Source organism: Streptomyces sp. NPDC088553 (assembly GCF_044752965.1).
Lineage (GTDB): Bacteria > Actinomycetota > Actinomycetes > Streptomycetales > Streptomycetaceae > Streptomyces.
The window spans coordinates 55757-170319 of sequence record NZ_JBIVMG010000010.1 but is presented as its reverse complement, the minus strand read 5'-3'; the positions used below and the strand labels follow the sequence as shown (position 1 = coordinate 170319).

Genomic DNA, 114563 nt, shown 5'->3' with positions numbered 1-114563 from the left:
TGTGCTGCGCCCGCCGGGCTGGGTCAAGCTGGTGGCCGCCGCGGGCGAGGAGGCGCTGCGCGTCGACGCCGAGCGGGCCGACGAGGCGGGCCGGCGCGAGCTGGAGCGGCTGCGCGAGGAACTCGCCGCCGCCCGGGACCGTTCGCGCGGCGAGAGCGAGCAGTTGCGCCACGATCTGGAGGCGGCCCGGAAGGAAGCGGAATCGCTTCACCGCAAGCTGCGCAGCGCCCAGAGCGACGTGAAGCGCGGCGAGGCCGCGCTGCGCCGCGCCCAGGGCGAGATCGACGCCGCGAAGGCGGAGGCGGCCGCCCAGGTGTCGTCCGCCGAGAGCGAGAGCCGGCGGCTCAAGGCCCGGCTCGGCGAGGTCGAGGCCGCCCTGGAGGCGAGCCGCAGGACCGCCCGTGAGGGGCGCTCGGTGGAGGACATGCGGCTGCGGCTGCTGCTCGACACCGTGCTCGACGCCGCCCAGGGGCTGCGCCGCGAACTCGCGCTGCCTCCCGTGTCGGTGCACCCGGCGGACACCGTGGACGCGGTGGAGCCGGGGCGGATGTCCCCGAAGGACATCGCGGCGCGGGCGCTCTCCGAGACCGACCCGGCGCTGCTCGACCAGCTCCTCGCGCTGCCGCAGGCCCATCTGGTCGTCGACGGCTACAACGTCACCAAGACCGGCTATCCGACGATGCCGCTGGAGAAGCAGCGGCTGCGGCTGCTCGGCAGTCTGTCGGCCCTCGCGGCCCGTTCGGGCGCCGAGGTCACCTGTGTCTTCGACGGGGCGGAGCTGGCGGCCCCGGTGCTCCTCGCGCCGCCGCGCGGGGTGCGGGTGCTGTTCTCCAAGCCGGGTGTGACCGCCGACGAGTTGATCCGTCAGCTGGTCCGGGCCGAGCCGCCGGGCCGGCCGGTCGTGGTGGTCTCCACCGACCGCGAGGTGGCCGACGGGGTGGCGAAGGCCGGGGCGCGGCCCGTGGCGTCCGCCTTGCTGCTGAAGCGGCTTTCGCGGCTCTCCTGATGCATCGCCGCACATCACAACTCTTGTGCTTTATGCCCGAATTCTGGAGGGCGGACGGTCAAGTACCCATCACTGCCTGTGTGGTGCGTGTAAATTAAGTGGTCCCTGAGCGATATTTTTGCCAGTGGGATTTGAACTGATCACAAGTTGGTCACTAGGGTCGGGGCTCGAACCTTCGCGCGGTTGATCACCCATCCGGGGTGGCGGCGGAGGAACCGCCTGCCCCTTACCGGTTGGGCGGCTCTGAGGAAGAAGGAGCTCGCCTTCGTGGCGTCCCACCGTCGACCCAAGCAGCCGAGCCGCATGCGCGTGACCGTACTCACCGCGACCGCGGCCGCCGCCGTAGCGCTCACCGCCCAGACGGGCGCCCAGGCGGCCCCCGCCAAGCCCTCGATCGACGAGGTGAAGTCGAAGGTCGACAAGCTGCACCACGAGGCCGAGGAGGCCACGGAGCAGTACAACCTCGCCGAGGAGCGCCGCGGGAAGCTGCAGCAGGAGATCGGCAACCTCCAGGACAAGGTGGCCCGAGGCCAGCAGGAGCTCAACACCCTGCGCGACCAGATCGGTTCGGTCGCCAGCGCCCAGTACCGCTCCGGCGGCATCGACCCGGCGCTCCAGCTCTTCCTCTCCGCCGACCCGGACACCTACCTCGACAAGGCGTCCGCGATCGACCAGCTGAGCGCCCAGCAGGCCGACGTCCTCACCTCGATCCAGGCCAAGCAGCGCAGCCTCGCGCAGCAGCGCGCCGAGGCCACCACGAAGCTCGAGGACCTCCAGGACGTCCGCAAGACGCTCGGCGAGAAGAAGAAGAAGTTCCAGGGCAAGCTGGCCGAGGCCCGCAAGCTCCTCAACACGCTGACCGAGGCCGAGCGGGCCAAGATGCGGCAGCAGGAGCAGGAGCAGGCACAGCGCGCCAGCCGCGCCGCCGGCGAGCGGATCGACCTCGGCAACGAGGCCCCCGCCTCCGGCTTCGGCGCCGCCGCGCTCAGCGCCGCCGCCACCCGCGTCGGCATGCCGTACGCGTCCGGCCACGAGGGCCCCAACTCCTTCGACTGCTCGGGTCTGACCCAGTGGGCCTACGGCAAGGCCGGCGTCAACCTCACGCGCACCACGTACACCCAGCAGAACGACGGCACGAAGATCGGCCGCAGCCAGCTCAAGCCGGGCGACCTGGTCTTCTTCAACGGCCTGTCGCACGTGGGTCTGTACGCGGGCAACAACACGGTCCTGCACGCCCCGTACTCGGGCGTCAACGTCCGCTACGAGTCCATGAACACCTTGGGCTCCTTCCAGTTCGGCGTCCGCATCGCCGGCTGACCCGCCCCGACGCGACCCGCGCAGCCGAACCGCCCAATCGGGTGGTTCGCCGCGACGCGAGCTGACCTGACGCCCCGCCGGTGACCTGTGATCTCCGGCGGGGCGTCACTTTGTGTGCACGGTGCCTTCGTTGGACGCGGACTGATCAGCGGCTACTGTCTGCCGCGCCAGTCAGCGTCGAGCCGAACGGAGCGCGATTCGTGGCGTCCCACCGCCGACCCGCCAGGGTCACCGTCCTCACCGCCGCCGCGGCCACCGCCGCGGCGACCCTCGGGGCCGTCCCCGCGAGCGCCGACCCCGGGGCCGGGTCCGCGGCCACCCGTGCCACGGTGGACCGCCTCTTCGAGGAGGCCGAGAAGGCCACCGAGGGCTACAACCGGGCGGACGAGAAGGCGGACGCGCTGCGCCGGACGGTCTCCCAGGCACAGGACAGCCTCGCCCGGGGCCAGGAGCGCATCAACCACATGCGGGGCGCGCTCGGTTCGGTCGCCGGCGCCCAGTACCGCTCCGGCGGCATCGACCCCGCCCTCGCCCTGCTGCTCTCCTCCGACCCGGACACCTACCTCGACCGGGCCTCCGCGCTCGACCGGATCACGGCCCGCCAGGGGGCCGCGCTCGGTGAGCTCCGGCGGGAGCAGCGCCGGCTGAGCCAGAAGCGGTCCGAGGCCCGGACGGCCCTGGTCGAGCTGGAGCGCAGCCGGGCCGAGGTCGCCCGCCACAAGCGCGTGGTCGAGGGCAAGCTCGCCGAGGCCCGCCGGGTGCTGGCGCGCCTCACCGTCGAGGAGCGCGCCGACTTCGACCGGGCCTCGCGCTCCGGCGGGCGCGCGGAGGAGCTGCCGCCGATGCCCGAGGCCGCCCCGGGCTCCTCACGGGCCGCCGCCGCGGTGATCGCCGCCCGCAGCGCGGTCGGCAAGCCGTACGTGTGGGGGGCGACCGGCCCCTCCGCCTTCGACTGCTCGGGCCTGATGGTCTGGTCGTACGGGAAGGCCGGGATCAGTCTGCCGAGGACCTCCTCCGCGCAGCGGTACGCGGGCCGGCAGGTGCCGCTCTCGCAGGCACAGCCCGGTGACCTCGTCACGTACCGCGGCGACGCCAGCCATGTGGGGATCTACGCCGGCAACGGCCAGGTCATCCACGCCCCCTACCCGGGCGCGCGGGTCCGCTACGACCCGGTGAACATGATGTCGCACGTGACGGTGACCCGGGTCTGAGGCGGATCCCGGCTCGGGCCCGAGGAGAGTCCCGGCCGGGGGCCTGCCCGGGTCCGAGCCCGCCTCCGGCCGGGTCCTGCCCGAGTCGGGGGCCGTGCGGGACGCGGTTCCCGCCGGTCCGACCGTACGATCGGAGGCGTGGCAGGTCAGGGGTGTGGAGCGCGGAGGCCGGCGACGGCCTGCCTGACGGCCCTGCTGCTGGTGCTCGTGGGACTCGTCGGCTGCGGTGCGCGCGCCGACCAGCCCGCCGACACGGCCGCCCGGGAGATCCAGGGGCTCCTCGACCGGCACGCCAGGGCGCTCCTCGACCGCGACCAGCCCGGCTACCTCGCCGCCGTCGACCCCTCGTACGCCCCGACCGCCCTCACCGTCTTCCGACGGCTCGCGACGGTTCCCGTCGACGGCTGGACCTACCGGCTCACCGGGGTCGAGCGCACGGCCGCCGACCGCGTCACCGTCCGCGCCGACCTCGGCTACCGGCTCCGGGACCACGACAAGCGGCCCGTCACCGGCGCCCGGGTCCTCGACCTGACCGAGCGGGACGGCCGCTGGTACGTGACCGGTGACCGTCCGGCGCGGGGCGCGCCCCGGCACCTCTGGGAGCAGGGCGACGTGGCGAGCGTCCGGGGTGCCCGCTCGCTCGTCCTCGGCGTCGGCCAGCAGCCCGAGCGGCTCCGGGAGATCGCCGCGGCGGCGGACCGGGCCGTTCCCGTCGTCTCCGCCGCCTGGCCCGGCGAGTGGGCCCGTGACGTGGTGGTCCTGGTCCCCGGGTCGCTGGCGGGGATGGGCGAGCTCCTCGGGGCGCCGGGGAACTCCTACCGGGGCATCGCCGCCGTCACCACGGGGGAGACCCGGGGCGGCGCGGACGCCCCCGCGGACCGGGTGATCGTGAACCCGGAGGCGTACGGGGTCCTCGGCGAGTTCGGCCGGCAGCTCGTCCTCACCCACGAGACCGTCCATGTCGCCACCCGTGCCGCCACCACCCCGTCGACCCCGGTCTGGCTCTCCGAGGGCTTCGCCGACTGGGTCGCCTACCGGGACGCCGACCGCACCGCCGCCCAGGCCGCCCCCGAACTGGGCCGCGCGGTCCGCGCGGGTGAGCTGCCCGCCCGGCTCCCGGAGGACCCCGACTTCGCCTTCGGCGCGGACGCGGAGGCGCTGGCCAGGGCGTACGAGGGCGGCTGGCTGGCCTGCGCGCTGATCGCGGACCGCTGGGGCGGGACGAAGCTGACCGACTTCTACCGTGCGGTGGGCGCGCACCCGGGCCGGGAGGGGGCCGTGGAGAAGGCCCTCCAGGAGGTGCTCGGCACCACCCCGGAGGAGTTCACCGCCGATTGGCGGGAGTACCTGGGGAAGCGGCTGGGGTAGCGCCCGTCCGCCGGATCCAGCGGCGGGCGGCGCCGGTACGGCGGGTTCAGGGACCGGCAGGTGGCTCCCGGCCGTCGAGTTCGGCCAGGGCCTCCGTCAGCCAGGCCTTCTCGGCCGTGCCCGTCGCGCGGGCGATCCGCAGCATGCCCCGGCGGAAGAGGTCGGGCTCCCGCTCGGCGGCGACCGGAGTCCCGTCCTCGTAGAAGAAGCTGGCCGGGGTGTTCAGGAACTCCTGGCGGCGGCGCAGCACGGCCGCCTGGTCCGCCGGGTCGGGCAGGTGGCCGAGGAAGGAGAGCAGCGTGAAGAAGCGCTGGCCGTCGGTGATCTCGGCGTCCTTGGGGGCGCGCAGCCTGGCGAACAGCTCCCGGCGTCCGTCGGCGGTGAGCGAGAGGGTCCGGCGCGGGGCCGCGCTCGCGCCCGGTTCCGTATGGCTGTCCACCAGACCGTTCTTCACCAGCCGGGTGATCGCCGGGTAGAGGGCGCCGTCGCTGACGGGGCGCACATGGCCGCTGAGGCCGTGGATGCGCTCCTTCAGCTCGTAGCCGTGCAGGGGCTTCTCGTAGAGGAAGCCCAGGATCGACAGCTCCAGCATCGGGCGGCCCCCTTCGTGCGCGTCGTCCGTGCTTGTCGTCGGACCGGTCGCCATGCTACCTCTTTTCGATGTGCCTCGAATCGAGGTACATCGAAAAGAGGGGGCCGTCGTCCATGTCCGCGCACCGCCGCACGCTCGTCCGGCTCGCCCGCCCGGTCTATCTCGAACTCCTCGCCGGCGTCGCCGCCGGCGTCATCAACGTCATCTGGGTCGCCCGGCTCGGCGGGGACGCCGTCGCCGCCGTCGCGGTCGCCACCAATGTCGAGAACCTGCTCCTCGGCGTCGTCCTCGTGGCGGGCTCCGGCACCACCGTGCTCGTCGCCCGTGCCCGGGGCGCCGACGACCCGGCCGCCGTCCGCGCCGCCGTCCGCGGCGGGGCCGCCCTCTGCGCCCTGCTCGTGCCGCCCGTGGCCGTCGGCGGGTACCTGCTGCGCGAACCGCTCGCCGCCCTGCTGCTGGGCGGCCAGGACCACCCCGCCCACGCCCTGGCCACCGCCTACTTCGCCGTCTCGCTCCCCGGCACCGCCGTCTTCTTCGCCGTCAACGTCCTCGACGGGATCCTCAAGGGCGCGGGCGACACCCGCACCCCGATGCGGCTCGCCTTCCTCGCCAACGGGCTGATCCTGGTCCTCGACCCGCTGCTCATCCAGGCGTACGGGGTACGGGGCGCCGCCCTCGCCACCGTCACCGGCCGGGCCGTCGCGCTCGCCGCCGGGCTGCTCGTCCTCCGGCGCGACCCCCTGGTCAGGGCCGCCCGCGCGGTCCGCCCGGCGGAGCGGACCGCCGCCGCCCTGCGCCGTACCCTCGGAACCGGTCTCCCCATGGGCGTCGACTTCGCGGTCCGGATGGCGGGCGCGCTCGCGCTCGTCTCCGTCGTGGCCCGGCTCGGCGTCACCGAGATCGCCGCCTACGGCATCGCCACCAAGGCCATGTACGTCGCGACCATGGCGTTCTACGCCGTCCGGCAGGCCGCCGCCATCCACAGCGCGCATCTGCTGGGGAGTGCGCGCGGTGTGCCCGGGCCCGCTCAGGAGCCCGGGCGCGTGCCACGGACCGACGCCGGCCTCGACGAGCGCCGTGCCGTCGGACGCCAGGCCCTGCTGCTCGGGGGCGTCCTCGGTGGGGGCGCCGCCGTGCTGCTGTTCCTCGGCGCGGGTCCCGTCATGCGGGTCTTCGGCGCCGAACCCGAGGTGGCGGAGGCGGGCGCCCTCTTCCTGCGCTGCCTCGGCCCCCATCTGCTGCTCACGGGCGGGTTCATCGCGCTCGCGGGGGTCTTCGAGGGCACCGGCGGGAGCCCGTACCTCGCCCGGATCACGATCGCCGGTGTCCTCGTCCAGCTGCCGCTCGCGCGCGGTCTCTCGGGGCTCGGACTGCCCGGTGTCTGTCTGGCCATGGCCCTGGCGACAGCGGCCCAGTGCGCGGCCCTAGGTCTCCTGTACCGCCGCACCCTCGGCGCCGCTCAGGAGAGCAGCGGCGCCGAGGAGGATCTACCGGGAACTACCGGGAATTCCTCTCGTCGGCCAGCCTGAGCAGCGTTATGCCGTTCCGCGACTCGACGATCCGGTATCCGGGGACGTCGGGGTCGGCCGATTCGAGGGCCTTGCCGGTCGCGCACTCCGGGTCCGAGGTGTCGGCGACGTCGTATATCAGCCACTCGGGTCGTTCCTTCGGCGGGAAGGAGCGGGGGAACAGGCATACCTCGCTGACCGAGGCCCGGTCGGCGAGCTGGGCGGCCAGGCGGTTCGACGCGGCCACGGTCGCGCCGTCGGGGATCCTGCCGAGCAGCTCGTCCGACGTCCTGACGTAGGCGGAGTCGCTCCATGTCCGGGGCAGTGCGACCTCGTGCAGGGGATGGGTGAAGAGCGTGACGCTCGTGGCCACCGCGCCGACGACGCAGGCGGGCATGAGTCTCCGCGCCGTCACACCGTTCGCGGCCGCGTGCACGGCGGCGGCGAAGGCGATGGGCATGAGGACCGCGCTGTAGTGGAATTCCATCCCCCAGTAGAAGGGGTTCGATCCCGTGAACCGCCAGGCCAGCGTCGGCAGCGCGACGAGCAGGATCGGCGACCGGAGGGCCAGGAAGCCGGTCGGGGCGACGATCATGAAGAGCGTCAGCCACTTGACCGGAGGCCAGAGGGCTCCGGCGGCCTGCGCCAGCATGCCGACCTCTTCGGCGGTCTCGGGCGGCAGATAGGCGAACTGCCCGAGGGGATTGAAGTACGGGAGGATCACCAGCATCTCCAGCGCCGTCGCGCCGGCCCCGAAGGCGGCGACGGCGAGCCCCGTCAGCCGCGGCCCCTTCCATGCCACATAGGCGCCGATCGCGGCGACCGTGAGACCCAGGTCCTCCTTGACCAGCACCAGCGGCAGGGACCAGAGGGCGGCCGCGCGCCACTGCTTCTGGCCGGCGGCACAGAGCGAGAGGGACAGGAGCGGCACCGCGAAGGAGACTTCGTGGAAATCGAAGTATATGAGTGAGGCAATTCCCCAGGATGCGCCGTACGAAACTCCGACCCAATAGGCGAAGTTCCGCCCCCTCGCTTTGTGCGCCCACTTCATCAGGGGAACTATGGAAAATGCCACGAGCGCTGCCTGACAGACGAGCAGCGTATAACTGGACGGGAATACCTTGTATATGGGCGCGAGCAGCGCGAGGATCGGATGGAAATGATCCCCGAGTGTGTTGTAGACGGGCCCCTTGAGATCGGAGTACGGGGCCGTGAACTCGGAGTAGGACCTCACGATCTGGGTGAAGATGCCCAGGTCGTACCCTGTCGTGAGGTTCGCCGCATGGCGCCGCGTCGACAGGAGCAGATACACCAGGAAGAAGGTGCCGGAAACCAGGAGCAGGGACTTGCCCGATATACCTGGCGAGACTTTCGGTACATCCTCTTCGGCGGCCCTCTCGCCGCCCTTCCCGTGCCGCTGAAGCGTGTCGACCGAGAGAATCGAGTTGTTCATGTCAGCAGAAGAACCTAACGGGAAGGCAAAGGTGCCCCAGGGTAGCACCAGTGCGTATCGGTGTTCGGGCCACTACCGCTCAGGCCGATCCGGCCAGGACCTTTTCCCGCTCGGGCCGACGCGTCTGCCCCGGGATGCGCACGACGCCGGCCTCGGTCACCGTGTGCCGCCACAGGGCGCGGCAGGCGGAGAAGGTGGCGACCACCAGGAGACCGTTGCGCAGGAACAGCACGCCGATGCCCAGCGGATCGCTCTGCGTCACATGGGAGAACCAGACGGGGAACTCGAACTGCGTCACGGCCGTCGCCCACAGCACCAGATGGGCGGGGCGCCGCATGCTCGTCGAGCGGTAGGCGAGACAGACCGCGGCGAGCCCGAACAGCCAGATCATGTACTGCGGTGAGATCACCCGGCTCGTCACGGTGAAGAGCAGCACGGCGACGAAGGCCGCGTCCGCCGTCGTCGACGAGGAGAACCGGCGCGCCTTGAACCGCCACACCGCCAGCCATCCGAACGCGGCGATCGTCAACGCCATCGCACCGGACGACACCCACGAGACGTAGGGGCCGAGGAACTCCATCGAGCCGTAGTTCATCCGGGCCTCGCCCTCCCAGCCGAAGTGCCGGGCCACGTGGAACACCATCGCCCCCAGCGACTCGACCTCCGTGCCCCGCTCGCTCTGGTACGAGAGGAAGGCCAGCGATCCCGGCATCCAGGCCGCGCACAGCAGCAGCACCGCACCCGCGGCGCCGGCCGCCACCGGCCAGGAACGCCAGGTCGCGCCGCCCTTCGGGGTGCCCACGAGCAGCAGTGCCGGCCACACCTTGAGGACGGCGCCGAAACCGGCGAGGACACCGAGCACACGGGGATCGCGGCGGACGGCCAGCAGGGCGGCCACGGCGACGGCCGTCACCATGACGTCATAGCGGGCGTACGCGGTCGGGCCGAGCAGGGGCACCGCCGCCAGCCACAGCCACGCACCCCGCATCGACCGGCCGGCGCGGCGGCCGGTGTGCAGGAGGAGGCCCATGACGAAGGCGTCACAGAGGAACGCCAGGACGAAGAAGGCCGTCGCGTAGCCGAGGAAGGGCAGCAGCACGGGAGAGAGGATCGCGAGCGCGGCGGCCGGCGGGTACTGCCAGGTCACGTCCGACCGGGGATACTCGCCGGTCCGCAGGACGTCGAACCAGCCCTGGTAGATCTGCCCGACCTCGGCCGTCGCGTCCGGTCCGGGGACCACCACGACCTTGAACACACACAGCAGGAGGATGATCCGGGTCAGGCCCCAGAGGCCGAGCGGGAGACGGAGACGCGTGCGTGATCCGGTGCCCACTGCCCCCGTCATACCTGTCCTGTTCCTTGTCCTGTCGGCCCGCTGCCGCGGGGGGATGGTGGTGCTGGGCGGTGGGTGCGCTCGCGGTACTGTCGGCCCCGATGCACAAGACCCTGATCGTAACCAACGACTTCCCGCCGCGTCCGGGCGGAATCCAGGCCTTCCTGCACAACATGGCCCTCCGCCTGGATCCCGACCAGATCGTGGTGTACGCCTCCACCTGGAAGCGCAGCCGCGAAGGGATCGAGGCGACGGCCGCGTTCGACGCCGAACAGCCTTTCACGGTCGTCCGGGATCGCACCACTATGCTGTTGCCCACACCTCGGGTCACGGCACGGGCCACCGCGCTCCTGCGCGAGCACGGTTGTGAGTCCGTCTGGTTCGGCGCGGCCGCGCCGCTCGGCCTGATGGCCCCCGCGCTGCGCAGGGCCGGCGCACGGCGAATCGTCGCCACCACACACGGGCACGAGGCCGGCTGGGCCCAGCTGCCCGCCTCCCGTCAGCTGCTCCGGCGGATCGGCGAGGGCACGGACACCATCACCTACCTCGGCGAGTACACCCGCTCCCGGATCGCGGCCGCTCTCACGCCCGCCGCCGCGGGCCGCATGAGGCAGCTGCCGCCGGGCGTCGACGAGAAGACCTTCCACCCCGACTCGGGCGGCGCCGAGGTCCGTGCCCGGCTCGGGCTCAGCGACCGCCCCGTGGTCGTCTGTGTCTCCCGGCTCGTTCCGCGCAAGGGCCAGGACACCCTGATCAGGGCCATGCCGCAGATCCTTCGCCAGGTGCCGGACGCGGTCCTCCTGATCGTCGGCGGCGGCCCGTACGAGAAGGATCTGCACCGTCTCGCCGCCGAGACCGGGGTGGCCGGATCCGTACGCTTCACCGGCGCCGTCCCCTGGTCGGAGCTGCCCGCCCACTACGGCGCCGGCGACGTCTTCGCCATGCCCTGCCGCACTCGGCGCGGCGGCCTCGACGTCGAGGGCCTCGGCATCGTCTACCTGGAGGCCTCCGCGACCGGCCTGCCCGTCGTCGCGGGCGACTCGGGCGGCGCCCCCGACGCGGTCCTCGACGGCGAGACCGGCTGGGTCGTCCGCGGCGAGTCCGCCGAGGACACCGCCGACCGCGTCAGCACCCTCCTCCTCGACCCCGAGCTCCGCGCCCGCATGGGCGAGCGGGGCCGTGCCTGGGTCGAGGAGAAATGGCGCTGGGACCTCCTCGCGGAGCGTCTCAAGGAGCTTCTGTAGCGAGCGTCCGGGGGGACGGAGGAAACGGCCGGAGGCCCGGGGCGGTGTCGCCCCGGGCCTCCGGCCGTACGTACGCCGGACCCGATCAGGCCCGGTAGATCGCCTCGATCTCGTCCGCGAAGTCCTTCGCCACCACGTTCCGCTTCAGCTTCAGCGACGGCGTGATGTGACCCGCCTCCTCCGTGAACTGCGCCGGGAGGATGCGGAACTTGCGCACCGACTCCGCCTTGGAGACCGCCGCGTTGCCGTCGTCGATCGCGCGCTGGACCTCCGCCACCAGGTCCGCGTCGTCGCGGAGAGTGACCGCCGTCGAGCCCGCCGGCTTGCCGTGCTCCGCGGCCCAGCGGCCCAGGAACTCCTCGTCGATCGTGACCAGCGCGCCCACGAACGGGCGGCCGTCGCCGACCACCATGCACTCCGCGACCAGCGCGTGCGCCCGGATCCGGTCCTCGATGACCGCCGGGGCGACGTTCTTGCCGCCCGCCGTCACCAGGATCTCCTTCTTCCGGCCGGTGATCGCGAGGTAGCCGTCCTCGTCGAGGGTGCCGATGTCGCCCGTGTGGAACCAGCCGTCCGCCAGCGCCTCGGCCGTCGCCGTCTCGTTGTTCCAGTACCGCGAGAAGATGTGCTCGCCGTGCAGCAGCACCTCGCCGTCGTCGGCGATCCGCACCACCGAACCCGGCAGCGGCTGACCGACCGTGCCGATCTTCTGCCGGTCCCACGGGTTGAACGCCGTCGCCGCGCACGACTCCGTCAGGCCGTAGCCCTCCAGGACCGTGAAGCCGATGCCCCGGAAGAAGTGACCGAGCCGCTCACCCAGCGGCGCGCCGCCCGAGATCGCGTACTCGCCGCGGCCGCCGAGCACCGCCCGCAGCTTGCTGAAGACCAGCTTGTCGAAGATCCTGTGCTTCAGCCTCAGGCCGAAGGACGGGCCCTGCGGGGTGCTCAGCGCCCTGCTGTACGCGATGGCCGTGTGCGCGGCCTTGTCGAAGATCTTGCCCTTGCCGTCGGCCTGCGCCTTGGCCCGCGCCGAGTTGTAGACCTTCTCGAAGACCCGCGGCACGCCCAGGATCAGGGTGGGCCGGAACGAGGCCAGCTCGTCCGTGAGGTTCTTGATGTCGGGGACGCAGCCGAGACGGATCGGCGCCATCACGGACGCGATCTCGACGAGCCGCCCGAAGACGTGCGCGGCCGGCAGGAACAGCAGCACCGAACACTCGCCCGTACGGAAGAGCGGCTTCAGTCGCTCCACCACGTTGCCGCACTCGGCGAAGAAGGCCCGGTGGGTCAGGACGCAGCCCTTGGGGCGGCCCGTGGTGCCCGAGGTGTAGACGATCGTCGCCGGGTCGTCCGCGTTCGCCGCCGACATGCGCGCGTCGAGCAGCTCGTCGGAGACGTCGAGGCCGGTGGCGGTCAGCCGCGCGACCGCGTCGTCCTCGATCTGCCAGATGCCCTTCAGCTCCGGCAGGTCCGCCCGTACGGACTCCACCGACTCCTGGTGCGCGGCGCTCTCGACGAGCACCAGCGTCGCGCCCGAGTCGCCGAGGATCCACTGGATCTGCTCCGGCGAGCTGGTCTCGTACACGGGCACGGTCACGCCGCCCGCGCTCCAGATCGCGAAGTCGAGGAGCACCCACTCGTACCGCGTGCGGGAGAGCAGCGCGACCCGGTCGCCCGGCTCGACGCCGGCCGCGATCAGGCCCTTGGCGGCCCCACGGACCTCCGCGAGGAACTGCGTCGCGGTCACATCCGTCCACACGCCGTCGACCTTGCGGCCCATGACGGCGACATCTGGGTGCTGGGAGGCGTTGCGGCGGATGAGATCCGTCAGGTTGCCGTCCGCGGGGACCTCGTACAGGGCCGGAAGGCTGAACTCGCGCAAGACTGCTGCTCCTCATCGGGCGCCGGCGCCACGGCTCTGTGTGATGCACCGGTGAAGTCCAAGAACTGGAGGTGCTCCGTGGGGGAGAGCACGACTGGACTGCCCGGACGTTACCCATCAGTACATGGTTCCGGATAGGGGGTTCCGGCCAGATGTTCCGTGCGTCACACATGTGTGGCGGTGCTCTCCGCACAGTAATCCACAGGTTTCCCGACTCGGAAGTAACCGCAGGTGACACCCCCTAAGGTGGGGCCCATGCGAGTCCATGTGGTCAGTGACGTGCACGGCAACGCCGGAGACCTCGCCAGGGCGGGGGACGGGGCCGACGCCCTGATATGCCTGGGGGACCTGGTCCTCTTCCTCGACTACGCCGACCACAGCCGCGGGATCTTCCCCGACCTCTTCGGCGTCGAGAACGCCGACCGGCTGGTCGAGCTGCGCACCGCCCGCCGCTTCGACGAGGCCCGTGACCTGGGGCGCCGGCTCTGGGCCGAGCTCGACGTCGACCGCGAGACGGCGATCGAGGGCGCGGTCCGCCGCCAGTACGCCGAACTCTTCGCCGCCTTCCCCACCCCCACGTACGCCACCTACGGCAACGTCGACATCCCCCGCTTCTGGCCCGAGTTCGCCCGGCCCGGGACGACCGTCCTCGACGGCGAGCGGGTCGAGGTGGGCGGCCTCGTCTTCGGCTTCGTCGGCGGCGGTCTGCGCACGCCGATGCGCACCCCGTACGAGATCTCCGACGAGGAGTACGCGGCGAAGGTCGAGGCGCTCGGCGACGTCGACGTCCTCTGCTCCCACATCCCGCCCGAGGTGCCGGACCTGACGTACGACACCGTGGCCCGCCGCTTCGAGCGGGGCAGCCGCGCCCTGCTCGACGCCATCCGGCGCACCCGGCCCCGCTACGCCCTGTTCGGCCACGTCCACCAGCCGCTGGCCCGGCGGATGCGGATCGCGTCGACCGAGTGCGTGAACGTCGGCCACTTCGCCTCGACGGGCAGGCCCTTCGCCCTGGAGTGGTGACGGGCCCCGCGTCGCAGCGCGATAGCCTTCCGTCGGCACGTCTGTGCCCCTTTGACTTCCGCCGGACGCACAGTGGAGGAGCCACCACGATGGCCGAACACACCAGCTCGAGCATCACCATCGAGGCGGCACCGGCCGACGTCATGGGCGTGATCGCCGACTTCGCCCGCTACCCCGAGTGGACGGGCGAGGTGAAGGAGGCCGAGGTCCTGGAGACCGACGAGGCCGGCCGCGCCGAGAAGGTCCGGCTGCTGCTCGACGCCGGCGCGATCAAGGACGACCACACCCTCGCGTACACCTGGACCGGCGGCAACGAGGTCAGCTGGACGCTGGTCAAGTCCCAGATGCTGAGGTCGCTCGACGGCTCGTACCGGCTGGCGCCGGTGGGCGGCGGTGACCGCACGGAGGTCACCTATCAGCTGACCGTCGACGTGAAGATCCCGATGCTCGGCATGATCAAGCGCAAGGCGGAGAAGGTCATCATCGACCGGGCGCTGGCGGGCCTGAAGAAGCGCGTCGAATCCGGCGCCTGAGCCCCGCGGGCGGCCGGTCACGTCCTCCCGTACGAGCGCCGGGAGGGCGCGGGTAACGTCCTCCGCATGCGGATCATCCTTGTCACCGGGTCCGGCGGCGCCGGTCGCACCACCGTCGCCGCCGCGACCGCCCTCGCCGAGGCGCGGGCGGGCCGCCGGGTCCTGCTCGTCTCCGAGGACGTCGAACCGCTCCCGGCCCAGGACGGACTCCGCGTCCTGCGCCCCCGCCCGGCCGGGGACTTCCGCCGCGAGTTCCTCGCCCTCCAGGCCCGCTCCTCCACCGCCCTCGACCTGCTGGGCGCCGTGCCCTTCGAGGACGCCGAGCTCACCGAACTCCCCGGCAGCCGCCAGTTCGCCCTGCTGCGCGCCCTGCGCGACGCCGCCGAGGGCGACCACGAGCTCGCCGTCGTCGATCTGCCGCCGCTCTCCGAGGCCCTCGCCCTCCTCGCCCTGCCCGAGCAGCTCCGCCGCTATCTGCGCCGCCTCCTGCCGCCGGAACGGCAGGCCGCCCGCGCCCTGCGCCCGATGCTCGCCCAGCTCGCCGGGGTCCCGATGCCCGCGCAGTGGCTGTACGAGACCACCGGGCGCTGGGAGACCGAGCTGGCCGCCGTCCAGGCCGTCGTCGACGCCCCCACCACCAGCGTCCGTCTTGTCCTCGAACCCGGCCCCGCCGCCGTCCGCGCCCTGCGCACCGCCCGGCTCGGCCTCGCCCTCCAGCGCCTGCCCCTCGACTCCGTCGTCGCCAACCGGCTGCTGCCCGCCGGCTCCGAGGACCCCTGGTTCGCCGGACTCACCACCCAGCAGCACCGGCACCTCGCGGAGCTCCGTACCGCCTCCGGCACCGCCGCCGCCGGCGGTACCGTCGACGAGCTGCCGCACCTCGGCCGGGACCCCCGCGGACCCGAGGACCTCGTGCTGCTCGCGCCCGCCCGGCGCCCGGCGGCCGTCCCCGACCCCGTACCGGCGTGGTCCGTCGAGGACCGCCGGGAGGAGGACGGCGTCCTGGTGTGGCACATCGGCCTCCCCGGGGCCGTCAAGGAGGATCTGTCCCTCGTCCGCAGGGGTGACGAACTGCTCCTGACCGTCGGCGCCTTCCGTCGCAACGTGCTCCTGCCGGCCGCCCTGCGCCGCTGCACCGTCACCGGCGCGGGACTCGTCGAGGGCGACCTCCGGGTGCGCTTCACGCCCGACCCCGGGCTCTGGCCCCGTACCCCCTGAGGGGGCGTGTACCGTCGAAGTACCAGCCAGTGAGGAGTACGCCATGAGCGATTCGGACGCCTGGGCCAAGGCGTGCGCCGAGGACCTGGAGGCGGAGAAGGCCCGCCGCCGGGCGCAGCGCGGCGCGGACACCGGCTCCGCCGCCGACGAGTTCCGCAAGCTCTTCGAGGCCGTGGCCGACAAGGTCTCCGGGGGCCTCGGGAACCCGCTGCTCGCGGGTCAGGCCGCGCAGACCGTGCAGCAGCTCGTCAGCCAGGCGAAGGCGGTCGTCGAGCCCGTCATCGAGCGCAACCCGCAGGTCTTCGACCACCTCGCCGCCGCCGGGAACGAACTGCTCGCCGCCTACCGCTCCGCCGTCGAGTCCCACGAGACCCGGTGGACGCGCGACGAGAAGGTGACCCCCGACGACCCGCGCGACCCGCGCCGGGACGCGGACGATTCGGGCGGCACGGCGGACAAGGGCACCGACGGGGACGCCGCTGACCACGACCGCAAGGACGACGAGGGGCCCGGAACCGGCCAGCACATCGACCTCGACTGATCGGGACGCCCGTCCCCCTCGGGTACGGTGGGCCTTAGCGGGGCTCGACCGAAAACTGAGGGACACATGGGACTCACCATCGGCGTCGACATCGGCGGCACGAAGATCGCGGCCGGCGTGGTCGACGAGGAGGGCAACATCCTCGACACGCACAAGGTGCCCACCCCGCCGACCCCCGAAGGCATCGTCGACGCGATCTGCGCCGCCGTGTCCGAGGCCGGCAAGGGCCACACGATCGAGGCCGTCGGCATCGGTGCCGCGGGCTACGTCGACGACAAGCGCGCCACCGTCCTCTTCGCGCCGAACATCGACTGGCGGCACGAGCCGCTCAAGGACAAGGTCGAGCAGCGGGTCGGCCTGCCCGTCGTCGTCGAGAACGACGCCAACGCGGCGGCCTGGGGCGAGTACAGGTTCGGCGCCGGCCAGGGCCACGAGGACGTCATCTGCATCACCCTCGGCACCGGCCTCGGCGGCGGCATCATCATCGGCAACAAGCTGCGCCGCGGACGCTTCGGCGTGGCCGCCGAGTTCGGCCACATCCGGGTCGTCCCGGACGGTCTGCTGTGCGGCTGCGGCAGCCAGGGCTGCTGGGAGCAGTACGCCTCCGGGCGCGCGCTCGTCCGCTACGCCAAGCAGCGCGCCAACGCCACCCCCGAGCGGGCCCAGGTCCTCCTCGGCCTCGGCGACGGCACCCCCGAGGGCATCGAGGGCCGGCACGTCAGCCAGGCCGCCCGCGCCGGCGACCCGGTCGCCGTCGACTCCTTCCGCGAACTGGCCCGCTGGGCCGGTGCCGGCCTCGCGGACCTGGCCTCGCTGTTCGACCCCTCGGCGTTCATCGTCGGCGGGGGCGTCTCGGACGAGGGCGATCTCGTCCTGGACCCGATCCGCAAGTCCTTCCGGCGCTGGCTGATCGGCGGCCAGTGGCGCCCGCACGCGCAGGTCCTCGCGGCCCAGCTCGGCAACAAGGCCGGTCTGGTCGGCGCGGCGGACCTCGCCCGCCAGGGCTGAGCGGTCCCTCGTACGACAACCGCCCGTCGCGTCCCTGTGGACGCGGCGGGCGGTTGTCGTACGTTACGTGTCATGGCGATCAGTGAGCTGCCCAACTCCCGCACCGAGGAGGACGGTTCGGCCGTCCTCCGGGTCCTCAGCTACAACGTGCGCTCGATGCGCGACGACGAGGACGCCCTCGCCCGGGTCATCCGGGCCTGCGACCCGGACCTCGTCTTCGTCCAGGAGGCCCCGCGCTTCTTCCGCTGGCGCAAACACGCCGCCCGGCTCGCCGCCAAGAGCGAGCTCGTGATGTTGAGCGGCGGCGCCACCGCGGCCGGACCGATGCTGCTCTGCTCCCTGCGGGCCACCGTGGAACGCACCGAGGACGTCCTGCTGCCCCTCACCCCGGGCCTCCACCGGCGCGGTCTCGCGACCGCCGTCGTCCGCTTCGGCGGAGCCCGGGTCGGTCTCGTCAGCTGCCATCTGAGCCTGCGGAAGGACGAGCGGTACGCCCAGGCCGGGATGGTCCTCGACCGGGTCGCCGCCCTGGGGACCCCGTACACCCTCGTCGCCGGGGACCTCAACGAACGACCCGACGGGCCCGCGTTCCGGCGGCTGGCGAAGGAACTCCGGGACGGCTGGGAGGTCAGCCCCTGGGGAGGCGAGCACACCTCGACCCCCGTCGATCCGCACCAGCGGATCGACGCGATCCTCGCCACCCCGGGGGTCGAATTCCTCGGCTGCGGGGTGCCGACGGACCTCGACCCGGCGGATCTGCGGGCCGCCACCGATCACCTTCCGGTGCTGGCGGCGGTGCGGGTGCCCGCGGTGTCCTGACGGCCGCGCCGGGATCGGCCGGGGAGACGGCCACCGGCCGGCGGGCGGAGTCCGGCGCGGCCGCCCGAAGCCCGCTCGGCGCCCCGGGCGCCGAGCGGTGCGAGGGCGGTGTCAGAAGGATCAGACGACCGCGCCGCGGCCCGGGTCGTCGAAGCCGTCGTCATCGTCGTCGTGCTTCATCCGACCCACCAGGGTCGCGAAGCCGCCGAGGAAGCCGCCGATGCAGAGCGTGGTCAGCCACCAGGTCATGTCCCAGCTGAGCAGTACGGCGACCAGCATCAGGACGGGGCCGCCGACCACGGCCAGCCAGGCGAACTTGGTCGTCACGTCCGCCTCGGGCAGCGGGGGCGGCTCCGGCGGTACGAAGTGGCCCTCGTCGGATCCGCCGGGCGCGTCCTCCGGGTCGGCGGGGGAGTAGTCGCGGGGGCCGGCGGGGCGGACGCCGGGCGCGAAGACGACGGAACTGCCGAGTGCGGGCCGCTCGGGACCCGCCTCGGGCTCCTCCTCCGACCCCGGCTCCTCGTCGGCCTCGGCTTCCGGCGACGTCCCGCCGGTCGTCGGCCTCGGCTTCCAGGGCGTGCCCTTCCCGGCGGCCGGCGCCGGCTTCACCGGCCGGACCTCCCCGGCGCCCTCGTCCTCGTCGCCGTCGGCCTCCGGCTCCGGGAGCGACAGGTTCTCGACGGTCCGGTACGGCTTCGCACCCGGCGGGTCCGCCGGCTCCTCGCCGTACCCCGCGACGATCGCGGCCCAGGCCGCCTCCTCGTCGATGGGCTGCGGCTCCCGCCCGCCGCCGTCCTGCTCCTCAGCCACCGCTCCTGCTCCCCTGTTCGTCGACCAGACCCGGCGCGAGACGCTCGACGAAGGCCAGGCTCTCGTCGAAGATCCGCTCCGCGTCATGGTCCAACGTCGCCACGTGGTAGCTCTGTTCCAGCAGGATCTCCTTGACGTCCGTCGAGGAGATCCGGGAGAGGATCCGGGCCGAGTCGACGGGCGGCACGACATGGTCCTGCGGGCTGTGGAGCAGTACCACCGGCTGCGTGACCTGCGGGAGCTCCGCGTCCACGGTCCGGAAGAACCGGCGCAGGGAGTGCGCCGCGTGCAGCGGCACCCGGTCGTAGCCGACCTCGGTGACGCCCTCCTTGGCGATGTCGCTGGCGATGCCCTTGGTCGAGGGGACCAGATGACGGGCGACCGGCAGCGCGTACGCCGCCAGGCCGTGCACCTTGTTGCCCGGGTTGACCAGGACGATGCCCTTCACGGCGTCCCCGTGCCGGGCGGCGAGCCGCAGGGTCAGCGCCCCGCCCATGGAGAGGCCGAAGACGAAGACGGTCGCGCACCGCTCCAGGAGCTCGCCCAGCGCCCGGTCGACCTCGGCGTACCAGTCGTGCCAGGTGGTGAGCTGCATGTCCTGCCAGCGGGTGCCGTGGCCGGGCAGCAGCGGCAGTGACACCGTCAGGCCGCGCGCGGCCAGATACTCGGCCCACGGGCGCATCGACTGCGGGGAACCGGTGAATCCGTGACAGAGAAGGACGCCGACCTCTCCGCCTTCATGGCGGTACGGCTCGGCTCCGGGAAGGACCGGCACCGGGGTCTCCTGTTCGCTCGACTTCGCGTTCGCCTTCGGGTGCGCCTTGGGTGCGCCGAAGCGACGGAAAATGGGGAAGGACCTTCACGGTACGCGACCGGACCGACACCGACCAGGGCCGTAGCGGGGGCCGTACGCCGGTACGGGATAAAGTCGTCGCCACGGCACACGGAAGGCATGGCGAGTTGATCTACGGCGCAATGAAGTTCTCCCTCGGAGGGTCCCTGAAGCTTGCCTTCCGTCCCTGGGTGGAGGGTCTGGAGAACATTCCCGCCGAGGGGCCCGCGATCCTGGCGAGCAACCACCTGTCGTTCTCCGACTCCTTCTTCCTGCCCGCCGTGCTCGACCGCAAGGTCACCTTCATCGCCAAGGCGGAGTACTTCACCTCGCCGGGTGTGAAGGGCAAGCTGACGGCCGCCTTCTTCAAGGGCGTCGGCCAGCTTCCGGTGGACCGTTCGGGTGCCCGCGGCGCGGGCGAGGCGGCGATCAAGGCCGGTATCGAGGTCATCGAGGGCGGCGGTCTCTTCGGGATCTACCCCGAGGGCACCCGCTCGCCCGACGGCCGCCTCTACCGCGGCAAGCCCGGCGGCCTCGCGCGCGTGGCCCTGGCCACCGGCGCGCCGGTGATCCCGGTCGCCATGATCGACACCGAGAAGATCCAGCCGCCCGGCAAGGTCGTCCCCAAGCTGATGCGCCCGGGGATCCGGATCGGCAAGCCGCTGGACTTCACCCGCTACCAGGGCATGGAGGGGGACCGCTTCATCCTCCGCTCGGTGACCGACGAGGTCATGTACGAGATCATGAAGCTGTCCGGCCAGGAGTACGTCGACATCTACGCGACCGCCGCCAAGCGGCAGATCGCGGACGCGGAGAAGGCGGCCAAGGAGGCCGTGAAGGCCGAGATCGCCGCTCGGGAAGAGTCCGGCGCGTAGGCGTCCGGCGGTCAGCCGTCCCGTACGGGACGGCCGGGGGTGGGGGAGATGGCCAAGCGCGAGCGTGTCGTGCGCATGTCGGTCGAGCAGCCGTTGTGGCGGGCGCTGACCGGCTACCGCGTCCTGACCATGGTCTACGCGGTCCTGCTGTTCGCGTTCGGCCGTGACCGGTACGAGCGGCCCTGGATCGCCGTCGCCTTCCTGGCGGTGATGTGCGTCTGGACCCTCGCGACCCTCCCCAAGGTGGCGAACGCGGCCAGCTGCACCAAGCGCTTCCTCGGCGCCGACCTCACCATCGCCCTCGTCGGCATCCTCCTCACCCCGCTCGCCGACGCCCACGCCCAGACCATCGAGGGCCCCACCCTGCCGTCGATATGGACCGCCGGATCCGTCCTCGCGTACGCGATCAAGGGCGGCTGGCGCTGGGCCGGCGTCGCCTCCTCCCTCGTCGCCGTCGCCAACCTCGTCGAACGCGGCCACCCCAGCCGGGACACCCTCCACAACGTCCTGCTCGTCTGGGTGGCCTCCATCGCCATCGGATACGTCGTCGAGGTCGCCCGCGCCTCCGAGCGCACCCTCGCCCGCGCCCTGGAGATCGAGGCCGCCACCCGCGAGCGGGAGCGGCTCGCCCGCGACATCCACGACAGCGTCCTCCAGGTCCTCGCGATGGTGCAGCGGCGCGGCACCGCCCTCGGCGGCGAGGCCGCCGACCTCGGGCGGATGGCGGGGGAGCAGGAGGTGGCCCTCCGGACCCTCGTGGCCGGCGGCCTCAGCCGCCCCAGCCTGGTCTCCGAGGACGAGTCCGAGGGCGCCGTCGTCCGGGTCGTCGAGGTGGAGGAGGACCACGACGACGACTCGCCCGTGGACCTCAGGCTGCTGCTCGCCCCGCGCGCCGGGGCGAAGGTCACCCTCTCCGAACCGGGCGCGCCCGTGCTCCTCGCACCGCCCGCCGCCCGTGAGCTGGCCGCCGCCGTCGGCGCCGCCCTGGACAATGTGCGGGTGCACGCGGGGGAGGACGCGAACGCCTGGATCCTCGTCGAGGACTGGCCCGACGAGGTGATCGTCACCGTCCGGGACGACGGCCCCGGCATCCCGGAGGGCCGCCTCGCGGAGGCGTGGGGCGAGGGCCGGATGGGCGTCGCCCTCTCCATCCGGGGGAGACTGCGGGATCTGGGCGGCTCGGCCGAGCTGATCTCGGTCCCCGGACAGGGCACGGAAGTCGAGTTGAAGGTTCCACGGGGGAAGGCAGGACAAGGAAGATGAGCGAGCAGCAGCAGATCAGAGTGATGGTCGTGGACGACCACCCGATGTGGCGGGACGCGGTCGCCCGCGACCTGGCCGAGGCGGGCCTGGACGTGGTCGCCACGGCGGGCGACGGCGAGCAGGCGGTGCGCCGCGCCCTCGCGGTCATGCCCGACGTCCTCGTCCTGGACCTGAACCTGCCGGTGAAGCCGGGCGTCCAGGTGTGCAAGGAGCTCGTCGGCGGCGGACCGGGGCTGCGGGTCCTGGTCCTCTCGGCGAGCGGCGAGCACGCGGACGTCCTGGAGGCGGTCAAGTCCGGCGCCACCGGCTACCTGCTCAAGTCGGCGAGTACGGAGGAGCTGATCGACGCCGTGCGGCGGACGGCCGTCGGCGACCCCGTCTTCACCCCCGGCCTCGCCGGACTGGTCCTCGGCGAGTACCGCAGGCTCGCGACCGAGCCCGCCCCGTCGGCCGGCGCCCACGAGCCGAAGGCCCCGCAGCTGACCGAGCGCGAGACGGAGGTCCTGCGGCTCGTCGCCAAGGGCCTCAGCTACAAGCAGATCGCCGAGCGCCTGGTGATCTCGCACCGCACGGTGCAGAACCACGTCCAGAACACCCTCGGCAAGCTCCAGCTGCACAACCGGGTGGAACTCGTCCGGTACGCCATCGAGCGGGGCCTCGACGACGCCTGACGCGACGGCACGGTGCGCCTGTGTGCCGGGCACGGCGCGATGAGGGGCCGTATATTCGCACGTATCGCGGATATACGGCCCATTCGTCACCTTGAGGGGAATCTCGTGGAAATCCTGGCATTCGGCGTGCAGGCGGACGAGAAGCCCCTCATCGAGAAGGCCTTCGCCGGCCACCACGACGTCCGCTGTCTGAGCGTCTTCCTCACCGAGGACACCGCGCCCATCGCCGCCGGCTACGAGATCGTCTCCACGAGCGTCAACGCCAGCCTGGACCACCGCGTCCTGCAGACCCTCGCCGCCGGCGGAACCCAGATGATCGCCCAGCGCTCCACGGGCTTCAACAACATCGACCTGGAGGTCGCCGAGCGGCTCGGCCTCACCGTCGCCCGGGTCTCGTACTACTCGCCCTACTCCGTCGCCGAGTTCGCCTGGACCCTCGCCATGGCCGTCAACCGCCGGATCGTCCGCGCCTCCAACCGGACCCGCGACTTCGACTTCCGGCTCGACGGACTGATGGGCCGTGACCTGCGGGGCCGTACCGTCGGCGTCCTCGGCACGGGCAAGATCGGCGAGGCCTTCACCCGGATCGCGCACGGCTTCGGCATGAACCTCCTCGGCTGGGACGTCGCCGAGAACCCCGCCTGCGTCGACCTCGGCATGAAGTACGTCGAGAAGGAGCGGCTCCTCGCCGAGGCCGACCTCGTCAGCCTCCATGTGCCGCTCCTCCCGTCCACCCAGCACCTCATCGACGCCGCCGCCCTCCGGTCGATGAAGGACGACGTCATCCTGGTGAACTCCAGCCGCGGCGGACTCATCGACACCGAGGCGCTCGTCGCCGAACTCCGGGCCGGCCGCTTCGCGGGCGTGGGCCTCGACGTGTACGAGGCGGAGGCCGGGCTCTTCTTCCTCGACAAGTCCCTGGAGGTCGTCGAGGACGACACCCTGGCCCGTCTGGTGACCTTCCCGAACGTGGTGGTCACCTCGCACCAGGCGTACTACACCGAGGACGCCGTCGGCCAGATCATCGACACCACCGTCCGGAACGTCCTCGACTACACCGCGGGACGGCGCAGCGAGAACGTCCTCGTCCCGAGGATCTCCTAGACCGGTACGCCGGGACCGGCACGCCCGGACCGGTACGCCGGGACCAGCGGACCGATACGCCTAGACCAGCACGCCGGCGAGGAGCGAGGCCGTCAGGGCCGCGCCGTCCGTCGTCAGCACCGACTCGGGGTGGAACTGCACCCCGGCGAAGCCCGGCCCCCGCAGCGCGTGCACCTCGCCGGTCTCCGCGTCCCGGCTCACCTCGATCCGGTGCAGGGCCAGCTCGGTCGCCGTCCGGTCGTCGCAGCGGGCGGTGAAGCTGTTGTAGAAGCCCACCCTCCGCTCCTGCCCGAACAGGTCGATCCGCATCTGGGCCCCCTGGAACGGGATCCGCTTGCGGACGATCTCCAGGCCCAGCTCGGCGGCGATCAGCTCGTGCCCGAGGCAGACACCGAGGAGACCGTGCCGGTGCTCCCGGACCAACTCGGCCGTCAGCCCGCGCAGGAAGCGCATCTTGGGATCGGCGGCGTCGGAGGGGTTCCCGGGACCGGGGCCGAGGACCACCGGACCCTCATGGGCGAGCGCGAGCTCGCGCAGTCCCGGCTCGTCGTAGCGGAGCACGGACACGTCGAGGCCCGAGGAGCGCAGCACGTGCGCGAGCATCGCCGTGAAGGTGTCCTCGGCGTCGATCACCAGGGCGTGGCCCGACAGTTCGGCCGAGCGGACCTGCATCCTCAGCCAGAACGGCGCGAGATCGGCCCGGCGCGCGTCCAGGGCGGCCCGTACCCGGGGATCGTCGGCGAGCGGCGTGGTGGCCGGTGCCGTACCTCCGGCCGGCCTGCCCTCCCGCACCCCGAGCGCGGTGAGCACCCCGGCCGCCTTGGCGTGGGTCTCGGCTACCTCGCCCGCCGGGTCCGAGTGCCGTACGAGCGTGGCGCCGACCGGCACCTTGAGCCGCCCGTCCGCCGCGATGTCGGCCGTACGGATCAGGATGGGGGAGTCCAGGGTCTGGGCGCCGCTCTCGTCCGTACCGATCAGGGCGAGGGCACCCGCGTAGTAGCCGCGGCCGCCCACCTCGTGACGCTCGATCACCCGGCAGGCGTTCTGCACCGGCGAACCGGTCACCGTCGCCGCGAACATCGTCTCCCGCAGCACCTCCCGCACGTCCAGGCTGGAGCGGCCCCGCAACTCGTACTCGGTGTGCGCGAGATGGGCCATCTCCTTCAGCCGCGGACCGATCACCACCCCGCCCATGTCGCCGACCGTGCACATCATCTTGAGTTCCTCGTCGACCACCATCGACAGCTCCTCGGTCTCCTTGCGGTCGGCGAGGAAGGCGAGCAGGCCCTCGGTGGTCGGGGCGGCCCCGGCCGGGTAGCGGTACGTGCCGCTGATCGGGTTCATGACGACCGTGCCTCCCGACATCCGCACGTGCACCTCGGGGCTCGCTCCGACCAGGGTCCGGTCGCCGGTGTGCACGACGAAGGTCCAGTACGCGCCCCGCTCACCGGCGAGCAGCCGCCGGAACAGGGCCAGCGCGTCGGCCCGCCCGAAGCCCGGGATCTCCCCGGTGTACGTCCGACGGATGACGAAGTTCGCGCCCTCGCCGGAGCCGATCTCCTCGTCGACGACCCGTCGCACGATCCCGGCGTACTCCTCGTCGGAGACGTCGAACCCGCCGTTCTCGACGCGTACGTCGTGCGCCGGGAGCTGCCGGAGGGCCTCGGCGAGCGGCAGCTCGTAGGACTCCTCGGCGACGAGCACGGAGAGCGGGGTGCCGTCGTCGCGGACGTCGAAGCCGCGCTCCCGGATCTGCCGGAAGGGCACCAGGGCGAGCGTCGGCAGCGGTCCTACGGGCAGCTCCGCAAGGCGCTCGGCCTCGTGGACCCGGCCGATCAGGACCTCGACGGTGTCGTGGTCATGGCCGGGGGTACGGCGGCGCAGCAGGGCGAAGGGCGGGCAGGAGGGGTCGAGGAGACGGGAGAGGTCCATGAGGTGTGGCGTTCCTTCCGGGTGGAGTACGGAGAGGAACGGCCCCGGGTACGAGAAAGGCCGCCCCTCGGGCGGCCTTCGCGTGTCTGTCGATGTACGCGCAATCAGTGGGCCGCCGGATGAGCGGTCCACCACCAGTTCTGGATCTGCGAGGCGTACATGCGAGCACTGTAACCCAGCCGGACACGAGAACGGGGCCCGGTCCGCACCGTGAACGGTGCGGACCGGACCCCGGGAGCCGTCGGACGACCCCCTCTCCGGTCAGAAGACCAGGTTGTATATCTGCCAGCCCGGGCCGACCTGGGCGCGCGTGGCGAACGGCGCCGTGAGGCTGCCGGTGCCCTTGTACGACCAGAGGGTCCCGGTGCCGTCGCGGCCGACCAGGTCGACCTTGCCGTCACCGTCCAGGTCGCTCGGACCCACGATGGTGTTGTAGGCCTGCCAGCCGGCACCGACCCTGGTGCGGGTGGCGAACGGCTGCGTCACGCTGCCGGTGCCCTTGTACGACCAGAGGACACCGGAGGCGTCCCGGGCGACGAGGTCGGCCTTGCCGTCGCCGGACAGGTCACCGGTGCTGACGATGGCGTTGTAGGCCTGCCAGCCGGCGCCGACGCGGGACCGCGTGGCGAACGGGGCGGACGGGACGCCGGTGCCCTTGTACAGCCACAGCACGCCCGACTTCTCGCGGGCGATCAGGTCGGGCTTGCCGTCGTTGGTCACGTCCCGGACGCCGATGATCCGGTCGTAGGCCTGCCAGCCGCTGCCGACCCGCAGCCGGCCCTTGAACGGCGAGGACGGGTTCGCGCTGCCCTGGTAGTACCAGAGCACGCCCGAGGCCTCCCGGGCGACGGCGTCACCGGTGCCGTCGGCGCGGAGCGCGGTCATCGGGGTGATGGTGTCGTACGCGTTCCAGCCACTGCCCACCCGGTACCGAGTCAGGAACGCGCCGCCGCCCTTGCCCTGGTACTGCCAGAGGACACCGGAGGCGTCACGGGCGAGGAGGTTGTAGCGGTTGTTCGTGGCGACGGGGGTGGCGCCGGGCGCCTCCGCGATGTCGCTCTGCTTCACCCAGACGATCTTGTGGTGGTAGCGGATCGGCACGAACAGCGTGGTGCCGATGACGTTCTTCTGGGCGGTGCCGAACCAGTCGTCGCCCTTCACCGCCGGGCCGGCCTTCACATAGGCCTGGCCCACGGGGAGGGAGAACTTCGACAGGGAGGCGTTCTCGTCACCCGGTGCGGAGAGCCCGGCCGCGGCGTAGGCGGCGGTGTCCGGGAAGGAGCGGCCGTAGACGTTGACCGAGGCCAGGCCGGACTTGACCTTCACGGTCGTGGCGCCGTTCACCGGCGCGGTGTACTGGCCGCCGGGGTTGTAGAACCAGGCCTTCTGGCCCGCGAACCAGATCGCCGTCCAGTCGGTCCGGGCCTCCGCCACGACGTACGTGCCGCCGGCGCGGACCTTGTTGCCGTAGTTCGAGCCCTCGTTCGCTCCCGAGGTGAAGTACGGGTCCTTCAGCGTCGTCCCGCTCGTCGACGGCGTCGTGTACAGGTAGCCGAAGTTGGACGGACGCGCCGGGACGGCCGTGCCGCCGACGGTCAGCTTCGGCTGGTTGGCCGTGGTGAACGGCGGCACCACACGGACCACCTGGCCGGCCTTGAGCAGGCCGCCCGCGCCCTTGTCGCCCTGCGGGGCGCCCAGGAGGGACATGTAGTAGTTCCAGTCCCAGTACGGGCCGGCGTCCCAGTGGAGGTTGGCGAGGCCGGTGTCCGTCTGGAGCGCGACCTCGTCGTGACCGATGATGTGCTCACGGTCGAGCGGCACGTTGTAGGTGGTCGCGAGGTACTTCACCAGGGCCGCGGAGGAGCGGTACTGGGGCTCGGTGTACCAGCTGCCCTCCTTGATGGCGTAGCCCTCGTGCTCCACGCCGATGGCGTGCATGTTGTGGGTCCAGTTGCCCGCGTGCCACGCCAGGTTCTTGTTCTCGAGGATCTGGGTGACCTGACCGTCCGAGGCCTTGATCAGGTAGTGGGCGCTGCCCGGCACGTTCGGGTTGGTGAGGGAGTCGAGCGACCCCTGGAAACCGCCCTCGGTGTCGTGGATGACGATCTGGCGGATGTCGACGCCCTGGTTGGGGCGGTCGGCCGCGGTGTAGTTCTTCTTCCCCGCGGAGTTGGGGACGCTCAGCTTGACGCTGCAGTTCAGGGAGGCCGGGCACTCGGGGAGAGCGGCCGCCGTCGTGGCCGCGAAGCTCGCCGCCAGCGGCACGTTCGACGGCTTGACCGGCTCGACCGACGGGTCGGCCGGCAGCGCGACCTGCTCGCCGTCGAGGGTGACCGCCTGCTCGCCCTCCTTGATCGACTCGAAGACGCGCTTCGCGAAGAGGTCGGCGCCCTTCTTCTCGGTGGACTGGCTGTAGCGCGCCACGGCCGGGTACCAGTCACCCGCGTCGTCGGACAGCTCGGCGCCGGCCTGCTTCTGGTAGTCGGCGAGCAGCGCGGCACCGGCCCGGATGGAGGCGGAGGTGTCGTTCTGGACGGCCTCGGTGGAGCTGTCGATCAGCTCGGCGGCCTTGTCCAGGGTGTGGAGCCGGGGGTCGTCGGTGTCGACGAGCGCCTTCTCCAGGATCTGCCGGACCTTCGCGCGGTCGAAGGTCTTCTCGATCTCCGGCCGGCCGGAACCGTTGAAGTGGTCGATCTGCTCGTCGGTGACCTTCTGCGCCACGTCCTCCGGCTCGACCTTCGTCAGACCCATGACGTTGTACGCGCCGGTCGTGCTCGGCTCGCCGTCGTGCGACTCCCAGCGGGTCTGGTTGTACGACACCGCCATCAGCACGTTCTGCGGCACATCGAACTCGCGCGCCGCGTTTGCGAACTGCGACTGGAGGGAAATCTCCCCAGCGGCCTTGTCGTCGCCCGCCGCGCCGAGGAGGCCCGGAGAGGCGACCGCGATGGTGCCGATCGTCGCGGTGGCGACGACGGCGGCCGCCGCGCCGTACAAGAGTCTGTTCTTCTTGCGGTCTCTGCGGTGCCTCTGGGTCACGCCCACCCCTGTGATTCGACTGTTCAAAGTGAAACGGGCCAGAGGGTAACACCACTCGATGGAGTGGATATCTATCGGCGACATTTCGGGCGCGCGTCTCAGTCGCTGGGCAGGGGGACAGGACAGGACGAAGAACCCCGTACTGTGGTGCGTGTGACCGTGAACGCTGATTCCCACGCCGTCGCCAAGGCGACCTGGCGAGACCTGCCCGCGGCGCAGCAGCCCGAGTACCCCGATGCCGAGGCTCTGCGCGATGTGATCGCGGACCTCGAGTCGTATCCTCCGCTCGTCTTCGCCGGCGAGTGCGACCAGCTGCGCGCCCGGATGGGAGCCGTCGCCCGTGGCGAGGCGTTCCTGCTCCAGGGCGGCGACTGCGCCGAGGCCTTCGACGCCGTGTCCGCCGACCACATCAGGGCCAAGCTCAAGACGCTGCTCCAGATGAGCGCCGTCCTCACCTACGCGGCCTCCGTGCCCGTCGTGAAGGTCGGCCGTATCGCCGGCCAGTACTCGAAGCCCCGCTCCAAGGGCACCGAGACCCGTGACGGCGTGACCCTGCCGACGTACCGCGGCGACTCGGTCAACGGCTTCGACTTCGACGAGAAGTCCCGCGTCCCGGACCCCGAGCGCCTGAAGCGGATGTACAACGCCTCCGCCTCCACGCTCAACCTCGTGCGCGCCTTCACCACCGGTGGCTACGCCGACCTGCGCCAGGTGCACGCCTGGAACCAGGACTTCGTGAAGTCGTCCCCCTCGGGCCAGCGCTACGAGCAGCTGGCGCGGGAGATCGACAACGCGCTGAACTTCATGAAGGCCTGTGGCACCGACCCGGCCGAGTTCAAGGCCGTCGAGTTCTACGCCTCCCACGAGGCGCTGCTGCTCGACTACGAGGGCGCCCTCACCCGTACGGACTCGCGCACCGGCAAGCTGTACGACACCTCCGGCCACATGGTCTGGATCGGTGAGCGCACCCGCCAGCTCGACCACGCCCACATCGAGTTCGCCTCGCAGATCGCGAACCCGATCGGCATCAAGCTGGGCCCGACCACCTCGGTGGACGACGCGCTGACGTACATCGACCGTCTCGACCCGAACCGCGAGGCGGGCCGGCTGACCTTCATCGTCCGCATGGGCGCCGACAAGGTCCGCGACAAGCTCCCCGAGCTGGTCGAGAAGGTCACCGCCTCCGGCGCGGTCGTCGCCTGGGTCACCGACCCGATGCACGGCAACACCTTCGAGGCCGCCTCCGGCCACAAGACGCGCCGCTTCGACGACGTGCTCGACGAGGTCAAGGGCTTCTTCGAGGTCCACAAGGCGTTGGGCACCCACCCGGGCGGCATCCACGTCGAGCTCACCGGTGACGACGTCACCGAGTGCGTGGGCGGCGGCGACGAGATCTTCGTCGACGACCTGCACCAGCGCTACGAGACGGCCTGCGACCCGCGTCTCAACCGCAGCCAGTCCCTCGACCTGGCCTTCCTGGTCGCGGAGATGTACCGCGATCAGTAAGTAGATACCTACGACGATGGGGCGCGGATCCATGTGATCCGCGCCCCATCGTCGTATCCAGGGCTTTTGCGGTCCCCTGGTGCCGGGTAAGGTTAGGTTAGCCTAATCGATCACGGCGGGAGGTGAACCGCGATGTACGTCTGCTCATGCTTCGGAGTGACGGAGAAGCAGGTCAAGGCGCATGCCGACGCGGGCGCCTGCACGCCCCGCCAGATCGCATCGGCCTGCAAGGCCGGCACGGACTGCGGTTCCTGCGTCCGTCGCATCCAGGCCATCCTCGGCCGCGGCAACTGCCCGCGACGCGACCTCCTGGACCAGGGGATGCCCGCGCTCGCGGCGGAGACCGTCACCGAACTCGGGGAAGCCGCTTAGGGGGGAACCTCAGCTCGGCTGCTCGATGAGCGTCGAGATGTAGAGGGCCTCACCCAGGGACTCGATCAGCTCCAGCTGCGTGTCCAGGTAGTCGATGTGGTGCTCCTCGTCGGCCAGGATCTCCTCGAAGAGGTTGGCTGACGTGATGTCCCCCTTGGCCCGCATGACCTCGATCCCGCGCTTCAGACGGTCGATGGCCTCGACCTCGACCTGGCGGTCCGCCTGGAACATCTCGGTGATGGTCTGGCCGACCCGTACGTGGAAGAGGCGCTGGTAATTGGGCAGGCCGTCGAGCATCAGGATGCGCTCGGTCAGCTTGTCCGCGTGCTTCATCTCATCGATGGACTCTTCGCGCGTGTACTTGGCGAGCTTCGTCCACCCCTTGTTGTCCTGGATGCGGTAGTGCAGCCAGTACTGGTTGATGGCCGTCAGCTCGCCGGTCAGCTGCTCGTTGAGGAACTCGAGGACCTCGGGGTCGCCCTGCATCGCAGAGGCTCCTTCCACGTTGCGTGTCTACGCCGTCACTGGGCAGGATGGCCGCATCCTCGCACCCCGAATGGGGGGCGTCCAGTAAGTGCAGGCTTAGTGGGAGTTGCCCGAATCGGGCCGGGCTGAAGGTCTCCTGGTCATGACCACCCCTCGCCGTCTGTCACCATGGATGACATGGGTCGGACGGAGAGCGGAGTACACCGGGAAGCGGGGCAGTCGGACCTTCCGCCGGGTCAGCGGCTCCAGCGCGGCTGGCCGGTCACCCATTACGGGCCCGTCCCCAAGTTCAAGCCGGACCGCTGGGAGTTCCGCGTCTTCGGCGCGACGGCCGACGGCGACAAGCGGTGCTGGAACCACGAGGAGTTCTCGGCCCTACCGTTCTCCTCGGTCGTGGCCGATCTGCACTGCGTCACGAAATTCAGCATGCTCGGGGCCGAATGGGGTGGTGTCCCCGCCCGTACGATCCTTGAACTCGCCCCGCCCGCGCCGCAGGTCACCCATGTGATGGTCTGGGCCGAGTACGGCTACAGCGCCAACATGCGGCTCGCCGACTTCGCCGACGACCGTTCGATCTTCGCCACCCACAGGGACGGCGAGCTGCTCACCGCCGAGCACGGTTTCCCGCTCCGCCTGGTCGTCCCCCACCTGTACGCCTGGAAGGGCCCCAAGTGGGTCCGTGGCGTGGAGTACATGGCCGCCGACCGGCGGGGCTTCTGGGAGGAGCGCGGGTACCACAACCTCGGCGACCCCTGGACGGAGCAGCGGTACTCGTACCAGGAGGAACCGGGAGACGGCCCGGAGCTGTAGCGCCCCGGACCGCCCTTCGGTGTGTTTCCGCAGGTCAGTGGTGGTACTGGTGGACCACCGCGTGCCCCTTGCCGCGGCCGATCATCCACTTGTTGACCGGGACGGTGATCACGAAGGCGGCGGCGAGCGCGATGGCGAGCACGATCCAGAAGGTCGGGTCGGACAGGTGGGCGTCCATGGCGCCGGGCCAGAGGGCGATGACGCCGTTGTCGATGATCTCCATGACCGCGATGGACAGGGTGTCGGCGGCGAGCGCGACCTTGAAGGCTGTCTTGAAATCGACGCCGGCGGCCAGGATGCCGCGCAGGGTCAGCGCGTAGCCGAAGAAGAAGGCCAGGATGATCGCGAGGATCATCGTCTGCGTGTTGCCCCAGCCGAGCGCGGTGCCGATGATCATGCCGAGGACCTCGCCGATGGCGCAGCCGGTGAGGCAGTGCAGCGTCGCCCTGGCCGCCATGGACCAGGAGGCCTTGCCGGGGGTGTGGTGAGCGCCGTGGCCCTCGTGTCCCGCGTGGCCTTCGTGGCTCTCGTGATCGGCGTGGGTGCTGTGAGCGTCGTGGTCGTGATGGGCGTGCGCGTCGTGCTGCATGGGTGCCCCCAGGGTCGGGTAGCGGGTCCTGCCGTCATAGGAACCGTATACCCCCCTGGGGTATTCCTCAACGGCAGGCCGTGTCAGTCCCTCAGCTTCTTGAGCAGCTCCACGTCCGCCAGGTGCCCCGCCGTGCCGCCGGGCGTCTCGATGATCAGGGGCACGCCCTCGGTCGCCGGGTGACGGAGGAGGTTGCGGAACGCGTCCTCGCCGATGTGGCCCACGCCGATGTTCGCGTGCCGGTCCTTGCGGGCGCCGACGACGTCCTGTGAGTCATTGGCGTGGATCAGCTTCAGCCGGCCCTCGCCCACGGTCGCCACCAGCCGGTCGAGCGTCTGCGCCGCGCCGTGCGGACCGGTCAGGTCGTGCCCGGCGGCGAAGATGTGGCAGGTGTCGAGGCAGATCCCCAACTTCGGGTGCCGGTCGAGCGCGTCGAAGTACGGCCCGAAGTCCTCCGCGCGCGAGCAGAGCGAGAAACCCTGGCCGGCCGTCGACTCCAGGAGCAGATCCGGGTCGTCGTCGTGCGTCAGCTCGTCGAGCAGCGGCAGCAGCCGCTCCCGGACTTGCGCGAGCGCCACCGCGCGCGGGCGGCCCCCGGTCGCCGAGCCGGTGTGCACCACCACACCCTTCGCGCCGATCTCCCGGCCCCGCCGCAGCGAGTGCCGCATCGACTCCACCGACTTCTCCGCGGTGGCCTCGGTGTGGGAACCGAAGTTGATCAGATACGGGGCATGGACCCAGGCCGAGATCGACTCGGCCGCGCACTCGGCGCGGAACCGTTCGTCCTCGGCGGGGTTCCCGGGCGGGGTGGCCCAGCCGCGCGGGTTGGCGACGAAGACCTGCACGGTCTCGGCGCCGAGCTCACGGGCGTAGCCGAGGCCGACCTTGGCGAGGCCACCGGCCACCGGGACATGGCCACCGACGGGGTTGCGCATCAGTTTCTACAGTCCCTTGATCGTGATCGTGACGGTGGAGCCCTCGGGCGCGGTGGAGCCGCCGTTCACGGACTGGCCCGTGACCTCGCTGCCCAGGTAGGGGAAGGACTTCTTGACCTCCACCTCGAAGCCCGCGTCCTCCAGGGCCGTCCGCGCGTCGTCGACCGACTCGCCGACGACGTCCGGGACCTCGACGAGCCGGGGGCCCTTGGAGACGGTGAGGGTGATGGTGTCGCCCTCGGCGGCCCGGCTGCCCTCGGCGAGCGACTGGGCGGCGACGGACCCGGCCACCTCGGGGGAGTTGATCCGCTCCGGGGCCAGGGCCACCTTGAGCCCCTCGTCCTGGAGCTTGGCCGTGGCGTCGGCGACGGTCTCGCCGGTGACGTCGGGGACGTCGATCGGGGAGCCCTTGCTGACCACCAGGGCGACGGCCGAGTCGGGGGCCCGCCCGGTGCCGGGCTCGGGGTCGGAGCCGATCACGGCACCCTGGGCGACGGTGTCGCTGAACTGCTGGGTGATCACCCCGGCGACCAGGCCCTCCTCCGCGAGGACCCGCTTGGCCTCGGCGAGCGGCTTGTTCTTGAGGTTGGGCACCTTCACGATCTCGGGACCGCGGGAGAGGGTCAGGGTGACCGTGCCGTTGCCCCGGAGGCGCTCGCCGGGAGCGGGGTCGACGGCCATGACGGTGCCGCGCTCGTACACGTCGCTGAACGCGCGCCTCGTCGTGCCGACCTCAAGGCCGGCGTCGGTGATCCGCTGGGTCGCCTCGGTCTCCGTCTGGCCGAGGACGGCGGGGACCCGGGTGAACTGGCCGGAGTTGATGTACCAGACACCGGTACCCAGGCCGAGGGCGAGCAGGACGCCCAGGACGAGGAGCAGAGGGCCGCGCGGGGGCCGGCGACGGAGGCCGGGCGCGGGCGGCTCGGGGGCCGGCAGCCGGTTCGTGTGCAGCACCTGGTGCGCGTCGGCCCCGGCCCCGGAGCCGGACCCGGTCTCTTCCGGTACGGCCCGGGGGATCACGCTGGTCCGGTCGTCCGCGGTGTCCCGGGCCCCGGACCGGGACTGCGGGGGCACGGCGTCCAGCTGCTCCTCGCGGAGCGCGGCGCGGGCCTCCCGCAGCAGGGCCAGCAGGGCGACGGCGTCGTACGGACGCACCTCGGGGTTACGGGCGGTGGCCGTCGCGACCAGCTCGTCCAGCTCCACGGCGAGCCCGGGAACGGCCGCCGAGGGGGCGGGCACGTCCGTGCTGAGGTGCTGATAGAGCACCTGGGCGGGGGTGTCGCCCGCGTGCGGCTTGCCGCCGGTCAGCATCTCGTAGAGGACGACACCGCAGGCGTACACATCGGCGCGGGTGTCGGCGGTGCCGTGCTCGATCTGCTCCGGCGCCAGGTACGAGACGGTCCCGAGGACCGAACCGGTGGTGGCGGTCGCCGAGCCCACGGCCCGTACGAGACCGAAGTCGGCGACCTTGACCCGGCCGTCGTCCCCTATCAGGACGTTCTCCGGCTTCATGTCCCGGTGCACGAACCCGGCCCGGTGCGCGGCGCCGAGCGCGGCGAGCACCGGCTCCAGGATGTCCAGGGCGGCCCGGGGCGCGAGGGCGCCGCGCTCGCGCAGGACGTCACGGAGGGTGCAGCCGGCGACGTACTCCATCGCCAGATAGACGTACGCGCCCTCGGCGCCCTGGTCGAAGACGCCGACGACGTTGGGGTGCGAGAGGCGGGCGACGGACTTCGCCTCGCGGATGAAGCGCTCGACGAACGCGGCGTCGGTGGCGAGAGCGGGGTGCATCACCTTGAGCGCGAGGACGCGGTCGAGGCGGGTGTCCAAGGCCCGGTAGACCGTGGCCATCCCGCCGACGGCGATGCGCGCGTCGACGCGGTAGCGGCCGTCGAGCAGCCGCCCGACGAGGGGGTCCTGAAGGGTCGTGTCCACGGCGTCGAGTCTACGAGGGGGTGGGTGGGGGGTCGGCCGTGCGCCCCCGACTGCGACCCACCTGTGACGAGCCCCGCACGACCCCGCCGCCTCCTCGTTGTGGTCCTGACCACCGCTGGGCCGGCGCCCCCCCGTTGTGGGCATTCGTTCCGCTGGGGCGGTGCCCACCTCGTTGTGGTCCGTCGCACCGCCGTCCCGTGTGCCCACCCGTCCCGCCCCGGGGTCCCCCGGACGGAGTCTGGGGGAGGGACGAATGCCCACACGGAGGTGGGGGCGGCGGGGACGGGCACGGCCCACCCGGAGGTGGGCGGGGGTGGCGGGCGCAGCCCACGCGGCGGGTGGCCGGCGCGGTACGGCGTGCGCGGCCCGCCCGGGGCGCGGTGCCGGGGCGGTGAGGGTCGCGGACGCGGCACGCGCACGCGTCGTGGTGGTCAGAAGGCCGGGCGTTCCGGGTCCAGCGTCGGGCGGCCTTCGCGCGGGGACGACGCCTCCGCGAAGTGCCGGCGCGGAATCCGCCCCGCCCGGTACGCCAGCCGCCCCGCCTCCACCGCGTGCCGCATCGCCGAAGCCATCAGCACCGGCTCCTGCGCGCGCGTCACCGCCGACGCCAGCATCACCGCCGCGCACCCCAGCTCCATCGCGAGCGCCGCGTCCGACGCCGTTCCTGCCCCCGCGTCGAGGATCACCGGCACCCCCGCCCGTTCCGCGATCAGCTGGAAGTTGTGCGGGTTGCGGATGCCGAGGCCCGAGCCGATCGGGGAGCCGAGCGGCATGATCGCCGCGCAGCCCACGTCCTCCAGCTTCCGCGCGAGGACCGGGTCGTCGTTGGTGTAGGGGAGGACGGTGAAGCCGTCGTCGACCAGCGTCTCGGCCGCCACGAGGAGTTCCTCCCCGTCCGGCAGCAGCGTCCGCTCGTCGGCGACGACCTCCAGCTTGATCCACTCGGTGCCGAGCGCCTCGCGGGCCAGCCGGGCGGTCAGGACCGCCTCGCCCGCCGTGAAGCAGCCCGCCGTGTTCGGCAGGACCCGGATGCCGAGCCGCTCCAGGACGGAGAGGACCGAGCCCTGGACGGTCGGGTCCAGGCGCCGCATCGCGACCGTCGTCAGCTCCGTACCGCTGGCGACCAGCGAGCGCTCCAGGACGTCGAGGCTGGGCGCCCCGCCGGTGCCCATGATGAGCCGCGAGGAGAACTCCGTACCGCCGAGGGTGAACACGTCGTCGGACATCGCGCTCAGCCTCCCTGGACCGCGGTGAGGACTTCCACCCGGTCGCCCTCGCCGAGCAGCGTCGTCTCCCATTCGCCGCGCGGTACGACCGTCTCGTTGAGGGCGGCGGCGACCCCGGAGCGGGCCTGGGTCAGGGTCGCCACGAGGGCGTCGAGGGAGACGGGGCCGGAGAGCACGCGGGCCTCTCCGTTCACGGACACGTTCATGCGGGCTGCTCCTGACGTACGGGCGCGGGCGCGGGGGAGAAACGGCGGGGGGTGAAGGGGCGGGCCTCGTCGGGCAGGACCCCCGTGGCGAGCACCTCGGCCATGACGTCGCCGGTGACGGGGGTGAGCAGGACCCCGTTGCGGTAGTGGCCGGTGGCCAGGTGCAGCCCGGGCAGGGAGGTGGGGCCGAGCAGCGGCGCGTTGTCGGGCGACGCGGGGCGCAGGCCCGCAAGCGTCTCGGTCAGCGGCAGCTCCGTCAGCCCCGGGACGAGCTCGTGGGCGTCGCGCAGCAGCTCGTACACCCCGCCCGCCGTCACCGTGGTGTCCCAGCCGAGTTCCTCACTGGTGGCGCCGACGACGAGTTCGCCGTTCTCGCGGGGCACCAGGTAGACGTGGCTGCCGCGGACGACGGCCCGGACCGTCCGGGAGAGGAAGGGGGCGTACGGGGCCGGTACGCGCAGCCGCAGCACCTGGCCCTTCACGGGGCGCACCGGCGGAAGCACCTCGTCCGGCACGCCCGCGAGGCGGCCGCTCAGGCTGCCCGCGGCGAGGACGACCTGGTCGGCCGTCAGTTCCCCGCCCCCGGCGAGCACGACACCGCGCGCCCGGTCCCGTACCACCGTCAGGCTCTGCGCGAGGTCGCGGTGGAAGACCACCCCGGCCCGTTCGCAGGCGACGAGGAGCGCGGCGGCGAGCCGGCGGGGATCGACCTGGTGGTCGCCGTCCACCCGGAGCCCGCCGCGGACTCCCGGGGCCAGCATCGGTTCGAGGCGGCGGCACTCGCGGCCGCTGAGCCACTCCGAGGTGAGCCCGCAGCGGGTCTGCAGGGCGTGCAGTTCGCGCAGGTGGGCCCGGTCGTCGGCGTCGAGGGCGACGGCGAGGGTGCCGCAGGCGCGGTAGCCGACGTCGTGGCCGGTGGCCTCCAGAAGCTCGGCGACGAACGCGGGATAGCGGGCGGCGGAGGCGAGGTTGAGCCCGAGGAGGGTCTCCTCGCCGTAGTGGAGTTCGGTGACGGCGGCGAGCATCCCGGCCGCGACGTGGGCGGCGCCGCCGCCCGGGGCCGGGTCGATCACGGCGGTGCGCAGGCCGCGTCGCGCGGCCCGCCAGGCCGTGACCAGGCCGATGATGCCACCCCCGACGACGAGGACGTCGGCGCCACGGGCCCCGGCCCGGCGGACGCCGAGCGGACCGGCGTCGGACGGATCCGTGTCGGGCCGATCCGCGTCGGACCCACCTGTATCGGGTTGACCCGCGTGGGACGGATCCACGTCGGACCCACCCGCGTCGGGCCGACTCGCGTCGGCCGCAGGGGCACCCGGCGCGTTCGCGTCGGACCCACCCTCGTCCGGCAGATCCGCCCCGGACGCGTGGTCCTCGGACACCTGGACTTCGGAAGAACGCATGGGCGTCCAGCCCCTCCCTTCGCCGGCATGACCCGGATCAGGTTCGTACGGTCGGAGGCCGTCCCAGCCTCCCTCTCAGCCCGGTGCGTCCGGGCTCCCGCGAGTGCTTTACGCCCGACACACTAGCTTCCGCCCCCGGGGGGCCGCAGACCCCTCCCTTCCTGACGGTCCGTCAGATGCGTAAGGTGGTCGGGTGAGCGAGCAGAAGCAGGCACAGCAGCACGTCGTGATCGTCGGCGCCGGCATGGCGGGCGTCCAGACCGCCGTCGCCCTGCGCGAACAGGGTTTCACCGGCCCCGTGACCCTCATCGGGGCAGAGCCCCACCAGCCCTACGACCGGCCCCCGCTCTCCAAGGCCGTCCTCCTCGGCAAGGCCGAGGGCTCCGCCTTCGACGTCGACTTCGAGGAGCTCGGCGTCGAGCTCCGCCTCGGCCTCGACGTCACCGGACTGCGCGCCGCCGACCACGAGATCGACACCGAGGCCGGGCCCGTCGCGTACGACGTCCTGGTCGTCGCCACCGGCGCCCAGCCGATCACCCTGCCCGGCACCGAGGGCGTCCCCGGGGTCCATCTGCTGCGGACCCTCGACGACGCCGTCCGCCTCGGGCCCGTCCTGGAGCGCAGGCACAGCGTCGTGGTCGTCGGCGCCGGCTGGATCGGCGCGGAGTTCGCCACCGCCGCCCGCGAGGCCGGCTGCGCCGTCACCGTCGTCGAGGCCGCCGACCGCCCCCTCGCCGGAGCCCTGCCCACCGAGGTCACCACCCCCATGGCCGAGTGGTACGGCGAGAACGGCGCCGAACTCCTCACCCACGCGCGCGTCCGCACCGTCGAGCCCGGCACGCCGGGCAGGGTCGTCCTCGACGACGGCCGCGAGCTGCCCGCCGACGCCGTCGTCGTCGGCATCGGCGCCCGCCCCGCCACCGGATGGCTCACCGGCTCCGGGGTCGCCCTCGACCCGAGCGGCGCCGTCACCGCCGACGAGTGGCTGCGCACCAGCCTGCCCGACGTGTACGCCGTCGGGGACTGCGCCTCCTTCCCCTCCGCCCGCTACGGGCGCCGCCTCCTCGTCCACCACTGGGACAACGCGCTCCAGGGCCCCCGCACGGTCGCCGCGACGATCGCCGGGGCCGGTACGGGGACGGACCCCGGGCCGTACGACCCCGTCCCGTACTTCTGGTCCGAGCAGTTCGGCCGCTTCGTCCAGTACGCCGGGCACCACGCGGACGCCGACGAGCTGCTCCGGCGCGGCGACCCGGCGGACAAGACCTGGTCCGTGCTGTGGCTGCGCGCCGGGGTCCCGGTGGCCCTGCTCGCGGTCGGCCGCCCCCGCGACCTGGCCCAGGGCCGCAAGCTCATCGAGACGGCCACCGCCGTCGACCCCACGCGCGCGGCGGACCCCTCCGTCCCCCTGAAGGCGGCAGTCGTCTAGGGCCCGACTACCGACTGTCAGTCCGGGATGGCAGGCTTGTCCTGTGACCGAGATTGACGTAAAGATCGATGCGCTCGTCCCCGCCTGGCTCTATGTGCCCGACATCGCGGAGATGCTCGATGTCGAGGTGACGCGCGTGCGGCAGCTGATCAAGGACGGTCAGCTCATCGCCGTGCGCCGTGGAGAGAACAACGCCCTGCAGATCCCCGCCGCCTTCATCCAGGGCGACAAGATCGTCAAGGGGCTCGTCGGGCTCCTGACCGTGCTGCGGGACGACGGCTTCACCGACGAGGAGATGCTGGAGTGGCTCTTCACTCCGGACGAGAGCCTGCCGGGCACGCCCGCGCAGGCGCTCAACGAGAACCGCGGCACGGAGGTGAAGCGCCGCGCCCAGGCGCTCGCCATCTGACGCGCCACCGAACGACACCATGAGCGGGCGTCGCGGCGACCGGCCCCACGGCCGGGCCGCCGCGGCCCCGCGCCGCACCGCCGGGGTACCGCCCCGCGACACCCACGGGGAGCGCCCCCGTGCCACCGACGGGGGGAACCATCCATGCCCACGCCTCGTGAGCAGCTCGCCGACGCCCGGCTCTACCTGTGCACCGACGCCCGGAAGCGCCAGGGCGACCTGCCCGCCTTCCTCGAAGCCGTGCTCTCCTCCGGCGTGGACATCGTGCAGCTCCGCGACAAGGGCATGGAGGCGGGCGAGGAGCTGGAGCACCTCGCCGTCTTCGCGGACGCCGCCCGCCGGCACGGCAAGCTCCTCGCCGTGAACGACCGGGCCGACGTCGCCCACGCCATCGGCTCCGACGTGCTGCACCTGGGCCAGGGCGACCTGCCCGTGCCCGCCGCCCGGGCGATCCTCGGCGAAGACGTCCTGATCGGCCGGTCCTGCCACGCAGAGACCGAGGCGGCCGCCGCCGCCGTCGAGCCCGGCGTCGACTACTTCTGCACCGGACCCTGCTGGCCCACCCCCACCAAGCCCGGCCGGTACGCCCCGGGCCTCGGCCTCGTGCGGTACGCGGCGGGCCTCGCCCAGGACCGCCCCTGGTTCGCCATCGGCGGCATCGACGAGACGAATCTGGACGAAGTCCTGGACGCGGGTGCGCGCCGGATCGTCGTCGTCCGGGCGATCACCGAGGCCGACGACCCGGCCGCCGCGACGGCCGCCCTCGCCAAGCGGGTCCGGGAGCGCGCGGGGCGGTAGGGCCTCCGCCCGGCGGCTCGGGGCTCGTCGGGCGGCCCGGGATCCGTCGGAGGTTCGTCCAGCGATCCGGCCCGCCGGCTGTCCAAAACTGTGTCCACCACTCGGACGGCGTTCACGCACCTCCGCGCAGCCCGTCTAACCTGCCCGTATGGCCCTTGGTACCGCTTCCGTCCGTTCGGACCGCGCCCGCACGGTCCGCGAGATCCTCGCCTCCGGCGGCACGTCGTACTCCTTCGAGTTCTTCGCGCCCCGGACCGAGAAGGGCGAGCAGGTCCTCTGGAACGCGATGCGCCGCGTCGAGGCGGTCGGCCCCAGCTTCGTCTCCGTGACCTACGGCGCCGGCGGCTCCACCCGCGGCGGCACCGTCAAGGCCACCCAGAAGATCGCCTCCGACACCACGCTCACCCCGGTCGCCCACCTCACGGCCGTCGACCACTCGGTCGCCGAGCTGCGCAACGTCCTCGGCCAGTACGCCGACGCCGGCATCCGCAACATGCTCGCCGTCCGCGGCGACCCGCCGGGCGACCCGCTGGGGGAGTGGGTCGAGCACCCCGAGGGCGTCAGGTACGCCGCCGACCTCGTCCGGCTGATCAAGGAGTCGGGCGACTTCTGCGTCGGCGTCGCCGCCTTCCCGGAGATGCATCCCCGCTCGGTCGACTGGGACACGGACATCCGGCACTTCGTGGACAAGTGCCGTGCCGGCGCCGACTACGCGATCACCCAGATGTTCTTCGACCCCGAGAACTATCTGCGGCTGCGGGACAGCGTCGCCAAGGCGGGCTGCGAGACCCCGATCATCCCCGAAGTCATGCCCGTTGTGAACGTGAAGACCCTCGGCCGACTGCCCCAGCTGAGCAACGCCCACTTCCCCGCGGATGTGAAAGAGCGCATCCTCGCCGTCAAGGACGATCCCGCCGCTGTACGCTCCATCGGTATCGAGTTCGCGACGGAGTTCTGCGCGCGGCTGCTCTCCGAGGGTGTCCCCGGACTGCACTTCATCACGCTGAACAGCTCCACCGCGATCGAGATCTACGAGAATCTCGGACTGCACCAGCAGTCGTGACCGGTCGTACCCGCCCCGACCCGCGGCGGTGACCGTGGAGAGGGGCGGCGGGGCATGGGGTGGACGGTCCTCTACATCGCATTCGGCGTGGTCGCGCTGTGGCTGCTGGGGGAGGTGCTCCTCCAGTACAAGGCGCGACTGCGCTGGCGGGTGCTCGCCTTCTGCGGCTTCCTCGGCGTGGTCCTCGGCGTCCTGACGTCCCTGGTGGCCGTCATCATCGCCGGGGCGGTCGCCTTCGCCGTCGGCCAGACCTATGTGACGCTCTCCTTCCGCCGCGGCTTCTCCACCGGCTGGGCGCTCGGCGGCAACCCGGGCGCGAGCCGCCGCCGCAGGTCCGGCGCCCCTCCGCAGGCCGGACCCACCCTTGAGGTCACCGAGCTCTCCTACGAGGCCGAGGACACCCCGTACGCCGGACCGGAGGGGGCCGAGGCTCCGTCCGCCGCCGAGACCACCGCGGTCTACGAGCCGCTGCCGCTGCCCGAGGACACCGGCCAGTACGGCGTCTACAACATGGGCCAGGACCCGGCCCACGGTGCCTCCCAGAACCCCGGCACCGGCTACGAGACGGGCTACCAGACCGGGTACGACCCCTACGCGCCCGCGTACGAGCAGCAGCCCGCCTACGACTACGGCCAGGCCGCCGGCCAGCAGCAGTACGCCGCCTACTCCGACCCGTACATCGGCCCCGGTACGGACGGCCAGCAGTACGGCTCGTACTACGGCGACCCGTACGCCCCCTCGTACAGCTACGACACCCCGCCCGGCGGGGTCTGGGTCCCGCAGCAGCGCGACACCGATCAGCCGCCCCAGGCGCAGCAGCCGCAGGGACCGGGCCCGTACGGCTACGAGCCGCACCCGGACGACCAGCAGCAGTACCGGTACTGACCGACCGTGGGGCCCGGCGATTCCGCCGGGCCCCACGTCCGTCCGGCCCCACGTCCGTCTACTGGGAGCCGCGGAAGTCCGCGCCCTCCACGATGAATCCCGCCACCAGCGCGCCCGACATGCCCGCGTGGGCGAGCCCGCCGCCCGGATGGGACCAGCCGCCCGCGAACCACAGGCCCGGCAGCGGCGAGCGGTTGCCGGCCGGGAGCAGCCGCCCACCGGCCCCCGCGAGCGCGGGCCCCGGCACCTCGGCGACGCCCGTGTCCCGCCGTACGTCCTCCGGGGTGCGGACGTGCCGCCACGACAGCCGCTCCCGCAGCCCCGGGACCGCGTGCCCGGCCGCCTCGACCATCCGGTCGGCGAAGGCCTCCCACGCGTCCGCGTCCCGCTCCGGAGCCGTACGGACGGTCGCCGTGACCGTCACCGCCTCGTGGTCCGCGTCCGGGCGCAGCGCCGGGTCGTCCGGGCGCAGCACCGTCACCGTCGGCCGCTCGCCCGCCGCGTGGACGACGGTGCGGTGGACCGCCTCCGCCTCCCGGGGGCCCCGCAGAGCCAGACAGACCGTCACCCGGCCCGTCCCGGTGACCTGGTGGTGCGGCCGGTCGTCGCCGTGGCCCCACTCGACGACGTGATCGCGGTAGAGCGCGGGCACCGGGGCACCCGAGACGACATGGTCGGCCTCGACGGTCCCGCCATCGGCCAGGCGCACACCGACCGCCCGGCCGTCCTTCTCCAGGACGTCCTCCACGGGCGTGTCGAAGACGAACTCCACCCGCCGCTTCCGGCAGCGCTCGTACACCGCGTCGGCGAGCGCCCGCAGGCCCCCGCCCACGTACCAGCTGCCGAAGGTCTGCTCCATGTACGGCAGGACGGCGGCCGAGGCCGGGGCCGTCGCCGGGTCGAAGCCGTACGACCACGCGTACGCGTCGAGGAGGGCTGCCAGCCGGGGGTCGCGCAGCTCCCGCGCCCCGACCTGCGCGAGGGTCGTCGTCGGGCGGCGCAACAGGCCCGCCTTCAGGGCCGGGTACGGCTCGCGGGCCAGCGGCGCCGGGTCGGCGGGCTGCGGCTCCTCCAGGAGCGGGCGGCGGGTGCGGTCCCAGGCCTCGCGGGCCCGGACCAGGAAGTCGCCCCAGCGCTCGCCCGCGCCGGTGCCGAGCGCGGTGTCCAGGGCGGCGACCGTGCCGGCCCGGGAGGCGTTCGGCAGGTCCACGAGGGTGCCGTCGGCGAAGACATGACGGCTCGCCGGGTCGACCTGCGTCAGCGTGACGCACTCCTCCAGCGGTTCCTTGCCGGTCTTCACGAACAGGTCCCGGTACACGGCGGGCAGATGCAACAGCCCCGGGCCCGTGTCGAACGCGAACCCGTCGCGCGCGAAGCGGCCGACCGCCCCGCCGTACGTCGTCCCCCGCTCGTACACCGTCACCCGGTGGCCCGCCACGGCCAGCCGGGCCGCCGCCGCCATGGCGCCGAGTCCCGCGCCGATCACCACAATCCGTGCCATGTCAGCGACCCTATCCGGCGCCCCGGACGGTCCCGAACGGGCTCAGAAGTGTTCCGAACCGTCGCCGGACGGCGGCCGGGCGCGGGCGCGGGCCTCCGCGTCGGCGAGCCGCCTCTCCTCGCGCCGCTGCGACCTGCGGCGCAGGAAGCGGCGGATCCGCCGGGCGAGGAAGATCAGTATCACCAGGCCGCCGATGAGCAGCACGCCCGCGATGCTCGCCGCCGCCACCGGGTGGAAGAGCGCGAAGGTGACGATGGCCGCCACCCCGAGGTCCTCCGCCAGGCTCAGCGCGACGTTGGAGAACGGCTCGGGCGTGGTGTTGACCGCCATCCTCGTCCCGGCCTTGACGAAGTGGCTCAGCAGGGCCGCCGTACCGCCGACCGCGCCGGCCGCCAGCTCCGGCAGCGAACCGTTCTGCCCGGCGAGCAGCGCGCCCACCACGGCTCCCGCGATCGGCCGGATCACCGTGTGCACGGAATCCCATATCGAGTCGACGTACGGGATCTTGTCCGCCACCGCCTCGCACAGGAAGAGCACGCCGGCCGCGACGAGGACATCGGTGCGCTGCAGGGACTCGGGCACCTCGTCGGTGAGCCCGGTCGCGCCGAATACGCCGAACAGCAGGACCACCGCGTAAGCGTTGATCCCGCTCGCCCAGCCGCTGGTGAACACCAGGGGGAGTACGGACACGCCCGCGATCGTAACCAGTCTGAGTATCCGTACCTAGGGGGCGAGATGAGTAGGTACGCGGATGAGTCCCGGACGCGGAGACGGAAGAGTGGAGTCCACGGAAGGGGCGCGGCCCCGGGAACCGCCGGCACGGGGCGGCGGAACCGGGGCCGCGTGCCTGCCGCAACGGGGCACGGGGGTGTCACGGGGGACGTACGGCGAAGGCCGGTCCGGCGAGGCTCGGGGGGATCGAGCCTCGACGGACCGGCCTTCGCCGTAGCGCAGGACAGGGCCCAGGGCCTGTCCTGCGGATCAGAGTCGGACCGGGCCTGGGGCTTGTCCGGCGGATCATGGCCGGGGCCGCGACGCCTGGCAGGGCCTAGCGGCCGCCCACCCGGCCGTGCAGCAGCCGCGAGAGCGCCGCGTGCACGTCGTCGAGCGAACGCTCGCTCTGGAACGCCTGCCAGTCGAGCGCCGCCACGAGCACCATCCCGACCAGCGCCGCCGCCGTCAGCTGGACGTCGATCTCGTCGCTCAGCTCACCGGCCGCGACCGCCTCCCGCAGCACCCCCTCGACCACCGCGACCGCCTCCTGGCGGACCACCAGGAGCGTGGAGTTCCAGGCCCGGTTGGTGCGCCACAGCTCGGCCACGTACAGCTGGGTGAAGGCCGGGTAGCGGTCGATGAAGACGAGACCCGCCCGGATCATCGCGTCCAGCGCGTCGACCCTGCTCCCGCCGTGCCCGGCGGTCTCCTCGGCCGCCGTCCGCAGCGAGGCCGTGAGCAGCGACACCCCGTGGCGCAGCAGCTCCTCGAAGAGCTCGGTCTTGCTCTTGAAGTTGTAGTAGACCGTGCCCTTGGCCACGCCGGCCCGCTCGGCGATCTCGTCCACCGTCGTCGCGGAGAAACCCTGCTCCGCGATGAGGGTGACGGCCGCCTCGTAGAGCTTCGCGCGCGTGGCCTGGCGTCGGGTGCTGCTGCTGTCCATGGGGTCGATTCTCACAGGTGTCGCGGGTGTCACCGGCCCCGTCTCACAGGGTCAGTTCGGGGTGGAGCCGGTCGAGCGTCCAGACCTGCTTCCTGCGGGCGGACACGGCGGTCAGCGCCAGGGCGCCCAGGGTGAACGCGGCGAGCACCGCGCAGGCCTGCCAGACGGGCCCGAGCCCGCCGCCCGAGATCAGCCGGCGCAGCGCCTCGACCACGTAGCTCATCGGCAGGAAGGGGTGGACGGCGTTGAAGAAGCCCGGACTGGTCTGGACGGGGTACGTGCCGCCCGCCGAGGTCAGCTGGAGCATCAGCACCGCGAGGACCAGGATCCGGCCGGCCGCGCCGAAGCGGGCGTTGAGCCACTGGATGATCGCGGAGAAGCAGCAGGTGACCAGGGCGAGGAAGCCGACGGTGCCGGCGGCGCGGTCCATCTGGAGGCCGATGCCCCAGTGCAGGACCGACATGAGGGCCGCGACCTGGAGGACGCCGATCGCCGCCACCGGGAGCCAGCCCGCGAGGGCGATCCGCCAGGCGGAGCCGCCGGCGGCCAGCGCGCGCCGGTTCAGCGGCTGGATGATCATGTACGCGACCATCGCGCCGACCCAGAGGGAGAGCGGGATGAAGTACGGGGCGAAACCGGTGCCGTAGTTCGGCGCCTTGTGCAGCGACTGGGAGGCCAGCCGCACGGGATCGGCCATGACCTCCGTACGCCGGTCGCGGTCCTGCGCGTCGTAGTCGGGGATCCGGTCGACCCCGTCCTTCAGACCGGAGGCGAGGGTGCCCGAGCCGTCGGCCAGCTTGAACAGACCGCCGTCGAGGTCGCCCGCGCCCTTCTTGAGCTTGCCGACGCCGGTGTCGAGGTTCACGGAGCCGGTCTTGGCGCCGGAGATGCCGGTGTGCAGCTTCTCCGCGCCGGCGGCGACCTTCTTCGCGCCCGCGTTGAGCTCGTTGATCTTCCGGATGGCGTCCTCGACGTCCTCGTCGAGGTGCGGGGCGCGGCGGGCCAGCTCGTCGGCCTGCTTCGTGAGCTTCGCGAGCCGGGCGTCGAGTGTCTTGAGGTCGGTCGTGCTGTTCTTGGTCAGTTCGTGCACGTCGTCCGCGATGGTGGCGACGTCGCCGGCCGTGACCGAGGCCTCCTTGAGCTTGGCGCAGACGGTGGGGAACGCGGCGGCGGCCTCGGGCTTCGCGACGCACTCCTCCTGGTGGGCCTTGGCCAGCCCGTCGTCGGCCACGTGTGCCGCGCTGCGGACCACGGGGGCGCGCTTCACCAGGTCGTCGAGGTTGTGGCGGGCGGCGGTCGCGGAGTCCGAGACGAGCCGGGCGGTGTCGCGGATCGACCTGCCGTTGTTCGCCAGATAGGGGCGGACCTTGTCGGCGTTGCCGTTCACCTTGTCGGCGAGCGACTGCGTCCCGTTCGCGACCTTGCGGGAGCCGCTCTGCAGGTCCTTGGCGCCCTTGTCGAGCTTCTTCAGGCCGGCGGCCAGGTCGCCACTGCCGGTCTTGGCGTCCTTGAGGCCGTTCGCCAGGTCCTTCGAGCCCTTCTTCGCCTTGTCCACGCCCTGCTTGAGGTCGCCCGCGCCCTTGGCGGCCTTCGCGGTGGCGTCGTGGATGTCGGAGAAGGAGATGAAGATCTTGTCGAGGAAGGTGCGGGAGGACTTGGTGGAGGCCGCCGTGCGGACCTCGGAGAACACCGTCCGGGAGATCTGGCCGACGATGTAGTTGTTGGCGTCGTTCGTCCGCACCCGCAGGGCGCCGGTCTCGGGGGAGTCGCCCGAGCTGGAGGCGATGCGCGAGCTGAAGTCGCCGGGCATGGTCAGGGACAGGTAGTACGTGCCGTCCTCGACGCCCTTGCGCGCCTCGGCGTCGCTGACCTGGTGCCAGGCGAAGGTCTTGCTGTCCAGCAGTCCCTTGGTGATGTCGTCACCGGCGTTGATCTTCTTGCCGTCGGTGGTGGCGCCCCGGTCCTCGTTGACGAGGGCGACGGGGATCTTGTCGAGCCTGCTGTACGGATCCCAGAACGAGTACAGGTACAGGGCGCCGTACAGCAGGGGCAGCAGCAGGATCGCGACGAGCGCGGCGCGCGGCAGCTTTCCCCTGCCGAAGCGCTTCAGCTCAAGCGCGGCCAGTTTCGGCGAGCGCATCGGCCGCCCCCTCCTCGGTCGTGTCTTCGGTGAGATCGCTGTCGGCCTTGTCGGCCTTGGCAGGCACCTCGGCCTTGTCGGCCTTGGCGGGCACCTGGGCCTTGTCGGCCTTGCTCGCCTTGTTCGTGTCGGCGTCGGCGGTGTCGTCGGCGGTGGCCGTGTCGGCCTCGGTACGGGCCTCCGTGTCGGCCTCGGCCTCGCCGTCGGTGCGGGCCTCGGTGCCGGGCGCGGTGTCCGGCGCCTTGTCGGTGTCGGTGTCGGTGTCGGGGGCGGCGGCCGTGGTGGCGTCGAGCGTGGTGATCCGCAGGGCGCCCTCGGGGGCCTCGCTGCAGACCGCGAGGACGGTGGTCCCCGAGTCGGCCACCGAGCGCAGCAGCGCCCAGGCCTCGGCGCGGTCGGCGTCCGAGAGCTTCAGGTCCGTGTCGTCCACGGCGAGCAGCCGGGGCCTGCCGATCAGGGCCAGGGCGATCGAGAGCCGCAGCGCCTCGAGCCGCTCCAGATCCCGTACGGAGGTCCGCTCGCCCTTCGGCAGGGCGGCCAGGTCGAGCCCCGCGGCCGCCACGGCCTCGTCGATCCGGGCACGGGCCGACGCGCGCCGCTCGGACGGGCGGCGCAGGAACGTCCGGACGGAGCCGTCGAAACGGCGCTGGAGCAGGGCCCGCTCGCCCAGGTGCTCGGCCACCGTGAAGGCGGGGTCGAGCTCGCTGACGCCGGGGACGTGGCCGAGGGCGCTGATCCGGCGCACCGCGGCCATCTTCTTGGGCAGCCGCAGGCCGCCGATCTCGGCGGTGCCCTCCTTGGCCTTCATCCGGCCGGTGAGCGCGAGCAGCAGACAGGTGCGGCCCGAGCCCGAGGGCCCCTCGATCGCCACCAGCGCGCCCGGCCCGGCCCGGAACGAGACCTCCCGGAAGGCCCAGCCGCGCGGCCCCTTCAGCCCGAATCCGTCCGCGACGACGGCGGCGCCGTGCGGCCGCTCCTCGGCTTCCGCTCCCACGGGTCCACCCCCCGATTCCCCTTTTTGAACTGACTGGTCAGTGCAAAAGTTACCCCCGAGTCGGGTTCTCAGGCAAAACACCAGGTCAGCGTGATTGTCAGTGGGGGCGGGCACGATGGACACATACGGCCACGAAGCCGTCACGCGACGACAGGAGGACTCGTCATGGCAAGCCCTTCCGCAGCAGCCGCGCCCCGCCGACGCCCCACCCCCGCGCAGGCGGGACCCGCCTCCGACATCCACCCCGTCCCGCGCGCCGCCGCCCCGCCGGCCGCCCTCGACCTCCTCGCCAAGGCGCGTGCCGGACTCGCCGAGGCCGCCGCGCTCGACCGCCCCCACGAGCGGTACGCCGCGGCCCACCTCGCCGCCCTGCGGGCCGCCGCCGCCGTGCTGGCCGCCCGGGCCAGGCCCGAGACCGGGCCCCGCCGCAGACAGCGGATACGGAGCGCCTGGGAACTCCTGGCCGAGCTGGCGCCCGAGCTGACGGAGTGGTGCGCCCTCTTCGCCTCCGGCGCCGAGCGCAGGGCGCGCGCCGAGGCCGGGATCGCCGGCGCGGCGACCCGGCGCGAGGCGGACGACCTGCTCAGGGACGCCGCGTACTTCCTGCGCCTGGTCGAGCGGCTGCTCGTCCTCCAGCCGGTGCTGCCCCGGCAGCCGGGCGCGGAGGAGACGGGCGGCTGACCGCGGCGCGGGCCCGGGGGCGCGTCGCCGATCGGGCCGGGCTCGCGGCGTGATCGGCAAGGCACCCCCCAGGCCATAGGGTGGGGGCGTCCGTACCCGTCACCGAGGAGTCAACAGCCGTGCCGGACCCTTCCCCTGTCTTCGGTCGAGAGGCGACCTCGCGCCCGTCGCGCGCCTCCCTGCGTACCGCCGTCGTCTGGGACGTCCTCAAGGACGCCCTCGACCGCCGGGTCGAGGCCACCGGGAAGGACAGCCTCGACGTCCTCGACACCGGCGGCGGCTCCGGGAACTTCGCGGTGCCGGTCGCCCGCCTCGGCCACCGGGTCACCGTCGTCGACCCCAGCCCCGACGCGCTCTTCGCGCTGGAGCGCCGGGCCGCCGAGGCCGGGGTCGCCGACCTCGTCACCGGCGTCCAGGGCGACATCAGCGGCCTCTTCGACGTCGTCGGGCGCGAGGGCTACGACGTGGTGCTCTGCCACGGGGTCCTGGAGTACGTCGACGACCCCGCCGAAGGCGTACGGAACGCGGTCGCCGCGCTCCGGCCCGCCGGCAGCCTCAGCCTGCTCGCGGCCGGACTCGGCGGCGCGGTCCTGGCCCGCGCCCTCGCCGGACACTTCACCGAGGCCCGGCACGCGCTCTCCGACCCGGCGGGCCGCTGGGGCACGGGTGACCCCGTGCCCCGCCGCTTCACCGCCGAGCAGCTCACCGAACTCGCCGACGGGGCCGGTCTGGACGTCGGCGCGGTACACGGTGTCCGGGTCTTCGCCGACCTCGTCCCCGGCGTCCTCGTGGACACCGAACCCGGCGCGGCCGAGGCCCTGCTCAAGCTGGAGGCGGCCGCCGCCGAGCTGCCGTCCTTCCACGCCATCGCCACCCAGCTGCACGTACTGGGCGAGAAGCGGGGCTGAGCCGGACGGCCACCCGTCCGGCGGTGCGGGCCGCGGCACTCCATGGAGTACGCCACAGCCCGCCCGATAACGGGCTCTGCCCCGTATGATCGGGGGACAGCATCCGGCATGACGGAGGAGGGCCTGGGGAATCAACGCCTCAGCAACCGATCCGCATGGCGGCCCGGATTGGCTATTCGGCATTGAGGGCGGGTTTCACGGGGGCGATTCCCTGCCTATCCTGAAAGGGCCGCAAACCGGTCGCCCCCGCGACCGACGACTAGGAGGACTCCGTGCCGCTCTCGGAGCACGAGCAGCGAATGCTCGAGCAGATGGAGCGAGCGCTGTACGCCGAAGATCCCAAGTTCGCGACAGCGCTCGAGGGAAGCGGACTGCGTACGTACACCCGGCGACGGGTCTACCAGGCAGTCGCCGGCTTCCTGGTGGGTATCGCGCTCCTCATGGCCGGAATGGTCGCACAGCAGATCTGGATCAGCGTGGTGGGATTCCTCGTCATGCTGGGCTGCGCGGTCCTGGCGGTCACCGGATGGCGCAAGGCGCCGAAGCCGGGTGAGCAGCAGCAGGCCACCAGGGGTGGGACGACGGCCGGTGGCCGTCAGACCCGGCAGCGACGCTCCATGATGAACCGGATGGAAGAGCGGTGGCAGCGCCGCCGCGACGAGCAGCAGGGTGGCGGCCACTGACGGCCCCCTGAGCGGAGGCCCCGCGAAACGATCCGACCGAGCCCTGTGACGCCGGCGCACCTACGGCGACCACGGGGCTTCGTCGTACCCGGAGGCGCCACCCCCGCGACGCCCCCTCGCCCACGTCGTCACGGCCCTCGGCTCCGCCGGGCCGGTGCCCACCGGCCCCCTCGTCGTGGCCCCCCGCACCGCTGTACCGGCGCCCACCCGCGGCCCGCACGGCGGTGGGCGGGGGCGGCGGGCGCGGCCCGCACGGGCGGGGGCGAGGGTGATGGGTGGGAGAGGTGTCGCCGAGGGGGCCGGCCCGCCCGCACGGGGGTGGGTGGAGGTCGGCCCCCGGGCCTCCGGCGAGGTCCGGGGCGGACCTCCTCGGGTCAGTTGCGGTGGAGGCGGGGGATTGCGCGGGTCAGGAGGGCGTTTCGGCGGATCGACCACCTCGTCGTCGTCTCCGACCAGCGCGTCGCCGTCGACCAGCGGAGGCGCGCCGCCGAGCGTGGGACCAGGAGCGCGCGGAGGCGCGTACGGCGGTCCGCCGCCGTGTGGAAGCCCGCACGGATCCGGGCCGCCTCCTCCGTCAGACCCGAGGCCGGGCGCGGGTTCGGCGCGTACAGCGCCTCCTCCACCGCCCGGGCCACCCGGTGCACCGCGTCCGCCGCCTCGCCGCTCAGTTCACCCAGGCGGACGATGCGGGCGGCCGTACGCCTCGGGGTCTGCGACTCGTCCGGTTCGACCCCGTAGTCCCAGGCCGTGTCGATGATCTCCTGCCAGACCGCGAGCGTCCGCGACGCCGTCTCCTCCGGGCCGCGTGCCCCGGACGCCCCGGTCGCGCCCAGCCGGCGTGCCCGTACCCGGGTACGCCACAGGAGGGGGAGGAGGGGGACGGTGAGGACCGCCAGGGCCCCCACGACGATCAGGACCACCGTCAGGGGGTCCGGGCCCCCGCCGGACGTGTCCGCTCCGGCCACCGCCTCCTCCGGGCCGCAGTCGCCGAGCTGGCGCTCCTGCGGCGTGCAGCTCTCCGAGGCGCTGGGCGCGGCGGACGGCTGCGCCGAGGCGCTCTGCTCCGGCCGGGCGGGACCGGTGGCCGCACCCGAGGGCGTGTTGTCCTGGGTGTACGAGGGGGTGGAGCCCCGCGAGGGGGTCGGCTCGAACCGCGTCCAGCCCACACCCTCGAAGTACAGCTCGGGCCACGCGTGCGCGTCCCGGATGCCGACCGAGACCGAGCCGTCGGTCTGCGTCGTGCCCGGCGTGAAGCCCACGGCCACGCGGGCCGGGATGCCCAGGGAGCGGGCCATCGCGGCCATCGAGAAGGAGAAGTGGACGCAGAAGCCCTCCTTGTCCTTCAGGAAGCGGGAGATCGCCTGCACACCGGTGCCGGACTCGACGTCCACGTCGTAGCGGAAGCCGCCGTCCCGGGCGAACCAGTCCTGGAGCTTCACCGCCTGCTCGTAGTCGTTGCGCGCACCCTTGGTGACCTGGAGCGCGGTCGCCCTCACATCGGCCGGCAGCGAGGCCGGGACCTTGGTGTACTCGTGGCGGAGCTTCTCCGGGGCGTCCCCGGCCGCCGCCAGCTGCTCGGACGTCGGCTGGACGACCAGGCTGGAGACGGTGAAGCGGGCGCCCTTGGTGGTCTGCTTGTCGTCGCCGACGAGCATCCGGCCGGCCGGCTCGTACCGCCAGCGGCCGTCGATGTCGACGCGGCCGGCCGGGTACGGCATCGGCAGCCACTTCTGCTCGTACCCCTCGGAGGCGACGAAGTTGCTGGTCACCTCGGTGATCTTGACGCTCTGGGAGAGCCCGTCCGGCCAGGGCAGCTGCTTGGGCACCGCCTCGATCGGGCGGACCGAGGACTTCCACGAGGTGCCGTCGAACTGGTCGAGCGCGACCAGCCGCAGATACAGGCCGGAGGTGTCGCGGGCGTTGGTCCGGTAGCGCAGCACCTCCCGGTCCTCGGGCTGGCGGAGATTGTCCTGGAGGGAGACCAGCGGGTTCACGGCCGAGATCGTGCCGCCACGGCCCTCGCCGCCGGTTCCCTCGCCGTCGCCGTTGCCGATGAGGCCGCCGGTGAAGCCGGGCAGCGCGAACGGGACGACCATGGCCACGCCCATGGCCACGGCACCGATGCGGCGACCGGTGCGGGCCGGGGCGAAGGTGGGGCCGCCGCCGCCCGCGACGGACGAGCCGGGCCGGGCGGAGCGCTGGGCGCCGCCGAAGACCCGGCCCCACTGCGAGAGCCGGTCGCGGCCCTCGGCGAGGAGGAGCAGCAGATAGCCGGAGGCGGCGAGGAGGAACCAGAGCCAGCCGGCGCCGCCGCCGGAGAGACCGGCCGCCACCGAGTACAGGGCGAGCAGCGGAAGACCGGCCGGGGCCGCCTTGCGGAAGGTGACCGCGAGGGTGTCCACCATGAGTCCGATGGTGACCACGCCGCCGACCAGCATGAGCCGGATGCCTTCGGTGTCCGGCGCGGGGATCGCGTACCGGCCGACGTCCTCGGCACCCGCCGCGAACAGGTCGGCGGCGTGCGCGAAGACCTGCGGGCCGGGCAGGAACCAGAGGATCGCCTGCTCGCGGGCGAAGATCGCGGTCAGCGCGAGGAGCGCGACGGCGAGCTGGGCGAGCAGGGTCAGCGGCCGGGCCAGCGGTGCCCGCCGGGCCAGCGTGCCCACCCCGCTCACCAGGGCGAGGACGAAGGCGGCGGTGAAGATCCAGGTGGCCGGCTTCACCAGCGGAAGCAGTGCTCCGGACGCCATCAGGGTGGCGCCCCAGGCGGCCAGGGTCAGCCGTGCGCGCCCGCTCATGACCATCCTCCGTAGGTGTCGGCGGCGGACTCCGCGCGGACTCCGGCCGCCTGCTGCCACAGGTCGGCGAGCTTGGCCGCGGGCGGTACGGCCAGCGCCGTCCAGCCCGCCTCGCGCAGCTGCCGTACCCGGTCGTCGACGGCCCCGGCGACCGCGCCGCCGGTCAGCCAGGTCCCGGAGTCCAGGACGAACGCGACGGCCGCGCCGGTGCGGTTCCGCATCCGGGCGGTGAGGGCCGCCTGCTCCTCGTCGAGATCGCCGACGAAGGCGACGAGCAGTCCTTCGTCGCCGCCGCGCAGCGCGTCGGAGGCGCGGGAGAGCCCGCCGCCCTCGGAGTGGTCGACGACCGCGAGGGTGTCCATGATCAGACCGGCCGACTCGGCCGAGTCCTGGGCCTGCCCGGCGAAGCCATCGGTGCCCTCGCCGGGCACCGAGCTGCCGGTGTCGGTGACGAGCCGGACCGCGTAGCCGCGCTCCAGCATGTGGATCAGGGCGGAGGCGGCGCCGGAGACCGCCCACTCGAACGCCGAGTCGGGGCCGGAGCCCTGGTAGGCGATCCGGCGGGTGTCGAGGAGGACGGTGCAGCGGGCCCGCTGCGGCTGTTCCTCGCGGCGGACCATCAGCTCGCCGTAGCGGGCGGTGGAGCGCCAGTGCACCCGGCGCAGGTCGTCGCCGTGGCGGTAGGCGCGCGGAATGATGTCGTCGTCGCCGGCGAGGGCGAGCGAGCGCTGCTGTCCGTCGCCGTACCCGGAGGCCTCGCCGAAGAGCTTCACCGGCGGCAGCGCCTCGGTCCGCGGGACGACGGTGAGGGTGTCGTACGCGCTGAAGGAGCGCGTCAGCTCGCACATCCCGAAGGGGTCGTTGAGCCGCAGCTGGAGCGGGCCCAGCGGGAAGCGGCCGCGCAGGTCGGAGCGGACCCGGTAGGACACCTCGCGCCGGCCGCCCGCCTCGACCCGGTCGAGGACGAAGCGGGGGCGGGGCCCCAGCATGTACGGCACGTGGTCCTGGAGCATCAGCAGCCCGGTGGGGAGCTTGGAGACGTTCTCCATCCGCAGCTGGACCCGGGCCTCGGAGCCCGCCTCCACCCGCTGCGGGGTGAGCCGGCGGGAGGCCGCGACCCGGTAGCGGGTGCGGTGCAGCACGAGGACGCAGATCAGCGGCAGCGTGGCGAGCAGCAGCCCGACGCGCAGCAGATCGGCCTGGCCGAGGACGTACGCGCAGGCGGCGGCGGCCACCCCGGCGGCGAGGAAGGAACGGCCGCGGGTGGTGAGACCGCCGAGGGCGGCCCGCAGGCCGCCCCGGTCGTCCTCGTCGCCCCGCTGTCCGTCCGGCACGGCAGCGGTGGTCATCACAGCCGCCGGGCGCCGGGCTGCTGGCCGTAGAGCGGTCCGGCGGGCGGGGCCGCGGCCGGGACGGGGGTGCGCTGCAGGATGTCCTGGACGACCTGCTCGGCGGTGCGGCGGTTCAGCTGGGCCTGCGCCGTCGGCAGCAGCCGGTGGGCGAGGACGGGCGCGGCGAGTGCCTGGAGGTCGTCGGGCAGCACGTACTCTCGGCCGCTGAGCGCGGCGGAGGCCTTGGCGGCCCGCAGCAGGTGCAGGGTGGCCCGCGGGGAGGCGCCGAGCCGCAGGTCGGTGTGGGTGCGGGTGGCGGAGACGATGTCGACCGCGTAGCGGCGTACGGCGTCGGCGACGTGGACCGCGCGGACCGCCTCGATCAGCTTGAGGATGTCGTGCGCGTGGGCGACCGGCTGGAGGTCGTCCAGCGGGGAGACCGAGCCGTGCACGTCGAGCATCTGGAGCTCGGCCTCGGCGCTCGGGTAGCCGATGGAGACCCGGGCCATGAAGCGGTCGCGCTGGGCCTCGGGCAGCGGGTAGGTGCCCTCCATCTCGACCGGGTTCTGCGTGGCGACCACCATGAACGGGCTGGGCAGCTCGTAGGTCTGGCCGTCGACGGTGACCTGGCGCTCCTCCATGGACTCCAGGAGCGCGGACTGGGTCTTCGGCGAGGCGCGGTTGATCTCGTCGCCGATCACGATCTGCGCGAAGATCGCGCCCGGCTTGAACTCGAAGTCCCGGCGCTGCTGGTCGAAGATCGACACGCCCGTGACGTCCGAGGGCAGCAGGTCGGGGGTGAACTGGATGCGGCGCACCGAGCAGTCGATGGACCGCGCCAGGGTCTTGGCCAGCATGGTCTTGCCGACGCCGGGGACATCCTCGATGAGGAGGTGTCCCTCGGCGAGCAGCACGGTCAGCGAAAGCCGTACGACCTCGGGCTTGCCCTCGATCACACTCTCCACCGATCTGCGCACCCGCTCCACAGTGGTGGTCAGATCAGTGAGGCTCGCTCGATCGTCATAGGTCGTCACCCGGCCCTCCTCGGCCTTCCGGAACACGGACACCTGCCCCCGTGGAATCTTCGGGGGGTGTCGCACCCCAGCATTCTTGTTCGCATGGCCGGGTCGTGTCACTTGCCGGTGGACAAGTGCGAGGGAAATGCCGGGCTTTGGGTGTTTAAGCCGGGTCGGTGTCGGCGTCGGTCACGGGGTCGATCTCCCGCAGGAGGCCGGTGGTGACGTCGAAGACGAAGCCCCGGACGTCGTCGGAGTGCAGCAGGAAGGGGGAGGTCCGCACCCGCTGCATCGACTGCCGTACGTCCTGGTCGACGTCACGGAAGGCCTCGACCGCCCAGGCCGGGCGCTGGCCGACCTCGTCCTCCAGCTCGTGCCGGAAGTCCTCGGTCAGCGATTCCAGGCCACAGCCGGTGTGGTGCACCAGCATCACGCTGCGGGTGCCGAGGGCGCGCTGGCTGATGGTGAGCGACCGGATCACGTCGTCCGTGACCACGCCGCCGGCGTTGCGGATGGTGTGGCAGTCGCCGAGCTGGAGGCCCAGCGCGGAGTGGAGGTCGAGACGGGCGTCCATACAGGCGACGACGGCGACACGCAGCACGGGACGTGCGTCCATGCCCGGGTCGGTGAAGTCGGCGGCGTAACGCGCGTTCGCGTCGACGAGACGGTCGGTGACCGTGCCGCCGGTGCGTATGGCGTCGGCAGAGGTGTGCGCGGAGGTCGACATGGATCCGACGTTAATGGTCACAGGCCGTCCGGGCCTGCTGTGAGAGGGGACAAAGAACCTCAATGAGCCTTGTTGTGAGGTAACCCACAGGCCTGGACGGCCCCACTCCGAACGGGTGACCCGTCCGAAATGTCCCACCGGCTCTCCGGTGCCGTGCGACGCGCCAGCCGGTTGATTGACCGGCGGGTCCCGTGGACTAAAGTGACGCGGAGTTCACGGAGACAACGAGCGATTTCCGCGGTTTCTCCCCCCGTGTGTGCGGCGGTACCTACGGCTCGGCCTTCTTACCCGCTCGCCCGTACCTCCGCGCCGGATCTGAGAGGGCGCATTGAGCAACGACCGACACGTCCCGGTCATGCTCCAGCGGTGCCTGGACATGTTGGCCCCCGCCCTGCGGCGCCCCGGCGCGGTCGTCGTCGACTGCACCCTGGGCCTCGGCGGCCACAGTGAGGCACTCCTGCAGCAGTTCCCCGAGGTGCGGCTCGTCGCCCTCGACCGGGACAAGGAGGCCCTGCGGCTCTCCGGCGAGCGGCTCGCCCCGTACGGGGACCGCGCCACCCTCGTCCACGCCGTGTACGACGAGCTGCCCGAGGTCCTCGACAGGCTCGGCCTCCCCACCGTCGACGGCGTCCTCTTCGACCTGGGCGTCTCCTCCATGCAGCTGGACGAGGCCGACCGCGGCTTCGCCTACGCGCAGGACGCCCCGCTCGACATGCGCATGGACCAGACGACCGGCATCAGCGCGGCCGAGGTCCTCAACACCTACGCACCCGGCGAGCTGGTCCGCATCCTCCGCGCGTACGGCGAGGAGAAGCAGGCCAAGCGGATCGTCTCGGCGATCGTGCGCGAGCGCGACAAGGAGCCGTTCAGCAACAGCGCCCGGCTCGTCGAGCTCATCCGCGACTCCCTGCCGCAGGCCGCCAAGCGCACCGGCGGCAACCCGGCCAAGCGCACCTTCCAGGCCCTGCGCATCGAGGTCAACCGCGAGCTCGACAGCGTCGAGAAGGCCATCCCCGCGGCCGTGAAGGCCATCGGGGTCGGCGGGCGGGTCGTCGTCCTGTCGTACCAGTCCCTGGAGGACCGGATCGTCAAGCAGGTCTTCGCGGCCGGCGCGGCCACCACCGCCCCGCCCGGGCTGCCGGTCGTCCCCGAGAAGTACCAGCCGCGGCTCAAGCTCCTCACCCGCGGCGCAGAGCTGCCCACCGAGGAGGAGGTCGCCGAGAACCGGCGCGCCGCCCCGGCCCGGCTCCGGGGCGCCGAGCGGATCCGGGAAGACGTCCTGTGAGCACGGCGAAGGGGCCGCTCAAAGGGCGGGCCGCGCGGCTCGGACGGCTCATGCCGTCGGGGCCGAGCTCGGCCGCCCGCACCCCCTTCGTCCTGCTGGTCGTCGTCCTGCTCGGCGGCGGCCTGATCAGCCTCCTCCTGCTGAACTCGGCCCTCAACCAGGGCTCCTTCCAGCTCAACGAACTCAAGGACAGGACCACCGAGCTCACCGACGAGGAGCAGGCGCTCCAGCGGGACGTCGACGACTACGCGGCCCCCGACGCCCTGGAGCGGCGGGCCCGCGAGCTCGGCATGGTCCCGGGCGGCAGCCCGGCCTTCCTGGGCCCGGACGGCAAGGTGCTCGGCGAGCCCTCGGAGGCTTCCGCCCCGAAGCCCACCCCGACGCCGGGCCGGAAGCCGACGCCGGGCACGAGGCCCACGCCGCCCGCCGCCACCGGCTCCCCAAAACAGGGGACGACCACCGGCGCGGGCGCCACCGGTCCCACAGGGACAGCGCCCGCACGCGCACCCGCCCCGCCACCCACCCCGACGAACTCCGGCAGGTGACCCGCAAGTGCCCCCCAAGGAGCTCCCGCGCCGCCGCGTCCCCGGACCCGCCCGGCCCGCGCGCCCCCGGCCCGCCTCCGCCGGGGCCCGCGCGTCCCGCCCCGCCCCGCGCCCGGCCGCGAAGCGGACCGCGCCCCGGCCGCCGGCCCGCCGGCCGCGCACCATCCGGCTCGGCAGCCCCCGCCCCCGGCTGCGGCTGGTCTCCCTCGGTCTGACCCTGGTCATGACGGCCTTCGTGGTGCGGCTGCTCCAGGTCCAGGCCGTCGACGCCAGCGCGTACGCGGCCAAGGCCGACAAGTACCGCTTCCAGGAGTACACGCTCTCCGCCGAGCGCGGCGAGATCACCGACCGCAACGGCATCGCGCTCGCCGCCAGCGTCGACGCGTACGACATCACCGCCGACCCGCAGCTCTTCACGCCCGAGGTGTCCAAGGTCCCGGACGCGCCCGAGCAGGCCGCCGCCCTCCTCGCCCCCCTGCTCGGCAAGGAGCCCGCGGAGCTCGCGAAGAAGCTCCGTACCCCCAAGTCCCGGTACACGCTGCTCGCCCGCAAGCAGACCCCGCAGGTCTGGAACCAGATCAAGGACCTGCGGCGGGTCTACGGGCAGAAGGCCCAGCGCTCGGCCGGCGGCACCGGCGTCAACCTCCTCGGCGGCATCCTCAGCGAGCCCAGCACCAAGCGCGTCTACCCGAACGGCGAGCTCGCCGCCGGGATACTGGGCTACGTCAACGCCGAGGGCAAGGGCGCCGGCGGCGTGGAGTCGATGCTCGACCCGGAGCTCGCCGGCAAGGACGGCAAGATCCGCTTCACCCAGTCCGGCGGCCGTCAGGTGCCCACCGCGGGCTCCCAGGGCACCCCCGCCGTCCCCGGTTCCGACATCGAGCTGACCATCGACCGGGACATCCAGTGGGCCGCCCAGCAGGCCATCACCGAGCAGGTGACGAAGTCCAAGGCCGACCGGGGCTACGTCATCGTGCAGAACACGAGGACCGGCGAGGTCCTCGCCATGGCCAACGCCCCGGGCTTCGACCCCAACGACCTCTCCGCCGCCAACGCCGCCTCGATGGGCAACGCGGCCCTCCAGGACGCCTACGAGCCCGGCTCCACCAGCAAGGTCATGTCCATGGCCGCCGTCCTGGAGGAGGGCAAGGCGGCCCCCGACACCCACGTCACCGTCCCCAACCGGCTCCACCGCGGCGACCGGCTCTTCAAGGACGACATCGACCACCCGACCTGGTACCTGACGCTCAACGGCGTCCTCGCCAAGTCCAGCAACATCGGCACCATCCTCGCCACCGGCCAGCTGGGCGCCACCCAGGCCGAGTCGAACAAGGTCCTCCACTCCTACCTGCGCAAGTTCGGCATGGGCAGCCACACCGGCCTGAACTACCCCGGCGAGACCCCCGGCATCCTGGCCGAGCCGCAGAACTGGTCCACCTCGCAGCAGTACACGATCCCCTTCGGCCAGGGCCTCTCCGTGAGCGCGATGCAGGCCGCCTCCGTGTACTCGACCATCGCCAACGGAGGGGTACGCGTCGAACCGACCCTGGTCCGGGGCACCAAGGGACCCGACGGGCGCTTCACCCCGGCGCCCAAGCCCGAGGAGTCCCGGGTCGTCAGCGAGAAGACCGCCAAGACGCTCGCCCAGATGCTGGAGTCCGTCGTCGACGACCGGGAGGGCACCGGCAACAAGGCCGCCATCCCCGGCTACCGCGTCGCCGGCAAGACCGGCACCGCCAACCGCGTCGACCCCGAGCTCGGCCGCTACAAGGGATACACCGCCTCCTTCGCCGGGTTCGCCCCCGCCGACGACCCGCAGATCACCGTGTACTGCGCCATCCAGAACCCCACCAAGGGCAGCTACTTCGGCGGCCAGATCTGCGGCCCCATCTACAAGAAGGTCATGGAGTTCGCCCTCAAGACCCTCCACATCGCCCCCACCGGCAGCGAGCCCGCCCGACTGCCGGTCATGTTCGACCCCACCCCGTGACACTCCGGGAGCACCAGTGACAACCATCACCCCCCATTCCGGGAACCGGAAATCGAACTCCGGCGAGGCCCCGGGCTCTTTTGGCCCCCTGCAGGGTGCGCCCGGTACGCTCACCGCCGTGCCACACGCTGATCAGTACCGAACCGCCCCGCCCCGGCCGGAGCAGGCCCGCCCGACACCCCTGGGCGACCTGGCCGCGCAGCTGGGGGTCGACGCCCCCGGAACCGCCGAGATCTCGGGCATCACCCACGACTCACGGGCCGTGCGACCCGGCGACGTGTACGCGGCCCTGCCCGGCGCCCGCGCCCACGGCGCCGACTTCGTCGCCCAGGCCGCCGGACTCGGCGCCGCCGCGATCCTCACCGACCCGACGGGCGCCGAGCGCGCCGCCGCCACCGGCCTGCCGGTCCTGGTCGTCGAGAACCCGCGCGGCCGGATGGGCGAACTCGCCGCCGAGATCTACGGGCGGCCCGGCGCCGACCTCCTCCAGATCGGCATCACCGGCACCTCCGGCAAGACCACCACCGCCTACCTCGTCGAGGGCGGCCTGCGCGGCTCCGGACACCACACCGGGCTCGTCGGCACCGTCGAGATGCGGATCGGCGACGAGCGCATCAAGTCGGAGCGCACCACCCCGGAGGCCACCGACCTCCAGGCGCTCTTCGCGGTCATGCGCGAGCGGGGCGTCGACGCGGTCGCCATGGAGGTTTCCAGCCACGCCCTCGTGCTCGGCCGGGTCGACGGCTGCGTCTTCGACGTCGCCGTCTTCAACAACCTCAGCCCCGAGCACATGGAGTTCCACTCCGACATGGACGACTACTACCGGGCGAAGGCCGGGCTCTTCACGCCCGAGCGCAGCCGCCTCGGTGTGGTCAACCTCGACGACGCCTACGGCCGCCGGCTGGTCGGCGACGCGACCGTCCCGGTCGTCACCTTCTCCGCCGAGGGCCGCGCCGACGCCGACTGGCGCGCCGAGGACCTCGTCCTCGGCTCCCACGACTCGACGTTCACCGCCGTCGGCCCCGCGGGGGAGCGGATCTCCGCCACCGCCCCGCTGCCCGGCCCGTTCAACGTCGCCAACACCCTCGCCGCGATCGTCACCCTCGCCGCCGCGGGCATCGACCCGAAGAGCGCCGCCGAGGGCGTCGCAGCCGTCCCCGGCGTACCGGGCCGCCTGGAGCGGGTCGACGCGGGCCAGCCGTACCTCGCCGTCGTCGACTACGCGCACAAGACGGACGCCGTCGAATCCGTCCTGCGCTCCCTGCGCGAGGTCACCGAGGGCAAGCTGCACGTGGTCATCGGCTGCGGCGGAGACCGGGACACCACCAAGCGCGGCCCGATGGGCGCCGCCGCGGCCCGGCTCGCCGACACCGCCGTCCTGACCTCCGACAACCCCCGCTCCGAGGATCCGCTCAAGATCCTCTCCGCCATGCTCGCGGGCGCCGCCGAGGTGCCCGCGGAAGACCGCGGCGAGGTGCTCGTCCTCGCCGACCGCGCCGCGGCCGTCGCGGCCGCCGTCGCCCGCGCGCAGCCGGGCGACACCGTCCTCGTCGCGGGCAAGGGCCACGAGCAGGGCCAGGAGATCGCCGGGGTCGTACGCCCCTTCGACGACCGCCAGGTCCTGCGCGAGGCCATCGCCGACCGCTCGCCCACCCGGGCTTCCGCGCCGAGCGGAACAGCCGGCCACCAGAACAGTCAGGGATGAAGCAGTGATCGCCCTCTCCCTCGCCGAGATCGCCGAAATCGTCGGCGGGCAGGCGCACGACATACCGGATCCGGCCGCCCGGATCACCGGGCCCGTCGTCATCGACTCCCGCGAGGTGCGGGCCGGCAGCCTGTTCGCGGCCTTCGCCGGTGAGCACGTCGACGGCCACGACTACGCGGAACGCGCCGTCGCGGCGGGTGCGACGGCCGTCCTCGCCACCCGCCCCGTCGGCGTCCCCGCCCTCGTCGTCGACGACGTCCAGACGGCGCTCGGGACCCTCGCCCGAGCCGTCGTCGAACGGCTCGGCACCGACGTCGTCGCCCTCACCGGCTCGGCCGGCAAGACGTCCACCAAGGACCTGATCGCCCAGGTCCTCGAACGGCACGCGCCCACCGTCTGGACGCCCGGTTCGCTCAACAACGAGATCGGCCTGCCGCTCACGGCGCTCCGCGCGAGCGACGAGACCCGGCACCTGGTCCTGGAGATGGGCGCCCGCGGCATCGGGCACATCCGCTACCTCACCAGCCTCACCCCGCCCCGCATCGGCCTCGTCCTCAACGTGGGCACCGCCCACATCGGCGAGTTCGGCGGCCGGGAGCAGATCGCCCAGGCCAAGGGCGAGCTCGTCGAAGCGCTTCCGCCGGCCGAGGAGGGCGGTGTCGCGGTCCTCAACGCCGACGACCCGCTGGTCCGCGCGATGGCGAGCCGCACCAAGGCCCGCGTGACCTTCTTCGGCGAAGCGGACGAAGCGGCCGTACGGGCCGAGAACGTCCGCCTCACAGAGTCCGGACAGCCTTCTTTCAGGCTTCACACACCCACCGGGTGCAGTGACGTGACCTTGCGCCTGTACGGTGAGCACCACGTGTCGAACGCGCTCGCAGCGGCCGCCGTCGCGCACGAGCTGGGCATGCCTGTCGAAGAGATCGCCACCGCGCTCTCCGAGGCCGGCACCCTGTCGCGCTGGCGCATGGAGGTCACCGAGCGTCCGGACGGCGTGACGATCGTCAACGACGCCTACAACGCGAACCCCGAGTCCATGCGAGCGGCCTTGCGCGCGCTCGCGGCCATGGGCCGGGCCGCACAGGCCCGAGGGGCTCGTACGTGGGCGGTGCTCGGCAAGATGGCCGAGCTCGGTGACGCATCGCTCGTCGAGCACGACGCGGTCGGACGGCTCGCCGTCCGGCTCAACGTCAGCAAGCTCGTGGCGGTCGGGGACAGGGAAGCGTCCTGGCTGCAACTGGGCGCATATAACGAGGGTTCGTGGGGTGAGGAGTCGGTGCACGTGTCCGACGCGCAGGCGGCTGTCGACCTGTTGCGCAGTGAGCTGCGCCCGGGGGACGTCGTCCTTGTGAAGGCTTCCAGGTCGGTCGGCCTCGAACAGGTCGCCATGGCGCTCCTCGACACCGAGGGCGAGGTCGCCGTCCGATGAGGCAGATCCTCTTCGCGGGGGCCATCGGGCTCTTCCTGACCCTGATCGGCACCCCGCTGCTGATCAAGCTCCTCGCCCGCAAGGGGTACGGGCAGTTCATCCGCGACGACGGCCCGCGCGGCCACGCCGGGAAGAAGGGCACGCCCACCATGGGCGGTATCTCCTTCATCCTGGCCACGCTCATCGCGTACGCCCTGGCCAAGGTCATCACCGGTGAGGACCCGACGTACTCGGGCGTCCTGGTGCTGTTCCTGATGGCCGGCATGGGCCTCGTCGGCTTCCTCGACGACTACATCAAGATCGTCAAGCAGCGTTCGCTGGGTCTGCGGGCCAAGGCGAAGATGGCCGGCCAGCTGATCGTCGGCATCGCCTTCGCCGTGCTCTCGCTGCAGTTCGCGGATCTGCGCGGGCTCACCCCGGCGTCCACGAAGCTCTCCTTCATCACGGACTTCGGCTGGGCCATCGGACCGGTGCTGTTCGTGGTCTGGGCGCTCTTCATGATCCTGGCCATGTCCAACGGCGTGAACCTGACGGACGGTCTGGACGGCCTCGCCACCGGCGCCTCGGTGATGGTCTTCGGCGCGTACACCTTCATCGGGCTCTGGCAGTTCCAGGAGTCCTGTGCGAACGCCATGACCCTGACCAACCCCAACGCCTGCTTCGAGGTGCGCGACCCGCTCGACCTCGCCGTCGTCGCCTCGGCGCTCATGGGCTCCTGCTTCGGCTTCCTGTGGTGGAACACCTCGCCCGCCAAGATCTTCATGGGTGACACCGGCTCGCTCGCCCTCGGCGGCGCCCTCGCCGGTCTCGCCATCTGCTCCCGTACGGAGCTGCTGCTGGCCCTGCTCGGCGGCCTGTTCGTCCTGATCACGATGTCCGTGGTCATCCAGGTCGGCTCGTTCAAGATGACCGGCAAGCGCGTCTTCCGGATGGCGCCGCTCCAGCACCACTTCGAACTCAAGGGGTGGTCCGAGGTCCTGGTCGTCGTCCGGTTCTGGATCATCCAGGGCATGTGCGTGATCGTGGGCCTGGGCCTCTTCTACGCGGGATGGGCATCGGAAAAGTGACAGAACAGCTCGACTGGAACGGCAAGAAGGTCACCGTCGCGGGACTCGGGGTGTCCGGCATCCCGGCCGCCCGCGTCCTGCACGGCCGCGGCGCGCTCGTCACCGTCGTCAACGACGGCGACGACGAGCGCTCCCGGGCCCAGGCCGCCGAGCTGGAGGCGGAGGGCATCACCGTCCGCCTCGGCGACGGGGCCACCCTGCCGTCCGGCACCGAGCTGATCGTCACCACCCCCGGCTGGCGGCCCGACAAGCCGCTCTTCACGGCCGCCGCGGAGGCGGGCGTGGAGATCTGGGGCGACGTCGAACTCGCCTGGCGGCTCAGGGGCCCCGACGCGGCCCCCTGGCTCGCGGTCACCGGCACCAACGGCAAGACCACGACCGTCCGGATGCTCGCCTCGATCCTGGAGGCGGCCGGACTGCGGACCGCCGCCGTCGGCAACATCGGCGTCTCGCTCCTCGACGCCGTCCTCGGCGAGGAGCGGTACGACGTGCTCGCCGTCGAGCTCTCCAGCTACCAGCTCCACTGGGCGCCGTCCGTCCGCGTCCACTCGGGCGCCGTGCTCAACCTGGCGCCCGACCACCTCGACTGGCACGGCTCCATGGAGGCGTACGCCGCCGACAAGGGCCGCATCTACGAGGGCAACCAGGTCGCCTGCGTCTACAACGTCGCCGACAAGGCCACCGAGGACCTGGTCCGCGAGGCCGACGTCGAGGAGGGCTGCCGCGCCATCGGCTTCACGCTCGGCACCCCCGGCCCGTCCGAACTCGGCGTCGTCGAGGGCATCCTCGTCGACCGGGCCTTCGTCGAGAACCGGCAGAAGAACGCCCAGGAGCTCGCCGAGGTCGCCGACGTCCAGCCGCCGGCCCCGCACAACATCGCCAACGCCCTGGCCGCGGCCGCCCTGGCCCGCGCCTTCGGCGTCGACGCCAAGGCCGTACGCGACGGCCTGAAGGCCTTCCGGCCCGACCCGCACCGCATCGAACTGGTCGAGGAGGTCCAGGGGGTCGCGTACGTCGACGACTCCAAGGCCACCAACACCCACGCCGCGGAGGCCTCGTTGGCCGCCTACGACCCGATCGTCTGGATCGCCGGCGGCCTCGCCAAGGGCGCGACCTTCGACGAGCTCGTCCAGAAGTCGGCGAAGCGCTTGCGCGGGGCCGTCCTGATCGGCGCCGACCGGGCCCTGATCCGCGAAGCCCTGGCGCGACACGCCCCGGAAGTACCGGTGGTGGACCTCGACCGGACCGACACTGGGGCGATGTCCGAGGCGGTCCGCGAGGCGACCCGGCTCGCCCACGCGGGGGACACGGTGCTCCTCGCCCCGGCCTGTGCCTCGATGGACATGTTCACCAACTACAACAAGCGCGGCGAGGCCTTCGCGGACGCGGTCCGCGCCCTCGCCGCCACCGGGGACGCCTGACCCGACCCGTGGGAGGGTCCGGCAGGACCGGGCACGACCGGAGGGGGCAGCGACCATGCCGAGCAAGATCGCAGGGACACGCGGGCCCTCCGCCGTACGCGGCGGAGGGCGGGCCCCCGCGACCCCGCGGCGGCCCCGCGGCGGGGGCCTTCGGAGGCTCCACGAGCGGGCGCGGAAGGCCTGGGACCGGCCGCTCACGGCGTATTACGTGATCATCGGCGCGGGCATGCTCATCACCGCCCTCGGCCTCGTGATGGTCTACTCCGCCTCGATGATCACGGCACTCCGCTACGAACTCGTGCCCTCCTACTTCTTCCGGAAGCAGTTCTTCGCCGCCCTCCTGGGCACCGGACTGCTCCTGGTCGCCTCACGGATGCCCGTGAAGCTCCACCGGGCCCTCGCCTACCCCATCCTGGTCGGCGCGGTCTTCCTGATGGTCCTCGTGCAGATCCCGGGGATAGGGCACTCCGTCGGCGGCAACCAGAACTGGATCTCGCTGGGCGGCCCGTTCATGCTCCAGCCCAGCGAGTTCGGCAAACTGGCGCTGATCCTCTGGGGCGCGGACCTGCTCGCCCGCAAGAACGACATGCGGCTGCTCACGCAGTGGAAGCACATGCTGGTGCCGCTGGTCCCGGGCGCCTTCCTGCTGCTCGGACTGATCATGCTCGGCGGCGACATGGGCACCGCCATCATCCTCACCGCGATCCTCTTCGGCCTGCTGTGGACCGCCGGAGCCCCCACCCGGCTCTTCGTCGGGGTGCTCACGGTGGCCGGCGCCCTCGGGGCGCTGCTCATCAGGACGAGCCCGCACCGCATGGACCGGTTCCAGTGCATCGGCGCCTCCGACCCCGGCGGCGAGGGAGCCCCCTGTCTGCAGGCCGCGCACGGAATCTATGCTCTGGCGTCGGGCGGATGGTTCGGTTCCGGACTCGGTGCGAGCATCGAGAAATGGGGCCAACTGCCCGAGGCGCACACCGACTTCATCTTCGCTGTCACCGGTGAGGAACTGGGTCTCGCGGGGACGCTGTCGGTACTCGCCCTGTTCGCGGCTCTAGGCTATGCGGGTATCCGCGTGGCCGGAGGCACGGAGGACCCCTTCGTGAGGTTCGCCGCGGGAGGTGTGACCACCTGGATCACGGCTCAGGCCGTGATCAACATCGGTGCGGTGCTCGGTCTGCTGCCGATCGCCGGTGTCCCGCTCCCGTTGTTCTCCTACGGTGGGTCGGCCCTGCTGCCGACCATGTTCGCCGTCGGGCTCCTCATCGCCTTCGCGCGACAGGAACCCGCCGCGAAAGCGGCCCTGGCCATGCGCCGCCCCGGCTGGGGCAAGCGGGCCGGGGTGAGATGGAAGTCGATGCGACGGCGCGTCAAGAAGCGCCCGTCCGGAGAGCGGTGAATTTCGGTGCATGTCGTACTTGCCGGCGGGGGGACCGCCGGCCACATCGAGCCCGCGCTGGCCCTCGCGGACGCCCTGCGCAGGCAGGACCCCAGCGTGGGGATCACGGCGCTCGGCACGGAGAAGGGTCTGGAGACCCGGCTCGTGCCCGAGCGGGGCTACGAGTTGGCCCTCATCCCCGCCGTACCGCTGCCCCGCAAGCCCACCCCCGAGCTGATCACCGTTCCCGGGCGGCTGCGCGGCACCATCAAGGCGGCCGAGCAGATCCTGGAGCGCACCAAGGCGGACTGCGTGGTGGGCTTCGGCGGCTACGTGGCGCTGCCCGGCTATCTGGCGGCCAAGCGCCTCGGGGTGCCGATCGTGGTCCACGAGGCCAACGCCCGGCCCGGCCTGGCCAACAAGATCGGTTCGCGGTACGCGGCCGGGGTCGCCGTCGCGACCCCGGACAGCAAGCTCCGCAACGCCCGTTACATCGGCATTCCGCTGCGGCACACCATCGCGACCCTCGACCGGGCGCGGGTGCGCCCCGAGGCGCGCGCCGCGTTCGGGCTCGACCCGAACCTGCCGACGCTCCTCGTCTCCGGCGGCTCCCAGGGCGCCCGGCGGCTCAACGAGGTGATCCAGCAGATCGCCCCGGTGCTCCAGCGCTCCGGCATCCAGATCCTGCACGCGGTCGGCCCGAAGAACGAAATGCCGCGCGTCGACAACATGCCCGGAATGCCGCCCTACGTGCCGGTACCGTACGTGGACCGGATGGATCTCGCGTACGCCGCGGCCGACATGATGCTCTGCCGCGCGGGCGCGATGACCGTCGCCGAGCTCTCCGCCGTCGGGCTGCCCGCCGCGTACGTCCCGCTGCCGATCGGCAACGGCGAACAGCGGCTCAACGCCCAGCCGGTGGTCAAGGCCGGTGGCGGACTCCTCGTCGACGACGCGGAGCTGTCGCCGCAGTGGGTGCAGGGCAACGTCCTGCCCGTACTGGCCGATCCGCACCGGTTGTACGAGATGTCCCGCGCCGCCGCCGAGTTCGGCCGCCGGGACGCCGACGATCTGCTCGTCGGCATGGTGTACGAGGCGATCGCCGCGCGCCGACAGGCGTAGCGCGGCGGCTGAGGGCAGGAGACGCCACGTGGCAGCCGGACCGACGACCGCGGAGAAGAGCGGCGCGAGCGAGTCGAAGAGGTCGTCGAAGGGCTCGCCGGACGGTCCGTCCCGCACGGGCACCCGGAATCGCAAGTTCCGGGTGCCCGGCACCCGGGCTCTCCTCCTCGCCCTCGCCGTTCTCCTGGTCGTGGCCGGCGGGATCTGGGCGCTCTACGGCTCGAACTGGTTCCGTGTAGAACGTGTGAAGACTTCCGGCACCTCGGTCCTGACCCCGCGTGAGGTCGAGGCCGTCGCCGCCGTCCCGATGGGCGCCCCGCTCGTCACCGTCGACACCGAGGCCATCGAGGCACGGCTGCGGGAGGGGTTTCCGCGGATCGAATCGGTGGACGTCGTGCGGTCCTGGCCGCACGGAATCGGACTGAAAGTGACGGAACGGAAGCCCGTTCTCCTGATGGAAAAGGGCGGAAAGTTCATCGAAGTGGACGCGACCGGAATGCGGTTCGCCACCGTCGACGCCGCTCCCCGCGGCATCCCCCGGCTCGTCCTCGACAGCGCCTCCTCGCCGAGCCTGCGCCGCTTCGGCGCGGAGCGGCTGCTCCGGGAGGCGGTGCGCGTCCGGGGTGAACTCCCGGCGGAAATCGCCCGGAACACTCGTGTCGTACGCGTCACCTCGTACGACTCCGTCACTCTGGAGCTGACCAGGGGGCGCACCGTCTTCTGGGGCAGCGGCGAACACGGTCCCGTCAAGGCCCGCGTTCTCACCGCGCTCCTGAAAGCCGCTCCCAAAGCGGGGCACTTCGATGTAAGTGCCCCCACAGCGCCCGCCTCGTCCGGGAGTTGACGGGAATCACCCCTGGCCAGCCCCCTGGTTGGCCAGCGCTACGGGTGATCACATAGGGTGAAAAGAAAAACGGGAGGTTCGGCGTGTTCGTTGAACGTGCGCCACTTGTCGACTTAGTGTCCTGTTCGGAAGAGTCCAGCGAACAGAGACACTGGTAACCCTAAACTTCAACGTTAGGGTTTGGGTCGGCGTTTCGGACCGTCCCAATCGGCATCCGTCGGAGTCGCGCGAACAACCGCGCGGCGACGACACGTAACTCGAGGCGAGAGGCCTTCGACGTGGCAGCACCGCAGAACTACCTCGCAGTCATCAAGGTCATCGGTGTCGGCGGCGGTGGTGTCAATGCCATCAACCGAATGATCGAGGTCGGTCTCAAGGGCGTCGAGTTCATCGCCATCAACACCGACGCGCAAGCGCTGTTGATGAGCGACGCCGACGTCAAGCTCGACGTCGGCCGTGAACTCACCCGCGGCCTCGGCGCCGGGGCGAACCCGGCCGTCGGTCGCAAGGCGGCAGAGGACCACCGTGAGGAGATCGAGGAGGTCCTCAAGGGGGCCGACATGGTCTTCGTCACCGCCGGAGAGGGCGGCGGCACCGGCACCGGCGGCGCACCCGTCGTCGCCAACATCGCGCGCTCGCTCGGCGCCCTCACGATCGGTGTGGTCACCAGGCCGTTCACCTTCGAGGGCCGCCGTCGCGCCAACCAGGCGGAGGACGGCATCGCCGAGCTCCGCGAAGAGGTCGACACCCTCATCGTCATCCCCAACGACCGGCTCCTGTCGATCTCGGACCGCCAGGTCTCCGTGCTCGACGCCTTCAAGTCGGCCGACCAGGTGCTGCTGAGCGGTGTGCAGGGCATCACCGACCTCATCACCACCCCGGGTCTGATCAACCTCGACTTCGCCGACGTCAAGTCGGTCATGTCCGAGGCCGGTTCGGCCCTGATGGGCATCGGCTCCGCCCGCGGCGACGACCGCGCCGTGGCGGCGGCGGAGATGGCGATCTCCTCGCCGCTCCTGGAGGCCTCCATCGACGGCGCCCGCGGCGTGCTGCTCTCCATCTCCGGCGGCAGCGACCTCGGTCTCTTCGAGATCAACGAGGCCGCGCAGCTGGTCAGCGAGGCCGCCCACCCGGAGGCCAACATCATCTTCGGCGCCGTCATCGACGACGCCCTCGGCGACGAGGTCCGGGTCACCGTCATCGCGGCCGGCTTCGACGGCGGCCAGCCGCCGGCCCGCCGGGACAACATCATCGGCTCGGTCTCCGCCAAGCGCGAGGAGCCGGCCCCGGCGCCCCGCCACGTCGAGACCTCCCGCCCGCTGGGCGGCCTCGGCACCGTCGCCCCGCGCGAGGAGCCGGTCCAGGCTCCGGCCGAGCCGGCGCCGGCGGTCAACGAGACCCCGCTGTCGACCACCCCTCCGGTCGTCCCGCCGGCCCGTCCGTACACGGACAGCCAGGCCGAAGAGCTGGACGTCCCGGACTTCCTGAAGTGATAGGACAGCGCTTCGACGCGAACGGCGCGCACTTCGCCTTCACCGACAGGTGGGGCGGAGTGAGCGCCGTTCCGTACGAGGAGCTCAACCTCGGCGGCGCGGTGGGGGACACCGCCGAGGCGGTCCTGGCCAACCGGGCGCTCGCGGCCGGCGCCCTCGGGCTCGACCCCACGTCGGTGGTCTGGATGAACCAGGTCCACGGCGCGGACGTCGCCGAGGTCGAGGGGCCGTGGGGCACCGACGGGATCCCGTCGGTGGACGCCCTCGTCACCTCCCGGCCCGGACTCGCGCTCGCCGTCCTCACCGCGGACTGCGTCCCCGTCCTCCTCGCCGATCCGGTCGCCGGGGTCGCGGCCGCCGCCCACGCCGGGCGGCCCGGGATGGTGGCGGGCGTCGTTCCCGCCGCGGTCGCGGCCATGATCGATCTCGGCGCCGACCCCGCCCGTATCGTCGCCCGCACCGGCCCCGCCGTCTGCGGGCGTTGCTACGAGGTGCCGGAGGCTATGCGGGCCGAGGTCGCCGGGACCGAGCCCGCCGCCTGGGCCGAGACGAGCTGGGGTACCCCGGCCGTCGACGTCACCGCCGGAGTCCTCGCCCAGCTCGAACGGCTCGGCGTCACGGACCTGCAGGCCAGTGCGGTCTGCACCCGGGAATCCGGTGACCACTACTCGTACCGCCGCGATCGCACCACGGGGCGACTCGCGGGATATGTCTGGTTGGACTGAGAAGAGACATGACGGACCGCACGTCGGAACTCGCCGAGAATCTGGCCCGGGTGGAGGCCCGCATCGCGGCCGCCTGTGCCGCCGCCGGGCGCCCGCGGGAAGAGGTGACGCTCGTCGTGGTCACCAAGACCTACCCCGCGAGCGACGTGAGAATCCTCCACGGACTCGGCGTACGGCACGTCGCCGAGAACCGGGACCAGGACGCCGCCCCGAAGGCGGCCGCCTGTGCCGACCTTGATCTGACCTGGCACTTCGTGGGTCAGTTGCAGACCAACAAGGTCAGATCCGTGGTGGGTTATGCCGATGTGGTGCAGTCTGTCGACCGCTTGAAGCTCGTTTCCTCGCTCTCCGCGGCCGCGGAGAAGGAGGGCCGCGAACTCGGTTGTCTCCTCCAGGTCGCCCTCGACGCCGAGTCGGGCGAGCGGGGCGACCGCGGCGGTGTCGCACCCGACGGGATCGAGGAGTTGGCGGCCGCGGTGGACGCCGCCCCGGGGCTGCGGCTCGACGGGCTCATGACCGTCGCCCCGCTCTCCGGTCCGTACGCGGGACGGCAACGCGCCGCCTTCGACCGGCTGATGGATTTGTCGACTGCCCTGCGCGCGACCCGTCCGGCTGCGAACATGGTGTCAGCAGGGATGAGTGCGGACCTCGAAGAGGCCGTCGCTGCCGGGGCGACACACGTACGCGTCGGTACGGCGGTACTCGGAGTCCGCCCGAAGCTCGGGTAACGTCGCGAAGCAAGTCGGACCACAGCAGAAAATATGGTCATTCCGCAGAACGGCGGGACGACCCGTGGATCGCGGGCACTTGGTGACGCTGCGACATTGGCCAGTCAGTATGGCGATCCACCACAGAGCGGAGGACTCAGAGAATGGCCGGCGCGATGCGCAAGATGGCGGTCTACCTCGGCCTCGTGGAGGACGATGGGTACGACGGCCGGGGCTTCGACCCCGACGACGACTTCGAACCCGAGCTGGAGCCGGAGCCCGAGCGCGACCGGCGCCACATCGCCCCCCCGCGACAGGTGGAGCGTGAGGAACCGGTACGAGTGGTGCAGCCTCCGGCCCCCCGTGAGCCGATGTCCCATTCTGTTCCGGTACTCGCCGAAAGCGGACGTCCGGCCCGAATTGCCCCCGTGGCATCCATCACACCCGAACGTCCCAGCATGGAGAAGAACGCACCCGTGATCATGCCCAAGGTCGTGTCCGAGCGGGAGCCCTACCGCATCACCACGCTGCACCCCCGGACCTACAACGAGGCCCGTACCATCGGGGAACACTTCCGTGAGGGCACCCCGGTGATCATGAATCTCACGGAGATGGACGACACGGACGCGAAGCGACTTGTCGACTTTGCCGCCGGACTCGTCTTCGGGCTCCATGGCAGCATTGAGCGCGTGACGCAGAAGGTGTTCCTGTTGTCGCCTGCTAACGTCGATGTCACGGCGGAGGACAAGGCCCGGATCGCAGAGGGCGGATTCTTCAACCAGAGCTGAGAACACGAGAACCGGACGGACCGGTCGCGAAGCGGCCGGAACAAGTGAGAGCACGTAAGTCAGGGGAGAGGGAAACGCGGGATGGGCGTCGCACTACAGGTGGTCTACATCGTGCTGATGTGCTTCCTCGTCCTCCTGATCGTCCGACTTGTCATGGACTACGTCTTCCAGTTCGCCCGTTCATGGCAACCCGGTAAGGCGATGGTGGTCGTCCTTGAGGCCACCTACACTGTCACCGATCCACCGCTCAAGCTTCTGCGGCGACTCATCCCGCCGCTGCGTCTCGGGGGCGTGGCACTCGACCTGTCCTTCTTCGTTCTGATGATCATCGTCTACATCCTGATCTCCATCGTGAGCAGCTTCGCGAGGTGAATGTGGACGATACGGTCTTGCCGACTGCCGACGACTACGTAGAGGTGAAGAAGAGATGCCGCTGACCCCCGAGGACGTGCGGAACAAGCAGTTCACGACCGTCCGCCTCCGAGAAGGCTATGACGAGGACGAGGTCGATGCCTTCCTCGACGAGGTCGAGGCCGAGCTGACCCGCCTGCTCCGCGAGAACGAGGACCTGCGCGCCAAGCTGGCCGCTGCGACCCGTGCCGCCGCGCAGAACCAGCAGCAGCAGGGGATGCGCAAGCCCCCGGAGCAGCAGGATCGTCCCGTCGGTCCCGGCGCGCCCGTGCCCGCCGCCATATCCGGACCGCCGGTCCAGCAGCAGCCGCCGCAGATGGGCCCGCCGCAGCTTCCGTCCGGTGCCCCGCAGCTTCCCGCCGGCCCGATGCAGGGTGGCCCCATGCAGGGCGGCCCCATGCAGGGTGGTCCGATGCAGGGCGGCCCCATGGGTCCCGGCCCGATGCAGGGCGGCCCCATGGGTCACCCGCAGCAGCAGATGCAGCAGCAGATGCCGCCGCAGATGCAGCAGCCGCAGCAGGGTCCCGGTGGCGACAGTGCCGCGCGTGTCCTCTCGCTGGCCCAGCAGACCGCCGACCAGGCGATCGCCGAGGCCCGCTCCGAGGCCAACAAGATCGTCGGCGAGGCGCGTTCGCGCGCCGAGGGCCTGGAGCGGGACGCCCGCGCCAAGGCGGACGCTCTTGAGCGGGACGCGCAGGAGAAGCACCGCGTCGCGATGGGCTCCCTGGAGTCCGCCCGCGCGACGCTGGAGCGCAAGGTCGAGGACCTGCGCGGCTTCGAGCGCGAGTACCGCACGCGTCTGAAGTCGTACCTGGAGTCGCAGCTGCGTCAGCTGGAGACCCAGGCCGACGACTCGCTCGCCCCGCCGCGTACCCCGGCCACGGCCTCGCTGCCGCCGGCCCCGTCGATGGCCTCGGCCGGCGCCGGTGCGCCGTCCTACGGCGGCAACGGTGGGATGGGCGGTGGACCGTCCATGGGCGGCGCCCCGTCCTACGGCGGCCAGCAGCAGATGTCCCCGGCGATGACCCAGCCGATGGCTCCGGTCCGTCCGCAGGCTCCGCAGCCGATGCAGCAGGCGCCCGCGCCGATGCGTGGCTTCCTGATCGACGAGGACGACAACTGACGGCGCGTGGTCGCGCGATGAGCGCGTAGCCGTCGGCAGGCTGAAGGGCCGGGCCCCGGGAAACCGGGGCCCGGCCCTTTGCCGTACGCACACCTCCTCGCCGCGGGCCGCGCCCGCCGCCCCCACCACGCGGGCCGCGTCCGCCACCGTGCCACCCGCCGCCCCTCGCCACTGGTCGCGCGGGCTGCGCCTGCCGCCCTTGCTATCCCGCCGTGCGGGCTGCGCCCGTAGCCCGGGCCCACCCCCGCCCCGTGTGGGCTGCGCCCGCCCCCGGAGAGTGGGCGCCGGCTCGGTGGGGGAATGCACACAGCCCGGGGGTGCCGGCCCAGGGGGTGGTCGTCGGGGATGCGGAAAGGGCCCGGCACCGGGGTGGTGGCGGGCCCTTCTGGGAGGGGGTTAGGCCTTGCGGAGGCGGAACGTGAGGTTCAGGGACTCGTCCGTGAACGGCTCGCCGTACGTCTCGTCCGCCTCGCCCTGCCCGTGATCCGTCGCCAGGACCTCGTCCGCGATCAGACCCGCGTGCGCCGTCAGCGCCTCCGCCGTCTCCGGCGAGTCCGTCACCCAGCGCAGCGCGATCCGGTCCGACACGTCCAGGCCGCTGTTCTTGCGGGCCTCCTGGATCAGGCGGATCGCGTCACGCGCCAGGCCCGCCTTGCGGAGCTCCGGGGTGATCTCCAGGTCGAGGGCGACCGTCGCGCCCGCGTCCGAGGCCACCGACCAGCCCTCGCGGGGGGTCTCCGTGATGATGACCTCCTCGGGGGTGACGGTGATGTCCTCGCCGTTCACCGACAGGGTCGCCTCGCCCGACCGCAGGGCCAGCGACAGCGCCGCCGCGTCCGCCGCCGCCACCGCCTTCGCCACGTCCTGGACGCCCTTGCCGAAGCGCTTGCCGAGGGAGCGGAAGTTCGCCTTGGCGGTGGTGTCCACCAGCGAGCCGCCCACCTCGGAGAGGGAGGCCAGGGAGGAGACGTTCAGCTCCTCCGTGATCTGGGCCTGGAGGTCCGCGGAGAGGGCCGCGAAGCCCGTTGCCGCCACCAGGGCCCGGGAGAGCGGCTGGCGGGTCTTCACGCCCGACTCTGCGCGCGTCGCCCGGCCCAGCTCGACCAGGCGTCGGACGAGCAGCATCTGCTCCGAGAGCGTCTTGTCGATCGCCGTCGTGTCCGCCTCCGGCCACGTCGCCAGGTGGACCGACTCGGGGGCGTCCGGCGTCACCGGCACCACCAGGTCCTGCCAGACCCGCTCGGTGATGAACGGGGTCAGCGGGGCCATCAGCCGCGTGACCGTCTCCACCACGTCGTGGAGGGTGCGGAGGGCCGCCTTGTCGCCCTGCCAGAAGCGGCGGCGCGAGCGGCGCACGTACCAGTTGGAGAGATCGTCGACGAAGGCCGAGATCAGCTTGCCGGTGCGCTGGGTGTCGTACGACTCCATCGCCTCGGTCGCCTCGGCGACCAGGGTGTTGAGCTCGGAGAGCAGCCACTTGTCGAGGACCGTGCGGTCGGCCGGGGCCGGGTCCGCGGCCGAGGGGGCCCAGCCGGACGTGCGGGCGTACAGCGCCTGGAAGGCCACCGTGTTCCAGTACGTCAGGAGGGTCTTGCGGACGACCTCCTGGATCGTGCCGTGGCCCACCCGGCGCGCCGCCCACGGCGAGCCGCCGGCCGCCATGAACCAGCGGACCGCGTCGGCGCCGTGCTGGTCCATCAGCGGGATCGGGTCAAGGGTGTTCCCCAGGTGCTTGGACATCTTGCGGCCGTCCTCGGCGAGGATGTGGCCCAGGCAGACCACGTTCTCGTAGGACGACTTGTCGAAGACCAGCGTGCCGACGGCCATCAGCGTGTAGAACCAGCCGCGCGTCTGGTCGATGGCCTCGGAGATGAACTGCGCCGGGTAGCGGGACTCGAAGAGTTCCTTGTTCTCGTACGGGTAGCCGTACTGCGCGAACGGCATCGAGCCCGAGTCGTACCAGGCGTCGATGACCTCGGGGACGCGGGTGGACTCCAGCGAGCAGCCCTCCGTGGGGCAGCCGAAGGTCACCGCGTCGATGTACGGGCGGTGCGGGTCGAGCTGCGACTGGTCGGTGCCGGTCAGCTCGGTCAGCTCGGCGCGCGAGCCCACACAGGTCAGGTGGCCGTCCTCGCAGCGCCAGATCGGCAGCGGGGTGCCCCAGTAGCGGTTCCGGGAGAGCGCCCAGTCGACGTTGTTGGTCAGCCAGTCGCCGAAGCGGCCGTGCTTGACCGAGTCCGGGAACCAGTTCGTCCGCTCGTTCTCCGCGAGCATGCGGTCCTTGACCGCGGTCGTGCGGATGTACCAGGACGGCTGCGCGTAGTACAGCAGCGCCGTGTGGCAGCGCCAGCAGTGCGGGTAGCTGTGCTCGTACGCGATGTGCCGGAAGAGCAGCCCGCGCGCGTCCAGGTCGGCGGTGAGCGCCTCGTCGGCCTTCTTGAAGAAGACGCCGCCGACCAGCGGCACGTCCTCCTCGAAGGTGCCGTCGGGGCGGACCGGGTTCACGACCGGCAGACCGTACGCCTTGCAGACCTTGAGGTCGTCCTCACCGAAGGCGGGGGACTGGTGGACCAGACCGGTACCGTCCTCGGTCGTCACGTACTCGGCGTTCACGACGTAGTGGGCCGGCTCGGGGAACTCGACCAGCTCGAAGGGGCGCTGGTAGGTCCAGCGCTCCATCTCGGCGCCGGTGAAGGACTCGCCGGTGGTGACCCAGCCCTCGCCGAGGGCCTTCTCGACCAGCGGCTGGGCGACGACGACCCGCTCGTCGCCGTCGGTGGCGACGACGTAGGTGACCTCGGGGTGGGCGGCGACCGCCGTGTTGGACACGAGGGTCCACGGGGTCGTCGTCCAGACCAGGAGCGCCGCCTTGCCGGCCAGCGGGCCGGAGGTCAGCGGGAAGCGGACGTAGACCGAGGGGTCGACGACCGTCTCGTAGCCCTGGGCCAGCTCGTGGTCCGAGAGGCCGGTGCCGCAGCGCGGGCACCAGGGGGCGACCCGGTGGTCCTGGACGAGCAGGTCCTTGTCGAAGATCTGCTTCAGCGACCACCAGACCGACTCGATGTACGAGGGGTCCATCGTCCGGTACGCGTCGTCCAGGTCGACCCAGTAGCCCATGCGGGTCGTCAGCTCGGTGAACGCGTCGGTGTGCCGGGTCACGGACTCGCGGCACTTGTCGTTGAACGCGGCGATGCCGTAGTCCTCGATGTCCCTCTTGCCGGAGAAGCCGAGCTCCTTCTCGACGGCGAGCTCCACCGGGAGGCCGTGGCAGTCCCAGCCGGCCTTGCGGGCCACGTGGTAGCCGCGCATGGTCCGGAAACGGGGGAAGACGTCCTTGAAGACGCGGGCCTCGATGTGGTGCGCGCCCGGCATGCCGTTGGCGGTCGGCGGGCCCTCGTAGAACACCCACTCGGGGCGTCCCTCGGACTGTTCGAGGGTCTTGGCGAAGATCTTGTTCTCGTGCCAGAGATCGAGCACGGCGTGCTCCATCGCGGGCAGGTCGACCTGGGCGGGCACCTGGTGGTACTGCGGCGGTGTCATCGAGTTCCTCCGGCGGACTGTCGTCGTTCCGTCGGAGGGACGAGAGCGCTGCTCCCGCGGTACCACCCTCCTTGGCCCGGGGCACGCACGCCCTGAGCCCCCTCATTGGGGTCGCGACGCCGGGTCTAGTCACCGCGGAGTCCCACGGCTTTCTTCCGACGGCTCCGGGGTGATGCTTCACATCGGGCTCGCCCCCGGGCTCTCACCGTCCCCGGGTCGCTCATGGCTGCGTACGACGCTACTCGTCCCCATCCAAGCCTTTCGCTAGGGCCAGTGTACGGGGCCCGGGATGGGGTGGCAGACCGGTTTTCCCGTGACCCGAATGGCCATACGGGGCGGTTCGGCTTGGTGTGCGGCCATGTGGGGGAGGGGCGGGACGGATTACCCGGCGGGGAGCTGGGCACAACGGAGGCAGGCCTGCCCCGATGGGTGCGGGGGCGGGTGGGAACGGCGGCGTGCCCCGTTGCCGCGGGCCTTGGGCCGATTTATCGTCCCAGCACGATTCGCGAGCAAGATCACAAAATGTGAAGGGGCCGCGACATGGTGGCGAAGAAGACCGCCGCGAAGAAGCCCTCGGCCGCCGGTTCCACCGGTTCGGCGGAGGGCACCAAGGACGTGGCCGGGAAGAAGACGACGGTCGCGGAGCCGCCGACGGTCGCGAAGAGGACCACCACGAAGAAGACCACCGCGAAGAAGACCACCGCGAAGAAGACCACCGCGAAGAAGACCGCCGTGAGGAAGAACGCCGTGAGGAAGAACGCGGCGGAGAAGGCGGTCGCCGAGGAAACGGTTGCCCCGAGGGCCGCCGCCAGGAAGACGCCCGCCAAGAAGGCCGCGGCGAAGAAGGCGGCCGCCACGGCGCCCGCGAAGAAGCAGACAGGAGCCAGGACGGTGGCAGCGAAGAAGACCGCGGGTGGCGTCACGACCGCCGGGGACGAGGCCGCCGTGCCTCCCGCCCGGACCGGCGAGCTCGCGGTACGTCCCGGCGAGGACCCGTGGACCCCGGCCGAGGTCACCGAGGCCCGCGACGAGCTCCAGTCCGAGGTGCTGCGGCTCCGCAGCGAGCTCGCGCACTCCCAGGAGGAGCTCACCGGCCTCATGCGGGACTCGGGCGACGGCGCCGGGGACGACCAGGCCGACACCGGCACCAAGAACATCACCCGCGAGCACGAGCTCGCCCTGGCGGCCAACGCCCGGGAGATGCTGGAACAGACCGAGCACGCCCTGGAACGGCTCGACGCGGGCACGTACGGCCTGTGCGAGGTGTGCGGGAAGCCGATCGGCAAGGCGCGGATGCAGGCCTTCCCCCGGGCCACGCTCTGCGTCGAGGACAAGCAGCGTCAGGAGCGGCGCGGCTGAGGGCCGGGGACGGCGCGGCCGGGGGCGGCGGCGCTGAGGGCGGAGGCTGCGCGGCCGGCGGTCGACGGCGGCGCGGCCGGTGATCGGGGCCGGTGCGGCCGACGGCGGTGGGCGGCGCGGCTGAGGGCGGCGTGGCCGACGGCGGTGGGCGGCGCGGCCGGTGATCTCGGCTGCCGGTCTCGTACGCCTGTGCCGTACCCTCGGTGCACGGTCAGGCATCGAGGTCGAGGGACTCACTCACGTGGCAGAGGCGGAGCGCATCATCGGTACGCCGGATTCAGCAGGGGCCGAGGAGCCGGCCGCCTCCGACGAGACGGTGGCCGCCGACGGTACGGCCACGCCCGCCGACGGGTCGGCCGCTCCCGAGGAGCGGCCGAAGGGCAGGCGCAGGATCCTCGCCCTGTTCGTCGTGGCCGTGCTCGCCTACCTGCTCGACCTGGGCAGCAAGATGCTCGTGGTCGCCAAGCTGGAGGGCCACGAGCCGATCCAGGTCGTCGGTGACCTGCTGCGCTTCGACGCCATCCGGAACCCGGGTGCGGCGTTCGGCATGGGCGAGGCCTTCACGATCATCTTCACCTGCATCGCGGCCGCCGTGATCGTCGTGATCATCCGGCTGGCGCGGAAGCTGTACAGCCTGCCCTGGGCGATCGCGCTCGGTCTGCTGCTCGGCGGCGCGCTGGGCAACCTCACGGACCGGATCTTCCGCTCCCCGGGCGTCTTCGAGGGCGCGGTCGTCGACTTCATCGCCCCCGCGCACTTCGCCGTCTTCAACCTCGCCGACTCGGCGATCGTCTGCGGCGGCATCCTCATCGTGATCCTGTCGTTCCGGGGCCTGGACCCCGACGGCACCGTCCACAAGGACTGAGCCGATCCGGCCGCGCGACCCGAGCACCTCGGGGCAAGGCATACTCGACGAGTGAGTACGAGTCCCGAGATCCGCACGCTGCCCGTTCCCGATGGCCTGGAGGGCGAGCGCGTCGACGCCGCCATCGCCCGTATGTTCGGGTTCTCCCGTACGAAGGCGGCCGAGCTGGCCGCCGCAGGGAAGGTCCAGGTCGACGGCTCCGTCGTCGGCAAGTCCGAGCGGGTGAGCGGCGGCGCGTGGCTCGAGGTCGAGATGCCGGGCGCGGCCGCGCCCGTGCAGATCGTCGCCGAGCCCGTCGAGGGCATGGAGATCGTCCACGACGACGACGACATCGTCGTGATCATGAAGCCGATCGGTGTGGCCGCGCACCCCAGCCCCGGCTGGACCGGCACCACGGTCATCGGCGGCCTCGCCGCCGCCGGGTACCGCATCTCCACCTCCGGCGCCGCCGAGCGCCAGGGCATCGTGCACCGCCTCGACGTCGGCACCTCCGGTCTGATGGTGGTCGCCAAGTCGGAGTACGCGTACACCTCGCTCAAGCGCCAGTTCAAGGAGCGCACGGTCGACAAGCGCTACCACGCGCTGGTGCAGGGCCACCCCGACCCGATGAGCGGCACCATCGACGCCCCCATCGGCCGGCATCCGAACCACGACTACAAGTGGGCGGTCACCGCCGACGGCAAGGCGTCCGTCACGCACTACGACCTGATCGAGGCGTACCGCTCGGCGTCGCTGCTCGACATCAAGCTGGAGACGGGCCGCACCCACCAGATCCGGGTGCACATGTCCGCCCACCGCCACCCCTGCGTCGGTGACCTGACGTACGGCGCCGACCCGACGATCGCCAAGCGCCTCGGGCTGACCCGGCAGTGGCTGCACGCGGTCCGGCTGGGCTTCGAGCACCCGGGCGACGGCTCGTGGGTCGAGTTCGCCAGCACGTACCCCGAGGACCTCCAGAAGGCCCTGGACCGGATCGCGGCGGAGAGCCAGTGAGCGCCCCGCACTCCGTGTACAGCGTCCGTGAGGCGGCCGGTCCCGAGGACCGCGAGGCCTGCTTCGCCGTCCGCCGGGAGGTCTTCGTCGGCGAGCAGGGCGTCCCGCCCGAGCTGGAGTACGACACGTACGACGCCACCGCGGTGCACGTGCTCGCCGTGCGCGAGGACGGGCTGCCGCTGGGCACCGGCAGGCTCCTCCTCGGGGCGGACGCGGTCGGCAAGACCGGCGCCGACGCCTCGGTGGGCTCCCTAGGCCGGCTCGCGGTCTCCAAGGCCGCGCGCGGCCTCGGTGTCGGCGCGGCGCTCGTGCGGGGCATCGAGGACGTGGCGCGCGAGCGCGGTCTGACCGCCGTCGACCTGCACGCGCAGACCCACGCGCTCGGTTTCTACGAGCGGCTCGGCTACGAGGCGTACGGCCCCGAGTTCCCGGACGCGGACATGCCGCACCGGGCCATGCGCAGGGCCCTGTAGGGCCCGCGCGGCCCCAGGAGCGCCCGACCGCCCCCTGTCACACCCGCCGCGAGCGGGCGTACACAGGGGGCAGTCGTCTTTAAAACGGACATACGTGACAGGGTGTGTCCGTGGATCAATTGGCCCTGTTGTTCTTGCTGCTGCTCGGCGCGCTGCTCACGGTCCCCCTCGGCGAGCGGCTCGGACTGCCCGCGCCCGTCCTGATGACCCTCGTCGGGATCGGACTGGCGGTCCTGCCCTTCGTACCGAACGTCGAGGTGCCGCCGGAGTTCATCCTTCCGCTGGTGCTGCCGCCGCTGCTCTACGCCTCCGTGCAGCGGACCTCCTGGCGGCAGTTCGCGGCCAACAGGCGGCCGATCTTCCTGCTCGCGGTCGCCCTCGTGTTCGTCACCACGGCCGCCGTCGGCGCCGTCGCGGGCGCCCTCGTGCCCGGGCTTCCGCTGGCCGCCGCGATCGCGCTCGGCGCCCTCGTCGCCCCGCCCGACCCGGTCGCGGCGACCGCCGTGGCCGGCTCGCTCGGGCTGCCGCGGCGGCTGGTGTCGATCCTGGAGGGCGAAGGCCTCTTCAACGACGTCACCGCGATCGTGCTCTACCACGTGGCCATCGCCGCCGCGGTCAGCGGCTCCTTCTCCTGGCCCGACGCGCTCGGCGAGTTCGTCCTCTCCGCGGTGGTGGCGGTGGCGATCGGCCTGGCGCTCGGCTGGCTCTCCAACAAGCTCATCGGGCTGCTCGGCGACGCCACCCTGCAGACCGGCCTCACCCTCCTCGTGCCCTTCGTGAGCTACGTCCTCGCCGAGGAGCTGCACGGCTCCGGCGTCCTCGCCGTCCTGGTCACCGCCCTCTTCATCGCCGAGCACGCGGCCGACGCCGACGACGTGATGGGCCGGCTCGCCGGGCAGACCTTCTGGCAGATCGTCGACACCCTCGTCACGGGCATCGCCTTCGGCCTCATCGGCCTCGAACTCGTCCATGTCTTCGGCGTGGCCGAGGGGCGCGGCCTGCAGATGCTCGGCTGGGGCGCCGCCGTCGTCGGGGTGGTCGTCGGCGTCCGGCTGCTGTGGCTGCTGCCGGCGACCTGGCTGGCGAAACGGCTGCACACCCGCCGGGACGTCGACGAGGAGATCCCGACCAGCTGGCGCGAGACCATCGTCATGTGGTGGGCGGGGATGCGCGGCGTGGCCTCGGTGGCGCTCGCGCTCGCCATCCCGCTCCGTACCGACGACGGCGCGCCCTTCCCCGGCCGGGACGAGATCATCTTCATCGCCTTCTGCGTGATCATCGCCACGCTCGTCGTCCAGGGGCTCACCCTGCCCTGGCTGGTGAAGCGGCTCGGCGTACGGGCCGACGCGGACGCCGAGCGGGTCCTGGAGCGGGATCTCGCCATCCGGGCGGCGAAGGCGGCCCGGCGCAGGCTCAAGGAGATCGAGGAGGTCGAGGAGCTGCCCGAGGAGGTCCAGGAGCGGCTGCTGCGCGGGGCGTACGACATCGGGGCGCGGATCAGTCCGGACATGGTCGACGAGGAGCGGCGGGCCGCGTTCGTCGAGCGGACGAAGCGCTTCAAGGCGGTGCAGCGGATCCAGCGGGAGCTGATGTCGGCCGCACGGCACGAGGTGCTCGCGGCGCGCAGCGAGCCGGGCGCCGACCCGGAGGTGGTGGACCGGGTGCTGCGGCAGCTGGACGTGCGCAGCATGCGGTGAGGGTCGTGTCGGCGGGTTCGGTGACCGTCGGTGGGGGGTGGCAGGATGGCGGGTATGGACATCATGCTTTTCCACTCGGTGTACGGGCTGCGCCCGGCCGTCCGGGACGCGGCCGACCGGCTGCGGGCCGCCGGGCACCAGGTGTGGGTGCCGGACCTGTTCGACGGCTGGACCACCGATTCGGTGGAGGAGGGCATGGCGAAGCGGGACGAGATCGGCAAGGACGAGCTGCTGAAGCGCGCGATCCTGGCCGCCGCCCCGTACTCGGAGCGCGGTCTGGTCTACGCGGGCTTCTCCTTCGGTGCCTCCGTCGCGCAGACCCTGGCCCTCGGTGACGAGAAGGCGCGCGGGCTGCTGCTGCTCCACGGCACGTCGGACCTCGCGCCGAACGTGTCGGTGGACGAGCTTCCCGTGCAGCTGCACGTGGCCGATCCCGACCCGTTCGAGACGCACGACTGGCTGTCCTCCTGGTACCTGCAGATGCGCAAGGCCGGGGCGGACGTGGAGATCTACCGTTACCCGGGCGCGGGGCACGTGTACACGGACCCCGAGCTGCCCGACTGGGACGAGGAGTCGGCCGACCGGACGTGGTCGGTGGGGCTGGCCTTCGTGGACAGCCTGTAGGACCGCGGCGAACGGGTGTGGCCCCCGGGGGAGTTCCCCGGGGGCCACACCCGTGTTCGGCCGGATCAGGCGCGGTACGCCGTCCAGTAGTCGTTCATCCGGGTCACCTGGCCCGAGGTGAACTGGTACATGCAGGCGTCGTACGTGTAGTCCATGAAGTTGTGGATCGGGTCCACACCGGCCTTGTTGGTGCAGGTGTCACGGCCGGTCGGGCACTCGTAGGCGGGGCTCTTCTCGGCGGGGGTGTCGGCCACGCCGTCACCGCTGCCGCTGCAGCCGCCCTGGAAGGTGTGGTAGAGGCCCATCCAGTGGCCGACCTCGTGGGTGGCGGTGTCGCCCTGGTTGTAGTTGGCCGCGGAGCCGCCCGGGAGCGAGGCGTCGAGGACGACGACACCGTCCATGGACGGGCTCGAGGCGTACGAGGACGGGAAGGTCGCCCAGCCGAGGAGGCCGCCGCCCAGGTTGGCGGTGTAGAAGTTCAGCGCGCCCGCGCCGCCCTTCCGGAGGGTCTGCTTCATCTGCTTCTCGGCGGTGGAGCCGGAGGACAGGTTGTACCAGGACGCGTTGTCCGTGTAGTCGGTACCGGCCAGGGTGAACTGGAAGTTGGAGTTCACATTGCCGGTGCCCTGGCCCGCGTAGGCCGCGTTCAGGACGTTCATCTGGCTGGTGATCGCGCTCGCGGAGAGCTTGCCCGTCGTTCCGGAGTGGATGACGTGGAAGTAGACGGGGATGTTCACCACCGCGGCGGCTCTGCCGGCGGAGCCGCTGAGGCGGGCCTCGGAGCGGGCGGCGGACAGCTTCTTCTTGAAATCGGCGTCCATGGCCGCGGCCTTGGCGGCCGTGACCTCGTTCGGCTCGGCGGCGTGGCCGTCGGCGCCGCGCGCCTTGCGGGCACCGGAGAGGGCGCCGGCGTCGTCGGCGCACTCCTCGGCGGACGCGCCGGCCAGGGTGGCGGTGGTGGTGCCGCTCGCGACCGGAGCGGAGAGCGGGGCAAGGGCCAGGGTTCCGGCCATGACGGCCGTACCGAGCATCCGACGTGACATACGCGGGGATATGCGGACAAGAGCACGCATGGTGACTCCTCGTGGGGGGTGGGGGGAGGAACTTCCTCCGCCACGCCGGGGAGATTACGCGTCCATGTCAGCCAGCGTTGAGGAGTGATCAAGCCCAATCATTCAGGGGGCAATTCGGGTCATCGGGAAGAAAATCTTGTGCTGCTTCCGGAGTTTGAGATCTCGACGTAACAGCTGAGGTGACGGAGGCGGGTGGTGTGTCCGGATTCGATCTCCGAAACCAGCCACCCGCCGTAGCGATGTGATCTCCCGTTAACAGAAGAGATCATGGCCGAAAAGCATCGCTAATGAGCCGTCAGGGAAACATCAGTGCACCGGCTGGTACACCCGTTCGACACGCTGGGTTCCGCTCAGCGTCCGGTACGAGCGCGCCCAGGACGTCGTGGCGGCCGGGTCCGTCTTGTCCGAGACCGTGTAGTAGTCCATCTGCGAGCGCTCGGCGGTCACGTCGAGCACGCCGTAGCCGTGGTGGTCCATGTCCACCCACTTCACGTGCCGGTTGGCGGCCTTGACGGCGCCCGCGGCCACCACCGAGAGCGTCCCCGGGGCCACGTGCAGCAGGTCGTCCAGGTTGTCCGAGGTCACCGACGTGACCACGAACTCGGTCGCGGCGGACGCCGAGAAGGGGTACGTCGCCGCCTTCACCGGCACGTCGTTGGCCCAGGCCATGTGGATGTCGCCGGTCAGGAACACCGTGTTGCGGATCGCCCGCGAGGTGAGGTGCCCGAGCAGCTCCTTGCGGTCGTCCGTGTAGCCGTCCCACTGGTCGACGTTGACCGCGAGCCCCTCCTTCGGCAGGCCCATCAGCTCGGCGAGCGGCTCCAGGAGGTGCGCGGGCAGGGCACCGAAGGCGATCGGCGAGATCATCACCGAGGTGCCGACCAACTGCCAGGTCGCGTCCGAGCCCGCGAGCCCGGACTTCAGCCAGTCCAGCTGCGCGCGGCCGGTGATGCTGCGCGCCGGGTCGTCGACCGAACCGCTGCCGGTCTTCGCCGGCGCGGAGCGGAACGAACGCAGGTCGAGGAGGTGCAGATCGGCCAGCTTGCCGAAGCGCAGCCGCCGGAAGACCGTGCCCTCGGTGGACGTACGGACCGGCATCCACTCGAAGTAGGCCTGCTTGGCCGCGGCGACCCGGGCCGCCCAGTCGCCCTCGGCGCCGGGGGTGTGGTTCTCGGCCCCGCCCTCCCAGGCGTCGTTGGCGAACTCGTGGTCGTCCCAGATGGCGATGACCGGGTGGGCCGCGTGCAGCGCCTGGAGGTCGGCGTCCGTCTTGTAGTGGCCGTGCCGGGTGCGGTAGTCGGCCAGAGAGACGATCTCGTGGCGCGGCTCGTGCCGCCGGACGGTGTACTTCGCCTCCGGGTAGGTGCCGCTGCCGTACTCGTACACGTAGTCGCCGAGGTGGAGGATCGCGTCCAGATCGGCGCGGGCGGCGAGATGGCGGTACGCGGAGAAGTGGCCGGCCTCCCAGTTCGCGCAGGAGACCACACCGAACCGGACACCGGGCGCGGCGGCGTCGACGGCCGGCGTGGTGCGGGTGCGGGCGGCGGGGGAGACGGTGGATCCCGCGGTGAAGCGGAACCAGTAGGAGGTGGCCGGGCGCAGGCCCCGGACGTCCGCCTTCACCGTGTGGTCGGAGCCGGCGCTCGCCGTGCTCGTGCCGGAGGCCACGATCCGCGCGAAGCCGCGGTCCTCGGCGAGCTCCCAGCCGACCTGGACGTCGGGGCCGAGGCCGGAGCCGGGCACGGCTTCGGGGGTGGGGGTGACGCGCGTCCAGAGCAGGACGCCGTCGGGCAGCGGGTCGCCGGAGGCGACGCCGTGGAGGAACGCGGGTGCCCCGGGGGTCGCGTGGGCCGTGGCGGCCGCGCCGAGGAGGGCGGGCGCGGTGACGGCGGTGACGGCGGCGGCCTTGACGACCGTGCGCCGCGTGGGGGCGGAGGATATGAAACGACTGGTCACGGGCAGTCAGATTACTGGCGGGTACGGTGGGTGGGGAGGGGCTTGCGGGAAAGTTCGCCGGATCGTCGCCCCCCGGTCGCATCCGACCCCGCGGCGGTGGCACCTTCCCGGCGGTCGCTAACCTGACCCGGGATCAGAACGGCTTTCCGTGAGGCAGTTGCGGAGGGAGGCCGCTCGCCACGACACGGGGGGAACCGGATGTCGCAGTCGAACGAGCCCTGGTACAGGCACCGCCCGCCGTCCTGGCCCGTACCGGACAACCCGTACGCCCCCGAGGGGTACGGCCCGCCACCGCCCCGCCCTCCCCGTCGCCGGTGGCCGCTGGTCGCCGCGGTCCTCGCGCTGCTGCTGCTCGTCGGCTCGGGCGCCCACCTCCTCCGTGAGCGCTCCGGAGCGGACCGAGCCCGATCGGAGAGCGACGCCCCGAACGCCACGGCGCCGCCGAAGACCACGGCGCCGCCGGAGAAGACCGCGAGCCCCACCCCGTCGCCCTCCCGCGTGCCCACCACCGCGGAGATCGCCCGGCAGCGCCGGGCCGGCGAGGCCGGTGCCTGGATCGTCGACGACCGCACCGATCTGCCCCACCGGAACATCCCGACCGAGGACCTCTGGATCGTCGGCGACACCGCCGTCCAGGCCATCTACAAGAGGGTCGTCGCCCACCGGCTCAGCGACGGCGCCCAGTTGTGGAGCGTCGACCTCCCGACCCCCGTCTGCGAGACCCCGGTCAACGCGACCCCCGACGGGAAGGTCGTCATCGTCCTCAAGAACGTCGAGGCCTGGACCGGGACCCGGTGCAACCAGCTCCGGATGATCGATCTGCGCACCGGCAGGGCGGGCTGGCACAAGCAGCTGCCCGAGACGGGCTCGGGGGACGACACGATCATCGTGGACAGCGCCGTCAGCGGGGGCACCTTCGCGATCGTCCAGAGCATGAAGGCCTCGGCGTACCAGGTCGCCGACGGGAGGAAGCTGTACGACATCCCCATGGAGGACCCCGGGAAGTGCTACCCCGGCAGGGTGGCCGGCGGCACCCGGCTGCTGGTGGTCGCCGACTGCGCGATCACCTCCATGGAGAAGGCGTACAGCCAGGTCCGGGAGGTCGACCCGGCGACGGGCAAGGTCCGTTGGCGCTTCAGGGCCGCGCCGGGATGGCAGGTCGGCCAGGTGCTCTCCGTCGACCCGGCCGTGATCACCAGCGTCAAGAAGGACACGAACGGGAAGGACTGGCGGGTCGTCGCCCTCGCGCCCGACGGCAAGGTCCGCAGGACCATAGACGCCCGGGGGAAGGGATTCACCCACTGCGGGGACTCCGTGGACACCAGCGACAACGTCCAGTCGTGCCGGGAGGCCGTCGTCGGCGGGGGCCTCGTGCTGCTCGGCGGCACCGACCGCGTCGGCGCCTACGACCTCGGCACCGGAAAGCTGGTCTGGGGCGTGAAGGCCGAGGAGACCTCGTACGGCTACTACCCCTTGAGCGTCGGACCGGGCAGGACCGGGACCGTCTACCAGCTGGGCACGCTCAAGTCCCCCGGGCGCGTCATCCGGGTCGGTCCCGGCGGCGTGGACACCATCAAGGACGTGCTGCGGCTCCCCGCCGCCACCGCGGGGGTCGAGTTCGGGATGGGCGTCGTCGGGGAGAACGCCTATGTCGGCGACCGGCTCGTGATCACGCCCGCCGGTCTGAGCGGCGACGACGCCCAGCACGAGCCCCGCATGCTCTCCTTCGCCCCCTGACCCGCCGAGCGGGCGCGGGTCAGGGAGCGAAGGAGGCCGTCCGGCCGGTCCGGGTCAGCCCTTGAGGGCCGTGGCGATCGCCGTGTCGAACTCCGGCACGGTCATCGGCGGGTTGTCGGAGCCCGCCACCGTGACCGGCTTGCCGTCCATCTTCAGCGTCGGGGTGCCCGTCACGCCGCTGTCGTCGAAGGCCTTCGACATCTTCATCGCCCAGGCGTCGAAGGTGCCGTTCTCGACGTTCTTCTTGAACGCGGCGTTGCCCTTGAGCGCCGGCACCGAGTCCGCCACCTCCAGCAGGTAGGAGTCCTTGGCGAACTTGTCGTCGTTCTCCTCGGGGTGGAACTTCGCCGAGTAGAGGGCCGCCTTGTACTTCAGGAAGGCCTCGGGGCTCACGTCGAGGGCCGCGCCGAGCGCCGAGAGGGCGTTCTTCGAGCCCTCGCCCGTGGCGGCGTCGTCGATGAACGTGGCACCGACGTACTTGATCTTGTACTTGCCGGCCTCGACGTCCTTCTCGACCGTGGAGCCCACGGACTGCTCGAAGGTCGCGCAGACCGGGCAGCGCGAGTCCTCGTACAGCTCCAGGGTCTTCTTCGCGGACGGCTTGCCGACGACGACGGTCGTGCCGTTCGTGCCCGAGGTGTTCTTCGGGGCGGTCACCGTGGTCGCCTTCGCAGCCGACTCCCACGCGGAGGGCTGGTTCGACTGGACCACCGCGTAGCCGATGCCGCCGGCGGCGGCGAGGACGGCCACGGCCGAGACGCCGACGACGAGCTGCCGGCGGGCCCGGTCCTTCTTCGCCTGGCGCTCGCGCTCGACGCGCAGACGCTCGCGGGCGGCAGCCTTGTTGGCCTGGTTGTTGCGTGCACTCATGATCGTGATCTCCGTGACGGTGAGGAAGTGAGGGGGTACCGCGTGCCTGGTGCGCGTCGCTCAGACGAGAGCGAGGCGCGGGCACGGCGGTCCCCGCCGTCCCACGGAGTGGGTGAGCAGCCGGGTACGGGAGGGCCGGGGCCGCCCCGCGGGCCGCCCGGCGCGCCGCGGCGCCGGACCACCGGTACGGAAGAAGGCCGCCACCAGGAGCAGCGGCCGGAACGCGACGGCCGCCACCGCGCCGAGCAGCCGGGCGAGCGCCCGCTCCCCGCCGCGCAGCCAGACCGCCGCGAAGAGCCCGACGCCCACGTGGGCCAGGAGCAGCAGCCAGGGCAGCGCCGGGTCGGGGGAGTCGAGGAGCGCGGCGGCCGTGCCGCTCGCGGGTGCGGCCACGCCGGGCAGCGGGGTGCCGACGGCGCCGCCGCAGAACACCTCCACGCCGACCGCGCGCAGCGATCCGGCGACCGGGCCGCCGGCGGCGCCGTAACAGACCGCCTGGCCGCTGGTGAAGAGCGTGTCGGCCGCCAGTTCCAGCGGGACGAGAAGCCCGGCGATCGGGCCGAGGCCCCGCTCGCGGCCCGCCAGGGCGTACGCCACGGCGAAGACGCCGACCGCGACCGGGACGACCGTCCCCAGCGGCAGCGGCACGCGTGAGAGCAGCACGTGGGACGCCACGGACAGCGTCACGACCAGTGCCGTGAAGAACGCCGCCCGCAGCGCCCTCAGCTGCGTCCCTGCCATGTCCATCGTCGTGGAGTGTGCCATGCCGGTCCGTAAAACGCCCTTAAAGCCAGTCTGTGAACGGCTACAGCCCCGGGATCCGGCCGTTGCGGAAGAGGTCCACGAAGATCTGGTGGTCGGCCCGCGCCCGCGCCCCGTACGCGTGGGCGAAGTCCACCAGGAGATCCGCGAAGCCCTCCTCGTCGGCGGCGATCGCCGCGTCGATGGCCCGCTCCGTCGAGAACGGCACCAGCGAGTGCCCGCTGGACTCGTCCGCCGCCGCGTGCATGGTCGCCGTCGCCCGGCCCAGGTCGGCGACGGTGGCCGCGATGTCCTGCGGGTCGTCGATGTCCGACCAGTCGAGGTCCACCGCGTACGGCGAGACCTCCGCGACCAGCTGCCCGGCGCCGTCCAGCTCCGTCCAGCCGAGCCACGGGTCGGCGTGCGCCTGGAGCGCCCGCTGCGAGATCACGGTGCGGTGGCCCTCGTGCTGGAAGTACTCCCGTACCGCCGCGTCCGTCACATGACGGGAGACCGCCGGGGTCTGCGCCTGCTTGAGGTAGATCACGACGTCGTTCTCCAGGGCGTCGCTGTTGCCCTCAAGGAGGATGTTGTACGAGGGGAGGCCGGCCGAGCCGATGCCGATCCCGCGCCGCCCGACCACGTCCTTGACCCGGTACGAGTCGGGGCGGGACAGGCTGGACTCCGGCAGGGTCTCCAGATAGCCGTCGAAGGCCGCCAGGACCTTGTACCGCGCGGCCGCGTCCAGCTCGATCGCGCCGCCGCCCGCGGAGAAGCGGCGCTCGTAGTCCCGGATCTCGGTCATCGACTCGAGGAGCCCGAAGCGGGTCATGGAGCGGGCGTCGCGCAGCGCGTCGAGGAGCGCGCCCTCGGCCGTGTCCAGCGTGAACGGGGGCAGCTCGTCGTTCTTCGCGCCGGTCGCGAGGGCGTGGATCCGCTCCCGGTAGGACGCGGCGTAGATCCGGACCAGGTGGCTGATCTGCTCGTCGCTCAGCGCCTTCGCGTAGCCGATGAGGGCGAGCGAGGCCGCGAGCCGCTTGAGGTCCCAGGTGAAGGGGCCGACGTAGGCCTCGTCGAAGTCGTTGACGTTGAAGATCAACCGCCCGTTGGCGTCCATGTACGTGCCGAAGTTCTCGGCGTGCAGATCGCCGTGGATCCAGACCCGGCCGGTGCGCTCGTCCAGGTAGGGGCCGCCGTGGGCCTCCCGCTCCAGGTCGGCGTAGAAGAGGCAGGCCGTGCCCCGGTAGAAGGCGAAGGCCGAGCCGGCCATCTTCCGGAACTTGACGCGGAAGGCCGCGGGGTCGGCGGCGAGGAGCTCGCCGAAGGCGGTGTCGAAGACGGCGAGAATGTGCTCACCGCGCTCCGTGGCGGTGGGCTGGGGGACCGACATCGAGGTGCCTCCTGGTACGAAGCCGTGCGTAGACAAATGGGACAGGTGTTCCTGTCTCCCAACGCGCGACGGTACCCGCGAGTGCCCGGCCGCTGTCAGTCCGGCGACGTAGACTTCGACGCTGTCCCCCCAGAAGTTCATCGCCGGAGGCCTCCCCCGTGACCAAGCCGCCCTTCACGCACCTCCACGTCCACACCCAGTACTCGCTGCTGGACGGTGCCGCGCGGCTGAAGGACATGTTCAACGCGTGCAACGAGATGGGCATGACCCATATCGCGATGTCCGACCACGGCAATCTGCACGGGGCGTACGACTTCTTCCACTCGGCCAAGAAGGCCGGGGTGACGCCGATCATCGGCATCGAGGCGTACGTCGCCCCCGAGTCCCGGCGGAACAAGCGGAAGATCCAGTGGGGACAGCCGCACCAGAAGCGGGACGACGTCTCCGGTTCCGGTGGCTACACCCACAAGACGATCTGGGCGGCCAACGCCACCGGACTCCACAACCTCTTCCGGCTCTCCTCCGACGCGTACGCCGAGGGCTGGCTGCAGAAGTGGCCCCGGATGGACAAGGAGACCATCTCCCAGTGGTCGGAGGGGCTCATCGCCTCCACCGGCTGCCCCTCCGGCGAGCTGCAGACCCGGCTCCGGCTCGGCCAGTTCGACGAGGCCCTCAAGTCGGCCTCCGAGTACCAGGACATCTTCGGCAAGGACCGGTACTTCCTGGAGCTGATGGACCACGGCATCGAGATCGAGCGCCGGGTCCGCGACGGGCTCCTGGAGATCGGCAAGAAGCTCGGCATCCCGCCGCTGGTCACCAACGACTCGCACTACACGTACGCGCACGAGGCCGGCGCGCACGACGCCCTGCTCTGCATCCAGACCGGCAAGAACCTCTCCGACCCGGACCGCTTCCGGTTCGACGGGACCGGCTACTACCTGAAGTCCACGGACGAGATGTACGCCGTCGACTCCTCGGACGCCTGGCAGGAGGGCTGCCGCAACACCCTCCTGGTCGCCGAGCAGGTCAGCACCGACGGCATGTTCGTCGAGAAGAACCTCATGCCGAAGTTCGACATCCCGGAGGGGTTCACCGAGGTCACCTGGTTCCGCGAGGAGACCATGCGGGGCATGCACCGCCGCTTCCCCGACGGCATCCCCGACGACCGCATGAAGCAGGTCGAGTACGAGATGGACACGATCATCTCGATGGGCTTCCCCGGCTACTTCCTCGTCGTCGCCGACTTCATCATGTGGGCGAAGAAGCAGGGCATCGCCGTGGGCCCCGGCCGAGGCTCCGCGGCCGGCTCGATCGTCGCGTACGCCATGGGCATCACCGACCTCGACCCGATCCCGCACGGTCTGATCTTCGAGCGCTTCCTCAACCCCGAGCGCATCTCCATGCCCGATGTCGACATCGACTTCGACGAGCGCCGGCGTGTCGAGGTCATCCGGTACGTGACGGAGAAGTACGGCTCCGACAAGGTCGCCATGATCGGCACCTACGGCAAGATCAAGGCCAAGAACGCCATCAAGGACTCCGCGCGCGTCCTCGGCTACCCGTACGCCATGGGCGACCGGCTCACCAAGGCCATGCCCGCCGACGTCCTCGGCAAGGGCATCGACCTCAACGGCATCACCGACCCCTCGCACCCGCGCTACAGCGAGGCCGGCGAGATCCGCGCGATGTACGAGAACGAGCCGGACGTCAAGAAGGTCATCGACACCGCCCGGGGCGTCGAGGGCCTGGTCCGCCAGATGGGCGTGCACGCCGCCGGCGTGATCATGTCCAGCGAGCCGATCGTCGACCACGCGCCGATCTGGGTGCGGCACACCGACGGCGTCACCATCACGCAGTGGGACTACCCGCAGTGCGAGTCGCTCGGCCTGCTCAAGATGGACTTCCTGGGCCTGCGCAACCTCACGATCATGGACGACGCCGTCAAGATGGTGAAGGCCAACAAGGGGATCGACCTCGATCTCCTGGCCCTGCCGCTCGACGACCCGAAGACCTTCGAACTGCTCCAGCGCGGTGACACCCTCGGTGTCTTCCAGTTCGACGGCGGCCCCATGCGTTCGCTGCTGCGCCTGATGAAGCCCGACAACTTCGAAGACATCTCCGCCGTGTCCGCCCTGTACCGGCCGGGCCCGATGGGCATGAACTCGCACACGAACTACGCGCTGCGCAAGAACGGCCAGCAGGAGATCACCCCGATCCACCCCGAGCTGGAGAAGCCGCTCGAAGAGGTGCTCGCGGTCACCTACGGCCTGATCGTGTACCAGGAGCAGGTGCAGAAGGCCGCCCAGATCATCGCCGGGTACTCCCTCGGCGAGGCCGACATCCTCCGCCGCGTGATGGGCAAGAAGAAGCCCGACGAACTGGCGAAGAACTTCGTCATCTTCGAGGCCGGAGCCAAGAGCAAGGGCTTCAGCGACGAGGCCATCAAGGCCCTCTGGGACGTCCTGGTCCCCTTCGCCGGCTACGCCTTCAACAAGGCCCACTCGGCCGCGTACGGCCTGGTCTCCTACTGGACCGCCTACCTCAAGGCCAACTACCCGGCCGAGTACATGGCGGGACTGCTCACCTCGGTCAAGGACGACAAGGACAAGTCCGCGATCTACCTCAACGAGTGCCGCCGCATGGGCATCAAGGTCCTCCCGCCGAACGTGAACGAGTCCGAGTCCAACTTCGCCGCCCAGGGCGACGACGTGATCCTCTTCGGCCTCTCCGCCGTCCGCAACGTCGGCACCAACGTCGTCGAGTCGATCATCAAGTCGCGCAAGGCGAAGGGGAAGTACTCCTCCTTCCCCGACTTCCTGGACAAGGTCGAGGCCGTCGTCTGCAACAAGCGGACCGTCGAGTCGCTGATCAAGGCCGGCGCGTTCGACGAGATGGGCCACACCCGCAAGGGCCTGGTCGCCCACCACGAACCGATGATCGACAACGTGGTGGCGGTCAAGCGCAAGGAGGCCGAGGGACAGTTCGACCTCTTCGGCGGCATGGGCGACGAGGCCACCGACGAGCCCGGCTTCGGCCTGGACGTCGAGTTCTCCGACGTCGAGTGGGAGAAGTCCTACCTGCTCGCCCAGGAGCGCGAGATGCTCGGCCTGTACGTCTCCGACCACCCGCTCTTCGGCATCGAGCACGTCCTGTCCGACAAGACGGACGCGGCGATCTCCCAGCTCACCGGCGGCGAGCACTCCGACGGCGCGGTCGTCACCATCGGCGGCATCATCTCCGGTCTCCAGCGCAAGATGACCAAGCAGGGCAACGCCTGGGCCATCGCCACCGTCGAGGACCTCGCCGGCTCCATCGAGTGCATGTTCTTCCCGGCCACCTACCAGCTGGTCTCCACCCAGCTCGTCGAGGACACGGTCGTCTTCGTCAAGGGCCGGCTCGACAAGCGCGAGGACGTGCCCCGGCTCGTCGCCATGGAGCTGATGGTCCCCGACCTGTCGAACGCCGGGACCAACGCCCCGGTGATCCTCACCATCCCCACCGTCAAGGTGACCCCGCCGATGGTCACCCGCCTCGGCGAGATCCTGGGCCACCACAAGGGCAACACCGAGGTACGGATCAAGCTCCAGGGCCCCCGGACCACGACCGTGCTGCGCCTCGACCGGCACCGGGTGCAGGCCGATCCGGCGCTCTTCGGCGACCTGAAGGTGCTGCTCGGCCCGTCCTGCCTGGCCGGCTGATCATCCGTCCCGCCCGGCCCGGCCGGGCGGGACCTCCCGCACGCGCGCAAGGGGCGCGCCCGTCGTCACGGGCGCGCCCCTTTGCCGTGGGCGAAGGCCGTCAGTTGTGGCCGAAGCGCTTCTGACGGCCCTTGCGGGCGACATCGCTCGGCAGCACCTGAGACGCGCGCTGCGACGCCTCGGACTCCATCGCCGACTGCTGCGCCTGCTGGGCGCCGCGCTCGGCGGGGGACTGCTGCTTCTGACCGCGGTTCTGGTTGCGGTTCTTGGCCATGGGGATGCCTCCTCAAAGGGACCTAGGGGCCAGGGCCGCTGTCAGACTCACATACGGCACGAACCGCCGCATGTTGGATCATTACGGAGCGTTAGGCCCCCGGGAGCGTGACATCCGCCACGCCGATGATCCAGTTCCGACCGTCGAGCCCCCGCCCTTCGGGCAGACTCGAAGGAAATCCGAAGCAACTTCCGATCCCGAGGTTCCCGAAAGAGGGTGGAACACGTGGACCGCTGCGTCGTCCTGGTGGATGCCGGCTACCTGCTGGGAGCCGCCGCCAGTCTCCTGGCCGGGGAACCCGCCCGCTCCAGGATCACAGTCGATCACGCCGGGCTCATCCAGCAGCTGCGCCAGCGCGCCGAGGCCGAGACCGCGCTGCCCCTCCTGCGGATCTACTGGTTCGACGGAGCACCCGACCGGGTGCCGCAGCCCGAGCACCGGAGACTGCGCGTGATGCCCCGCGTCACCGTCCGGCTCGGCGCGCTGACGCGGAGCGACGGACGCTGGGCCCAGAAGGGCGTCGACGCGGCGATGCACACCGAGCTGACCGAGCTCGCCAGGAACCGGGCCTGCTCCGACATCGTGCTCGTCACCGGCGACGGCGACCTGCTGCCCGGACTGATGTCCGCCAAGGAGCACGGCGTCGCCGTCCACCTCTGGGCCGTCCAGGCCGCCGACGGCGACTACAACCAGTCCGAGGACCTGGTCGCCGAGGCCGACGAACGGCGGGTCCTCGACCGGACCTGGATCACCCGGGCCGTCCGCGCCAAGGACCTCACCGGGATCTGCTCGCCCCCGCCCGCCCCGCGCCCCGAGATCGCCGCCATCCTCTCCGCGCCGCTGCCCGAGGCGGCCCTCGCCGCCTCCGCCGAACGGGCCGCCGAGGCGACGGCCGCCCCCGGGGCCCCCGGGGAGACCGCCGGCGCCGACGGCGACAACGGTCACGCCCGCCACCGCCACCACGGCAACGGGCACGCGGGCGCCAACGGTCACCTCCGCGAGGACGACCACGACCGCGGCCACGGGACCGGCGTCCCCGCCCCGGCCTCCGGCAAGGGCGTCCCCACCCCCAAGGACCTGGCGGGACTGCGCGCCCCCGGCACCTCCGCCGCCCCGGGCGCCCCCGTGCCCCAGGGCGCCAGCGCCCTCCGCTGGTCCTCCGACCGGGGCTGGGTCGAGCGCCCCGCCGCCCCCCTCGGCGAACCGGCCGAGACCGCCTCCCTGCCCACCCTCGCCGCCCTCACCAGCGCCGAGCAGCGCTGGGCGGACCGCGAGGAGGACATCACCACCGTCGGCGGAGACCCCTTCGAGGTCGGACAGGTGTTCGCCCGACGGTGGATGGAACGGCTCCCCGAACAGAGCCACGTCCAGAAGCTGTCCACCCTCTACCCCCGCATCCCGCACCGCATCGACGGCGAACTCCTCCGCTACGCCGCCCGATTCGGGCTGCTCGCCCACAAGGACGACCAGATCGACGAGCACGACCGCTATGCGATCCGGGCGGGATTCTGGCGCGAGATCGACGTCAGGGCCGCCGCCGAACACGCCCCCGCGCCCGGAGCGGGCCCGGCGACCCCGTAGGCTCTTCCCCCGTGAGTACGGTGTGCGTGGTGCGGGATCTGGTCAAGACGTACCCCGCCACGCGCGGCGGGCGCGGTGCGCCGGCGACACCCGAGGTGCGGGCCACCGACGGGATCAGCCTCGACGTGCGCGGCGGCGAGATCTTCGGGCTGCTCGGACCCAACGGCGCGGGCAAGTCCACCCTCGTCCGCCAGCTCACCGGACTCATGCGCCCCGACTCCGGCAGCGTCCGGCTCCTCGGCCACGACCTGGTGCGCCACCCCGAGCGGGCCTCCCGCCTCGTCGCGTACCTCGGCCAGGAGTCCACCGCCCTCGACGAGCTGACCGTCGCCCTCGCCGCCGAGACCACCGGGCGGCTGCGCGGTCTCACCGCCCGCGACGCGCGCGCCGAGCGCGACGCCGTCCTGGACGAGCTCGGCCTCGGCGCGCTCGCCTCCCGGCCCCTCAAGAAGCTCTCCGGCGGCCAGCGCAGGCTCGCCTGCGTCGCCGCCGCCCTCGTGGGCGAACGCCCCGTCCTCGTCCTCGACGAACCCACCACGGGCATGGACCCCGTCGCCCGCCGCGCCGTATGGGCGGCCGTCGACCGGCGGCGCGCCGAACACGGCGCCACCGTCCTGCTCGTCACCCACAACGTCATCGAGGCCGAGACCGTCCTCGACCGGGTCGCCGTCCTCGAACACGGCCGGGTCATCGCCTGCGACACGCCCGCCGGACTCAAGGAACGCGTCGCGGGCGAGGTCCGCGTCGAGCTGGTCTGGCGCGAGTCCGCCCCGCTCCACCTGCCCGAGGTCGCCGCCCTGCGCGACCTCGCCCAGGAGACGGGCCGGCGCTGGATCCTCCGGCTCGCCCCCGACGCCGCCCGCACCGCCGTCGCGACCGTCACCGGCGGGGCCGCGTTCGGCGCGCTCGACGACTTCACCCTGGCCACGCCCAGCCTGGAGGACGTCTACCTGGCGCTGGGCGGCGCGACCGAGGGACTGGTGAAGGCATGACCCTCACCGCACCGCCGCACGCACACCGCGCACCCCACCGAAGCCGTCTCCCGCACGTACGGCCCGTACCGCACGTCACCCCCAGGAGCTGTACGCAGTGAGCACCGTGCCCGCAGAGATCCTGCCGACCGGCGCGCCTGCCGTCCGCACCGGCGCCACCGCCGACGACGACGAGACCGCCGCACCCCTGGCCCCGCGCGCCCGGCTGCTGCCGGCCCTGGCCGCCGTCTACCGCGCGCAGCTCTCCCGCGCCCGGGTCGCCCGCATCCCGCTGCTCTTCGTGGCCACCTTCCAGTCCATCGGGATCATGGTCCTGATGCGCGGGGTCGTCGACGGGGGCTCGGAGGCGCGCGCCGTCGTGGCCGGCTCCACCGTCCTCGTCGTCGCCTTCGTCGCGCTCAACCTGCTCGCCCAGTACTTCGGCCAGCTGCGGGCCACCGGCGGCCTCGACCACTACGCCACCCTGCCCGTGCCGCCCGCCGCCGTCGTCCTCGGCGCCGCGGGCGCGTACGCCTCCTTCACCGTGCCCGGGACCGCCGTGACCGCCGTCGCCGGCTCCGTGCTCTTCGGACTGCCGCTCGGCCACCTCTGGATCCTCGCCGCCGTCGTCCCGCTCGCCGGCGCCGCGCTCGCCGGCCTCGGCGCGGCCCTGGGGCTCCTCGCGCCCCGGCAGGAGCTGGCCACCCTCCTCGGCCAGCTCGGCATGTCCGCGGCGCTGCTCCTCGGCGTGCTCCCGGCGGAGCGGCTGCCGGGGCCCATCGGCTGGGCCCGGGACCTGCTGCCGTCGACGTACGGCGTGGAGGCCCTGGCCCGCACCTTCGACCGCGATCCCGACTGGGCGGCCGTCGCCCTCGACCTCGCCGTGTGCGCGGTGGTCGGCGTGGTCTCGCTGGCCGTCGCCACCTGGGCGTACCGGCGGGCCGCCGTCCGCTGAGGCGGGCCACGGACACACCTGGCACGATGGCGGGGTGACCGCACCCCTGACTCCGCCTCACCAGCCCCCGCCGCACGACCCGGACTGGCCCCCGCCGCCCCCGCCGACGCTCGGCCCGGACGGGGATCCGATCACGGCGGCCGAGGTCCTTCAGGGGCTCCTGGTGACCCTCGTCTCGGCGATCGCCGGGGCGGTGCTCGGAGTGCTGTGGCTGAACCTGGCCCCGCGGGTCCTGCTCATCTCGGACGGCAAGGGCGTCTACCTCCGCAACTCGGAGGGGGAGGCGGCGATCGGCTCGGACGGAACGTTTGTCCTGCTCGCGCTGGCCTTCGGCGCGGTCGCCGCGCTCGTCGTCTTCCTCGCGCGCCGCAAGGGCGGTGTCCCGCTGGTGCTCGGCCTCGCGCTCGGCGGCGTCCTGGGCTCGCTGCTCGCCTGGGGCCTGGGGACGTACTTCGGCCCGACGAGCGACGTCGTCGCCCACGCGAAGGCGGTCGGCCCCAACGTCGCCTTCGAGGCACCTCTCGAACTGAACCTGGCGGCCGCCGCGATGCTGGCCTGGCCGCTCGCCGCGATGATCGTGCACCTGGCGCTCACGGCCCTCTTCGGCCCGCGCGACCCGGAACCCGAACCGTGGGACCAGCCGAAGGCGTACAACCAGGGACCGGGCCGGAGCTGACGGTCCCGGCCGCCCCGGCGGCCGCGCCGCCCGTCAGACGCGGCGGATCGTCAGGTGCGGCCGATCGGGGCCACGACCGCCGACGTGAGGGCGGCCAGATCCGCGGGGGAGAGCTCCACCTCAAGGCCGCGCCGGCCCGCCGAGATGCAGATGGACGCGTGGTCCGAGGCCGAGGCGTCGAGGACCGTACGGAGCCGCTTGCGCTGGCCCAGCGGGGAGATGCCGCCCCGCACGTAGCCCGTGGTGCGCTCGGCCGCCGCCGGGTCCGCCATCGCCGCGCGCTTGCCGCCGACCGCCGAGGCCAGGGCCTTCAGGTCGAGCTGGCCGGCGACCGGGACCACCGCGACCGTCAGCTCGCCGTCGACGTCCGCCACCAGGGTCTTGAAGACCCGGTCCGGCGAGACGCCGAGGGCCTCAGCCGCCTCCTCGCCGTACGAGGGGGAGGCCGGGTCGTGCTCGTACGCGTGCAGGGTGAACGGGGTGCCGGCCGCCGTCAGGGCCACCGTCGCCGGGGTGCCCCCGCTGTTCTTCTTCTGCTTCTTCGCCACGCGCGCGCTCTTCCTCAGTTCGGGTACGTCGGGGCCTGCGTCAGGTCCACCACCGGCAGCGACGGCAGATGCCGGAGGACCGCCGTCTCCGCGCGCAGCAGCGTCAGCTCCTCGCGCAGCCGCGTCGCCGTGTCCGGAGCCTGGAGCAGCCGCTGCTTCGACGGCGTGTCGAGCACCGCCGCCGCCGCGACCAGGTACGACACCACCGACGGGTCGTCCGGCAGCTCGCTCGTCGTCAGCGAACGCTCGCGCGCCCCGGCCAGCCGCTTCTGATAGCTGCGGAAGGCCCGCAGCACCCCCTCGGAGAGGCTGCCGGCCTCCTCGCCCTGCTCCTCGGGGATCTCCTCGACCTCGGCTACCAGGAACGGCCCGCTCGCGTCGACGGACAGCAGCTTCACCCGGGTCGTCCCGGTGGCCGTCACCTCGAAGCTGCCGTCGGCGCGCTCCCGGATCTGCACCGCGTCGGCGATACAGCCGACCCGGTGGAAGGACTGGATGGGGTCGGGGCCGAAGCCCGCGGCCGGGCCCTTCTCCGGCAGCGCCGTCTGGTCCGGCATGCCGGGGGCCGTCGGGGCGACCTCACGGCCGTCGCGGATGGCGACGACGGCGAAGCGGCGCGGCTCCGAGTCGTCGATCGTGAGCAGCTCGCGCATCATGGCGCGATAACGCTCCTCGAAGACGTTCAGCGGCAGCACGAGGCCCGGGAACAGCACCGCGTTGAGCGGGAAGAGAGGCAGGCGAGCGGTGGTCACAGCGGTCAGCCTAATGGCCGCCGGGCCCGCCCCGTCCGGCCCGTCCCCCTCCGGTGTCCCAGAGAGGGGTACGGCGGGCCAGTTCGGTCCTGACCGTGTCCCGCGCGGCGAGGAACCGGCGCAGGGGATCCTCCCGTGCGGCTCCCCGCCCGGCACCCCGCGCGACTCCCCACGGGAACGAGGTCGCGTGGACCCCGATCCTGCCGAACTCCGCCCGCGCCTCCTCCCACCGCGCCCGCTCCACCAGCACGTACGCCAGCAGATTGCGGACCTCGGCGGGCCACGGGTCGCCCGCCGGGAAGACCGCCGACAGGGCCAGGGCCCGGTCCGCCGCCCGGTCGATCCGCGCCTCCGGCACGGACGGGTCCCGGTCCGGCTCCGCCCGGAGCCGGTCGTAGGCGGCGCGGACCGGGAGCGCCCGTACGAGCGAGTCCGGAGCGGCGTCGTCGGCCGCCTGTTCGGCGAAGTCGAAGGCGGCCCGGTGCGAGCCGTACCACTGCGCCGACAGGTACTTGAGCGCCGCGACATGGCAGCCGTAGTGGTGCGGGGAACGGCGGACCGCCTGCTCCCAGAGCGACTCGAAGACGGCGGGCCCGGCGTGCGCCCCGCGCGCGTGGTCCAGGGCGAGCCGCCACGGCACCGGGTCGTGCGGCGCCTCCTCGGCCATCGCCTGGATCAGCGGCGTGAGTTCGCGCAGCCGCTCGGCCCGCGCGGGCGACTCCCAGGCCCGGCGGACGGCGAGCTGCGCGGTGACCAGCAGGACGTCGGGATCGCGGGGCGCGGCGGAGAGCCAGTGGGTCAGCCAGTCGTCCCTGCGGTACGCGAAGGTGGCGAGCCGGGTGACGTACCGGTCGCGGTCCTCCCACTCCCCGGCGTCCCGGGTCGTGGCGAGCAGCTTCGCCGCGGGCTCCGGATCGGCCAGGGCGGCGGCGACCAGGGCGGGGGCGAGCCGCGCGTCCGGGGCGTCGAGCAGCACGTCGTCGTCCGGCACGAACCCGGCGGCGAGCCGCGGGGTGTGCCGGGCCGAACGAACGGCGCCTCTCAGGGCACGGAACAAGGACATGGTGCGACGTATTGTCTCCCGGCCCCCACCCCTGCGGCAGCCGGTCTCACGGCCCGCTCACCAAACCTTCGCCGCCGCCCACCGCGTACACCAATCCTCCGCCGCGTCGCCTCACCCCCTGCTCAGCAGCCGGGTCGCTCCCGCCGCCACCGTCGTCGCCAGGATCCAGCCCAGCAGGATCAGCACCGCCGCCGCCCACTGCCACGTCCCCTCAAGGCGCCAGTAGCCGTCCTGGCCGAGATTGATCACCGGGAGGAGCAGATCGAGCGCGTACAGCGGACCGTTCCACGCGGGGGCCTCCTCCGCCTTCAGCGGTATCGGGCGGTAGTGGGAGAAGGCCACCGTGCCCGCCGCCCACAGGACCGCCATCCACAGCGCCGCCCGGCCCGGCCGGTATCCGTAGGCCACCGTCCAGTCCTGGAGGTAGCCCCAGAGCTTCCCCGCCACCGGCAGGGTCTCGCGTCTGCGCCGCTGCTTGGCCAGCAGCACCTCGCGGGCGTCGGCGTCCTCCCCGCTGTTGCGCAGGACCGTCGCCAGGCGTTCGTACGGCTCGGGGGCGTACTCCGGGGTCGCCGCCGCCACCCACTCCAGGCGCCGGGCCAGCGGGAAGTGCCCGTACGGCACGAGGTTCTCGTAGGCGAAGCCGCCCATCGCGAGCCCGCCGGGCCCCGGCCAGCTGGTCGACAGGTCGATCAGGGTGACGACCTTCGCGCCGTTGAGCACGACGCGGCCCTCCTCCGGCCGCTCGCCGTTGAACCGGAGCTCCGGGGTGACGATCCGGCGCAGCGAGACCTCCTCCCGGCGCGCCCCGCTCAGCAGGAACCGGGCGTGGTGCAGGTCCACCGCGTCGCCGAAGCGGCCGTCGTCGAGCCGCACCCCGCCGTGGAACTCGACCGGCTTGCGGCGGGCGCCCTGTGCGGGCGTCACCCCGTACGGAGGGGTGGCCGTGCTCTGCCCCGCCTGTCCCGCGGTGCCCGACTCCTCGTACACCCAGGCCGCGTTCAGATAGAGCGAGCGCTCCACCGTCAGCTGCGGCGCGTTGAGCGCGCGGCGGCCCTGCGCGCCGCGCAGCACGCTGCCCCGCAGACTGAGCGACACGCCGATCTTCGCCCCGCGCAGGCTCAGCTCCCCGTACGTCTCGATCAGCTCGGCCTGGAGGTCCTGGGCGACCACCATCCCGTCCGCGGTGATGGCCCGGCCGCGCCGGTCCGGCCACACCTGGATCTGGTTGACGAGCAGGTCCGTGCCGATCTGCGCGTCGGTCAGCCGGATGCCCCACCGCACCCGGCAGCGCGGCAGATGCAGGTCCCCCTCGGTGTGCAGCCGGGCCGCCTCCAGCCGCGGCAGCGCGCACTCGACCATCCGCAGCGTGCCGAACCGGGCCTCCGGCACCACCACCTCGCCGTCGAACCGGCAGCCGTGCAGCTCCACGTACGGCCCGATCGTCCCGCCCGCCAGGTTCAGCACGCCGGTGATCCGCACGCCGCGCAACTTCAGCGCGGCCACCCGCCCGGACCGGGCCGGCGGCCCGGCGAGCAGCAGCAGCGCCACCACGTCGGCGCGGACGCTCCGCTCCTCCCCCCAGTCGCGTCCCCCGAAGGGGTCGTCCCGCTCCGCGATCCCCTCCGTCAGATCGCAGGTCCTGCCGACGACGAACGCTCGCCACACGGCCCGCTCCGGGCCTGTGAGACCGTCCGGCATCCCGTCCTCGTGCGGCTCGGTCAATGCCGCCCCCTCGCTCTCCATGATCCGCCCGCACGATTCCGCGACCCCGGTGTCGGTCGGTTTCCGGGGTCCCGTGGATTCGTACAGCCGTTCTTCCCGCTGAGTGACGGGCTGAACGCTAACGGTCAGGAGTGGCGACAAGACGCCAGTGTGGCCCGTATCAGCCATTGATACGGGCGACCGGCGCTGTGGGCCGTCTGCGAGAATTGACCCGTGATCTCTCGAATCGATCTGCGCGGCGAGGCCCTCCCCGAGGGTTCCGCCCTGCGCGACCTGCTGCCCCGTGCCGAGTTCGACGTGGAAGCCGCCCTGGAGACGGTGCGGCCGATCTGCGAGGACGTCAGGCATCATGGCGCGGCCGCGGTGATCGACTACGGGGAGAAATTCGACGGCGTCCGCGTCCCGGGCCTGCGCGTCCCCGCCGAGGCCATCGCCCGCGCCCTCGACGAGCTCGACCCGGCCGTCCGCGCCGCCCTGGAGGAGTCCATCCGGCGCACCCGCCTCGTCCACCGCGAGCAGCGCCGCACCACCCACACCACCCAGGTCGTCCCCGGCGGCACGGTCACCGAGAAGTGGATCCCCGTCGAGCGCGTCGGACTGTACGTGCCGGGCGGCCGCTCGGTGTACCCGTCCTCCGTCGTGATGAACGTCGTCCCGGCCCAGGAGGCCGGCGTCGAGGGCGTGGCCATCGCCTCGCCCCCGCAGAAGGAGTTCGGCGGGCTTCCGCACCCGACGATCCTCGCCGCCTGCGCCCTGCTCGGCGTCGACGAGGTGTACGCCGCCGGCGGCGCCCAGGCCATCGCCATGTTCGCGTACGGCACGGAGGGGACGGCCGGCGAGCCGGGCTGCGCCCCCGTCAACCTGGTCACCGGCCCCGGCAACATCTACGTGGCCGCCGCCAAGCGCCTCCTCAAGGGCCGGATCGGCATCGACGCCGAGGCCGGCCCGACGGAGATCGCGATCCTCGCGGACTCCACCGCCGACCCCGTGCACGTCGCCGCCGACCTCATCAGCCAGGCCGAGCACGACCCGATGGCCGCCTCCGTCCTCGTCACCGACTCGGACGAGCTGGCCGCCGCCACCGAGGCCGAGCTGAAGACCCAGGTCGCCGCCTCCAAGCACGTCGACGACCGGATCGTCCCGGCCCTGGCGGGACGCCAGTCCGCGATCGTCCTCGTCCGCGACCTGGCCGACGGCCTCAAGGTCGTCGACGCGTACGGCGCCGAGCACCTGGAGATCCAGACCGCCGACGCCGCCGCCGTCGCCGACCGCGTCCGCAACGCCGGCGCGATCTTCGTCGGCCCCTGGGCGCCGGTCTCCCTCGGCGACTACTGCGCGGGCTCCAACCACGTCCTGCCCACCGGCGGCTGCGCCTGCCACTCCTCGGGCCTCTCCGTGCAGTCCTTCCTGCGCGGGGTGCACATCGTGGACTACACGCGCGACGCGCTCGCCGACGTCGCCCACCACGTGGTGACCCTCGCCGAGGCGGAGGACCTCCCCGCCCACGGCGCGGCGATCAAGGCAAGGTTCGGATGGAAGGTGCCGGAGACCAAGTGACCGGAATCAGCGATCGATCCCCCTGGGACGAGCTCCCCGTCCGGGACGAGCTGAAGGGCAAGTCCCCCTACGGCGCGCCCCAGCTCGACGTCCCCGTCCAGCTGAACACCAACGAGAACCCGTACCCGCTGCCCGAGCCGCTCGTCGCCCGCATCGCGGAGCGCGTCGCCGAGGCCGCCCGTACCCTCAACCGCTACCCTGACCGGGACGCGGTCGAGCTCCGCACCGAGCTCGCCCGCTACCTCACCCGGACCGGCGGCCACCCGGTCGCCGCCGAGAACGTCTGGGCGGCCAACGGGTCCAATGAGGTCCTCCAGCAGCTGCTGCAGACCTTCGGCGGCCCGGGCCGTACCGCGATCGGCTTCGAGCCCTCGTACTCGATGCACGCCCTGATCGCCCGCGGCACCGGCACCGGCTGGATCTCCGGCCCGCGCGGCGAGGACTTCACCATCGACGTGGCGGCGGCCGTCGCGGCGATCACCGAGAACGCGCCGGACGTCGTGTTCATCACCTCGCCCAACAACCCCACCGGCACCGCCGTCGAGGCCGACACCGTCCTCGCCCTGTACGAGGCGGCCCAGGCGGCCAAGCCCTCCATGGTGATCGTCGACGAGGCGTACGTGGAGTTCAGCCACCGGGACTCGCTGCTGCCCCTGATCGAGGGCCGCCCGAACCTGGTGGTCTCCCGGACCATGTCCAAGGCCTTCGGCGCCGCCGGACTCCGGCTCGGCTACCTCGCCGCCCACCCGGCCGTGGTGGACGCCGTCCAGCTGGTCCGGCTGCCGTACCACCTCTCCGCCGTCACCCAGGCGACCGCGCTCGCCGCCCTGGAGCACACCGACACCCTCCTCGGGTACGTCGAGCAGCTCAAGGCCGAGCGCGACCGGCTCGTCACCGAGCTGCGCGGGATCGGCTACGAGGTCACCGATTCGGACGCCAACTTCGTGCAGTTCGGGAAGTTCCCGGACACGCACGCGGCCTGGCAGCGGATCCTCGACCGGGGCGTCCTGGTCCGGGACAACGGCGTACCGGGATGGCTGCGGGTCACCGCCGGCACCCCCGAAGAGAACGACGCGTTCCTCGACGCGGTTCGTGAATTGATGAAGGAGCAGGAGCGATGAGCCGCGTAGGCCGCGTAGAGCGCACCACCAAGGAGACCTCCGTCGTCGTCGAGATCGACCTCGACGGCACCGGAAAGGTCGACGTGTCGACCGGGGTCGGGTTCTACGACCACATGCTCGACCAGCTCGGCCGGCACGGTCTGTTCGACCTCACCGTCAAGACCGACGGCGACCTGCACATCGACTCGCACCACACCATCGAGGACACCGCCCTCGCCCTCGGCGCCGCCTTCAAGCAGGCCCTCGGCGACAAGGTCGGCATCTACCGCTTCGGCAACTGCACCGTCCCGCTGGACGAGTCGCTCGCCCAGGTGACCGTCGACCTCTCCGGCCGCCCGTACCTCGTGCACACCGAGCCCGAGAACATGGCGCCGATGATCGGCTCGTACGACACGACGATGACCCGGCACATCTTCGAGTCCTTCGTCGCCCAGGCCCAGATCGCGCTGCACATCCACGTGCCGTACGGGCGCAACGCCCACCACATCGTGGAGTGCCAGTTCAAGGCGTTCGCCCGCGCCCTCCGCTACGCCTCCGAGCGCGACCCGCGCGCCGCCGGAATCCTCCCCTCCACGAAGGGCGCGCTCTGACCGTGAACGGCCTCTCCACCATCCTCATCGTCGTCGGGCTCTTCCTGCTCGGCGGCATCTACTCCTTCGTCAAGCAGCAGATGCCCAAGGGCCTCATCGCGCTCGTCGCCTTCGGCGCCGCGATGTGCCTCGCCGCCGGTGTGCTGCGGCTGGACGTGTGGGCATGACCGCGAGCACCCCCAGGAAGGTCGTCGTCTTCGACTACGGCTTCGGCAACGTGCGCTCGGCCGAGCGCGCCCTCGCCCGGGTCGGCGCCGACGTCGAGATCACCCGCGACTACGACACCGCGATGAACGCCGACGGGCTCCTCGTCCCCGGCGTCGGCGCCTTCTCCGCCTGCATGCAGGGGCTGAAGGACGCGCGCGGCGACTGGATCATCGGCCGCCGCCTCTCCGGCGGCCGCCCGGTCATGGGCATCTGCGTCGGCATGCAGATCCTCTTCGCCCACGGCTTCGAGCACGGCGTGGAGAGCGAGGGCCTCGACGAGTGGCCCGGTACGGTCGAGCCGTTGAACGCCCCCGTCGTCCCCCACATGGGCTGGAACACGGTCGACGCGCCGCAGGACACCGAGATGTTCGCGGACCTCGACGCCGACGCCCGGTTCTACTTCGTGCACTCCTACGCGGTGCGCGAGTGGACCCTCGAGGTCGGCAACAAGAACATCCGCGCCCCCAAGGTCACCTGGGCCACCCACGGCGAGCCCTTCGTCGCGGCCGTCGAGAACGGCGCCCTGTGGGCCACCCAGTTCCACCCCGAGAAGTCCGGCGACGCCGGAGCCCAGCTCCTCACCAATTGGATCGAGACCCTCTGATCATGGCTCAGAAGCTTGAACTCCTCCCCGCCGTCGACGTCCGCGACGGCCAGGCCGTCCGCCTCGTGCACGGCGAGTCCGGCACCGAGACCTCCTACGGCTCCCCGCTCGAAGCGGCCCTCGCCTGGCAGAGCTCCGGCGCCGAGTGGCTGCACCTCGTCGACCTCGACGCCGCCTTCGGCACCGGTGACAACCGGCAGCTGATCGCCGAGGTCGCCCAGGCCATGGACATCAAGGTCGAGCTCTCCGGCGGCATCCGCGACGACGCCTCGCTCGCTGCCGCACTCGCCACCGGCTGCACCCGCGTCAACCTGGGCACCGCCGCCCTGGAGACCCCCGAATGGGTCGCCAAGGTCATCGCCGAGCACGGCGACAAGATCGCCGTCGGCCTCGACGTCCGCGGCACGACCCTGCGCGGCCGCGGCTGGACCCGCGACGGCGGCGACCTCTACGAGACGCTCGCCCGCCTCGACTCCGAGGGCTGCGCCCGCTACGTCGTCACCGACATCGCCAAGGACGGCACCCTCCAGGGCCCCAACCTGGAGCTCCTGAAGAACGTCTGCGCGGCCACCGACAAGCCCGTCGTCGCCTCCGGCGGCGTGTCGTCCCTGGACGACCTGCGGGCCCTGTCCGGCCTGGTGCCGCTCGGCGTCGAGGGCGCGATCGTCGGCAAGGCGCTGTACGCCAAGGCGTTCACCCTCGAAGAGGCGCTGGAGGCGGTGGCTTCCGCATGACCGACGGCGTGAAGAAGGTCGTCACCGGCGCCCCGTGGGAGGAGCAGTTCGGCTACTCCCGCGCGGTGGAGCTGCCGAACGGCCTGGTCCTCGTCGCCGGCTGCACCTCGGTGGTCGGCGGCCAGATCGCCGGCGGAGGCCCGTACGAGCAGGCGATCAACTCCTTCAACGTGGCCTTCGACGCGCTCAAGAAGCTCGGCCTGGGCCCGGAGGACGTCGTCCGCACCCGGATGTACATCACCCACGCCCGGGACGTGGAGGAGGTCGGCCGTGCCCACAAGGAGCTGTTCGACGCCGTCCGCCCGGCCGCTTCGATGATCATCGTCTCCGGCTTCGTCGACCCCAGCCTGGTCGTCGAGGTCGAGGTCGAGGCATTCCGCCCGGAGGACCAGAGGGGCGGTGCCGCATGAGCCTCGCCGTACGGGTGATCCCCTGCCTGGACGTGGACAACGGCCGGGTCGTCAAGGGCGTCAACTTCCAGAACCTGCGGGACGCCGGCGACCCCGTCGAGATGGCCAAGCTGTACGACGCCGAGGGCGCCGACGAGCTGACCTTCCTCGACATCACCGCCTCGTCGGGCAACCGGGAGACCACCTACGACGTGGTGCGCCGCACCGCCGAGCAGGTCTTCATCCCGCTCACGGTCGGTGGCGGGGTCCGCGCGGCCGAGGACGTCGACAAGCTGCTGCGGGCCGGCGCCGACAAGGTGGGCGTCAACACCGCCGCCATCGCGCGCCCCGAGCTGATCCAGGAGATCGCGGAGCGCTTCGGCCGCCAGGTGCTCGTCCTGTCGGTCGACGCCCGGCGGACGGCCTCCGGTTCCTTCGAGGTGACGACGCACGGTGGCCGCAAGGGCACCGGCATCGACGCCGTCGAGTGGGCGCACCGGGCCGCCGAGCTGGGCGCGGGCGAGATCCTGCTCAACTCGATGGACGCGGACGGCACCAAGGACGGCTACGACACGGAGATGATCGCGGCCGTACGCAAGCACGTGACCGTGCCGGTGATCGCGAGCGGGGGAGCGGGCAAGCTCGCCGACTTCCCGCCGGCGGTGGCGGCGGGCGCGGACGCGGTCCTCGCGGCCTCCGTCTTCCACTTCGGTGATCTGCGGATCTCGCAGGTCAAGGACGAGCTGCGGGCGGCGGGCCACCCGGTCCGCTGATCGGGCGTTCCGCTTCGAGAAGGGCTCCTTCGGGGGCCCTTCTTCTTCCCCAGATAGAAAAAATCTGTTGCGCAATTTTCATTGCGCAAATTTTCTTTTGTATCTAGGGTCGGTGTCATGACCTCGCCGGAGAACCGCCGGATCACCGATCTCGGCACCTTGAAGGCCATCTCGCACCCGCTGCGGATGCGCCTCTACCGCGCCCTCTTCGTGGCCCGCACCGCCACCGCCTCCCAGCTCGCCGACCAGGTCGACGAGGCGGTCTCGCTGGTCAGCTACCACCTGCGCAAACTCGCCGAGCACGGCCTCATCGAGGAGGCGGAGACCCGGTCGACGGACGCCCGGGAGAGGTGGTGGCAGCCGAGCTCGTACGGCTTCAGCATCCACGACGAGGACCTCCGCGACGCCCCCGAGCTCGCCGCCGCCAGCGCCGCCTTCGGCCGTACCGTCGACGAGCAGCGCACCCAGATGTACGCCCGCTTCCTCGACGAGCGGCACACCTGGTCCGACACATGGCGCTCCGCCTCCCTCAGCGCCGAGTGGCTGCCCCGCCTCACCGCCGAGGAGCTCACCGCCCTCGGCGCCGAACTCGACGCCGTCCTGCGCGCGTACGACCAGCGGGCCCGCGCCGCCGAGGCCGCCGGCGATACCGAGGGCCGCGAGAACGTCGCCATCCACCTCAACGGCTTCCCCTACCGCTCATGACCGCCACCGTGACGGCCGCCACGACGCGGCCCGCCCACCGGAACCCCCAGGTCCTGCGCTGGCTCGGCGCGTACACCGCCTCCACCCTCGGCGACAGCGTCTACTACCTCGCCCTCTCCTGGACCGCGGTCAGCAGCGGCACCCCCGCCCAGGCCGGGCTCGTCATGGCCGTCTCGGCCGTGCCACGCGCCCTGCTCATGCTCTTCGGGGGAGTGATCGCCGACCGCCTCGGCCCGCGCCGGGTCGTCATCGCCTCCGACGCCGTCCGCTGCCTGGTGGTCCTCGGCCTCGCCGCGGTCCTGTTCCTCGCCGCGCCCGGCCTGTGGGCGCTCGCCGGCGTCGCGCTCGTCTTCGGCGTCGTCGACGCCCTCTTCCTGCCCGCCGTCGGCGCCCTGCCGCCCCGCATCACCGAACGCGATCAGCTCGCCCGCGTCCAAGGCATGCGCGGCCTCTCCTACCGCCTCGGCTCCGTCCTCGGCGGTCCGCTCGGTGGCCTCGCCGTCGCCCTCGGCGGCCCGGCCACGGCCTTCGGGGTCGCCGGGCTGCTCTTCGCCCTCTCGATACCCCTGCTGTGCGCGCTCCGCCTCCGGCCGCTGCCCGCCGCGGACGAGGCCCGCGACGGCACCGCCCTGCGCGACCTCGCCGACGGGCTGCGCTACCTGCGGGGGCACCGCGTCCTGGGCCCGCTGATGATCGTCGTGCTCCTGGGCGACCTAGGCTTCGTCGGCCCCTTCAACGTCGGCCTCGCCGTCCTGGCGGACCAGCGCGGCTGGGGCGCGTCGGGCATCGGCTGGATCCTCGCCGGCTTCGGTACGGGCGCGGGCGCCGCCTCGCTGCTTCTGACCGTATGGGGGCGCGTCCCGCGCGCGGGAGCCGTCAGCGGCTGGGCCATGACGCTGGGCGCCGTCGCCATCGGCGCCCTCGCCCTCGCGTCGCACCTGGCCGTCGCGGCCGCCGTCGCCCTGGTCGTCGGCCTGCTCGCCGGACTCTCCGGGGCGCTGTGCAACGCCCTCCTCCAGACCGAGTGCGACCCCGCCTACCTCGGCCGCGTCACCGCGGTCTCCAGCCTCATGAGCCTCGGCCTCGCGCCGCTCAGCTTCCCGCTCACGGGCGCGGCGATCGAGCTGTGGGGCATCGAACCGGTGTACGTCGCGAGTGCGGCGATCTGTGCCCTCGCGGGTCTCTGCGGCCTGGTGGTCACGGCCGTCCGACGGGCCGAGCTGCCCCGCTGACCGCTCAGAGCCCCAGCTGCTTCGTCTCCCGCAGCCGCTCGATCGCCTCCGGCTCCCCGTCCAGCTCCACCTTGGCCGAGTCCTGGCGGCCGAACAGGTACATCGTCAGCTCGCCCGGCTCCCCGGAGACCGTCACCACCGGCGTGCCCCGGTGCGCCACCGCCGTCTGGCCGTTCGGACGGCGCAGCACCAGGCCCACCGGGACCTTCCGGCCCAGCAGGCGGGCGCCGCGCTCCAGGCGGGACCAGAGGGCGTCGGCGAAGACCGGGTCGAGCTCCCGAGCCGACCAGTCGGGCTGGGCACGGCGCACGTCCTCGGCGTGGACGTAGAACTCGACGACGTTCGCCCCCTCGTCCACCTGCTTGATGGTGAACGGCGAGAACCGCGGCGGCCCCGTTCGGATGAGCTGGATCAGCTCCTCGTACGGCTTGTCGGCGAACTCCGCCTGCACCCGCTCCTGCCGGTCCTTCAGCGCCGGTACGAGCGAACCGGCCGCCGCGTCCGGGCGCCGCTCCCGCACCACCACATGGGCCGCGAGGTCCCGGGTCCGCCAGCCCTCGCAGAGCGTCGGCGCGTCGGGGCCCGCCGCCTCCAACAGGTCGGCGAGCAGAAGCCGTTCACGTTTGGCATGGGTCGACATGACCGCCAGCGTACGGCGGCCGCCGCCGGTCCGCCCAGTGGACGCCCCGCCGGACACCACCCCGGGTCGCGGCACAATGGCGCCATGAGCAGCACGCCCCGGACCCCCAGCGACCTCGACCCGGCCATCGCCGCGCGCCTCAAGCGCGGCCCCGACGGGCTCGTCCCCGCCATCGCCCAGCAGTACGACACCGGCGAGGTGCTCATGCTCGGCTGGATGGACGACGAGGCCCTCCACCGCACCCTCACCACCGGCCGCTGCACCTACTGGTCCCGCAGCCGCCAGGAGTACTGGGTCAAGGGCGACACCTCCGGCCACGTCCAGCACGTCAGGTCCGTCGCCCTCGACTGCGACGCCGACACCGTCCTCGTCACGGTCGACCAGGTCGGCGCCGCCTGCCACACCGGCACCCGGACCTGCTTCGACGCCGACGTGCTCCCCGTATCCGGGCCCGACGCGGACCCCGTATCCCGGTCCGACGCGGACCCCGTATCCGAGTAGGGTCTGGCGCCATGGATCTCGACACCTTCCGCAAGCTGGCGGCCGACCGCCGCGTCATCCCCGTCAGCCGCCGGCTGCTCGCGGACGGCGACACCCCGGTCGGGCTCTACCGCAAGCTCGCCGCCGAACGGCCCGGCACCTTCCTCCTCGAATCCGCGGAGAACGGCCGCAGCTGGTCCCGCTACTCCTTCATCGGCGTCCGCAGCGACGCCACCCTGACCGTGAAGGACGGCGAGGCCCACTGGCTGGGCACCCCGCCCGTCGGCGTCCCCACCGACGGCGACCCGCTCCAGGCCCTGCGCGCCACCGTCGAGACCCTCCACACCCCCCGCGACCTCGCCTCGGGCATGCCCCCCTTCACCGGCGGCATGGTCGGCTACCTCGGCTACGACATCGTCCGCCGCCTGGAGAAGATCGGCGACTCCACCCGGGACGACCTCCAGCTCCCCGAGCTGACCATGCTCCTCACCAGCGACCTCGCGGTCCTCGACCACTGGGACGGCTCGGTCCTGCTGATCGCCAACGCGATCAACCACAACGACCTGGAGACCGGCGTCGAGGAGGCGTACGCGCACGCCGTCGCCCGCCTCGACGCCATGGAGGCCGACCTGGCCCGCCCGGTCGCCACCGCCCCCACCGCCCTGCCCGCCTCCGAACTCCCGGAGTTCTCCGCGCTCTGGGGCGGAGAGGCGTACCAGGACGCCGTCGAGGACATCAAGGAGCGCATCCGGGCCGGCGAGGCCTTCCAGGTCGTGCCCTCGCAGCGCTTCGAGACCCCCTGCACCGCCTCCGCGCTCGACGTCTACCGGGTCCTGCGGGCCACCAACCCGTCCCCGTACATGTACCTCT

104 protein-coding genes and 1 riboswitch (2 of these 105 running past the window's edge) are annotated in these 114563 nt (G+C 72.1%); of the genes, 67 read left to right on the top strand and 37 right to left on the bottom strand.

The annotated features are described in order from the left end of the window. The 4 genes from ACIP8Z_RS30515 to ACIP8Z_RS30500 form a co-directional block, all read left to right on the top strand. Positions 1 to 1006, top strand: partial view of an NYN domain-containing protein gene (locus ACIP8Z_RS30515; RefSeq protein ID WP_402089237.1) — the 3' portion only. Its footprint begins 359 nt before the window's first position; the window shows 1006 of its 1365 coding nt (coding positions 360-1365); the start codon falls outside the window, past its left edge; its stop codon occupies positions 1004 to 1006. Between the two features lie 267 nt (positions 1007 to 1273). Next, positions 1274 to 2323: an NlpC/P60 family protein gene (locus ACIP8Z_RS30510; RefSeq protein WP_402089234.1), complete on the top strand. Its 1050-nt coding sequence runs from the start codon at positions 1274 to 1276 to the stop codon at positions 2321 to 2323. 200 nt (positions 2324 to 2523) lie between these two features. Continuing rightward, entirely contained in the window at positions 2524 to 3534 is a 1011-nt protein-coding gene (locus tag ACIP8Z_RS30505) for an NlpC/P60 family protein (RefSeq protein WP_402089231.1), read from the top strand. Positions 3535 to 3672: 138 nt separating this feature from the next. Continuing rightward, the gene (locus tag ACIP8Z_RS30500; protein ID WP_402089228.1) at positions 3673 to 4902 is read left to right on the top strand and encodes a hypothetical protein; all 1230 of its coding nucleotides are present in this window, start codon (positions 3673 to 3675) and stop codon (positions 4900 to 4902) included. 46 nt (positions 4903 to 4948) lie between these two features. Here the strand turns inward: ACIP8Z_RS30500 and ACIP8Z_RS30495 are convergent, their stop codons facing one another. Then, the gene (locus ACIP8Z_RS30495; protein ID WP_402089413.1) at positions 4949 to 5494 is read right to left on the bottom strand and encodes a PadR family transcriptional regulator; all 546 of its coding nucleotides are present in this window, start codon (positions 5492 to 5494) and stop codon (positions 4949 to 4951) included. Positions 5495 to 5607: 113 nt separating this feature from the next. On the opposite strand from ACIP8Z_RS30495, the gene ACIP8Z_RS30490 reads away from it, so the two are divergent. Next, on the top strand, positions 5608 to 7023 hold the full coding sequence (locus ACIP8Z_RS30490; RefSeq protein WP_402089225.1) for an MATE family efflux transporter: 1416 nt from the start codon (positions 5608 to 5610) through the stop codon (positions 7021 to 7023). On the opposite strand, the gene ACIP8Z_RS30485 is transcribed toward ACIP8Z_RS30490, so the two are convergent. Both ACIP8Z_RS30485 and ACIP8Z_RS30480 read right to left on the bottom strand, forming a co-directional pair. Continuing rightward, entirely contained in the window at positions 6992 to 8455 is a 1464-nt protein-coding gene (locus ACIP8Z_RS30485) for a DUF2079 domain-containing protein (protein ID WP_402089222.1), read from the bottom strand. The two genes, ACIP8Z_RS30490 and ACIP8Z_RS30485, sit on opposite strands and share 32 nt — an antisense overlap. A gap of 79 nt (positions 8456 to 8534) precedes the next feature. After that, positions 8535 to 9800, bottom strand: a complete 1266-nt coding sequence (locus ACIP8Z_RS30480; RefSeq protein WP_402089219.1) for a glycosyltransferase 87 family protein — start codon at positions 9798 to 9800, stop codon at positions 8535 to 8537. An 89-nt stretch (positions 9801 to 9889) separates the two neighbouring features. Between ACIP8Z_RS30480 and ACIP8Z_RS30475 the strand changes: the two genes are divergently transcribed. Beyond that, positions 9890 to 11032, top strand: coding sequence for a glycosyltransferase family 4 protein (locus tag ACIP8Z_RS30475; protein ID WP_402089216.1), 1143 nt, complete (start codon positions 9890 to 9892; stop codon positions 11030 to 11032). 85 nt (positions 11033 to 11117) lie between these two features. On the opposite strand, the gene ACIP8Z_RS30470 is transcribed toward ACIP8Z_RS30475, so the two are convergent. Beyond that, positions 11118 to 12914 carry an AMP-dependent synthetase/ligase gene (locus tag ACIP8Z_RS30470; protein WP_402089213.1) on the bottom strand — a complete coding sequence of 599 codons (1797 nt, stop codon included), beginning with the start codon at positions 12912 to 12914 and terminating at the stop codon, positions 11118 to 11120. Positions 12915 to 13169: 255 nt separating this feature from the next. Here ACIP8Z_RS30470 and ACIP8Z_RS30465 point away from each other — a divergent pair, with 255 nt between their 5' ends. The 6 genes from ACIP8Z_RS30465 (at position 13170) to ACIP8Z_RS30440 (ending at position 18056) form a co-directional block, all read left to right on the top strand. After that, the gene (locus tag ACIP8Z_RS30465; protein ID WP_402089210.1) at positions 13170 to 13937 is read left to right on the top strand and encodes a metallophosphoesterase; all 768 of its coding nucleotides are present in this window, start codon (positions 13170 to 13172) and stop codon (positions 13935 to 13937) included. Positions 13938 to 14026: 89 nt separating this feature from the next. Then, complete coding sequence (locus tag ACIP8Z_RS30460; RefSeq protein WP_319308746.1) at positions 14027 to 14470, top strand: SRPBCC family protein; 444 nt, start codon at positions 14027 to 14029, stop codon at positions 14468 to 14470. 66 nt (positions 14471 to 14536) lie between these two features. Continuing rightward, positions 14537 to 15688 (top strand): ArsA-related P-loop ATPase, encoded by a 1152-nt coding sequence (locus tag ACIP8Z_RS30455; RefSeq protein WP_402089206.1) that lies wholly within the window; start codon positions 14537 to 14539, stop codon positions 15686 to 15688. 43 nt (positions 15689 to 15731) lie between these two features. Further along, a complete protein-coding gene (locus ACIP8Z_RS30450; protein WP_402089203.1) occupies positions 15732 to 16229 on the top strand; it encodes a DUF5304 domain-containing protein in 498 nt (165 codons plus the stop codon). Positions 16230 to 16295: 66 nt separating this feature from the next. Further along, positions 16296 to 17237, top strand: a complete 942-nt coding sequence (locus ACIP8Z_RS30445) for an ROK family glucokinase (protein WP_030314421.1) — start codon at positions 16296 to 16298, stop codon at positions 17235 to 17237. Between the two features lie 72 nt (positions 17238 to 17309). Continuing rightward, the gene (locus ACIP8Z_RS30440; RefSeq protein ID WP_402089200.1) at positions 17310 to 18056 is read left to right on the top strand and encodes an endonuclease/exonuclease/phosphatase family protein; all 747 of its coding nucleotides are present in this window, start codon (positions 17310 to 17312) and stop codon (positions 18054 to 18056) included. 120 nt (positions 18057 to 18176) lie between these two features. Here the strand turns inward: ACIP8Z_RS30440 and ACIP8Z_RS30435 are convergent, their stop codons facing one another. Both ACIP8Z_RS30435 and ACIP8Z_RS30430 read right to left on the bottom strand, forming a co-directional pair. Then, positions 18177 to 18866, bottom strand: coding sequence for a hypothetical protein (locus ACIP8Z_RS30435; RefSeq protein WP_402089197.1), 690 nt, complete (start codon positions 18864 to 18866; stop codon positions 18177 to 18179). After that, entirely contained in the window at positions 18859 to 19641 is a 783-nt protein-coding gene (locus tag ACIP8Z_RS30430) for an alpha/beta hydrolase (RefSeq protein ID WP_402089194.1), read from the bottom strand. Before ACIP8Z_RS30430 ends, ACIP8Z_RS30435 begins: the two co-directional genes overlap by 8 nt. 200 nt (positions 19642 to 19841) lie before the next feature. Here ACIP8Z_RS30430 and ACIP8Z_RS30425 point away from each other — a divergent pair, with 200 nt between their 5' ends. From ACIP8Z_RS30425 to ACIP8Z_RS30410, 4 genes are all read left to right on the top strand, one after another. Next, positions 19842 to 20573, top strand: a complete 732-nt coding sequence (locus ACIP8Z_RS30425; protein ID WP_150160133.1) for a 1-acyl-sn-glycerol-3-phosphate acyltransferase — start codon at positions 19842 to 19844, stop codon at positions 20571 to 20573. 48 nt (positions 20574 to 20621) lie between these two features. Further along, positions 20622 to 21836 carry a MacS family sensor histidine kinase gene (gene macS, locus ACIP8Z_RS30420; RefSeq protein ID WP_402089191.1) on the top strand — a complete coding sequence of 405 codons (1215 nt, stop codon included), beginning with the start codon at positions 20622 to 20624 and terminating at the stop codon, positions 21834 to 21836. Continuing rightward, on the top strand, positions 21833 to 22507 hold the full coding sequence (locus ACIP8Z_RS30415) for a response regulator (protein ID WP_402089188.1): 675 nt from the start codon (positions 21833 to 21835) through the stop codon (positions 22505 to 22507). The genes macS and ACIP8Z_RS30415 overlap by 4 nt, the downstream gene beginning before the upstream one ends. A gap of 105 nt (positions 22508 to 22612) precedes the next feature. Then, positions 22613 to 23611 carry a 2-hydroxyacid dehydrogenase gene (locus tag ACIP8Z_RS30410; RefSeq protein WP_402089185.1) on the top strand — a complete coding sequence of 333 codons (999 nt, stop codon included), beginning with the start codon at positions 22613 to 22615 and terminating at the stop codon, positions 23609 to 23611. Positions 23612 to 23671: 60 nt separating this feature from the next. Here ACIP8Z_RS30410 and ACIP8Z_RS30405 read toward each other — a convergent pair whose 3' ends face one another. The 3 genes from ACIP8Z_RS30405 to ACIP8Z_RS30395 form a co-directional block, all read right to left on the bottom strand. Next, positions 23672 to 25543 carry an anthranilate synthase family protein gene (locus tag ACIP8Z_RS30405; protein WP_402089182.1) on the bottom strand — a complete coding sequence of 624 codons (1872 nt, stop codon included), beginning with the start codon at positions 25541 to 25543 and terminating at the stop codon, positions 23672 to 23674. Positions 25544 to 25647: 104 nt separating this feature from the next. Then, the gene (locus ACIP8Z_RS30400) at positions 25648 to 25704 is read right to left on the bottom strand and encodes a trp operon leader peptide (RefSeq protein ID WP_073917353.1); all 57 of its coding nucleotides are present in this window, start codon (positions 25702 to 25704) and stop codon (positions 25648 to 25650) included. Between the two features lie 100 nt (positions 25705 to 25804). Next, positions 25805 to 28582 carry an N-acetylmuramoyl-L-alanine amidase gene (locus tag ACIP8Z_RS30395; protein WP_402089179.1) on the bottom strand — a complete coding sequence of 926 codons (2778 nt, stop codon included), beginning with the start codon at positions 28580 to 28582 and terminating at the stop codon, positions 25805 to 25807. A 153-nt stretch (positions 28583 to 28735) separates the two neighbouring features. Between ACIP8Z_RS30395 and ACIP8Z_RS30390 the strand changes: the two genes are divergently transcribed. Further along, entirely contained in the window at positions 28736 to 30088 is a 1353-nt protein-coding gene (locus tag ACIP8Z_RS30390; RefSeq protein WP_402089176.1) for a class II 3-deoxy-7-phosphoheptulonate synthase, read from the top strand. Positions 30089 to 30220: 132 nt separating this feature from the next. After that, positions 30221 to 30460 carry a bacterioferritin-associated ferredoxin gene (locus ACIP8Z_RS30385; RefSeq protein ID WP_055598849.1) on the top strand — a complete coding sequence of 80 codons (240 nt, stop codon included), beginning with the start codon at positions 30221 to 30223 and terminating at the stop codon, positions 30458 to 30460. Positions 30461 to 30469: 9 nt separating this feature from the next. Here ACIP8Z_RS30385 and bfr read toward each other — a convergent pair whose 3' ends face one another. Then, positions 30470 to 30946 (bottom strand): bacterioferritin, encoded by a 477-nt coding sequence (bfr, locus tag ACIP8Z_RS30380; protein WP_015032978.1) that lies wholly within the window; start codon positions 30944 to 30946, stop codon positions 30470 to 30472. A gap of 177 nt (positions 30947 to 31123) precedes the next feature. Between bfr and ACIP8Z_RS30375 the strand changes: the two genes are divergently transcribed. Continuing rightward, a complete protein-coding gene (locus ACIP8Z_RS30375; RefSeq protein ID WP_402089173.1) occupies positions 31124 to 31756 on the top strand; it encodes a sulfite oxidase-like oxidoreductase in 633 nt (210 codons plus the stop codon). Positions 31757 to 31790: 34 nt separating this feature from the next. Here the strand turns inward: ACIP8Z_RS30375 and ACIP8Z_RS30370 are convergent, their stop codons facing one another. The 6 genes from ACIP8Z_RS30370 to thiO form a co-directional block, all read right to left on the bottom strand. Further along, the gene (locus ACIP8Z_RS30370) at positions 31791 to 32345 is read right to left on the bottom strand and encodes a DUF4396 domain-containing protein (protein ID WP_402089170.1); all 555 of its coding nucleotides are present in this window, start codon (positions 32343 to 32345) and stop codon (positions 31791 to 31793) included. A gap of 83 nt (positions 32346 to 32428) precedes the next feature. Next, entirely contained in the window at positions 32429 to 33280 is an 852-nt protein-coding gene (locus tag ACIP8Z_RS30365; RefSeq protein ID WP_402089167.1) for a deoxyribonuclease IV, read from the bottom strand. Positions 33281 to 33286: 6 nt separating this feature from the next. Then, entirely contained in the window at positions 33287 to 35215 is a 1929-nt protein-coding gene (pknB, locus tag ACIP8Z_RS30360) for a Stk1 family PASTA domain-containing Ser/Thr kinase (protein ID WP_402089164.1), read from the bottom strand. A 431-nt stretch (positions 35216 to 35646) separates the two neighbouring features. Continuing rightward, entirely contained in the window at positions 35647 to 36441 is a 795-nt protein-coding gene (locus ACIP8Z_RS30355; protein WP_402089157.1) for a thiazole synthase, read from the bottom strand. 5 nt (positions 36442 to 36446) lie between these two features. Next, on the bottom strand, positions 36447 to 36647 hold the full coding sequence (gene thiS, locus ACIP8Z_RS30350) for a sulfur carrier protein ThiS (RefSeq protein WP_318211255.1): 201 nt from the start codon (positions 36645 to 36647) through the stop codon (positions 36447 to 36449). Then, the gene (thiO, locus tag ACIP8Z_RS30345) at positions 36644 to 38050 is read right to left on the bottom strand and encodes a glycine oxidase ThiO (RefSeq protein WP_402089154.1); all 1407 of its coding nucleotides are present in this window, start codon (positions 38048 to 38050) and stop codon (positions 36644 to 36646) included. The genes thiS and thiO overlap by 4 nt, the downstream gene beginning before the upstream one ends. Beyond that, positions 38048 to 38161, bottom strand: a riboswitch (TPP riboswitch). (Overlaps the previous gene by 3 nt.) Positions 38162 to 38243: 82 nt before the next feature. Between thiO and ACIP8Z_RS30340 the strand changes: the two genes are divergently transcribed. From ACIP8Z_RS30340 to ACIP8Z_RS30320, 5 genes are all read left to right on the top strand, one after another. After that, positions 38244 to 39479 (top strand): NAD(P)/FAD-dependent oxidoreductase, encoded by a 1236-nt coding sequence (locus ACIP8Z_RS30340; RefSeq protein ID WP_402089151.1) that lies wholly within the window; start codon positions 38244 to 38246, stop codon positions 39477 to 39479. Between the two features lie 43 nt (positions 39480 to 39522). Then, positions 39523 to 39888, top strand: coding sequence for an Rv2175c family DNA-binding protein (locus tag ACIP8Z_RS30335; RefSeq protein ID WP_073916749.1), 366 nt, complete (start codon positions 39523 to 39525; stop codon positions 39886 to 39888). A gap of 144 nt (positions 39889 to 40032) precedes the next feature. Next, positions 40033 to 40686: a thiamine phosphate synthase gene (gene thiE, locus ACIP8Z_RS30330; RefSeq protein WP_402089148.1), complete on the top strand. Its 654-nt coding sequence runs from the start codon at positions 40033 to 40035 to the stop codon at positions 40684 to 40686. Positions 40687 to 40834: 148 nt separating this feature from the next. Further along, positions 40835 to 41749 carry a methylenetetrahydrofolate reductase [NAD(P)H] gene (gene metF, locus ACIP8Z_RS30325; protein ID WP_402089145.1) on the top strand — a complete coding sequence of 305 codons (915 nt, stop codon included), beginning with the start codon at positions 40835 to 40837 and terminating at the stop codon, positions 41747 to 41749. A 54-nt stretch (positions 41750 to 41803) separates the two neighbouring features. After that, positions 41804 to 42634, top strand: a complete 831-nt coding sequence (locus ACIP8Z_RS30320) for a hypothetical protein (protein WP_402089144.1) — start codon at positions 41804 to 41806, stop codon at positions 42632 to 42634. Positions 42635 to 42692: 58 nt separating this feature from the next. Here ACIP8Z_RS30320 and ACIP8Z_RS30315 read toward each other — a convergent pair whose 3' ends face one another. The 5 genes from ACIP8Z_RS30315 to ACIP8Z_RS30295 all read right to left on the bottom strand — a co-directional run bounded on the left by ACIP8Z_RS30315 (position 42693) and on the right by ACIP8Z_RS30295 (position 48926). Further along, on the bottom strand, positions 42693 to 44135 hold the full coding sequence (locus ACIP8Z_RS30315) for a phytoene desaturase family protein (RefSeq protein WP_402089141.1): 1443 nt from the start codon (positions 44133 to 44135) through the stop codon (positions 42693 to 42695). A gap of 42 nt (positions 44136 to 44177) precedes the next feature. Next, positions 44178 to 44825: a DUF4126 domain-containing protein gene (locus tag ACIP8Z_RS30310; protein ID WP_402089139.1), complete on the bottom strand. Its 648-nt coding sequence runs from the start codon at positions 44823 to 44825 to the stop codon at positions 44178 to 44180. 358 nt (positions 44826 to 45183) lie between these two features. Next, positions 45184 to 45792: a TetR/AcrR family transcriptional regulator gene (locus ACIP8Z_RS30305; RefSeq protein ID WP_402089137.1), complete on the bottom strand. Its 609-nt coding sequence runs from the start codon at positions 45790 to 45792 to the stop codon at positions 45184 to 45186. A 43-nt stretch (positions 45793 to 45835) separates the two neighbouring features. Beyond that, a complete protein-coding gene (locus ACIP8Z_RS30300; RefSeq protein ID WP_402089134.1) occupies positions 45836 to 47932 on the bottom strand; it encodes a YhgE/Pip family protein in 2097 nt (698 codons plus the stop codon). Then, complete coding sequence (locus ACIP8Z_RS30295; protein ID WP_402089131.1) at positions 47904 to 48926, bottom strand: ATP-binding cassette domain-containing protein; 1023 nt, start codon at positions 48924 to 48926, stop codon at positions 47904 to 47906. The genes ACIP8Z_RS30300 and ACIP8Z_RS30295 overlap by 29 nt, the downstream gene beginning before the upstream one ends. A gap of 165 nt (positions 48927 to 49091) precedes the next feature. On the opposite strand from ACIP8Z_RS30295, the gene ACIP8Z_RS30290 reads away from it, so the two are divergent. The 3 genes from ACIP8Z_RS30290 to ACIP8Z_RS30280 all read left to right on the top strand — a co-directional run bounded on the left by ACIP8Z_RS30290 (position 49092) and on the right by ACIP8Z_RS30280 (position 51198). After that, complete coding sequence (locus ACIP8Z_RS30290; RefSeq protein ID WP_402089128.1) at positions 49092 to 49607, top strand: SAV_6107 family HEPN domain-containing protein; 516 nt, start codon at positions 49092 to 49094, stop codon at positions 49605 to 49607. A gap of 119 nt (positions 49608 to 49726) precedes the next feature. Next, entirely contained in the window at positions 49727 to 50515 is a 789-nt protein-coding gene (locus tag ACIP8Z_RS30285; protein WP_402089125.1) for a class I SAM-dependent methyltransferase, read from the top strand. Positions 50516 to 50787: 272 nt separating this feature from the next. Further along, positions 50788 to 51198, top strand: coding sequence for a DUF3040 domain-containing protein (locus ACIP8Z_RS30280; protein WP_030314489.1), 411 nt, complete (start codon positions 50788 to 50790; stop codon positions 51196 to 51198). Between the two features lie 374 nt (positions 51199 to 51572). Here ACIP8Z_RS30280 and ACIP8Z_RS30275 read toward each other — a convergent pair whose 3' ends face one another. The 4 genes from ACIP8Z_RS30275 to ACIP8Z_RS30260 form a co-directional block, all read right to left on the bottom strand. Further along, positions 51573 to 53996, bottom strand: coding sequence for a DUF3488 and DUF4129 domain-containing transglutaminase family protein (locus ACIP8Z_RS30275; RefSeq protein WP_402089122.1), 2424 nt, complete (start codon positions 53994 to 53996; stop codon positions 51573 to 51575). Then, positions 53993 to 55345: a DUF58 domain-containing protein gene (locus tag ACIP8Z_RS30270; protein WP_402089119.1), complete on the bottom strand. Its 1353-nt coding sequence runs from the start codon at positions 55343 to 55345 to the stop codon at positions 53993 to 53995. Before ACIP8Z_RS30270 ends, ACIP8Z_RS30275 begins: the two co-directional genes overlap by 4 nt. Further along, positions 55345 to 56361 carry a MoxR family ATPase gene (locus tag ACIP8Z_RS30265; protein ID WP_030314495.1) on the bottom strand — a complete coding sequence of 339 codons (1017 nt, stop codon included), beginning with the start codon at positions 56359 to 56361 and terminating at the stop codon, positions 55345 to 55347. The genes ACIP8Z_RS30270 and ACIP8Z_RS30265 overlap by 1 nt, the downstream gene beginning before the upstream one ends. A 145-nt stretch (positions 56362 to 56506) precedes the next feature. Next, complete coding sequence (locus tag ACIP8Z_RS30260) at positions 56507 to 57070, bottom strand: beta-class carbonic anhydrase (protein WP_402089116.1); 564 nt, start codon at positions 57068 to 57070, stop codon at positions 56507 to 56509. 328 nt (positions 57071 to 57398) lie between these two features. Between ACIP8Z_RS30260 and rsmH the strand changes: the two genes are divergently transcribed. From rsmH to ACIP8Z_RS30180, 16 genes are all read left to right on the top strand, one after another. Continuing rightward, complete coding sequence (gene rsmH, locus ACIP8Z_RS30255; protein WP_078944541.1) at positions 57399 to 58355, top strand: 16S rRNA (cytosine(1402)-N(4))-methyltransferase RsmH; 957 nt, start codon at positions 57399 to 57401, stop codon at positions 58353 to 58355. Next, entirely contained in the window at positions 58352 to 58900 is a 549-nt protein-coding gene (locus ACIP8Z_RS30250; RefSeq protein WP_402089113.1) for a septum formation initiator family protein, read from the top strand. Before rsmH ends, ACIP8Z_RS30250 begins: the two co-directional genes overlap by 4 nt. A 7-nt stretch (positions 58901 to 58907) precedes the next feature. Beyond that, positions 58908 to 60890, top strand: coding sequence for a peptidoglycan D,D-transpeptidase FtsI family protein (locus ACIP8Z_RS30245; protein ID WP_402089110.1), 1983 nt, complete (start codon positions 58908 to 58910; stop codon positions 60888 to 60890). Between the two features lie 16 nt (positions 60891 to 60906). Further along, complete coding sequence (locus ACIP8Z_RS30240; protein ID WP_402089107.1) at positions 60907 to 62595, top strand: UDP-N-acetylmuramoyl-L-alanyl-D-glutamate--2,6-diaminopimelate ligase; 1689 nt, start codon at positions 60907 to 60909, stop codon at positions 62593 to 62595. 4 nt (positions 62596 to 62599) lie between these two features. Next, positions 62600 to 64024, top strand: a complete 1425-nt coding sequence (gene murF / locus ACIP8Z_RS30235) for a UDP-N-acetylmuramoyl-tripeptide--D-alanyl-D-alanine ligase (protein WP_402089105.1) — start codon at positions 62600 to 62602, stop codon at positions 64022 to 64024. Continuing rightward, complete coding sequence (gene mraY / locus ACIP8Z_RS30230; RefSeq protein ID WP_266965077.1) at positions 64021 to 65091, top strand: phospho-N-acetylmuramoyl-pentapeptide-transferase; 1071 nt, start codon at positions 64021 to 64023, stop codon at positions 65089 to 65091. Before murF ends, mraY begins: the two co-directional genes overlap by 4 nt. Continuing rightward, entirely contained in the window at positions 65073 to 66512 is a 1440-nt protein-coding gene (gene murD / locus ACIP8Z_RS30225) for a UDP-N-acetylmuramoyl-L-alanine--D-glutamate ligase (protein ID WP_402089102.1), read from the top strand. The genes mraY and murD overlap by 19 nt, the downstream gene beginning before the upstream one ends. A gap of 55 nt (positions 66513 to 66567) precedes the next feature. After that, complete coding sequence (gene ftsW, locus ACIP8Z_RS30220) at positions 66568 to 67908, top strand: putative lipid II flippase FtsW (RefSeq protein WP_319308684.1); 1341 nt, start codon at positions 66568 to 66570, stop codon at positions 67906 to 67908. 6 nt (positions 67909 to 67914) lie between these two features. Next, positions 67915 to 69009, top strand: coding sequence for an undecaprenyldiphospho-muramoylpentapeptide beta-N-acetylglucosaminyltransferase (gene murG / locus ACIP8Z_RS30215; RefSeq protein ID WP_030314515.1), 1095 nt, complete (start codon positions 67915 to 67917; stop codon positions 69007 to 69009). 28 nt (positions 69010 to 69037) lie between these two features. Further along, the gene (locus ACIP8Z_RS30210; protein ID WP_402089099.1) at positions 69038 to 69853 is read left to right on the top strand and encodes a cell division protein FtsQ/DivIB; all 816 of its coding nucleotides are present in this window, start codon (positions 69038 to 69040) and stop codon (positions 69851 to 69853) included. 278 nt (positions 69854 to 70131) lie between these two features. Further along, complete coding sequence (ftsZ, locus tag ACIP8Z_RS30205) at positions 70132 to 71346, top strand: cell division protein FtsZ (protein WP_402089096.1); 1215 nt, start codon at positions 70132 to 70134, stop codon at positions 71344 to 71346. Beyond that, positions 71343 to 72071 carry a peptidoglycan editing factor PgeF gene (pgeF, locus tag ACIP8Z_RS30200; protein ID WP_402089094.1) on the top strand — a complete coding sequence of 243 codons (729 nt, stop codon included), beginning with the start codon at positions 71343 to 71345 and terminating at the stop codon, positions 72069 to 72071. Before ftsZ ends, pgeF begins: the two co-directional genes overlap by 4 nt. Before the next feature lie 8 nt (positions 72072 to 72079). Then, positions 72080 to 72799, top strand: a complete 720-nt coding sequence (locus ACIP8Z_RS30195) for a YggS family pyridoxal phosphate-dependent enzyme (protein ID WP_319308680.1) — start codon at positions 72080 to 72082, stop codon at positions 72797 to 72799. Positions 72800 to 72942: 143 nt separating this feature from the next. After that, complete coding sequence (locus ACIP8Z_RS30190; RefSeq protein WP_030314526.1) at positions 72943 to 73566, top strand: cell division protein SepF; 624 nt, start codon at positions 72943 to 72945, stop codon at positions 73564 to 73566. 81 nt (positions 73567 to 73647) lie between these two features. Then, entirely contained in the window at positions 73648 to 73938 is a 291-nt protein-coding gene (locus tag ACIP8Z_RS30185; protein WP_017238790.1) for a YggT family protein, read from the top strand. 55 nt (positions 73939 to 73993) lie between these two features. After that, positions 73994 to 75100: a DivIVA domain-containing protein gene (locus ACIP8Z_RS30180; RefSeq protein WP_030314528.1), complete on the top strand. Its 1107-nt coding sequence runs from the start codon at positions 73994 to 73996 to the stop codon at positions 75098 to 75100. 396 nt (positions 75101 to 75496) lie between these two features. On the opposite strand, the gene ileS is transcribed toward ACIP8Z_RS30180, so the two are convergent. After that, entirely contained in the window at positions 75497 to 78640 is a 3144-nt protein-coding gene (ileS, locus tag ACIP8Z_RS30175; protein WP_402089090.1) for an isoleucine--tRNA ligase, read from the bottom strand. A 540-nt stretch (positions 78641 to 79180) separates the two neighbouring features. On the opposite strand from ileS, the gene ACIP8Z_RS30170 reads away from it, so the two are divergent. The 6 genes from ACIP8Z_RS30170 to ACIP8Z_RS30145 all read left to right on the top strand — a co-directional run bounded on the left by ACIP8Z_RS30170 (position 79181) and on the right by ACIP8Z_RS30145 (position 84651). Then, a complete protein-coding gene (locus tag ACIP8Z_RS30170) occupies positions 79181 to 79999 on the top strand; it encodes a TraR/DksA family transcriptional regulator (protein WP_402089088.1) in 819 nt (272 codons plus the stop codon). Positions 80000 to 80240: 241 nt separating this feature from the next. Continuing rightward, entirely contained in the window at positions 80241 to 80864 is a 624-nt protein-coding gene (gene lspA / locus ACIP8Z_RS30165; RefSeq protein ID WP_402089085.1) for a signal peptidase II, read from the top strand. Positions 80865 to 80915: 51 nt separating this feature from the next. Beyond that, positions 80916 to 81857, top strand: a complete 942-nt coding sequence (locus ACIP8Z_RS30160) for an RluA family pseudouridine synthase (RefSeq protein ID WP_073916813.1) — start codon at positions 80916 to 80918, stop codon at positions 81855 to 81857. Then, positions 81854 to 82330, top strand: coding sequence for a GNAT family N-acetyltransferase (locus ACIP8Z_RS30155; protein ID WP_402089083.1), 477 nt, complete (start codon positions 81854 to 81856; stop codon positions 82328 to 82330). The genes ACIP8Z_RS30160 and ACIP8Z_RS30155 overlap by 4 nt, the downstream gene beginning before the upstream one ends. Positions 82331 to 82440: 110 nt before the next feature. After that, positions 82441 to 84027: a Na+/H+ antiporter gene (locus ACIP8Z_RS30150; protein ID WP_402089081.1), complete on the top strand. Its 1587-nt coding sequence runs from the start codon at positions 82441 to 82443 to the stop codon at positions 84025 to 84027. 54 nt (positions 84028 to 84081) lie between these two features. Next, positions 84082 to 84651 carry a dienelactone hydrolase family protein gene (locus ACIP8Z_RS30145; protein ID WP_402089079.1) on the top strand — a complete coding sequence of 190 codons (570 nt, stop codon included), beginning with the start codon at positions 84082 to 84084 and terminating at the stop codon, positions 84649 to 84651. 65 nt (positions 84652 to 84716) lie between these two features. Here ACIP8Z_RS30145 and ACIP8Z_RS30140 read toward each other — a convergent pair whose 3' ends face one another. Beyond that, positions 84717 to 85694 (bottom strand): zinc metalloprotease, encoded by a 978-nt coding sequence (locus tag ACIP8Z_RS30140; RefSeq protein WP_402089076.1) that lies wholly within the window; start codon positions 85692 to 85694, stop codon positions 84717 to 84719. Between the two features lie 336 nt (positions 85695 to 86030). After that, positions 86031 to 87680 carry an alkaline phosphatase D family protein gene (locus tag ACIP8Z_RS30135; RefSeq protein ID WP_402089073.1) on the bottom strand — a complete coding sequence of 550 codons (1650 nt, stop codon included), beginning with the start codon at positions 87678 to 87680 and terminating at the stop codon, positions 86031 to 86033. Between the two features lie 198 nt (positions 87681 to 87878). Between ACIP8Z_RS30135 and ACIP8Z_RS30130 the strand changes: the two genes are divergently transcribed. Beyond that, positions 87879 to 89417, top strand: a complete 1539-nt coding sequence (locus ACIP8Z_RS30130) for a PQQ-binding-like beta-propeller repeat protein (RefSeq protein WP_402089070.1) — start codon at positions 87879 to 87881, stop codon at positions 89415 to 89417. A gap of 54 nt (positions 89418 to 89471) precedes the next feature. Here the strand turns inward: ACIP8Z_RS30130 and ACIP8Z_RS30125 are convergent, their stop codons facing one another. The 3 genes from ACIP8Z_RS30125 to ACIP8Z_RS30115 are packed head-to-tail and all read right to left on the bottom strand — an operon-like array spanning position 89472 to position 92418. Next, positions 89472 to 90287, bottom strand: a complete 816-nt coding sequence (locus ACIP8Z_RS30125) for a thioredoxin domain-containing protein (RefSeq protein WP_319308670.1) — start codon at positions 90285 to 90287, stop codon at positions 89472 to 89474. A gap of 60 nt (positions 90288 to 90347) precedes the next feature. Continuing rightward, on the bottom strand, positions 90348 to 91034 hold the full coding sequence (locus ACIP8Z_RS30120; protein WP_319309677.1) for a hypothetical protein: 687 nt from the start codon (positions 91032 to 91034) through the stop codon (positions 90348 to 90350). A gap of 58 nt (positions 91035 to 91092) precedes the next feature. After that, positions 91093 to 92418, bottom strand: coding sequence for a DUF2252 domain-containing protein (locus tag ACIP8Z_RS30115; RefSeq protein ID WP_402089067.1), 1326 nt, complete (start codon positions 92416 to 92418; stop codon positions 91093 to 91095). A 158-nt stretch (positions 92419 to 92576) separates the two neighbouring features. On the opposite strand from ACIP8Z_RS30115, the gene dnaE reads away from it, so the two are divergent. Beyond that, the gene (dnaE, locus tag ACIP8Z_RS30110; protein WP_402089064.1) at positions 92577 to 96116 is read left to right on the top strand and encodes a DNA polymerase III subunit alpha; all 3540 of its coding nucleotides are present in this window, start codon (positions 92577 to 92579) and stop codon (positions 96114 to 96116) included. A gap of 100 nt (positions 96117 to 96216) precedes the next feature. On the opposite strand, the gene ACIP8Z_RS30105 is transcribed toward dnaE, so the two are convergent. Then, on the bottom strand, positions 96217 to 96390 hold the full coding sequence (locus ACIP8Z_RS30105) for a hypothetical protein (protein ID WP_173861668.1): 174 nt from the start codon (positions 96388 to 96390) through the stop codon (positions 96217 to 96219). Between the two features lie 216 nt (positions 96391 to 96606). Between ACIP8Z_RS30105 and ACIP8Z_RS30100 the strand changes: the two genes are divergently transcribed. From ACIP8Z_RS30100 to ACIP8Z_RS30085, 4 genes are all read left to right on the top strand, one after another. After that, a complete protein-coding gene (locus ACIP8Z_RS30100; protein ID WP_402089061.1) occupies positions 96607 to 97971 on the top strand; it encodes an NYN domain-containing protein in 1365 nt (454 codons plus the stop codon). Positions 97972 to 97991: 20 nt separating this feature from the next. Beyond that, entirely contained in the window at positions 97992 to 98963 is a 972-nt protein-coding gene (locus ACIP8Z_RS30095) for an ABC transporter ATP-binding protein (RefSeq protein ID WP_402089411.1), read from the top strand. 97 nt (positions 98964 to 99060) lie between these two features. After that, the gene (locus ACIP8Z_RS30090; RefSeq protein WP_402089059.1) at positions 99061 to 99897 is read left to right on the top strand and encodes an ABC transporter permease; all 837 of its coding nucleotides are present in this window, start codon (positions 99061 to 99063) and stop codon (positions 99895 to 99897) included. Positions 99898 to 99931: 34 nt separating this feature from the next. Next, positions 99932 to 100573, top strand: a complete 642-nt coding sequence (locus ACIP8Z_RS30085) for a DUF2567 domain-containing protein (protein WP_402089056.1) — start codon at positions 99932 to 99934, stop codon at positions 100571 to 100573. A gap of 50 nt (positions 100574 to 100623) precedes the next feature. On the opposite strand, the gene ybaK is transcribed toward ACIP8Z_RS30085, so the two are convergent. The 4 genes from ybaK to ACIP8Z_RS30065 form a co-directional block, all read right to left on the bottom strand. Then, on the bottom strand, positions 100624 to 101121 hold the full coding sequence (ybaK, locus tag ACIP8Z_RS30080; RefSeq protein ID WP_402089053.1) for a Cys-tRNA(Pro) deacylase: 498 nt from the start codon (positions 101119 to 101121) through the stop codon (positions 100624 to 100626). Between the two features lie 14 nt (positions 101122 to 101135). Further along, a complete protein-coding gene (locus ACIP8Z_RS30075; protein WP_402089050.1) occupies positions 101136 to 101873 on the bottom strand; it encodes an LON peptidase substrate-binding domain-containing protein in 738 nt (245 codons plus the stop codon). A gap of 10 nt (positions 101874 to 101883) precedes the next feature. Beyond that, positions 101884 to 102936 (bottom strand): hypothetical protein, encoded by a 1053-nt coding sequence (locus tag ACIP8Z_RS30070; protein WP_402089047.1) that lies wholly within the window; start codon positions 102934 to 102936, stop codon positions 101884 to 101886. A gap of 111 nt (positions 102937 to 103047) precedes the next feature. Further along, on the bottom strand, positions 103048 to 104661 hold the full coding sequence (locus tag ACIP8Z_RS30065) for an oxidoreductase (protein WP_402089045.1): 1614 nt from the start codon (positions 104659 to 104661) through the stop codon (positions 103048 to 103050). A gap of 213 nt (positions 104662 to 104874) precedes the next feature. On the opposite strand from ACIP8Z_RS30065, the gene hisD reads away from it, so the two are divergent. The 10 genes from hisD (at position 104875) to ACIP8Z_RS30015 (ending at position 112573) form a co-directional block, all read left to right on the top strand. Further along, positions 104875 to 106218 carry a histidinol dehydrogenase gene (hisD, locus tag ACIP8Z_RS30060; RefSeq protein ID WP_402089042.1) on the top strand — a complete coding sequence of 448 codons (1344 nt, stop codon included), beginning with the start codon at positions 104875 to 104877 and terminating at the stop codon, positions 106216 to 106218. After that, positions 106215 to 107339 (top strand): histidinol-phosphate transaminase, encoded by a 1125-nt coding sequence (locus ACIP8Z_RS30055; protein ID WP_402089039.1) that lies wholly within the window; start codon positions 106215 to 106217, stop codon positions 107337 to 107339. Before hisD ends, ACIP8Z_RS30055 begins: the two co-directional genes overlap by 4 nt. Continuing rightward, positions 107336 to 107929: an imidazoleglycerol-phosphate dehydratase HisB gene (hisB, locus tag ACIP8Z_RS30050; RefSeq protein WP_015032911.1), complete on the top strand. Its 594-nt coding sequence runs from the start codon at positions 107336 to 107338 to the stop codon at positions 107927 to 107929. The genes ACIP8Z_RS30055 and hisB overlap by 4 nt, the downstream gene beginning before the upstream one ends. Positions 107930 to 107931: 2 nt before the next feature. Next, positions 107932 to 108096 carry a hypothetical protein gene (locus tag ACIP8Z_RS30045; protein WP_266965024.1) on the top strand — a complete coding sequence of 55 codons (165 nt, stop codon included), beginning with the start codon at positions 107932 to 107934 and terminating at the stop codon, positions 108094 to 108096. Next, a complete protein-coding gene (hisH, locus tag ACIP8Z_RS30040; RefSeq protein WP_030314583.1) occupies positions 108093 to 108740 on the top strand; it encodes an imidazole glycerol phosphate synthase subunit HisH in 648 nt (215 codons plus the stop codon). Before ACIP8Z_RS30045 ends, hisH begins: the two co-directional genes overlap by 4 nt. Before the next feature lie 2 nt (positions 108741 to 108742). Next, the gene (priA, locus tag ACIP8Z_RS30035) at positions 108743 to 109474 is read left to right on the top strand and encodes a bifunctional 1-(5-phosphoribosyl)-5-((5-phosphoribosylamino)methylideneamino)imidazole-4-carboxamide isomerase/phosphoribosylanthranilate isomerase PriA (RefSeq protein WP_402089035.1); all 732 of its coding nucleotides are present in this window, start codon (positions 108743 to 108745) and stop codon (positions 109472 to 109474) included. Beyond that, complete coding sequence (locus tag ACIP8Z_RS30030) at positions 109471 to 109884, top strand: RidA family protein (protein WP_319308657.1); 414 nt, start codon at positions 109471 to 109473, stop codon at positions 109882 to 109884. Before priA ends, ACIP8Z_RS30030 begins: the two co-directional genes overlap by 4 nt. Beyond that, positions 109881 to 110636, top strand: coding sequence for an imidazole glycerol phosphate synthase subunit HisF (gene hisF / locus ACIP8Z_RS30025; protein ID WP_073916868.1), 756 nt, complete (start codon positions 109881 to 109883; stop codon positions 110634 to 110636). Before ACIP8Z_RS30030 ends, hisF begins: the two co-directional genes overlap by 4 nt. Positions 110637 to 110753: 117 nt before the next feature. Further along, a complete protein-coding gene (locus ACIP8Z_RS30020) occupies positions 110754 to 111341 on the top strand; it encodes an ArsR/SmtB family transcription factor (protein WP_402089032.1) in 588 nt (195 codons plus the stop codon). Further along, positions 111338 to 112573: an MFS transporter gene (locus tag ACIP8Z_RS30015; protein WP_402089029.1), complete on the top strand. Its 1236-nt coding sequence runs from the start codon at positions 111338 to 111340 to the stop codon at positions 112571 to 112573. Before ACIP8Z_RS30020 ends, ACIP8Z_RS30015 begins: the two co-directional genes overlap by 4 nt. 4 nt (positions 112574 to 112577) lie before the next feature. On the opposite strand, the gene ACIP8Z_RS30010 is transcribed toward ACIP8Z_RS30015, so the two are convergent. Next, positions 112578 to 113213, bottom strand: coding sequence for a TIGR03085 family metal-binding protein (locus tag ACIP8Z_RS30010; RefSeq protein ID WP_319308654.1), 636 nt, complete (start codon positions 113211 to 113213; stop codon positions 112578 to 112580). 84 nt (positions 113214 to 113297) lie between these two features. Between ACIP8Z_RS30010 and hisI the strand changes: the two genes are divergently transcribed. Continuing rightward, entirely contained in the window at positions 113298 to 113714 is a 417-nt protein-coding gene (hisI, locus tag ACIP8Z_RS30005) for a phosphoribosyl-AMP cyclohydrolase (RefSeq protein WP_402089026.1), read from the top strand. An 11-nt stretch (positions 113715 to 113725) separates the two neighbouring features. Beyond that, positions 113726 to 114563 carry the 5' portion of an anthranilate synthase component I gene (locus ACIP8Z_RS30000; protein ID WP_402089023.1) on the top strand. Its footprint extends 653 nt past the window's final position, so only the first 838 of its 1491 coding nucleotides appear in the window; the start codon lies at positions 113726 to 113728; its stop codon lies beyond the right edge, outside the window.

Coding starts and splice junctions, on each gene's coding strand:
- ACIP8Z_RS30495 (WP_402089413.1), bottom strand. CDS start 5,494: ATGCTGGAGCTGTCGATCCTGGGCTTCCTCTACGAGAAGCCCCTGCAC.
- ACIP8Z_RS30490 (WP_402089225.1), top strand. CDS start 5,608: ATGTCCGCGCACCGCCGCACGCTCGTCCGGCTCGCCCGCCCGGTCTAT.
- ACIP8Z_RS30485 (WP_402089222.1), bottom strand. CDS start 8,455: ATGAACAACTCGATTCTCTCGGTCGACACGCTTCAGCGGCACGGGAAG.
- ACIP8Z_RS30480 (WP_402089219.1), bottom strand. CDS start 9,800: ATGACGGGGGCAGTGGGCACCGGATCACGCACGCGTCTCCGTCTCCCG.
- ACIP8Z_RS30475 (WP_402089216.1), top strand. CDS start 9,890: ATGCACAAGACCCTGATCGTAACCAACGACTTCCCGCCGCGTCCGGGC.
- ACIP8Z_RS30465 (WP_402089210.1), top strand. CDS start 13,170: ATGCGAGTCCATGTGGTCAGTGACGTGCACGGCAACGCCGGAGACCTC.
- ACIP8Z_RS30460 (WP_319308746.1), top strand. CDS start 14,027: ATGGCCGAACACACCAGCTCGAGCATCACCATCGAGGCGGCACCGGCC.
- ACIP8Z_RS30455 (WP_402089206.1), top strand. CDS start 14,537: ATGCGGATCATCCTTGTCACCGGGTCCGGCGGCGCCGGTCGCACCACC.
- ACIP8Z_RS30450 (WP_402089203.1), top strand. CDS start 15,732: ATGAGCGATTCGGACGCCTGGGCCAAGGCGTGCGCCGAGGACCTGGAG.
- ACIP8Z_RS30445 (WP_030314421.1), top strand. CDS start 16,296: ATGGGACTCACCATCGGCGTCGACATCGGCGGCACGAAGATCGCGGCC.
- ACIP8Z_RS30440 (WP_402089200.1), top strand. CDS start 17,310: ATGGCGATCAGTGAGCTGCCCAACTCCCGCACCGAGGAGGACGGTTCG.
- ACIP8Z_RS30425 (WP_150160133.1), top strand. CDS start 19,842: ATGAAGTTCTCCCTCGGAGGGTCCCTGAAGCTTGCCTTCCGTCCCTGG.
- macS (WP_402089191.1), top strand. CDS start 20,622: ATGGCCAAGCGCGAGCGTGTCGTGCGCATGTCGGTCGAGCAGCCGTTG.
- ACIP8Z_RS30415 (WP_402089188.1), top strand. CDS start 21,833: ATGAGCGAGCAGCAGCAGATCAGAGTGATGGTCGTGGACGACCACCCG.
- ACIP8Z_RS30405 (WP_402089182.1), bottom strand. CDS start 25,543: ATGGACCTCTCCCGTCTCCTCGACCCCTCCTGCCCGCCCTTCGCCCTG.
- ACIP8Z_RS30385 (WP_055598849.1), top strand. CDS start 30,221: ATGTACGTCTGCTCATGCTTCGGAGTGACGGAGAAGCAGGTCAAGGCG.
- bfr (WP_015032978.1), bottom strand. CDS start 30,946: ATGCAGGGCGACCCCGAGGTCCTCGAGTTCCTCAACGAGCAGCTGACC.
- ACIP8Z_RS30375 (WP_402089173.1), top strand. CDS start 31,124: ATGGGTCGGACGGAGAGCGGAGTACACCGGGAAGCGGGGCAGTCGGAC.
- ACIP8Z_RS30370 (WP_402089170.1), bottom strand. CDS start 32,345: ATGCAGCACGACGCGCACGCCCATCACGACCACGACGCTCACAGCACC.
- ACIP8Z_RS30365 (WP_402089167.1), bottom strand. CDS start 33,280: ATGCGCAACCCCGTCGGTGGCCATGTCCCGGTGGCCGGTGGCCTCGCC.
- ACIP8Z_RS30355 (WP_402089157.1), bottom strand. CDS start 36,441: ATGTCCGACGACGTGTTCACCCTCGGCGGTACGGAGTTCTCCTCGCGG.
- thiS (WP_318211255.1), bottom strand. CDS start 36,647: ATGAACGTGTCCGTGAACGGAGAGGCCCGCGTGCTCTCCGGCCCCGTC.
- thiO (WP_402089154.1), bottom strand. CDS start 38,050: ATGCGTTCTTCCGAAGTCCAGGTGTCCGAGGACCACGCGTCCGGGGCG.
- thiE (WP_402089148.1), top strand. CDS start 40,033: ATGCCCACGCCTCGTGAGCAGCTCGCCGACGCCCGGCTCTACCTGTGC.
- metF (WP_402089145.1), top strand. CDS start 40,835: ATGGCCCTTGGTACCGCTTCCGTCCGTTCGGACCGCGCCCGCACGGTC.
- ACIP8Z_RS30320 (WP_402089144.1), top strand. CDS start 41,804: ATGGGGTGGACGGTCCTCTACATCGCATTCGGCGTGGTCGCGCTGTGG.
- ACIP8Z_RS30315 (WP_402089141.1), bottom strand. CDS start 44,135: ATGGCACGGATTGTGGTGATCGGCGCGGGACTCGGCGCCATGGCGGCG.
- ACIP8Z_RS30305 (WP_402089137.1), bottom strand. CDS start 45,792: ATGGACAGCAGCAGCACCCGACGCCAGGCCACGCGCGCGAAGCTCTAC.
- ACIP8Z_RS30300 (WP_402089134.1), bottom strand. CDS start 47,932: ATGCGCTCGCCGAAACTGGCCGCGCTTGAGCTGAAGCGCTTCGGCAGG.
- ACIP8Z_RS30290 (WP_402089128.1), top strand. CDS start 49,092: ATGGCAAGCCCTTCCGCAGCAGCCGCGCCCCGCCGACGCCCCACCCCC.
- ACIP8Z_RS30275 (WP_402089122.1), bottom strand. CDS start 53,996: ATGAGCGGGCGCGCACGGCTGACCCTGGCCGCCTGGGGCGCCACCCTG.
- ACIP8Z_RS30270 (WP_402089119.1), bottom strand. CDS start 55,345: ATGACCACCGCTGCCGTGCCGGACGGACAGCGGGGCGACGAGGACGAC.
- ACIP8Z_RS30260 (WP_402089116.1), bottom strand. CDS start 57,070: ATGTCGACCTCCGCGCACACCTCTGCCGACGCCATACGCACCGGCGGC.
- mraY (WP_266965077.1), top strand. CDS start 64,021: ATGAGGCAGATCCTCTTCGCGGGGGCCATCGGGCTCTTCCTGACCCTG.
- murD (WP_402089102.1), top strand. CDS start 65,073: ATGGGCATCGGAAAAGTGACAGAACAGCTCGACTGGAACGGCAAGAAG.
- ftsW (WP_319308684.1), top strand. CDS start 66,568: ATGCCGAGCAAGATCGCAGGGACACGCGGGCCCTCCGCCGTACGCGGC.
- ACIP8Z_RS30195 (WP_319308680.1), top strand. CDS start 72,080: ATGACGGACCGCACGTCGGAACTCGCCGAGAATCTGGCCCGGGTGGAG.
- ACIP8Z_RS30190 (WP_030314526.1), top strand. CDS start 72,943: ATGGCCGGCGCGATGCGCAAGATGGCGGTCTACCTCGGCCTCGTGGAG.
- ACIP8Z_RS30185 (WP_017238790.1), top strand. CDS start 73,648: ATGGGCGTCGCACTACAGGTGGTCTACATCGTGCTGATGTGCTTCCTC.
- ACIP8Z_RS30180 (WP_030314528.1), top strand. CDS start 73,994: ATGCCGCTGACCCCCGAGGACGTGCGGAACAAGCAGTTCACGACCGTC.
- ileS (WP_402089090.1), bottom strand. CDS start 78,640: ATGACACCGCCGCAGTACCACCAGGTGCCCGCCCAGGTCGACCTGCCC.
- ACIP8Z_RS30170 (WP_402089088.1), top strand. CDS start 79,181: ATGGTGGCGAAGAAGACCGCCGCGAAGAAGCCCTCGGCCGCCGGTTCC.
- ACIP8Z_RS30145 (WP_402089079.1), top strand. CDS start 84,082: ATGGACATCATGCTTTTCCACTCGGTGTACGGGCTGCGCCCGGCCGTC.
- ACIP8Z_RS30140 (WP_402089076.1), bottom strand. CDS start 85,694: ATGTCACGTCGGATGCTCGGTACGGCCGTCATGGCCGGAACCCTGGCC.
- ACIP8Z_RS30130 (WP_402089070.1), top strand. CDS start 87,879: ATGTCGCAGTCGAACGAGCCCTGGTACAGGCACCGCCCGCCGTCCTGG.
- ACIP8Z_RS30125 (WP_319308670.1), bottom strand. CDS start 90,287: ATGAGTGCACGCAACAACCAGGCCAACAAGGCTGCCGCCCGCGAGCGT.
- ACIP8Z_RS30120 (WP_319309677.1), bottom strand. CDS start 91,034: ATGGACATGGCAGGGACGCAGCTGAGGGCGCTGCGGGCGGCGTTCTTC.
- ACIP8Z_RS30115 (WP_402089067.1), bottom strand. CDS start 92,418: ATGTCGGTCCCCCAGCCCACCGCCACGGAGCGCGGTGAGCACATTCTC.
- ACIP8Z_RS30105 (WP_173861668.1), bottom strand. CDS start 96,390: ATGGCCAAGAACCGCAACCAGAACCGCGGTCAGAAGCAGCAGTCCCCC.
- ACIP8Z_RS30070 (WP_402089047.1), bottom strand. CDS start 102,936: ATGTCCTTGTTCCGTGCCCTGAGAGGCGCCGTTCGTTCGGCCCGGCAC.
- hisB (WP_015032911.1), top strand. CDS start 107,336: ATGAGCCGCGTAGGCCGCGTAGAGCGCACCACCAAGGAGACCTCCGTC.
- hisH (WP_030314583.1), top strand. CDS start 108,093: ATGACCGCGAGCACCCCCAGGAAGGTCGTCGTCTTCGACTACGGCTTC.
- priA (WP_402089035.1), top strand. CDS start 108,743: ATGGCTCAGAAGCTTGAACTCCTCCCCGCCGTCGACGTCCGCGACGGC.
- ACIP8Z_RS30030 (WP_319308657.1), top strand. CDS start 109,471: ATGACCGACGGCGTGAAGAAGGTCGTCACCGGCGCCCCGTGGGAGGAG.
- hisF (WP_073916868.1), top strand. CDS start 109,881: ATGAGCCTCGCCGTACGGGTGATCCCCTGCCTGGACGTGGACAACGGC.
- ACIP8Z_RS30020 (WP_402089032.1), top strand. CDS start 110,754: ATGACCTCGCCGGAGAACCGCCGGATCACCGATCTCGGCACCTTGAAG.
- ACIP8Z_RS30015 (WP_402089029.1), top strand. CDS start 111,338: ATGACCGCCACCGTGACGGCCGCCACGACGCGGCCCGCCCACCGGAAC.
- ACIP8Z_RS30010 (WP_319308654.1), bottom strand. CDS start 113,213: ATGTCGACCCATGCCAAACGTGAACGGCTTCTGCTCGCCGACCTGTTG.
- hisI (WP_402089026.1), top strand. CDS start 113,298: ATGAGCAGCACGCCCCGGACCCCCAGCGACCTCGACCCGGCCATCGCC.